General features: G+C 64.8%; 80 protein-coding genes, 1 tRNA gene and 1 riboswitch (2 of these 82 running past the window's edge). Of the genes, 29 read left to right on the top strand and 52 right to left on the bottom strand.

Annotated elements, in window-relative coordinates; all coding sequences use genetic code 11:
- The 4 genes from GS424_RS00920 to GS424_RS00905 all read right to left on the bottom strand — a co-directional run.
- Nucleotides 1-694, bottom strand: the 5' portion of a protein-coding gene (locus GS424_RS00920) for a carboxymuconolactone decarboxylase family protein (RefSeq protein WP_154333281.1). The gene continues 80 nt to the left of window position 1, outside the view; only the first 694 of its 774 coding nucleotides appear in the window; its start codon is at nucleotides 692-694; its stop codon lies off the left edge, out of view.
- Between the two features lie 146 nt (nucleotides 695-840).
- A complete protein-coding gene (locus tag GS424_RS00915) occupies nucleotides 841-1,641 on the bottom strand; it encodes a protein-ADP-ribose hydrolase (RefSeq protein ID WP_244977630.1) in 801 nt (266 codons plus the stop codon).
- Between the two features lie 84 nt (nucleotides 1,642-1,725).
- Complete coding sequence (locus GS424_RS00910; RefSeq protein ID WP_160942164.1) at nucleotides 1,726-2,976, bottom strand: Nramp family divalent metal transporter; 1,251 nt, start codon at nucleotides 2,974-2,976, stop codon at nucleotides 1,726-1,728.
- 153 nt (nucleotides 2,977-3,129) lie between these two features.
- Nucleotides 3,130-4,611 (bottom strand): response regulator transcription factor, encoded by a 1,482-nt coding sequence (locus GS424_RS00905; RefSeq protein WP_015759854.1) that lies wholly within the window; start codon nucleotides 4,609-4,611, stop codon nucleotides 3,130-3,132.
- 295 nt (nucleotides 4,612-4,906) lie between these two features.
- Here GS424_RS00905 and GS424_RS00900 point away from each other — a divergent pair, with 295 nt between their 5' ends.
- Complete coding sequence (locus GS424_RS00900) at nucleotides 4,907-6,652, top strand: FAD-dependent oxidoreductase (RefSeq protein ID WP_015759853.1); 1,746 nt, start codon at nucleotides 4,907-4,909, stop codon at nucleotides 6,650-6,652.
- Between the two features lie 107 nt (nucleotides 6,653-6,759).
- On the opposite strand, the gene GS424_RS00895 is transcribed toward GS424_RS00900, so the two are convergent.
- Genes GS424_RS00895 through GS424_RS00885 form a run of 3 tightly spaced genes read right to left on the bottom strand, consistent with a single transcriptional unit; the run spans nucleotide 6,760 to nucleotide 10,695 of the window.
- On the bottom strand, nucleotides 6,760-7,545 hold the full coding sequence (locus GS424_RS00895) for a DmsC/YnfH family molybdoenzyme membrane anchor subunit (protein ID WP_160942165.1): 786 nt from the start codon (nucleotides 7,543-7,545) through the stop codon (nucleotides 6,760-6,762).
- Between the two features lie 16 nt (nucleotides 7,546-7,561).
- Nucleotides 7,562-8,128 carry a 4Fe-4S dicluster domain-containing protein gene (locus GS424_RS00890; RefSeq protein ID WP_160942166.1) on the bottom strand — a complete coding sequence of 189 codons (567 nt, stop codon included), beginning with the start codon at nucleotides 8,126-8,128 and terminating at the stop codon, nucleotides 7,562-7,564.
- A gap of 11 nt (nucleotides 8,129-8,139) precedes the next feature.
- The gene (locus GS424_RS00885) at nucleotides 8,140-10,695 is read right to left on the bottom strand and encodes a molybdopterin-dependent oxidoreductase (RefSeq protein WP_160942167.1); all 2,556 of its coding nucleotides are present in this window, start codon (nucleotides 10,693-10,695) and stop codon (nucleotides 8,140-8,142) included.
- Between the two features lie 264 nt (nucleotides 10,696-10,959).
- Here GS424_RS00885 and GS424_RS00880 point away from each other — a divergent pair, with 264 nt between their 5' ends.
- Together GS424_RS00880 and GS424_RS00875 are read left to right on the top strand one after the other, a co-directional pair.
- Complete coding sequence (locus GS424_RS00880; RefSeq protein WP_160942168.1) at nucleotides 10,960-12,174, top strand: MFS transporter; 1,215 nt, start codon at nucleotides 10,960-10,962, stop codon at nucleotides 12,172-12,174.
- A gap of 9 nt (nucleotides 12,175-12,183) precedes the next feature.
- Nucleotides 12,184-12,885: a Crp/Fnr family transcriptional regulator gene (locus GS424_RS00875; RefSeq protein ID WP_160942169.1), complete on the top strand. Its 702-nt coding sequence runs from the start codon at nucleotides 12,184-12,186 to the stop codon at nucleotides 12,883-12,885.
- A 76-nt stretch (nucleotides 12,886-12,961) separates the two neighbouring features.
- Here GS424_RS00875 and GS424_RS00870 read toward each other — a convergent pair whose 3' ends face one another.
- Nucleotides 12,962-14,866, bottom strand: a complete 1,905-nt coding sequence (locus GS424_RS00870; RefSeq protein WP_160942170.1) for a hypothetical protein — start codon at nucleotides 14,864-14,866, stop codon at nucleotides 12,962-12,964.
- Nucleotides 14,853-16,976, bottom strand: a complete 2,124-nt coding sequence (locus tag GS424_RS00865) for an efflux RND transporter permease subunit (RefSeq protein ID WP_160942171.1) — start codon at nucleotides 16,974-16,976, stop codon at nucleotides 14,853-14,855. Before GS424_RS00865 ends, GS424_RS00870 begins: the two co-directional genes overlap by 14 nt.
- A gap of 195 nt (nucleotides 16,977-17,171) precedes the next feature.
- Between GS424_RS00865 and GS424_RS00860 the strand changes: the two genes are divergently transcribed.
- A complete protein-coding gene (locus tag GS424_RS00860) occupies nucleotides 17,172-17,858 on the top strand; it encodes a TetR/AcrR family transcriptional regulator (RefSeq protein WP_015759845.1) in 687 nt (228 codons plus the stop codon).
- Nucleotides 17,859-17,900: 42 nt separating this feature from the next.
- Here the strand turns inward: GS424_RS00860 and GS424_RS00855 are convergent, their stop codons facing one another.
- A complete protein-coding gene (locus tag GS424_RS00855; RefSeq protein WP_160942172.1) occupies nucleotides 17,901-18,866 on the bottom strand; it encodes a helix-turn-helix transcriptional regulator in 966 nt (321 codons plus the stop codon).
- A 249-nt stretch (nucleotides 18,867-19,115) separates the two neighbouring features.
- Between GS424_RS00855 and GS424_RS00850 the strand changes: the two genes are divergently transcribed.
- On the top strand, nucleotides 19,116-20,549 hold the full coding sequence (locus tag GS424_RS00850; protein ID WP_154333270.1) for a basic amino acid/polyamine antiporter: 1,434 nt from the start codon (nucleotides 19,116-19,118) through the stop codon (nucleotides 20,547-20,549).
- 43 nt (nucleotides 20,550-20,592) lie between these two features.
- A complete protein-coding gene (locus GS424_RS00845) occupies nucleotides 20,593-21,711 on the top strand; it encodes an aminotransferase (protein ID WP_160942173.1) in 1,119 nt (372 codons plus the stop codon).
- Between the two features lie 33 nt (nucleotides 21,712-21,744).
- Here the strand turns inward: GS424_RS00845 and GS424_RS00840 are convergent, their stop codons facing one another.
- Nucleotides 21,745-22,707 carry a helix-turn-helix transcriptional regulator gene (locus GS424_RS00840; protein WP_160942174.1) on the bottom strand — a complete coding sequence of 321 codons (963 nt, stop codon included), beginning with the start codon at nucleotides 22,705-22,707 and terminating at the stop codon, nucleotides 21,745-21,747.
- 346 nt (nucleotides 22,708-23,053) lie between these two features.
- On the opposite strand from GS424_RS00840, the gene arcA reads away from it, so the two are divergent.
- Nucleotides 23,054-24,271, top strand: coding sequence for an arginine deiminase (arcA, locus tag GS424_RS00835; protein ID WP_015759840.1), 1,218 nt, complete (start codon nucleotides 23,054-23,056; stop codon nucleotides 24,269-24,271).
- A gap of 110 nt (nucleotides 24,272-24,381) precedes the next feature.
- Here the strand turns inward: arcA and GS424_RS00830 are convergent, their stop codons facing one another.
- On the bottom strand, nucleotides 24,382-25,113 hold the full coding sequence (locus GS424_RS00830) for a type 1 glutamine amidotransferase domain-containing protein (RefSeq protein ID WP_160942175.1): 732 nt from the start codon (nucleotides 25,111-25,113) through the stop codon (nucleotides 24,382-24,384).
- A gap of 217 nt (nucleotides 25,114-25,330) precedes the next feature.
- Here GS424_RS00830 and GS424_RS00825 point away from each other — a divergent pair, with 217 nt between their 5' ends.
- Nucleotides 25,331-28,528 carry a Cna B-type domain-containing protein gene (locus GS424_RS00825; RefSeq protein WP_160942176.1) on the top strand — a complete coding sequence of 1,066 codons (3,198 nt, stop codon included), beginning with the start codon at nucleotides 25,331-25,333 and terminating at the stop codon, nucleotides 28,526-28,528.
- A gap of 190 nt (nucleotides 28,529-28,718) precedes the next feature.
- The gene (locus tag GS424_RS00820) at nucleotides 28,719-29,312 is read left to right on the top strand and encodes a helix-turn-helix transcriptional regulator (protein WP_160942177.1); all 594 of its coding nucleotides are present in this window, start codon (nucleotides 28,719-28,721) and stop codon (nucleotides 29,310-29,312) included.
- A 684-nt stretch (nucleotides 29,313-29,996) separates the two neighbouring features.
- On the opposite strand, the gene gad is transcribed toward GS424_RS00820, so the two are convergent.
- The 9 genes from gad to GS424_RS00775 all read right to left on the bottom strand — a co-directional run bounded on the left by gad (nucleotide 29,997) and on the right by GS424_RS00775 (nucleotide 42,622).
- Nucleotides 29,997-31,487: a glutamate decarboxylase gene (gene gad / locus GS424_RS00815; protein WP_160942178.1), complete on the bottom strand. Its 1,491-nt coding sequence runs from the start codon at nucleotides 31,485-31,487 to the stop codon at nucleotides 29,997-29,999.
- Nucleotides 31,488-31,539: 52 nt separating this feature from the next.
- Entirely contained in the window at nucleotides 31,540-33,543 is a 2,004-nt protein-coding gene (locus GS424_RS00810) for an amino acid permease (RefSeq protein ID WP_244977629.1), read from the bottom strand.
- Nucleotides 33,544-33,731: 188 nt separating this feature from the next.
- Complete coding sequence (locus tag GS424_RS00805; RefSeq protein ID WP_160942179.1) at nucleotides 33,732-34,346, bottom strand: TetR/AcrR family transcriptional regulator; 615 nt, start codon at nucleotides 34,344-34,346, stop codon at nucleotides 33,732-33,734.
- 139 nt (nucleotides 34,347-34,485) lie between these two features.
- Nucleotides 34,486-35,781 carry an MFS transporter gene (locus GS424_RS00800; RefSeq protein ID WP_160942180.1) on the bottom strand — a complete coding sequence of 432 codons (1,296 nt, stop codon included), beginning with the start codon at nucleotides 35,779-35,781 and terminating at the stop codon, nucleotides 34,486-34,488.
- Nucleotides 35,782-36,110: 329 nt separating this feature from the next.
- Nucleotides 36,111-36,671, bottom strand: a complete 561-nt coding sequence (locus GS424_RS00795; RefSeq protein WP_160942181.1) for a hypothetical protein — start codon at nucleotides 36,669-36,671, stop codon at nucleotides 36,111-36,113.
- Nucleotides 36,672-36,704: 33 nt separating this feature from the next.
- Nucleotides 36,705-37,847 (bottom strand): DMT family transporter, encoded by a 1,143-nt coding sequence (locus GS424_RS00790; protein ID WP_160942182.1) that lies wholly within the window; start codon nucleotides 37,845-37,847, stop codon nucleotides 36,705-36,707.
- A gap of 260 nt (nucleotides 37,848-38,107) precedes the next feature.
- Entirely contained in the window at nucleotides 38,108-39,256 is a 1,149-nt protein-coding gene (locus GS424_RS00785) for a serine/threonine protein kinase (protein ID WP_160943707.1), read from the bottom strand.
- A 495-nt stretch (nucleotides 39,257-39,751) separates the two neighbouring features.
- Nucleotides 39,752-41,107: a diguanylate cyclase domain-containing protein gene (locus tag GS424_RS00780; protein WP_160940704.1), complete on the bottom strand. Its 1,356-nt coding sequence runs from the start codon at nucleotides 41,105-41,107 to the stop codon at nucleotides 39,752-39,754.
- A gap of 84 nt (nucleotides 41,108-41,191) precedes the next feature.
- Nucleotides 41,192-42,622 (bottom strand): helix-turn-helix transcriptional regulator, encoded by a 1,431-nt coding sequence (locus GS424_RS00775; RefSeq protein ID WP_160940705.1) that lies wholly within the window; start codon nucleotides 42,620-42,622, stop codon nucleotides 41,192-41,194.
- Between the two features lie 176 nt (nucleotides 42,623-42,798).
- Here GS424_RS00775 and GS424_RS00770 point away from each other — a divergent pair, with 176 nt between their 5' ends.
- Nucleotides 42,799-44,445 (top strand): FAD-dependent oxidoreductase, encoded by a 1,647-nt coding sequence (locus GS424_RS00770; protein ID WP_160940706.1) that lies wholly within the window; start codon nucleotides 42,799-42,801, stop codon nucleotides 44,443-44,445.
- Nucleotides 44,446-44,671: 226 nt separating this feature from the next.
- On the opposite strand, the gene hypD is transcribed toward GS424_RS00770, so the two are convergent.
- The 4 genes from hypD to GS424_RS00750 all read right to left on the bottom strand — a co-directional run bounded on the left by hypD (nucleotide 44,672) and on the right by GS424_RS00750 (nucleotide 50,315).
- Nucleotides 44,672-45,757 carry a hydrogenase formation protein HypD gene (hypD, locus tag GS424_RS00765; protein WP_160941070.1) on the bottom strand — a complete coding sequence of 362 codons (1,086 nt, stop codon included), beginning with the start codon at nucleotides 45,755-45,757 and terminating at the stop codon, nucleotides 44,672-44,674.
- A gap of 62 nt (nucleotides 45,758-45,819) precedes the next feature.
- On the bottom strand, nucleotides 45,820-46,071 hold the full coding sequence (locus GS424_RS00760; protein ID WP_154332736.1) for a HypC/HybG/HupF family hydrogenase formation chaperone: 252 nt from the start codon (nucleotides 46,069-46,071) through the stop codon (nucleotides 45,820-45,822).
- Nucleotides 46,062-48,491, bottom strand: coding sequence for a carbamoyltransferase HypF (gene hypF, locus GS424_RS00755; protein ID WP_160940707.1), 2,430 nt, complete (start codon nucleotides 48,489-48,491; stop codon nucleotides 46,062-46,064). The genes GS424_RS00760 and hypF overlap by 10 nt, the downstream gene beginning before the upstream one ends.
- A 105-nt stretch (nucleotides 48,492-48,596) precedes the next feature.
- Nucleotides 48,597-50,315: a glucose-6-phosphate isomerase gene (locus GS424_RS00750; RefSeq protein WP_154332734.1), complete on the bottom strand. Its 1,719-nt coding sequence runs from the start codon at nucleotides 50,313-50,315 to the stop codon at nucleotides 48,597-48,599.
- A 237-nt stretch (nucleotides 50,316-50,552) separates the two neighbouring features.
- Between GS424_RS00750 and ngr the strand changes: the two genes are divergently transcribed.
- Nucleotides 50,553-51,341: a nigerythrin gene (gene ngr / locus GS424_RS00745; protein WP_160940708.1), complete on the top strand. Its 789-nt coding sequence runs from the start codon at nucleotides 50,553-50,555 to the stop codon at nucleotides 51,339-51,341.
- A gap of 147 nt (nucleotides 51,342-51,488) precedes the next feature.
- On the opposite strand, the gene GS424_RS00740 is transcribed toward ngr, so the two are convergent.
- The 3 genes from GS424_RS00740 to GS424_RS00730 all read right to left on the bottom strand — a co-directional run bounded on the left by GS424_RS00740 (nucleotide 51,489) and on the right by GS424_RS00730 (nucleotide 54,769).
- A complete protein-coding gene (locus GS424_RS00740) occupies nucleotides 51,489-52,202 on the bottom strand; it encodes a LytR/AlgR family response regulator transcription factor (protein WP_009305719.1) in 714 nt (237 codons plus the stop codon).
- 139 nt (nucleotides 52,203-52,341) lie between these two features.
- Complete coding sequence (locus tag GS424_RS00735; protein WP_160940709.1) at nucleotides 52,342-53,229, bottom strand: tyrosine-protein phosphatase; 888 nt, start codon at nucleotides 53,227-53,229, stop codon at nucleotides 52,342-52,344.
- 121 nt (nucleotides 53,230-53,350) lie between these two features.
- Nucleotides 53,351-54,769 carry a Sapep family Mn(2+)-dependent dipeptidase gene (locus GS424_RS00730; protein ID WP_160940710.1) on the bottom strand — a complete coding sequence of 473 codons (1,419 nt, stop codon included), beginning with the start codon at nucleotides 54,767-54,769 and terminating at the stop codon, nucleotides 53,351-53,353.
- Nucleotides 54,770-54,981: 212 nt separating this feature from the next.
- Between GS424_RS00730 and GS424_RS00725 the strand changes: the two genes are divergently transcribed.
- A tRNA-Leu gene (locus GS424_RS00725) sits at nucleotides 54,982-55,064 on the top strand.
- 42 nt (nucleotides 55,065-55,106) lie between these two features.
- On the opposite strand, the gene GS424_RS00720 is transcribed toward GS424_RS00725, so the two are convergent.
- Entirely contained in the window at nucleotides 55,107-56,318 is a 1,212-nt protein-coding gene (locus GS424_RS00720) for a PucR family transcriptional regulator (protein WP_160940711.1), read from the bottom strand.
- Nucleotides 56,319-56,544: 226 nt separating this feature from the next.
- On the opposite strand from GS424_RS00720, the gene GS424_RS00715 reads away from it, so the two are divergent.
- Entirely contained in the window at nucleotides 56,545-58,503 is a 1,959-nt protein-coding gene (locus GS424_RS00715) for an FAD-binding protein (RefSeq protein ID WP_160940712.1), read from the top strand.
- Between the two features lie 79 nt (nucleotides 58,504-58,582).
- Here the strand turns inward: GS424_RS00715 and GS424_RS00710 are convergent, their stop codons facing one another.
- The 4 genes from GS424_RS00710 to GS424_RS00695 form a co-directional block, all read right to left on the bottom strand.
- The gene (locus GS424_RS00710; RefSeq protein WP_160940713.1) at nucleotides 58,583-59,956 is read right to left on the bottom strand and encodes a serpin family protein; all 1,374 of its coding nucleotides are present in this window, start codon (nucleotides 59,954-59,956) and stop codon (nucleotides 58,583-58,585) included.
- Nucleotides 59,957-60,032: 76 nt separating this feature from the next.
- The gene (locus GS424_RS00705) at nucleotides 60,033-60,254 is read right to left on the bottom strand and encodes a hypothetical protein (protein ID WP_154332722.1); all 222 of its coding nucleotides are present in this window, start codon (nucleotides 60,252-60,254) and stop codon (nucleotides 60,033-60,035) included.
- A 188-nt stretch (nucleotides 60,255-60,442) separates the two neighbouring features.
- Nucleotides 60,443-61,996 (bottom strand): catalase, encoded by a 1,554-nt coding sequence (locus GS424_RS00700; protein WP_160940714.1) that lies wholly within the window; start codon nucleotides 61,994-61,996, stop codon nucleotides 60,443-60,445.
- A gap of 544 nt (nucleotides 61,997-62,540) precedes the next feature.
- Complete coding sequence (locus GS424_RS00695; protein WP_160940715.1) at nucleotides 62,541-64,028, bottom strand: helix-turn-helix domain-containing protein; 1,488 nt, start codon at nucleotides 64,026-64,028, stop codon at nucleotides 62,541-62,543.
- Nucleotides 64,029-64,272: 244 nt separating this feature from the next.
- Between GS424_RS00695 and GS424_RS00690 the strand changes: the two genes are divergently transcribed.
- Nucleotides 64,273-66,204: an FAD-dependent oxidoreductase gene (locus GS424_RS00690; protein ID WP_160940716.1), complete on the top strand. Its 1,932-nt coding sequence runs from the start codon at nucleotides 64,273-64,275 to the stop codon at nucleotides 66,202-66,204.
- Nucleotides 66,205-66,359: 155 nt separating this feature from the next.
- Here GS424_RS00690 and GS424_RS00685 read toward each other — a convergent pair whose 3' ends face one another.
- Genes GS424_RS00685 through GS424_RS00675 form a run of 3 tightly spaced genes read right to left on the bottom strand, consistent with a single transcriptional unit; the run spans nucleotide 66,360 to nucleotide 68,165 of the window.
- Complete coding sequence (locus tag GS424_RS00685; RefSeq protein WP_154332716.1) at nucleotides 66,360-66,629, bottom strand: ACT domain-containing protein; 270 nt, start codon at nucleotides 66,627-66,629, stop codon at nucleotides 66,360-66,362.
- A gap of 18 nt (nucleotides 66,630-66,647) precedes the next feature.
- Nucleotides 66,648-67,217, bottom strand: a complete 570-nt coding sequence (gene folE, locus GS424_RS00680) for a GTP cyclohydrolase I FolE (protein ID WP_160940717.1) — start codon at nucleotides 67,215-67,217, stop codon at nucleotides 66,648-66,650.
- A gap of 33 nt (nucleotides 67,218-67,250) precedes the next feature.
- Nucleotides 67,251-68,165 (bottom strand): LysR family transcriptional regulator, encoded by a 915-nt coding sequence (locus GS424_RS00675; RefSeq protein WP_160940718.1) that lies wholly within the window; start codon nucleotides 68,163-68,165, stop codon nucleotides 67,251-67,253.
- 321 nt (nucleotides 68,166-68,486) lie between these two features.
- Between GS424_RS00675 and GS424_RS00670 the strand changes: the two genes are divergently transcribed.
- Nucleotides 68,487-70,172: an FAD-dependent oxidoreductase gene (locus tag GS424_RS00670; protein ID WP_160940719.1), complete on the top strand. Its 1,686-nt coding sequence runs from the start codon at nucleotides 68,487-68,489 to the stop codon at nucleotides 70,170-70,172.
- Between the two features lie 74 nt (nucleotides 70,173-70,246).
- Entirely contained in the window at nucleotides 70,247-70,867 is a 621-nt protein-coding gene (locus GS424_RS00665; RefSeq protein WP_160940720.1) for a cytochrome c3 family protein, read from the top strand.
- Nucleotides 70,868-70,921: 54 nt separating this feature from the next.
- On the opposite strand, the gene GS424_RS00660 is transcribed toward GS424_RS00665, so the two are convergent.
- The gene (locus GS424_RS00660; protein ID WP_160940721.1) at nucleotides 70,922-71,779 is read right to left on the bottom strand and encodes an exodeoxyribonuclease III; all 858 of its coding nucleotides are present in this window, start codon (nucleotides 71,777-71,779) and stop codon (nucleotides 70,922-70,924) included.
- Nucleotides 71,780-71,952: 173 nt separating this feature from the next.
- Between GS424_RS00660 and GS424_RS00655 the strand changes: the two genes are divergently transcribed.
- Nucleotides 71,953-75,297, top strand: a complete 3,345-nt coding sequence (locus GS424_RS00655; RefSeq protein ID WP_160940722.1) for a metallopeptidase domain-containing protein — start codon at nucleotides 71,953-71,955, stop codon at nucleotides 75,295-75,297.
- Between the two features lies 1 nt (nucleotide 75,298).
- Here the strand turns inward: GS424_RS00655 and rlmH are convergent, their stop codons facing one another.
- Nucleotides 75,299-75,769: a 23S rRNA (pseudouridine(1915)-N(3))-methyltransferase RlmH gene (rlmH, locus tag GS424_RS00650; RefSeq protein ID WP_160940723.1), complete on the bottom strand. Its 471-nt coding sequence runs from the start codon at nucleotides 75,767-75,769 to the stop codon at nucleotides 75,299-75,301.
- A 209-nt stretch (nucleotides 75,770-75,978) separates the two neighbouring features.
- Between rlmH and GS424_RS00645 the strand changes: the two genes are divergently transcribed.
- The gene (locus GS424_RS00645) at nucleotides 75,979-76,677 is read left to right on the top strand and encodes an FxLYD domain-containing protein (protein WP_160940724.1); all 699 of its coding nucleotides are present in this window, start codon (nucleotides 75,979-75,981) and stop codon (nucleotides 76,675-76,677) included.
- A 79-nt stretch (nucleotides 76,678-76,756) separates the two neighbouring features.
- On the opposite strand, the gene GS424_RS00640 is transcribed toward GS424_RS00645, so the two are convergent.
- The 7 genes from GS424_RS00640 to GS424_RS00610 all read right to left on the bottom strand — a co-directional run bounded on the left by GS424_RS00640 (nucleotide 76,757) and on the right by GS424_RS00610 (nucleotide 84,721).
- Entirely contained in the window at nucleotides 76,757-77,647 is an 891-nt protein-coding gene (locus GS424_RS00640; RefSeq protein WP_160940725.1) for a 4Fe-4S binding protein, read from the bottom strand.
- Nucleotides 77,644-78,390 carry a 4Fe-4S dicluster domain-containing protein gene (locus GS424_RS00635; protein WP_244977713.1) on the bottom strand — a complete coding sequence of 249 codons (747 nt, stop codon included), beginning with the start codon at nucleotides 78,388-78,390 and terminating at the stop codon, nucleotides 77,644-77,646. The genes GS424_RS00640 and GS424_RS00635 overlap by 4 nt, the downstream gene beginning before the upstream one ends.
- A 219-nt stretch (nucleotides 78,391-78,609) precedes the next feature.
- Nucleotides 78,610-79,287 carry a TorD/DmsD family molecular chaperone gene (locus GS424_RS00630; protein ID WP_160940727.1) on the bottom strand — a complete coding sequence of 226 codons (678 nt, stop codon included), beginning with the start codon at nucleotides 79,285-79,287 and terminating at the stop codon, nucleotides 78,610-78,612.
- 199 nt (nucleotides 79,288-79,486) lie between these two features.
- Nucleotides 79,487-80,365 carry a dimethyl sulfoxide reductase anchor subunit family protein gene (locus tag GS424_RS00625; protein WP_160940728.1) on the bottom strand — a complete coding sequence of 293 codons (879 nt, stop codon included), beginning with the start codon at nucleotides 80,363-80,365 and terminating at the stop codon, nucleotides 79,487-79,489.
- A 2-nt stretch (nucleotides 80,366-80,367) separates the two neighbouring features.
- Entirely contained in the window at nucleotides 80,368-80,940 is a 573-nt protein-coding gene (locus GS424_RS00620) for a 4Fe-4S dicluster domain-containing protein (RefSeq protein WP_114555434.1), read from the bottom strand.
- A 1-nt stretch (nucleotide 80,941) separates the two neighbouring features.
- Nucleotides 80,942-83,857: a molybdopterin-containing oxidoreductase family protein gene (locus GS424_RS00615; RefSeq protein ID WP_160940729.1), complete on the bottom strand. Its 2,916-nt coding sequence runs from the start codon at nucleotides 83,855-83,857 to the stop codon at nucleotides 80,942-80,944.
- Nucleotides 83,858-84,493: 636 nt separating this feature from the next.
- Complete coding sequence (locus tag GS424_RS00610) at nucleotides 84,494-84,721, bottom strand: DUF6485 family protein (RefSeq protein WP_186938849.1); 228 nt, start codon at nucleotides 84,719-84,721, stop codon at nucleotides 84,494-84,496.
- A gap of 277 nt (nucleotides 84,722-84,998) precedes the next feature.
- On the opposite strand from GS424_RS00610, the gene GS424_RS00605 reads away from it, so the two are divergent.
- On the top strand, nucleotides 84,999-85,442 hold the full coding sequence (locus GS424_RS00605) for a MarR family winged helix-turn-helix transcriptional regulator (RefSeq protein WP_160940731.1): 444 nt from the start codon (nucleotides 84,999-85,001) through the stop codon (nucleotides 85,440-85,442).
- Here the strand turns inward: GS424_RS00605 and GS424_RS00600 are convergent.
- A complete protein-coding gene (locus GS424_RS00600) occupies nucleotides 85,439-89,860 on the bottom strand; it encodes an MSCRAMM family protein (RefSeq protein WP_160940732.1) in 4,422 nt (1,473 codons plus the stop codon). The genes GS424_RS00605 and GS424_RS00600 overlap by 4 nt on opposite strands.
- Nucleotides 89,861-90,103: 243 nt before the next feature.
- A riboswitch (glycine riboswitch) is annotated at nucleotides 90,104-90,215 on the top strand.
- A 113-nt stretch (nucleotides 90,216-90,328) separates the two neighbouring features.
- Here GS424_RS00600 and GS424_RS00595 point away from each other — a divergent pair.
- Entirely contained in the window at nucleotides 90,329-91,846 is a 1,518-nt protein-coding gene (locus tag GS424_RS00595) for an alanine/glycine:cation symporter family protein (protein WP_436231607.1), read from the top strand.
- A 374-nt stretch (nucleotides 91,847-92,220) separates the two neighbouring features.
- Here GS424_RS00595 and GS424_RS00590 read toward each other — a convergent pair whose 3' ends face one another.
- On the bottom strand, nucleotides 92,221-93,702 hold the full coding sequence (locus GS424_RS00590) for a response regulator transcription factor (RefSeq protein WP_160940734.1): 1,482 nt from the start codon (nucleotides 93,700-93,702) through the stop codon (nucleotides 92,221-92,223).
- Nucleotides 93,703-93,878: 176 nt separating this feature from the next.
- Between GS424_RS00590 and GS424_RS00585 the strand changes: the two genes are divergently transcribed.
- Both GS424_RS00585 and GS424_RS00580 read left to right on the top strand, forming a co-directional pair.
- Nucleotides 93,879-95,699, top strand: coding sequence for a flavocytochrome c (locus GS424_RS00585; RefSeq protein ID WP_160940735.1), 1,821 nt, complete (start codon nucleotides 93,879-93,881; stop codon nucleotides 95,697-95,699).
- A 457-nt stretch (nucleotides 95,700-96,156) separates the two neighbouring features.
- The gene (locus GS424_RS00580; protein WP_160940736.1) at nucleotides 96,157-96,762 is read left to right on the top strand and encodes a cytidylate kinase-like family protein; all 606 of its coding nucleotides are present in this window, start codon (nucleotides 96,157-96,159) and stop codon (nucleotides 96,760-96,762) included.
- A 200-nt stretch (nucleotides 96,763-96,962) separates the two neighbouring features.
- Here the strand turns inward: GS424_RS00580 and GS424_RS00575 are convergent, their stop codons facing one another.
- Nucleotides 96,963-97,538, bottom strand: coding sequence for a DUF4238 domain-containing protein (locus GS424_RS00575; RefSeq protein WP_160940737.1), 576 nt, complete (start codon nucleotides 97,536-97,538; stop codon nucleotides 96,963-96,965).
- 10 nt (nucleotides 97,539-97,548) lie between these two features.
- Nucleotides 97,549-108,528, bottom strand: a complete 10,980-nt coding sequence (locus GS424_RS00570; RefSeq protein WP_160940738.1) for an InlB B-repeat-containing protein — start codon at nucleotides 108,526-108,528, stop codon at nucleotides 97,549-97,551.
- Between the two features lie 429 nt (nucleotides 108,529-108,957).
- Here GS424_RS00570 and GS424_RS00565 point away from each other — a divergent pair, with 429 nt between their 5' ends.
- From GS424_RS00565 to GS424_RS00535, 7 genes are read left to right on the top strand one after another with little or no spacing between them, the layout of a single operon-like run.
- Nucleotides 108,958-109,977, top strand: a complete 1,020-nt coding sequence (locus tag GS424_RS00565) for a transglutaminase domain-containing protein (RefSeq protein ID WP_160940739.1) — start codon at nucleotides 108,958-108,960, stop codon at nucleotides 109,975-109,977.
- Between the two features lie 44 nt (nucleotides 109,978-110,021).
- Nucleotides 110,022-111,074 (top strand): type II secretion system F family protein, encoded by a 1,053-nt coding sequence (locus GS424_RS00560; protein ID WP_160940740.1) that lies wholly within the window; start codon nucleotides 110,022-110,024, stop codon nucleotides 111,072-111,074.
- 55 nt (nucleotides 111,075-111,129) lie between these two features.
- On the top strand, nucleotides 111,130-111,405 hold the full coding sequence (locus GS424_RS00555; RefSeq protein ID WP_244977628.1) for a hypothetical protein: 276 nt from the start codon (nucleotides 111,130-111,132) through the stop codon (nucleotides 111,403-111,405).
- A gap of 8 nt (nucleotides 111,406-111,413) precedes the next feature.
- Nucleotides 111,414-111,926, top strand: a complete 513-nt coding sequence (locus GS424_RS00550) for a DUF4860 domain-containing protein (protein ID WP_160940742.1) — start codon at nucleotides 111,414-111,416, stop codon at nucleotides 111,924-111,926.
- Nucleotides 111,926-112,390: a hypothetical protein gene (locus GS424_RS00545; protein WP_160940743.1), complete on the top strand. Its 465-nt coding sequence runs from the start codon at nucleotides 111,926-111,928 to the stop codon at nucleotides 112,388-112,390. Before GS424_RS00550 ends, GS424_RS00545 begins: the two co-directional genes overlap by 1 nt.
- Nucleotides 112,387-112,851, top strand: coding sequence for a FixH family protein (locus GS424_RS00540; RefSeq protein ID WP_160940744.1), 465 nt, complete (start codon nucleotides 112,387-112,389; stop codon nucleotides 112,849-112,851). Before GS424_RS00545 ends, GS424_RS00540 begins: the two co-directional genes overlap by 4 nt.
- A 10-nt stretch (nucleotides 112,852-112,861) precedes the next feature.
- On the top strand, nucleotides 112,862-113,935 hold the full coding sequence (locus GS424_RS00535; RefSeq protein WP_160940745.1) for a type IV pilus twitching motility protein PilT: 1,074 nt from the start codon (nucleotides 112,862-112,864) through the stop codon (nucleotides 113,933-113,935).
- A 67-nt stretch (nucleotides 113,936-114,002) separates the two neighbouring features.
- Here GS424_RS00535 and GS424_RS00530 read toward each other — a convergent pair whose 3' ends face one another.
- The 3 genes in view from GS424_RS00530 to GS424_RS00520 are tightly spaced (at most 39 nt apart) and all read right to left on the bottom strand, a layout consistent with a single transcriptional unit that may run on beyond the window.
- Complete coding sequence (locus GS424_RS00530) at nucleotides 114,003-114,371, bottom strand: tRNA-binding protein (RefSeq protein ID WP_160940746.1); 369 nt, start codon at nucleotides 114,369-114,371, stop codon at nucleotides 114,003-114,005.
- A 9-nt stretch (nucleotides 114,372-114,380) separates the two neighbouring features.
- Complete coding sequence (locus tag GS424_RS00525) at nucleotides 114,381-114,890, bottom strand: shikimate kinase (protein WP_160940747.1); 510 nt, start codon at nucleotides 114,888-114,890, stop codon at nucleotides 114,381-114,383.
- Between the two features lie 39 nt (nucleotides 114,891-114,929).
- Nucleotides 114,930-115,343, bottom strand: partial view of a DMT family transporter gene (locus tag GS424_RS00520; RefSeq protein WP_160940748.1) — the final stretch only. The gene runs 537 nt beyond the window's last position; 414 of the gene's 951 nt are visible here — the last part of the coding sequence; the start codon falls outside the window, past its right edge; its stop codon occupies nucleotides 114,930-114,932.

Below are 115,343 nucleotides of genomic sequence, written 5' to 3'. Positions count from 1 at the left end.
AGGGCACGCACTGGGACACCACCTTGATGAGGAACGCGCGGTCGTTGCCCACGCGCATGTTCGCCTGCGCGTGGCTGACCAGCTGCGGCTCGCACCCGCCCTGAGCGGCCAGGAAGCACAGCGTGATCATCTCGCGCTGCGCGTCGTCGAGGCCCGTGCGCGTGTAGTAGTCGCCGAAGCAGTTCTCGGCCAGCCAGCGGTTGATGTGGCGCGTTTCCTCGGGACCCGACTGGTAGAAGTCGGCCATATGCGGCCCGAAGAGGTCCACCTGCTTCTGCGCGCCGGCTTCGAGGCGCGTGTCCTCGGTCGTGGTGGCCTGCCCCTCGAGCGGCAGCGACACGAGGCGATGCTCCAGCAGCTCGTTCACCGCGTACAGGAACGGCAGCATGCGCCCCATCCCCACGTACGGCGTGGCCTGGTAGACGATCTCCTTGATCTCAACCGGCGTGAGGCCCACGTTGAACGCGCCTTTCGCCATGGCCTTGAACAGGTCGATTGCCTGCGCGCCGACGAGCGATGCTAGAATGGCCATCATGCGCGTGCGGTCGTCCAGGTCGTCGCTGGCGGGCACTTCGCCGAAGGCGAAGCGATCGAGGCGCTCGACGAACTCGGGATCGGTGCTCGCGAGCGGCGAATCGAACCCGGGGAAGAGACGCTTGCGATAGGCCTGCGCTTGCTCGTTGATCGTAGTCATGCTTGCTCCTTCTCACCTGCTTGTTGTATTGAGGTCATAGTACCTCTTCGAGTTGGCTCCAAGTCAACTGTTACCAATAAAGAAACATATTACCGAAGGCACCGCGCCGAATAACGCACGCGGCCCCTCCCCGTGCCCGCCGTGCGCTAACCCAGCACCTCGCGGTACACGCGCTCGTCCTCGTCTCCGAACACGTTGAACACCACGCGCTCGATGCGCTCGTCGCGCGCGAGCCACGCCCGCACCTCCCCCACCGCAATGCGGGCGGCGCGCTCGCGCGGGAAGCGAAACTCACCCGTCGAGATGCAGCAGAACGCAAGGGACGCGCCGCCCGCAGCGGCCGCGGCGTCGAGGCTCGCGCGGTAGCACGACGCCAGCTGCTCCTCCTGCGCGGCGGTCGGCTCTCCGGTGGGAACCTGCGGCCCCACCGTGTGCACCACGAAGCGCGACGGCAGGTTGAACGCGGGCGTCACCTGCGCGCGCCCCACCGGCTCGTCGTGCCCCTGCGCGCGCATGAGCTCGTCGCACGCCAGGCGCAGCTGCATCCCGGCGAACGTGTGGATGGCGTTGTCGATGCAGTGGTGCCCGGGAATGAAACAGCCCAGCAGCTTGCTGTTCGCGGCGTTCACGATGGCGTCCACCGCGAGCGTGGTGATGTCGCCGCGCCACAGCGCCAGCCGCCCGTCGACACCGCCGTCGCCCACCGGCGCCAGCGCGCTCGCGTCCGTCACGCCCGCCCGCGCGATCAGCGCGCGCAGCACGGCGTCCTGCTCTTCCAACACCGCGACAGGCACCGGACGCGGAAGCCGCATGTTCATGAGCGAGCGCGCGAGCGCCCAGCGCTCGGCAGGGTCGTCCGGCACCGCCAGCCCGGCAAGCTCCACCCGCTCCTCGGCCAGGAACGACACCAGCCGCCCCAACGCCTCGTGCATCGCCGCCTCGTCCACGTTCAACCTCCCTCGAAACACGTGCGCCCGCCGAAACCGGCGGGCGCACGAACGCTCATAACCTCATCGGCACCGTCGTCGCGCCTACGCGCCTACCAGCGCCTGCAGCGACGAGATGAAGCTGGACATGTTGCGCCAGCACATGAACAGCGTGATCACGATGATCACCACGCCCGCGCAGTTCGCGAACGCGTGGTTCTTCCACTTGCCCAGGTCCTTGCCGTTCGCGCAGTACAGCACGAAGAACGCCATGATGGGCAGCAGGATGGCGTTCGCCGCCTGCGCCACCAGGATGAGCTCGGTCGGGCTCTTGCCCAGCACGACGGCCATCACGCAGCCGGCCACCAGCACGATGATCCAGATGATCTTGAAGCGCAGGTCCTTGACCGTCTTCTTCCAGCCCAGCACGCCGTTCACCGCGTACGCGGCCGAGAACGACGCCGTGATGGCGCTCGAGAAGCCGGCAGCCAGCAGGCCCAGGCCGATCAGCCACGTGGCCCACGAGCCCAGCAGCGGCTGCAGCGCCAGCGCCATGTCCTTGCCGTTCGTCACCACGTTCTCGGTGCCGTAGATGTTCGCGGCGGCGCACACGAGGATGGCCATGGAGATGATGCCGCCCAGGCCGATGCTCAGGATGGTGTCGAAGCGGGCGTCGGACACCTGCTCGGGGTCCTTGAAGCGCTCGGACGCACCGGAGGCATGCAGGAACAGGTTGTACGGCACGATGGTGGTGCCGATGAGGCCCACCGCGGTCAGGATGCCCTTCGATCCCTCTTCGGGCAGCGCCGGCACGAACAGGCCGTGCGCGATGGCGCCCCAGTCGGGGCTCGACGCGAACGCCGTGACGAGGAACACCACGCCCATGAACACGACGATGCCGGTGAGGATGACCTCAACCACCTTGTACGAGCCAATCCACATGGCGGCGAACGCCAGCAGCCCCAGCACCACGACGATGGGGATCATCGGGATGTCGGGCGTGACGGCCTGGATGCCCAGGATGCCGCCCGTGATGTTGCCCGTCTCATACGCGATGTTGCCCACGAAGATGGCGATGATAACAATCACGATTGCAATCCACATAAGCGTCTTGTTAGGAATACGATCGCGGATGTTTTCACCCAGACCCTTGCCCGAAACGATACCCACGCGCGACGCCATCTCCTGGAAGATGATGGTGGCCACCGTGGCGAACAGCAGCGCCCACAGCATGGTATAGCCGTAGCTCGCACCCGAAACCGTACAGGTGGTGACGGTGCCGGGGCCGATGAAGCCCGCAGCGACCAGCGCGCCCGGTCCGATGTTCTTGAACTTCTGAACGATAGAACTGCTCATACCCACTCCTTTCCCTACTCTCAGTCGAGCGGACGCGAACGCGCGCCCGCATTTCCCCATTACGATGCCTGTACTTTAGCAGAATAAAGGTCCCGCGTATACGCTGGGCTTATAGAGCGGCCGAGGCTTTCGGCGGTCGCAGCGCGCGCGGGCCTACTCGGCCGAGTCGTGCGGCACGACGCATTCCGACCGCTCGATGAGGTCGATCACCTCGTCGCGCGAATGCACGTCGAGCTTCTGGTAAATGGACTTGATGTGGTACTTCACCGTGTTCTCCGACACGACCAGCTTCTCGGAGATCGCGCGCGCCGTGCGCCCCTGCCCCAAGTGCACGAGGATCTCCGACTCGCGCGGCGTGAAGCCGTAGGTCTCGGCCACGTGCGCGCACCGCGCCTCGAGCGCATCGCCCTGCTGCTCGGCCGTGGGCGCGCCGCCCTCGGGCACGACGTCGACGCCGCGCAGGTTCTTGTCCTTGAACAGGAACATCGACACCATCGCCAGCAGGTAGATGGCCACGAGCGCCACCGCCGTCAGCGTGATGTCGCCCTGCCCCAGCGTGTGCGCGTTCAGCATGCCCACCAGCGTTCCCGCCATCTGCGCCGCGTTCGTGCAGATGAGCGAGCACGAGAACAGCAGCGCCGCCGGCAGCTTCGTGTCGTGCACGGTATGCGCCACCATGCACCACAGGATGATGCCCGCCACCAGCGTTCCCAGCTGGGCGCACGCGTTCGCCAGACCGCCCACGCCGTTCCAGATGAGCGGCAGCAGCAGAAAGCCCGCCGCCGACAGCGGCAGCGCCATGCGGTACACCGATCCCAAGCTGGGCTGGCTTTTCACCAGCAGCGCCGGCAGCAGCAGCGCCACGATGACGATAGCCTGCGTGATGAGGGACGTGGACTGGAACGTCCCCAGCGGAATGGCCTCCGACAGCGACAGCTGCAGCATGAGGCCGCTCATGAACGAGAGGATGGCGGTGCCCAGCACGGGGCGCCACAGCGCGGACAGCGCGCCCTTGAACACCGGCGCCGAGTACTCCTCGGCGATGGGCTCGCGCGCGGCGAGGCACTGGCGGCAGAACACCACGGACGCAAAGAACAGCACCGCGCCCACCGGCAGCATGAGCGCCGAGGGCAGCAGCGTCACCACGAGGTACACCACCAGGCTGAGCCCGCTGCTCATCAGCACGAACAGGTACACGCGCCGCAGGTCGAACGTGCCCGAGAAGCGCGCCCACAGCAGGTTGATCAGCGCGTCGCCCGCGCCGAAGCACAGGCCGCCCGCCACGAGCCACGGCACGAGCTCGTCCAACGGCACGAACCCCGCGAACTGGAACGCCATGCGCGTGACGATGAAGCCCGTGGCCGCAACGCCCGCGCACACGAGAATCACCGCGGGCGGAAACCCGCGGCCCGCGCGCCGCGCCAACGCGATCATCGCCGCGTACACCACCATGCGCGCCGCGATCACCGCCACGAGGAACAGCGACTGCACGAGGGCGCCCGACTCGCCCAGCGAGGTGAGCACCGTCGGCGACTCGAACGACATGTAGCCGAACGTCAGATACAGCGCATACCCGCTCATGAACACGACATCGCGCGCCCGCATGCCCGCAACCAAATCCTTCAAACAGCTCATCGGCCCCTACCCTCCGTCTGTTTCCCTGCCAGTATATCCCATCCCCATCAATTCGTCTTTTGCTCATGGTTTGCCGTCCGATCGACGGTTTTTCGCGTCCCACCTCGGCTACCCACCCGTATCAGGTAGGGCGTTCACCGGGGGAAATGCGAAAAACTACCCGCGCGGAGGTATGGCAGGCGAGCACGCAGGCACGTATGGTTGGTGGCGCAGGGGAGGATTCCGTCACGGAAATCCTCACGATGAAGCGGGCGGTCTGGGGCCGTCGCGCTTCTCATCGAAAGGAGAGAGGGACATGAAAGAAACCAAACTGAGTCGTCGCGCATTCCTGGGCCTCGGTGCCACCGCGGCCGTCGCCGCCGGAGCCGCCGGGCTTGCCGGCTGCGCACCGCAGCAGGGTGCCGGCACCGCGTCGGCCGAGGGCAACGGCGGTTCGGGCAGCGCCGCAGCGTCGAGCGTCTCCCCCACCAACTACACCCCCGACTTCCTCACGCCGCCGGAGGTTCCCACCGACATCAAGGAGGAGAAGGACTGCGACGTCCTCGTCATCGGCATGGGCCTGGCCGGCACCGCCGCCGCCAAGGAAGCCGCCGAGGCCGGCAAGAAGGTCATCGTGCTGGAGAAGCAGCCCGAGGACAGCTATTCCGTCATCTCCATGGCCGGCGACTTCGGCGTGGTGGGCTCGCAGATCCAGAAGGACCTGGGCATCGAATGGGCACCCAAAGCCGACATCATGAACGAGTACGTCAAGGAGACCGGCGGTCGCTGCGACACGTGGATGATGAGCTACTGGTACGACCACTCCGGCGAGGACTTCGACTGGTTCATCGAGGGCGCCGACTACGAGGTGCTGAAGTCCACGGCCGCCAACCGCGAGACCGACAAGCCGAACTTCATCCGCCCGAAGTGCTTCCCCAAGCTGGAAACGTACGACTACAAGGAAGAAGTGTACCCGTACTTCCACGGCACCATCACCACGAACCCCAACATGCAGTGGGCGTGCGAGGCGGCCTTCAACGCCGCCCTAGCCGCCGGTGCCGAGCTCATCTACGAGGCCGAGGGCGAGCAGCTCATCAAGGAAGGCGACGCCGTGGTAGGCGCCTACGCCAAGACGAAGGACGGCTACCTCAAGGTGAACGCCAAAGCCACCGTGCTGTGCTGCGGCGACTACGGCGCGAACACCGAGATGCGCCACTACTACGCGCCGTGGACCGAAGAGTTCATGGGCGGCGTGGATGACGGCCGCGGCCAGCTCATGGGCATCTGGGCCGGCGGCTGGATGGAGCTGGGCCCCCACGCGCCGATGACGCACCACATGGGCGGCGCCCTGGGCGTGGACAGCTTCCTGCAGCTCAACATGGAGGGCAAGCGCTTCATGAACGAGGACGTGCCCGGCCAGAACATCGCCGACGAGCACACGCGCCAGCCGGTCGCCAAGGACCCCGAGCTTGCCAAGGCGGGCGTGAAGTCCTGGCAGATCTTCGACAGCAAGTGGCCCGAGCAGATCATCCACATGCCCGACGGCCACGGCTACACCACCTACTTCGTTCCCGACGACAAGATCGCCGAGTACGAGACCGTGCTGTCCGGCTTCGGTCTGGGCTACACGACGCAGGCCATGGTGGACGAAGCGGCCGACGTCAAGTGCGACACGCTTGAGGAGCTGGCCGAGAAGACGGGCCTGCCCTACGACACGATGAAGGCCGAGATCGAGCGCTACAACGAGCTGTGCCACAACGGCCTGGACGAGGATTTCGGCAAGATGTCGAAGCGCATGTTCCCCGTCGAGAACCCGCCGTACTACGCGTGCAAGTTCGGCAACGCGGGCATGCTGGTCATGTTCGGCGGCCTCGAGTGCAACCACGACCTGCAGGTGACGAAGGACGGCACGAACGACCCGATCCCCGGCCTGTACGTGGCCGGCAACACGATGGGCCGCCGCCTCCAGGTGGACTACCCCGTGGTCGTGGCCGGCATCAGCCTGGCCACCGCCCTCAGCTTCGGCCGCCTGGCCGGCAAGAACGCCGCCGCTGCGGTGTAAGCGCCTCCCCCCGCGAGGCGTCCCCTCCTCCCCTCCGGACGCCTCCGACACGAAGGGCCCCTCTCGCCAAGCTGCGAGAGGGGCCCTTCCTCGGTACGCCAGCGAACCTACATCATGCCCGCGGCGAAGAAGGCGTAGCGGGCGAGCACGACGCCCACGATCGCAAGGGCGCACACGGCCGCGCCGCCCGCCTGCGCGGGGAGCTTTCCTGCGCGGGTCGCCGCAGCCACGGCGCTTGCGGCCAGCGGCCCCACGATGCCGGCGGCAACCAGCAGCCCCGTCGCGTCCAGGCCGATGCGCACCAGATACAGCCCGAACGCGCCCAGCACCGCGGCGAACGCAACGCCGGCGGCCACGTTCGCCGCAGCCAAGACGCCGCCCGCCAGCGCCGACCGGTCGAGCAGCGCGCACAGGCCCGCGCCCAGCGCGAGGTCGCCCACCAGGAACAGGGGCACGGTCGCAGCGCCGCTCCAAGCCGGCAGGCCCAAACTCTGGTAGTACGCCAGTCCCGTGACCACCATGAGCCCCACGGCAACCAGCCCTCCGGCCCAGCGGATCGGGCGCACCGCGGCGCCCTTCGCCTTCGCCACCGCAAGATCGACGACGATGACCGCCCCGAACGCGATGGACCAGTACGCCTCCTGCGCGATCATGGAGCCGGGGTTCGCCATGCCGTTCACGAACCGCAAGGGCTGCCCCAGATGCAGCAACGTGCCGCACAGGCCCAGTCCCAGCAACACGAGGCACACGAGCGGAAACAGCCAGGGGCGCGCAGGAGCGGCGGCCCCCGAGCCCGCGCGCACGTTCCCGCACAGGGCATCGACCGCGTACGCTCCGGCCGCCAAGCCGGCGAACGTCGTGAACACCAGCAAGGGAAGCATTTCAGCAAACATCTTCATCCCCTCTTTCCTATATATAGTAGACCGACGGATGCGTGCCGGCCTCCGGCAGGTACGGTTCGGCATGCCGCTCTTGCATGAGCTTGCTCGGCGCGCTCTCCGGATCGTTCAAGTCGCCGAACACGCGCGCGTTCGCCGGGCACGCGGCCACGCAGTACGGCTCGACGCCCTCGGCCACGCGCTCGGCGCAGAAGGTGCACTTGCTCATCACGTGGTCGACGTCGTTCATCGACGGCGCGCCGTACGGGCACACCCAGCTGCAGTAGCCGCACGCGATGCACACGTCCTGATTCACCGACACGATGCCGGTAGCGGGGTCTTTGTGCATGGCCCCCGACGGACAGTTGTTCACGCACGCCGGATCCTCGCAGTGGTTGCACAACAGCGGCCGGAAGGCCAGCGTGGTGCGCGGGAACGTGCCCGTCGATTGGTACAGCACGTCGCCGTCCAGGCTTTCCAGGTGGTTCCAGTGCGCGCTGCCGGGAACCTCGTTCGATATCTTGCAGCTGACCGTGCAGGTTTGGCAGCCCACGCAGTGCTGGGTGTCAATCACCATGCCGTAGCGTTTCTCGGTCATGATCTCCTCCTTTACGCCTTCTCGACTTCGACGAGCACGTCATAGAAGGCGCTGTTCGTCATGCTGTAGGCTTCTTCGGCGTCGCAGATGGTGTGATGGGTCAGGTTTTGGTAGCAGCCTTCGATGAAGTAATCGGGCGTCCACCCGCTCTGCGTGGCCACCGTGCCCGGGATGATGCCCTCGGTGAGGAACGCCCGGATCTTCATGTCGCCGCGATCGTTGAGCACGCGCACCACGTCGCCGTGCGCGATGCCGCGCGCCTCGGCGTCGACGGGGTTCATCTGCAGCAGGGGCTCGTCCTGCACCACCTCGAGCGCCGGGTTCAGAATGTGCTGCGTGTGTACGTTCAGGCGGTCGTGGTACTGGATGTACACGAGCGGGTACTTCGCGGCCAGCTCGCCTTCGCGCGGATCCTCGCACGGCGGTTGCCACGTGGGAACCTCCTCGTCGAACGCCACCAGGGACTCGGTATAGAACTCGAACTTGCCGGTGTCGGTCTTGTACCCGGTGCCGTCGGCGTAGACGATGGCGGGGTCGTACAGCGCGTCGGAGCGGCCGAAGATGCCCTGCTCGACCACGTCGCGATCCCAATCGAGGCCGTCCCATGCCGGATGGTCGGTGCCCACGAACTGGCGAATCCATTCTTCGTCGGTTTTGCTCCAGTAGTCCTCGACGCCGGTCTTCTTCGCCAGCAGCGACATGATCTCGACGTCGGACTTGCTCTCGCCCATCGGCTCGATGGCGGGCTGGTTGAACATGGCCCAGGGGCTGCGGTCGACGAGGTCCCAGTGCTCCCAATACGTGCAGGCAGGCAGCACGATGTCGGAGTACTTCGCCGTCCACGTCCACCACGGATCGACGGTGACGATGAAGTCGATGGCCGGGATGACCTCGTTGATGATGCGGTTGGAATCGGGGCTCATGTTGATGAAGTTCGAGTTGGCGATCCACAGGAAGTCGATGGGCACCGGATCGTGGTTCACCGCCGCCGCGTACACCTTGGAGGACGGCACGAGGTTCGCCTTCTTTCCCGTGTCCGACCAATCGGTGAAGTCGTACACCGGGCCCGTGTAGCCGGCAACCGGCTTGTTGGTGGCCGTGCCGCCCGCATGCGACGCGCCGCCACCGGGGACGCCGATGTACCCGGCGACCATGGCCAGCGTGGCCACGGTGCGGAACGGCGCGAAGGAATGGTACACGCGCTGCATGCCCTGGCCCATGCGGATGCCGGCGGGCTGCGCCTCGATGTACTCTCGGGACAGACGTTCGACCACATCCGGGTCGATGCCGCAGATCTCGCCGGTGCGCTCGAGCGTGTACGGAGCGCACGCGTCGACGAGGTGGTCGAACGCGGTGCGGCACGCCACGCCGTCGACCGTGAACGAGCCCGTCAGCGCGGGCTTGACGCTTCCGCCCTTGATGGAGGCCGCATCGGGGGCGGGCACCGCGGTGCCCGTCAGTTCGTCCCAGATCACGTACGTGCCGGCGCCGGCGCCCGCTTCGCCCTGCGCCGCCGGAGCGGTGCCGATGGAACCCTCGTCGGCCTTCCCGGTTCCCGCCGCCGTGGTCACCACCTTGCCGTCGACCATACGCAGGTACGCGCCGTCGTCCTCGCGGATGAGGTAGGGGGCGACCGATTCCTCCACCAGCTTGTCTTTGGCATGCAGGTCGTTGCCGATGATCCAGTTCATCATGCCCAAGGCCAGCGCCGGATCGGTTTGCGGGTTGAGGGGAATCCACTCGTCGGCCATGGCCGCCGTGGAGCACTGGCGCGGGTCGATGACGATGACCTTCGCGCCGTTCTTGCGCGCGGCCACGTAATCGCGCAGCTCGGACGTGTGCGTGTCGGCCACGTTGCGGCCCCACACGATGAGCAGCTTGGAATTCAGGTAGTCGCGCGAGTCGTGGGCGCCGCGGTGCGTGCCGAACACCATGGTCATGCCCATGGACGCGCCGTGATCGCCCATGATGCCCTCGATGTCCCAGGTGGTGGCTCCCACGGTGGCGGCGTAGCGCGTGGGCGCCTCCCACGACAGCTTGCCCAGGTCGCCCGTGAACGAGTAGAACGAAGCGGCCTGCGGGTCTTTGGCCAGCACGGCGTTGAGCTTTTCGGCGATCGCGTCGATGGCCTCGTCCCAGGTGATGCGCTCGAACTCGCCCGAGCCGCGCTCGCCCGTGCGCCGCATGGGGTACATGACGCGCGTGTTTTCGTCCTGCAAGCGCTGGATGTAGCTCATGGAGCGCAAGCACGCGTTGGCGTACCCCGGCCGCCCCGGCATGTCGCCCGGCTCCACGCGCACGAGCTTGCCGTCGCGCACCGTGCCGCGCAGATGGCAGCGCGAGGTGCAGTTCACCGTGCACACCGCGTGCACGGCCTTCTCGCCGGCGGCTGCCGGAGCCTCGTCGGCCAGCGCTTCGGGCGCGCCGGCGCCCTGCGCCCCGAAACCCAACGCGGACGCGACGGTTATCGCGCCGACGCCCTTGATGAACGTGCGACGGGTCAGCTTGCCGTCGCGCATGAAGTACTCGGGTTCGCATACGCCAGCATGCGTCTCGGTCGTCTTCATCTCACCCTCCTCTTCCTCGTCTTCTCCGATGGCCCCAAAAAGGGCCCAAAGGGAACAGGCACCTTTGGGGCCATTCTTGCGGACAAGCTGGACGATACGCCGGCTTCGGAACGCGCTCCACACACGGCAGTGGGAGCGGCACACGGTTGGGCTGCGCACCTAAACAGGGGTTGGACCCACAACATTGTGGGGCTGGCACAGGGCTGGTTGGACAGGCGCGTACACGAAGCCGTACCATCTCCTGCGCAGAGGGGGGGGGACGCCATGGGCGCCGACGAGGAACGGAGCGGCCCGAGCCGCACGCAGGCAACAGGATCATCGAGTGCCGTCACGGCGCTCGTCGCCGTTGCGGCCTTCCTCCTGTTCGGGCTCAACAACACCGAGACGACCGCGCTTCCCACCTACGCCATGTCGCTTGGCGCCGGACCGTTCGTCGCCAGCTTGCAGAACAGCCTGTTCGTGCTGCTCGCCGTCCTCCTGCGCATCCCGCTCGAGCGCGTGGTGGAGCAGCGAGGAAGCCGCTTCGCCATGATCGCGGGAGCGTTGGGGTACACCGTGCCGTGCCTGGCCCTCGTCGGTTGCTCCGAGCTGTGGCAGGTCGTGGTCCTGCGCCTGGCGCAGGCGTTCGGGCTGGCGCTGTTCCAACCGAGCGTGGCGCAGTACCTCGCAGCCACCTCCCCCGCCTCCAAGCTGGGGAGGCGGTTGGGAATCGTGCGGTTCGCAACCACCGCCTCGCTGATGGCGGGGCCGGTGACCATCTTCCCGCTCATCGACGCGCACGGGTACGGAGCGTTCTTCGTCGCGCTCGCGCTTGTGGGAACGTGCGGCACGGCCGTCGCCCTCGCGCTGCCGCGCGACCGCACGGCAGCAGCCTCGCGGCTCGCAGCTCCCGCACCCCTCGCGCTCCCCGCGTCCTCTCCCCTGCGCCAGCGGGTGCTCCTCCTCGCCAGCCCGCTCCTGCTCGCGTCGGGCTACAGCGTGGTCATGAACTTCGGCCAGACCCTCGCCGAAGAAGCGCTCGCATCCTGCAACGACGGCATGCTGTTCGCGTTCCTCAGCACCGGAGGCCTCGTCGGCAGCCTCGTCGCCGGATGGGCGACCGATCGGTTCGGCGCGAAGCGCTCGGTGGGCTGCACCATCGCCGCCAACGGCCTGGGGCTGCTGCTCATGGCGCTGGGCCGCAGCCCCGAAGCGGTCCTCGCGGGGGCGTTCCTGTGCGGAGCGGGATACTTCGGCGCCACGGCCACGCTCGTCGCCGCCGCGGGCGCGTCGTCGGGCGGCGGCGCCGGCACGTTCCTGGCGCGGCAGCAAAGCGCGCTCGACCTGGGAATGATCGCGGGAGGGCTGCTGGCCGGAGCCATGATGCAGGGCGGCTTGCCGGTTTCCGCGACCTATCTGGCAACCTCGGCGGTCGCCGGGGCGGGCCTGGTCGCGTGGGGTATGATGTATCCGAACACGAAGGGGAAGCCGAAGCGCTAGGGGGAACGCATGGAAGCAATCAGCCTGTTCGTGCAGCCGAAGCCGCTGCTGAGCGAGACCATCGAACGCATCGTCGCCGACGGCACCCTGAAGGCTCGGGCGCTCGTGCTGAGCCCGGGGGATTACCTGTTCCGCGAGGGCGACGACATGCGCGAGACGTTTTACCTGACGAGGGGCCTGGTACGGCTGTACAGCGGCACGCCCGACGGGTACACCAAAACGGTGTTCTTCCACAAGGCGGGCACGCTCATCGGGTTCCAGGGATTCCGTCCCGAAGTCGACCGCAAGCCGTCCATCCTGAACGCGAAGGCCACCACGAAAGTCGAAGCGTTCGCCATCGACGCCGAGCGTTTCGGCGCCTACCTCAAAACGCACGGCGACGTGTGCTACGCCATGGCGCAATACCTGTTCGAGATGATGTCGCTGCAAACGCGCGAAGCGGTGAACGCCTCCGTGTACCCCGTGCTGCAGCGGTTCTCCGCGCTGCTGCTCACGCTGGCCCGCGAGTTCAACTCGGCGCAGGCGCCGGCCATCATCCCGTTCAGCAACGAGGAGCTGGCCGAGATGCTGGGCGTGCACGTGAACTCCATCACGAACTCCGTCGTGGCGCTGCGCAACGCCGATTGCGCCGAACGCCAACGCGGCGCGCTGGTCATCACCGATTTCAAGAAGCTCAAAAGCATCGCCGAAAACCTCATCGTGGAGAACTAGGCTCGCGGCAAGCCCGCCCCAGCCCGCCCGCCCCCTGCCCCGCCCGTCGCGGAGCAGGGGCAGGGGGCCGCTCCTTCTAGCTTGCAGGGCGGAAGAGGGCCAGCAGGCGATCCACGAAGCCCTGCGGCTCCGAGCCCGAGCCTGCGCCCCCGTCCGCGCCCCCGTCCGCGTCCGCATTCGCCTCCCCCGCCGCCTCCGCCGCGTCCGCGTCGTCGGGCTCCTCCACGCCGTCCACCACGTAGATGAACTGCACGTCGTCGACGGCGGTGTTCGACGGGTCGACGAAGGAGTGCGCCTGGTAGTCGGCGCCCAGCTTGTCGTCGATCGCCTGCTGCACCGCGTCGATGACCTGCTCGTCCATGCCGCTCACGGCCTCGGCGAGGTCGGCCGTGCCGGCGGACAGCTCGCGCGCGCCCGACGAGGCGCTCGCCGCGCCGCTCGCCAGCTGCACGGCCCCCGCAGCCGCCGACGACGCGCCCGCCGCCACCTCGCCCGTGCCGCCCGCCAGCGATGCCGCGCCCGCGCTCAAGCTCGCAGCCCCCTCAGCAAGCGCAGGCGCCTGCGTCGCGAGCGCATCGACGCCGCCGGCGTACGCCTCCACGTTGGCGGCAAGGTCTGCCGTGCCCGCCGACAGGCTCGCCGTGCCCGCCGCCGCCTCGGCGATGCCGCCCGACAGCGGCGCGTAGCTTCCCTCGACGGTGTCGAGCGCGCCGTAGGATCCGGCGGCCTGGCTGGCCTGGGCAAGCGCTTGCGCCGCGCCGTCCAAAGCGGCCACCGTCGCAGCCGTCGGATCGGCGTACGCCGCCGCCGCGGCCGCCGCGTACGCCTCCTGCGCGGCCGCGTACTGCGCGGCGCCGACGGCGGCCTGGGCCTTCGCCGCCGCCACGGCCCCGAGGAACGACTGGTCGCCCGCCCGCAGCGCCTGCACGCCCGCGTCGAGGTCGGCCGCCCCCGCGCGAACCCGCTCTGCCGCCGCGTCGAGCGCCGCGCTGTTCGCGCTCACCGACGCGAGCCCGTCCACCGCCGCGCCCACGCCCGCTTGCAGCTCCTCCGACCCGCGCGCCAGCGAGCTGGCGCCGCCCGCAAGCTCCGTCGCGCCCGCCGCCACCTCGCCGGTGCCGGACGCGAGGTCGCCCGAGCCGCTGGCTAGCGACCCCAGCCCGCTTTCAAGCGAGGCCGCGCCGTCGGACAGCTGCGCGGTTGCGTCCTCCAGCTCGCCGGTCTTGTCGGACAGCTGCGCGGTATCCTGCTCGGCCAGGTCGATGGCCAGGCCGAGCGGCATCGCGCTGATCTGCCACCCCTCGTACGAGAAGGCGCGCGCATCGCCCTCGATGGCGTACACGGCGCTCTCGCCCGGCAGCACCAAGTAGCTGATCACGGCGTTGTCGCCCACGTGGGCGACGGTCGCGCCGTCGGCCTCCTCCACTTTGAACGCGCTTTCCGGGAACGTCCCCTGCGCCTGCATGACGCAGCTTTCGGCGAAGTCCGCGAGCCCCGCGGCCTCCGCATCCCCGCCGCGCGCCGTCACCGCGAACTCGATGCGCAGCCGCCCGCTCTTCCCCGCCAGCTCGTCCGGCGCGATCTGCGCCCCGTCGAGGTAGTACGTCAACGAGACGTCCCACGGCAGCGGCGTCGCGGCATCCATCTCGCCCTCGTAATAGAACGGCTGATCGGCCAACGTGCTCACCTGCACGGCGCCGTTCTCCTGCACCAGCGCATCGGTGGTGGTCAGGTTCTTCACCCGCGTGTAGCGTGCCGGGTCGTCCACCGTCTGGACGGCGCCCGTGTCGAACACGTTCACCACGTACAGCCCTTGCGTCGTCCCGTCGGCGCCCGCCTTCACGTACACCACCTCGTCCTTCGCCGCCTCGGGCTCGACGCCCCACGCTTGGCTCACCTCCAACGCCGCCGTCGGCAACGCCAGCACGCCGGCCAGCAGCGAGGCCGCCAGAGCACATCCCGCTTCCTTACGCTTCTCCATGAGCACCTTCTCCTTCCAACGCGCTCGCACCCTTCGGCTCGCCCTCGTACACATGCAGGCCGAGCGAGGTGCGGCGAATGACTCCATCGAATGTTTTGAACAACCACGGCAGGAACACGAACATCATGAGCATGGACGTGAACGCGCCGCGCGCGATGAGCACGCCCAGCTCGGAGATCACGCCGTTCGAGGCGATCTGCCACACCGCCAGCCCCGCGAACACGAGGATCGACGAGGACGTGAGAATGGTCAGGGCCGCATGCTTCACCGCCGAACGCGCCGCCTCGCGCGGCGTGTACTCGCTGCGGCGGTCGAAGTACTCGCGCGTGTAGATGATGGCGTAGTCCACGGCCGCGCCCAGCTGCACCGCGTCGATCACGAGGTAGCCGATGTAGTTCAGGCTGTCGCCCAGGAAGTACGGCACGGCCAAGTTGATCCAGATGGCCACCTCGATGGCGATCAGCACCACGAACGGGATGGACAGGCTGCGGAACATGAGCGCCAGCACGAGGCCGATGGACAGCATGGAGAACAGCTTCACGCGCCCCGCGTCCTGCTGCACCGTGTCGCGCAGGTCGTACACCGACACCTCCGCGCCCGCCAACCGGTACGCGTCCCCGTACTGAGCCTCCGCCGTCGCACGCACCTGCTCCACCAGCGCGAACGCCTCGTCGCCCTCGCCTTCCACGTCGAGCGACACCACGAGGCGCGACCAGCCGCCCGCGATCACCTGCTCCACCGTGGACGCGGGCGCAACCTCCACCGGCAGCGCGCGCCCGGCCTCGGTCACGTACGACGTCACGCCCGTCACGTGATCGAGCGCCTCGAGATCGTCCGCAAGCGCCTGCTCGCGCGACGTGTCGCCCTCGGGCACCATCACTACCCAGGTGGCCGACGCGCCGAACGCCTCCTCGATGCGCTCCTGCTCAACCGCGGTCTGGCTGCCCGGAGGTGCGAACCCGGAGGTGCCGTACCTGAAATCGGTGCGGCTCTCCGCCAGGTACGCCGGCACCGCCACGACGATCACCACCACGGCCATCGGCACCATGATGCGCTGGCACACGCGGGCGAAGCCGTCGAACGAGGGCATGAGGAACCGGTGCTCGAACCTGTCGATCCAGCGCAGGCACAGCAGCGTGAGGCACGGCATGAGGAACATGACGGTGAGGAAGCTGAACAGGATACCCTTCGCCAGCACGATGCCCATGTTCACGCCGATGCCGAACTGCATGACCGTGAGCGAGAGGAAGCCGAAGAACGTGACGGCCGCGCTGGACAACACCACCGAGAAGCCGCGCTTCATCGCATGCGCCATGGCAACGTAGGGGTCGGCGTACTCGCGCTGGCAGCGGCGGAACGTGTGCAGCAGCACGATGGCGTAGTCCATCGACACCGCCAGCTGCAGGATGGCGCCGCATATCTGGCTGATGAAGGAGATCTCGCCGATCAGGAGGTTCGTCCCCATGTTCATCACGATGGCCACGCCGATCACCGTCAGGAAGATGACGGGCTCGAACCACGAATGCGACGTCAGCGACAGGATCACGATGATGATGAGCACCGCCAGCACCATGATGTAGGCGATCTCCACCGACGTGGAGCTTTGCGCGCTGGCGGTGTTCACGGCATCGCCCGACAGCGACACCTGCGACGCGCCCGCATCCTGGGCGGCCGCACGCGCCTCCTCGGTGGCCGTCACCCCTTTCGCCTCGTCGATGACCAGCTGGAACAGATACCCGTCGTCGGTCGCCCACGACGCCGTCACGTCCTCGTCCTGCACGGCGAGCGGCTTCTTCGTGTCCGCCACGCTGCCCAGCCACATCACCTCGTCCACGCCGTCGACGGCGGCCAGGTCGCGGGAAAGCTGCTCGGCCGTGGCCTGGTCGATGCCCTCGGCGAACAGGCGCGCGTTCGGGATGCCCCCGTCGAACGAGTGCTCCATGTCGTCGAGCGCCTGCATCGACGGCGCGTCGGCCGGCAGGTAATCGGTCATGCTGTAGTTCACCTTCACCGCCGGGATGCACAGCGCGCACGCCACTGCCGCCACCGCGAACAGCGCAACCACCGCCTTGCGGTGGCGCAGGAACGCTTCGCAAAACTTGAGCATCATGCTCCCTTCGAACAGATGTTTCACGTGAAACACTCATACCACAGGTGATGCATACTCAACATTAGTACCGTTATACATCACGTGTTGAATAATGAACGAGTATGCGATATGCTTTCGACCAGGGCAATACGCAATCAAGCGCCCGATCGTCGACTATTCGACACCGCGGGGGCTGTTCGTCGAAGAAGGTGAATCGTGTCGGAAGAAATCTTGACACCCGGATGGCGTCGCGACATCAAAATGGATCGCCGTTCTCGGCGCACGCGCAACGCGCTGACGACGGCGCTCATGGCGCTTTTGAAGGAGCGCCCGCTCAAAAGCATCACCGTCACCGAGCTGGCCGAGCTGGCCGACGTGAACCGCGCCACGTTCTACGTGCACTTCCAGGACGTGTACGACATGTTCGACCAGGTGAAAGAGGAGTTCTGCAACATCTGCCGCGAGCTGGTGGACGCGCATGGCGAAGAGCTGGCGCGCAACGAGAACCGTCCGTTCCTCGAGGACATCTTCAGCTACTTCGAAACGAACGAAGACGCGTTCGCCATCGTGTTCGGCGACAACGCCGACGGGGCCTTCCTGGGAGACGTCATCGACGTGGTGCGCGACAGCTGCCTCACGGCCGTCGCGCCCCTCGAGGCCGTGGAGCGCCGGGAGCGCGACCAGGGCCTGACGCCGAACCGCGACCGCGCCCTCGGCATGGCGCTGTGCAACTACCAGTTCGACTTCATCGCCGGCGGCATCGTCAGCATGCTGAAAAGCTGGCTGGCCAGCGACCGCCGCGAGTCCATCGACACCATGGTCGCCCTCGCCGACAGCTACCTCAACGTGCTGGGCGAAGGCGTCCTCCAGCGCAACCTCGCGCTGGCCGAGCGCCCGTCGTAGCAAGCGCGGCGCCCCGATGCCCCAAAGGGAGCCGAACCCCTTCTAGGACATCCTCCAGAAGTCCCGGATAAGCTCCTGACGGTTCGCCTGACCGGATTTTTGCAGGATGTTGTGCACGTGCACCTTCACGGTGCTGGGCGACAGCTGCAACGACGAGGCGATGTTCTGATTGTCGTTGCCCTGCAGGACGAGGTACAGCACCTCCCGCTCGCGCTCGGACAGCTGATGCTGCTTGCCGTACCGCATGAGCGTGTCGTTCAGCACCGCCTCGCGGCGCTCGCCGCCCGGCGCCGGCGGATGCTCGAAGCGCAACGCGAGCGTGCGGAACGCGTCGCGGCACGCCACGAACATGCAGACGAGCATCAACGCGTTCTCGGCGTAGTTGCGCTCGGACGTGAACGCCCACGGCCCGATGCCAAGCGTCGCCGGATCCACCACGAGGAAGAAGAGCACGTCCTCGGCCACCACCAACACGCCGAGCACCCACAGCGCCACGTACAGGCGCAGGTGGCGGCACAGTCGCCCGCGCTCCACGCTGTCGTCCGTCGTGCGGTAGCGATACGCGGCGAATCCCAGCATCCAGAACAACAGCAGCGCGCGCAGGGTGTAGAACGTGAAGCGCTGCACGTTCCCCTCGGGAAACGCGATGAGCACCACCGCGCTTGCCACCACGAACACCACGCCGGGCACCGCCATGAGCGCGCGGCTCTTCTCGCCGAGCACCGTGCATACCACCAGCCAGAACGACACGAGGAACCCAGCGCCCGCCAGGATGGACGCGTACGAGCGCACCATCAGGTACGCGCTGGTCATCTGCGCATCGAGCCCCGGATACATGAGCTCGTCCTGCAACACCCAGGCCACGTCGAAGAAGTAGAACAGAAACGCAAGGAACGCGAACAGCAGCACGCGCTTGCGCGACACGAGGTACGCCGACAGGCACGCAGCCGAGGTGAGGACGGAAGCCAGCAGCACGATCAGGGTGAAATGGAAGAGCACGAACCCCACCAACAGACACTCCTTCGTCCGACGATGCAGGAAATCAATCGTTTCCCATCATATACGAAACGGTACGCCCCTGCGGTGCATGCATCCGATCACCTGCGGTTTAACTAGGTTGTAGTTCTCAGTCGCCGCATTTCGGACGCGCGCGGGCCGCTCGATAGACCCTGTTTAGACCTTTCTTTCGCCGTCGCCTCCCGGCAAGGTGTGATCGACGCGTCGTCATGCAGCACCTCTTCGCAAAGGAGTTCGTCAATGGACAAAAGAAAAGGGATCGGCCTGTTCGGGCTGATCGGCATGGTGATCAGCTCGTGCATCGGGTCGGGCGTGTTCGCCATCACGGGCCAGTTGGCGCAGGTCGCGTCCCCCGGCAGCGCGCTCATAGCCTGGGGCGTCGTGGGCGTGGGCTTCATGATGCTAGCGCTGTCGCTTGCCAACCTGGGCGCGAAGCGCCCCGACCTGCACGGCATCTTCCAGTACGCCGAGGAGGGCTTCGGCCCGTTCGCGGGCTTCATCTCGGGCTGGGGGTACTGGCTGAGCGCGTGGCTGGGCAACGTCGCCTTCGCCACGATGATGATGTCGACGCTGGGGTACTTCTTCCCCGCGTTCCTGCCGGGCAACACCGTTCCCTGCATCCTCATCGCGTCGGTCATCATGTGGCTGCTCACCCTGCTCGTCATCCGCGGCGTCGAGAGCGCATCGTTCCTCAACGCCATCGTCATGGTGTGCAAGGTGGCGTCTATCGCCGTGTTCATCCTGTTCACCCTGTTCCTGTTCAACGCCAACGTGTTCACGGCCGACTTCTGGGGCACGCTCCAGAACAACATGGCCTCCATGGGCGAGCTGGGCGCAGACGCGGTGGCCATCGGAAGCGTCGGCGACCAGGTGAAGAACTGCCTCATCATCCTCATGTGGACCTTCGTGGGCATCGAGGGAGCCACCGTCATGTCCTCCCGTGCCCGCAAGAAGAGCGACGTGGGCAAGGCGACCGTCATCGGCCTGATCTGCCTGCTGCTCATCTACATCAGCGCCTCGGTGCTGCCGTACGGCTACCTGCCCTACACCGAGATCGCCGCCATGAACTACCCGGCCATGCTCTACGTGTTCGACTCGATGGCCCCCGGCTGGGGCGGCGCGTTCATCTCCATCGCCATCATCATCTCCGTCATGGGGTCGTGGCTGTCGTTCACCATCCTGCCCGCCGAAACCACGTCGGACATGGCGAAACGCCAACTGCTGCCCGCCGCATGGGGCAAGATGAACGCCAAGAACGCTCCCCGGTTCAGCCTGCTGATCGTGGGCGCGTGCACCCAGGTGTTCATGCTCACGCTCATCTTCTCCGAAGACGCGTACAACTTCGCGTTCTCCCTCTGCACGGTGGCCATCGTCATCACCTGGACCCTGGCAGCCGCCTATCAAGCGAAGTACTCCGCCCAGAACAGGCAGATGGGACAGCTGATCATCGGCGCGATCGCGGTGCTGTTCCAGGTTGTCGGCGTACTGCTGAACGGCTGGACGTTCCTGCTGCTCACCTGCGTCGGTTACATCCCGGGCTTCTTCGTGTACGCCAAGGCGCGCAAGGATCAAGGACGCGGCCTGACGACGGCCGAGAAGGCGGGGATGGGCATCATCTCGGCACTCGGCGTGCTGTCGCTCGTGCTGCTGTTCACGGGATTCATCAGCTTCTAGCACCGCATATCGCAACCTGTCACAACCGGGAAGGGACACTCCTATGCATATCGCAACCATTGGCGTTGAAGACTGGCTGAACGTCTGGGAGAAAAGCGCCACCTACGACATCGCGCAATCCACCATCTCGTCGATGACGATGGGCGAGATCCTCGCCCTGGACGACGAGCACGGGGCCACGTTCTACGAGCGGCTGAACAAGGACAAGATGAACTACGGCTGGATCGAGGGCTCGCCCGCGTTCAAAGAGGAGGTGGCCAAGCTCTACCGCTCGGTGGATCCCGGCAACGTGCTGCAGACCAACGGCGCGACCGGCGCCAACTTGCTGGCGCTGCTGGCCCTCGTGGAGCCGGGCGACCACGTGATCGCCGAATACCCCACCTACCAGCCGCTGTACGAAATCCCCCGCACGCTGGGAGCCGACGTGGAGTATTGGCACATCCGCCGCGAGCACGGCTGGAACCCCGACGTGACCGAGCTTGAAAAGCTCGTGCGCCCCGACACGAAGCTCATATGCATCAACAACGCCAGCAATCCGCTGGGCACCGTGCTCGACGCCGCAACGCTCAAGCGCATCGCGGAAATCGCCGAATCGGTGGGCGCCTACGTCCTGTCCGACGAGGTGTACCTGCCCCTGCACGACACGGAATCGTACGTGTCGATGGCCGACCTGTACGATAAGGCCGTCGTGACGAACAGCCTGTCGAAGACGTACTCGGTGCCGGGCGCGCGCATCGGGTGGACGGTGTCGAACAAGGAGCTGGCCGACCGCTTCCGCGTGTACCGCGACTACACGATGATCTGCGACGGCGTGTTCAACGACGCGTTGGCCGTGCACGTGCTGCGCAACCGCGACAAGGTGCTTGAGCGCAACCGCGCCATCGTCACGAACAACCTCGCCATCGCCCAGGAGTGGGTGGACGGCGAGCCGCGCGTGTCCTGGGTGCCCCCGAAGGCCGTGTCCACGTCGTTCATCGAGCTGGATATCCCGATCGACGACGAGCGGTTCTGCATCGACCTGCTGCGCGACCAAGGGGTGCTGCTGGTGCCGGGAAGCCGTTTCGAGTTGCCCTGCGGCGCCCGTCTGGGATACTGCGCGCCCGAGCCCACGCTGCGCGAGGGCCTCAAGCGCCTGAGCGCCGCGCTGCGCCAGTTCGACTAAGCACGAAGCGCGCGCCGCTCGGCGCGCGCTTCGCTACGACGTCTTCCAGAAGTCCTGGGTGAGGGCCTGGCGGTTGGGCTGGCCCGTCTTTTGCAGGATGTTGTGCACGTGCACCTTCACGGTGCTCAGGGCCAGATGCATGGTGGACGCGATGTTCTGATTGTCGTTGCCCAGCAGCACGAGGTGCAGCACCTCCTGCTCGCGCTCGGACAGTTGGTGGCGCTTGCCGTACACCATGAGGTTCTCGCTGATGCGCGCGTCCTGCACTTCGCCGCCGTGCATTGGCGGGCGTTCGAAACGCATCGACAGCACCTGGAACGCGTCGCGGCACGCGAAGAACGCCAGGCTCAGCATCAGCACGTTCTCCATGAAGTTGCGCTCGGGCGCGAACGTGCGCGGCCACATGACGACGGAGTTCGGCTCGCACACCAGGAAGAAGCTCGCGTCCTCCAGGACCATGAGCAGCCCCACCACCCACACCAGCACGTACAGCCATCGATGACGGCGCAAACGATTGCGCTCCACCTCGTCTTTGCTGGAGAAGTAACGGAACCCGACATACAGCAGCATCCAGAACAGCAGCATGGCACGCGTGGTGTAGAACACGAACCGCTGCACGTTGCCATCAGGCAGCAACGTGAGCGCCGCGATGCTGCCCAGCACGTACACCACCCCCGGCACCACGCGCAACGCGCGGTTCGTGCCGCCGAGGTAGTCGCACAGCAGCAGCCAGAACGCCATGAGGCAGCCGCCGCCCGTCACCACGGACACCAGCGAGCGGACGATGGCGAACACGCCCACCACCTGCAAATCGCCCAGGAGGGCAAAGTCGTCCTGCAGCACCCAGGCGACGTCGAAGAAGTAGAACAGGAAGCCGAACACGGCGAACATCATCTCGCGCCGATGCGACACGAGATAGGCCGACAAGCACGTGGCCGAAGCGAGGATAGAGGCAAGCATCACGAACAGCGTGTAGTAAAACAGCACGAACCCCACGAACGAGCACCTCGCTATCGTTTACCTCATGGCTTGCATCATATGCCATGATACACGAAATCGCGCACGGCGTTGCCCCGGCCCGAAAACGCGCCCGCGCACCCCGGCGGCCACCGCTGGGGAATCATCTTCCCACCTGCGGTTTACGGGAGGTTTACCGCGTTCGCCGCTCCGCTACACCCGCAATCAATCTATCGCTAAATCTTGTTTACATCTTTCATTCGCCCGACGAGGGGTGCATGGTGGACTCAACGCGCCGAGCGGCTTAAAGGACCGCACGGCGACTTGGCGAAGATCGGTTCCCCCTTCACGAGGAACCGACGTAAAGGAAGAAGGAGGGTTGCACATGTCAGGAGTAAACGTCAAGAGCGAGATCAAGCCCTTGAAGAAAGTCCTGCTGCACCGCCCGGGTAAAGAGCTTCTGAACCTGACGCCGAACACGCTCGAGGAGCTGCTGTTCGACGACATCCCGTTCTTGAAGGTCGCCCAGGAGGAGCATGACGCGTTCGCACAGGCTCTGCGCGACAACGGCGTCGAAGTGTTTTACCTGGAAGACCTCATGGCTGAGGTTCTCGAGGCCAACCCCGAGCTGCGCGAGCAGTTCCTCAAGCAGTGGATCGAAGAGGCCGGCATCCGCACGGATCGCTACCAGAAGATCATCTTCGACTACATGCAGGAGAACTACCCCGACGCCAAGGACTTCGTGCTGAAGACGATGGAGGGCATCAACCTCACCGAGCTGCACACCGACAAGTCCAACTCGCTGGTGGACCTGGTTTCCGAGTCCTCCAAGATGGTCGTGGCCCCCATGCCGAACCTGTACTTCACCCGCGACCCGTTCGCGATGATCGGCAACGGCGTGTCCATCAACCGCATGTACTCCGAGACCCGCAACCGCGAGACCATCTACGGCGAGTACATCTTCACGCACCATCCCCTGCTCAAGGGCACCCCTGAGTACTACAGCCGCTACAACACGTTCCACATCGAGGGCGGCGACATCCTCAACATCAACGACAAGGTGTTGGCCATCGGCATTTCCCAGCGCACCGAGCCCGATGCCATCGACGCCATCGCGAAGAACATCTTCAACGATCCGACGAGCCCCATCGAGACCATCCTGGCGTTCAACATCCCGAACTCCCGCGCCTTCATGCACCTCGACACCGTGTTCACCCAGATCGACGTTGACAAGTTCACCATCCACCCGGGCATTATGGGCCCGCTGACCGTGTTCGAGATCACCGCCGAAGGCGACGGCATCAAGGTCAAGGAAGTGAACGGCACGCTGGAGAGCATCCTGGAGACCTACATGGGTCATCCCGTGGAGCTCATCCCCTGCGGCGGCGGCGATCGCATCGCGGCCGAGCGCGAGCAGTGGAACGACGGCTCGAACACGCTGTGCATCGCCCCGGGCACCATCGTGGTGTACGAGCGCAACGACGTGACGAACGCCGTGCTGGAAGGCAAGGGCCTCAAGCTGATCGTGGTCCCGTCTGCCGAGCTGTCCCGCGGCCGTGGCGGCCCGCGCTGCATGAGCATGCCCATCGAGCGCGAAGACTAAGCTTTTCCGCTACCACCGGTGGTTGCGCGCGATGTGCTCCGCGTGACCACCACCTTCCCCAGGCGCCCCCTGCGCTGAATCCGGTCCCAAATGGCGAACGAGAACCGGGTTCAGCGCAGGGGGCGTTCTATATTCTCCAACAGCAGGCGCGCGACGGCGCGGGGCGATTCGGGGTTCTGACCCGTGATGATGCGGCCGTCCTGCATGGCGAACGACGCGAACGGGCGCTTCTTGCAGAACACGGCGCCGTGCGCCTTCGCCACCTGCTCGTTCCAGAACGGGATGGCGGCGCTCTTGCCGCTCAGGTACTCCTCCGCCGTGGTGAAACCCGTGATGCTCTTCCCTTCCACGAGGTACGTGCCGCGATCCTGCACGAACAGCAGCCCCGCGATGCCGTGGCACACCGAGGCGAGGTAGCCGCCGTTGCCGTACACCTCGAGGCACAGGCGCGCAAGCCCTTCGCTGCTGGGGAAATCCCACATCACGCCGTGGCCGCCCGTGTAGTACAAGGCAGCGTACTCCCCCGCGTCCACGTCGTCGGGGCTCATCGAGCGCGCGAGCGCGCGCTCCTGGAAGTCGGGCGTGTGGTACAACGCGAACGTGGCCTGGTCGAGATATGCCGGCTTCATGCTGCGCGGGTCGAGGGGCACGAAGCCGCCGTTCGGGCTGACGTAGTCCACCTCGAAGCCGCGCTGGCCCACCTCGTCCACGAACTCGGCGGCTTCGCCCAGCCACAGCCCGGTGGCAGCGTGCTTCTCCCCGTACGTGGGGGTGTTGGTCAGGGCAATCAGGATCTTCTTCATCGTGGGCTCCTCCTCGACGCCGGGGCTGCGTTCGATCATACGGTGCGCGCGTCTCATCGATCATGCGCTTCGTCATCCGTAAGCGCCGCGTGGCCAAACGGCATACGGGACGCGACCGGTGCCTCGCGCCTCGCGCCCCGCGCCGCCTCTGCCGCGCGCCTGAGCAACAAGTTGAGGCTGGCAATTCACGCATGTTCTGACCTGCGTTGATGCTAAGCTGGCGGATGGATTATCGAGCATCGAAGGGGATTATGCCATGAAGGTTCGCACACTGTTGATAGGCGCCGCGTTGGGCCTTGCGCTTTGCCTGCCCGTCGCTCCGGGCATGACGGCGGAAGCCGCCGAAGATACCGTGCAAATCACGGACATCGAGCAATTGGTGCCGTACGTTCCCGACGCGATCTTCCGCCAAGCCGTGTTCGATGCCGTGAAGGACGGGGCTGACGGCGCCGAAGGCGCGGACGTCGAAGAAGCGCTGTACAATTTCAGGGGAACCGTTCTGTACAACAAGAGCAACGCGACGCCCTCGGATCAGAAGATCAAGGACGTACACGGCATTCAATACCTGCGCAACGCCCAGCTCGTCAGCCTGAAGTACAACGAGATTCGCGACTTTTCATGGCTCGAGAGGAGCGGCGGGCTCGAAGACAAGTACTATGGCGAGCTGCTGGCGAACGACGACACCATCGAAATCGACGAGAGGAACGTGGTGTGGGATTTCGGCGGCAACCCCTTTGAGATGCTCCCGACGTTCTTCGGGGGACGCCTGAAGATCATGCAACCGGCAAGCTCTTCTTTCACGTACTCGGAAGACGTATCCCAGCACCTTGCCTACGTTCGCCCCGCCGGCGAGACCGCCGTCAGCGGAGCCCTCGACATCGGCAAATCGGCCATATACGAGCATGGCGCGAAGATCGAGGACGCGCACGTCGTAGAATGCGGAGTTCACACACGGCCGGGCGACGCCGCCACCAGCATGGTCATCGCCTCTCATAACGACACGACCGCCGCCTTCACCGGCCTTGAGAAAAGCGGGGTCTTCCATATCTACGTCGGCATGGATAAAGAGTTGAAGTACGGCACCCAGGACGAATGGGGCGCCATTACGGAAGGCGAGCAATCCTACAAATACTACCTCACGCCCACCTTTCGCGTATACGACCGGATCACGGCCGCGTCCGCAGCCGGAAGCAGCGCCGTGCTGACCAAGACCGACGCCACCACCAACGCGCCGGTGGCCGGAGCGACCTATGCGGTGTACACGGACAAGGGGGTTTTCGTCGAAGAGCGCACGACCGATGATGCGGGCAGCCTCTCCACCTCCAGCCTCCTGCCGGGCGCCTACTACTTCCAGGAGACCGAAGCGCCCACCGGCTACCTGCTCAACGACAAGAAAATCCCCTTCACCATCGTAGAGGGCACCACGGGCGCAACCACCTCGGTCGGCGGCGGCGAGTCGCAGGTGACCACGTCCGACGGTCAAACCGTCAACGCCTCTGCCAACGAGCGGCTGTTCGCCGGCGGCAAGGACGGCTCCGGCACCCTGCTCAGCCCCGACCTGGAGCTTTCATCGAGCAACCCCGACGACGTCGTAGGCGTGCAGGTGACGTACGACAAGCTCGACGGCGACCGAGGCGGCGACAACGTCGTGCGCACGTTCGACAACCTGACCGACGCCCAAGCCGACATCAACGCCGAGAAGGGCGACAACGCCATCCTGGGACCCGTCTCCGTCACGGCCAGGTATCGCACGTCGACCGCCGCGCCCGTGCAGGTGCAAACGAGCGACGAGCCCGTCGAGGCGATCGACATCCCCGTGAAGAAGCACTGGCAGGACAACCCCGACTGGCACGGAACGCGCGCCGACGTCACCATCCGCTTGTGGTGCGGCGGCGACGAGGTGGGCACCTGGACGCTGATCGGAGGAGAGCCGAGCGAAGGCGGGGCCGACGACTTCGACCACGTGTTCACCGGCCTGCCGAAAACCGACCAGTACGGCAACGACCTCGTGTACGAAGTGACTGAGGATCCCGTTCGGGACGCTTCGGGCATCACCGGCAACTACATCTCGACCATCGACGCCGATCCAGCGGCTGACAACGGCGTCATCGTCTCCAACCTGTACAACGTTGCCGAGAAGTTCTACCTGACCGGGCAGAAAACATGGAGCGGCGACACCGAGGCCGACCGCCCCGCATCCGTGTCCCTTACGCTCACGCAGACGAACGCGAGCGGGCACGCCCCCTACATCTTCAAGACCACGGCGTCGGCGCCCGACTGGGCGTACACGTTCACGAACATTCCGCTGCTCGAAGGCTCCGAGCGGGCAACGTACCAGCTCACCGAAACGCCCGTGAACGGGTACACGTCGTTCGCCCCCATCGCCAACATCCAGGGCACCGGCGACATCGAGACGGTGGTCGTTCCGGCCGAGCAAACCGTCAACAAGATCAAGCGCGTCGACGTCGCCGGCACCAAATCATGGCACGACTACGACAACGCCCTCGGCACGCGCCCGGCGGCGATCACCGTGAACCTGTATCAGGACGACGTGCTGTTCGACACCGCCACCGCAACCGCCGACGACGGCTGGGCGTACCAGTTCACCGGCCTGCCCGAAGCCGCCGCGAACGGCACCATCCACGTGTACACCGTGCAGGAGGAGGCCGTCGAACACTACGCCACCGTCATCGACGGCACCGCCATCGCGAACACGCTCGACCCGAAGCTGAACGACATAGCCGAGGTGAAGGGCACGAAGACCTGGGACGACAACGACAACGCCGGCAACACGCGCCCCGAAAGCATCACCGTGGAGCTGCTGGACGGCGACGATGTGGTGAAGTCGCTGGAAACCACGGAGGCTGACGGTTGGGCGTACGCGTTCGCCGAGCTGCCGAAGTACGCCGACGACGGAACCGAGATCGCCTACACCGTGCGCGAGAAGGACGTCCCGACCGGCTATGAGGCGGTCGTCTCGGGCTACAACATCGCGAACACGCTGAAGCCCCAGCCCGGCGGCGACACCGTCGAAGTCGCCGGCACGAAGACCTGGGTGGACAACGACAACGCCGGCACCACGCGACCGGAAACGCTCACCGTCTCGCTGTACCAGAACGACAAGCTCTTCCGCACGCAGGAGACGTCCGCACAGCGCGATTGGGCGTACCGCTTCGCCGACCTCCCCCGCTTCGACGCGGATGGGAAGGAGTTCGCGTACTCGATACGGGAGGATGCCGTCCCCACCGGGTACACGGCCGCCGTGAAGGGTTACGACCTGACCAACACCTTGAGCGAGATCCCGCAGAAGCCGAAGGACCCGACCACCCCGACCGACGTGCCGCACAAGCTGGCCGCCACCGGCGACGTCCCGTTCGCCGCAGTCGCGCTTGGCGCAACCTTCGCGGCCGCGCTCCTCGTCGTCGCCGCCTTCCGAAAGCGCAGGCGCGCCTAGGCTTGCATCGACCGATCGCAACCTCCCAAGCCCCCCGCTTCAAGCATCGAAGCGGGGGGCTTTTCCCTGTTCAGACGCAACGTAAAAGACTTTTGACAAGGTGAACTGGGGGCGGGAGAGGTTTCGTCAAGACCATTTGATGGTACACTTTGGCGCGTCATGGCAACCTGTGATCAGCGAAGGGAAACGCATGGAGCTCGGCAGTCAGATCAAACGGCATCGGACGGATCGGGGACTCTCGCAAGACGACCTCGCCGCGAAAATCTACGTTTCGCGCCAGACCGTCTCAAGCTGGGAGAACGACAAGACCTATCCCGATGTGGAAAGCCTGCTGCTGCTCAGCGTTCTCTTCGACGTAACCGTCGACGAACTGATCAAAGGAGACGTGGAAGCCATGAAAGAAGCAATCGCGAACGACTACAAGAAGATGGTCGCCCTCAGCTGGGGAGGTTTGGCCATCGCGATCGTGGGGGCTGTAGCCGCCATCGCCGGCATAACCCGATGGGATTGGGGCGTCGTGCCGTCCGCCATCATCGGCCTTTTGGTATGGGGCATCGGCATGGCGATGCTCATGCGCGTGGAGCGCATCAAGAAGCAGAACGACCTGGTTACCTACCGCGAGCTCGTAGCGTACTCGAAGGGCGAGCCCATCGACCGCAACAACCCGCGCAGCCGCCGCGCCCGCCAGCATCGCACCCTCAGAGGCGTCGTGCTTTTCCTGGCCTCCGCCGCCGTCGGCGGCCTGGCCGGCTACTTCGGGTACATGTACGGCATCTTCGGGTAAACCCTTCGCGAACGATTCCTGCGACCCCGCGCTCTCGCGACCGACGCCCCCGTGCCGTCTCTCGTAAGAGCGCGGCAGGGGACGAGGTCGCCGCCCCGCTTCCTGTCGTCGGAGCCGCGAAGCAGGGAATGCAACCCCTTCTGCAACTTTTTCGACTTTGTGGCAAATGGGGTGGAACCTGACCAGGGATTTCTCCCGGCGCTGCTGCAGCCTTCCGCCGCCGCGCTTCCCTGCAACCTCAAAACGCCTGATGAGGATGTTGACTTCGGAAACGCGCCTGCCATAAAGTCGAAAAAGTTGCAGAAGGGACACCGAATCCCGCTTTCGGCGGGGATCCAGCGCCGGGGCGCAACGGGCGGGCTGCTGCGCCGCGACGACCGGGCAGCGGCGAGATGGGCGCGATCCGCGCTCCGGATTTCGATTCTGGGCGCAAAACGGCACCTATGACAAAATCACAGCCCCCGACCTACCCTTGCGACCGAAGCAGGGAAACGCCACCTGGCCTTTCCCTGCTTCGGTCGGAGATTCGGGACGAGATCGGCATGCAAAATTGTCACGGGTGCCGTTTCGCGCCCACAAACGATCGGCGGGCCACGCCGCGCCCTCGTCGTCCCGCCCACAACCAGTCGGACGGAGCGTGCCGCGTCCCCGCAACGGAGGCGCGGCACGCACGCTATCGGGCGGTTACTTCTGGGGCGTCGGGGCCTTCGTCTGCACCTTTTCGCCCTTGTCGACGGCGGAGCGACCGCCGTGGTTGAAGCCGGTGCGGATGACGCCCTGGGTGTTGCCGGTGACGAACTTCGCCTTGTTCAGCGTGTCCATCTCCTTCTTCATGTCCTCGACCAGCTTGATAGCCAGCTGCATCGAGAAGTCGGCGCGCGCCACGACGCGCTGGACGGTGGTGTCCTGCATGTCGGCCGGCATCGGGTACGCCGGCACCAGCCAGCCGCTCATGCGCAGGCGGTCGGACAGGTCGTACAGCGACCACTCCACGCCGGCGTCGTCCTTCAAGCCCCAGCACACGATGGGGATATGCGACGCGTCCTCGTAGATCTCGAAGACGCCCATCTCCTTGAGCTCGGCGGCCAGGTAGCGCGCCACGTCGAGCGTGCGCTCCTGGATCTCCTTGAAGCCCTCGAAGCCGTTGCGCATCAGCACGTAGTACTGGCCCACGATCTGCGACGCGGAGCGCGAGAAGTTGATGGCCATCGTGGCCTCCTCGCCGCCCAGGTAGCTCACCCAGAAGATCAGGTCCTCGGGCAGCGCCTCCTTGCTGCGCCACACCACCCAGCCGATGCCGGGGTACACGAGGCCGTACTTGTGGCCGGAGCAGTTGATGGACCACACGTTCTTCAACTGGAAGTCCCATACCAGGTCGGGCTCGACGAACGGGGCGAACATGCCACCCGACGCGCCGTCCACGTGAATGCGGATCGGCAGCTTCGGATGCTGCTGGTTGTACGCTTCCACCAGCTCATCGAGCTTCTGCACGTCGTCGAACTTGCCGGTATACGTGATGCCCAGGATGGCCGCGATGCCGATGGTGTGGTCGTCCACGTAGTCCATGACCGTGTCCATGTTCAGCGACAGGTGGTCCTTCTCAAGCGGCACGAGGCGCATCTCGATGTCCCAGTAGCGGCAGAACTTTTCCCAGCACACCTGGTAGCCCGCGGAAATCACCAGGTTGGGGCGCTGCGCCGTGTAGATGTCGATGCCCGCGTCCTTCGCCAGCTTCTTCCAGCGGAACAGCATGCCCAGGCCGCCCAGCATGCACGCCTCGGACGAGCCGACGGTGGACGTGCCCATGGGCTCCTCGGCCGGGTCGGCATGCCACAGGTTGCCGATCATGGCGACGCAGCGGTTCTCGAGGTCGGCCGTCATGGGGTACTCGTCCTTGTCGATGGCGTTCTTCTCCATCGTCTCGGCCATGATCTTCGTGGCCATGGGCTCCATGTACGTCTGGCAGAACGTGGTGAGGTTCTGCGTGGCGTTGCCCTCGATGGACAGGTATTCCTTGATCATCTCGTACGTGATGCGCGGCTCGACCGGCTTATCGTTCATCTTGAGGCGCGGCATGGCCACGTCGGACGCCTCGGAGCCGAAGATGGGGGTGCTGTACTTGGTGCCCTCGTCCATGCCGTCGAGAATCTTGCTGGTAGCTGTCTGTTCCTTCATGAAAACCTCCTACAGGTCGTCTTGCACGTCTCCATGCATGTCGTCTTGAACGCTAGTGCTTGGGCTGGGACTCGTCGGCGGAATCGCGCTCATGATCCTCCGAGTCCTCGTCGGGAATGTCGCACGGGTACGGCATGGGGTTCTGCGGCGTCGCAACGCCGCAGGCCGGGGGCTGCTCGTCCGCGCGCTCCTCGCCCACCGTCGGCTCAGCCGCGGGCGTGCGCAGCGGGTCGATGGTGTCCTGCGTTTCCTTCGCATCCACCGGGATGGGACCCGGCGGTCGGCTGGTCACGCTGACCACCACGCTGGAAATGCCGTGCGCCACGCGCTCGCTCAACCCGCCGCCGGCAACCGCGCCGCTGGCCCCGGCCGACCGCGGGGTGCCCGCAGCATCGCGCGGGCCGCCTATCGTGTCGCGCGCTTTCGTGCGCTTGTTGATGGGGCCCGACGACCCGGCGTCGGTGCGCGCGTGGGCGCCCTGCGCGGGAGCCGCCGGACGCGCCGGCATCCCGGAAGCCGTCGTCGGAGCCGCCACGGCGGCCACCGCCGCAGGCGTGCCGCCCTTCGGCGCCCAACGATGCCGCAGCCCGTAGATGATGAACGGGATGGCCACCGATATCACGAACGCCACGCCGAGCGTCGCCTGGTACACCATGTTCGACTGCGCGTCGAGGTTCGACGACGGGAAGAACGAGATGATCAGTGTGGCCACGGTCATGATCAGGCCCACGCCGGCCACGATGGCCTTGAACGGCGTGCCGCCCGGCAGCTGGAACGAGCGCTGCAGGTTCTTCTTCTTGAAGATCAGGTAGAAGTACCCGAGGAAGAACAGCACGTAGCCCACAAGGTAGATGACCACCGTCAGGCCGATGGCCGTCAGGTAGCCCACCGACGAGCTGGACCCGCCGGACAGCGCGATGGACCCGCATAGCACCGCGTCCCACACCGTCACGATGGCGGCCTGGATGACCACGGTCTTCACCGACACGCCGTGCTTGTTCACCTTCTTGAACGACGGCGGCAGGATGCCGTCGTGCGCCGTGTCGAGCAGCGCGCGCGACGGGCCCACGATCCAGGCCGAGATCTCGGCCAGCACGCCCAGCGCCAGCAGCAGCGCCACCGCGAACACGATCCAGCTCATGGACGGCCCGATGTGCTGCACGAAGATGGCGCGGAACGCCTCGATCACGCCGAACGACAGGTTGCCGTCCAGCACCGTCGCCGGCAGCGTCGTGGCCACGGCCAAGCCGCCCACGGCGTCGAGCGCAATGGTGAGGATGGCCAGCACGATCATGGCCAGCGGGTAGTTGCGGTTCGGGTTCTTCAGCTCGTTCACGTGCGACGCGGACGCCTCGACGCCCATGTACGCCAGGATGAACGACGCGAAGATGACGAGCGTGTCAACCTTGCTGAAGTCGGGCACGAACGTGCCCACGTCCATGGTGATCTGCGACGCGCCGCCCGTGGCGAAGTAGTAGATCAACCCCACCAGCAGCACGAGCACGGGCAGCAGGATGCCGCCCACGAAGCCCACCTTCGAGATGCGCGCCGTGTACTTCGTGCCGCCCAGCTGAGTGAGCGTCAGCAGCCACACGATAGCGGCCACGCCGAAGAACATCACCAGCGGGTTGTTGTACAGCGCATCCCACCTGAACACGTACGCCAGGGCCGCCAGGATGAAGAACGCCATAGTGACGAATCCCACGGTGATCTGGAACCACTGGAAGAACAGCGCGGCGAAGCCCCACCGCCTGCCCAGCGTGTTGCCGACCCAGGCGAAGATGCCGCCCGATTCCCATCCTTTCACCGTGGCCATCTCGGCCGCGCACAGCGCGACCGGCAAGAACCATAGAACGCCGCCGATGATCAGGAAGAACACCAGCTGGAAGCCCGATGATGCAAACGACGGGTACTCGTACACCGTCATCACCATGGAAGCCGTGATGGCGAAGAATCCGAAGAACGTCAACGTGCGCTTGAACGTCGGACGGCTCACCTGGCCGATAGGACCCGCGTCAGCCGAAGACGCTTCTGGGGTATGACGAGCATCGCTCATGCCGCCTCAACTCCTTTCCTCACCTATGGACGCGACGTCGCGCCGCTCGCAACAGCAGCGGCGCGACGTCGCGCTCGAACGTTTGTTAAGAACGTTCTACCAGAAGGCGGGGAACGCAAAACGGCGACGGGAGGGCGTTCACCCTCCCGTCGCCGAAATGTGAGTTGCTAGATTACTGGGCCGGACGCTCAGCCCTGAGCCTTGGACGCCTTGGATGCCTTGGCGTACACGTCGATGGCGTCCTGCAGGATGTCGGATGCGAATTTGCGCACGTCGTAGCCCTCGGAAATGGCGGCCACCGCCGCACCGTCCACCACGGTGCCCACCATGCGCGGCGGCATGTCGATTTCCGCCCGCGCGAGAATGCGCTCGATGGCGGCGTCGAGCGAGACGCGGCCTTTCTGGTAGGCCTCGGTCACCACGTCCGATTCGGCCGCGGCGATCAGCTGCGCATAGTGTGCCGAAGGCACCACCGACTCGTCCGGCAGGCAGGCGCGAATGAGCAGGTCCACCACGTGACGGCGGCACTCCTCGGGCTCCAGCCCCTCCGCGGCGGACGCGGCCTTCTCGGCGCGCTCGGCCCACAGCTGGATGTTGTACCGGCCGGCCTCGTGCAGCAGCTGCGTCACGGAGTCGAAGTAGTACCCCACCGACGACGAGGCCGCACCGGCCCACTTCGCCACCTTGCGATACGTCACGGCTTTCGGCCCCTGTTCGCGCAGCAGCGCCGCCGCGGCAAGCACGAGCGACGTGCGCGTGATCTGAGCCTTCAAAGACTTCGGCGTCTGCGATGTTTCGGCCATACGTCCTCCATCGTACGGGCGGCGCGAATGCGCCGTCTCATGAGCGAACGCCGCCCGGACCGGCAGGTCTGGACGGCGCCCGTTTGTATCCGCAATCTACCGCTTCGTGCACGGTATCGTCGTTGCAGGCCGCAGGGCCTTACACTTCAGACAGATCCTTACCCGTATGCTCATGCGATAGTATCATCGCCACCAGCGCGATACAAGACACGCCGACCATGTACCAGGCAGGCGCGAGATTGGAGCCGGTAGCGGCAATCAACGCGGTCGAGATGAACGAGGCCGAACCGCCGAACAGGGCGTTCGCCAAGTTGAACGACAGAGCGAACCCGGTGTAGCGCACCGCAGTCGGGAACGTCTCGGTCAGGTAGCTGGACAGCGTACCGTCGTTGATGGTAAGCGCCAGGCACATGACCAGCTCAACCGCCAGCACGGTGAAGAACGCGCCCGTGTTCAGCAGCATGAACGACGGCACCGTCAACACGATGAACGACACGCATGCGATGATGAGCATCTTCTTGCGCCCGAACTTGTCGGACAGATGCCCCATGCCGAAGATGAACGCCACGTACGCGACCAAGCAGATAGTGGTGATCAGCGACGATTCGTTCGCCGGCATCATGACCACCGTCTCCAAGTACACCGGCAGGTACGTGAGCACCACGTAGAAGCCCACCGCATTCAGCATGGCGGCGCCGAAGGAGATGATGAGCTCCCTCGAGTGATGGCGGAACAGGTCGCGAATCGGGTGGTTGGAGTCGTCGCTCTTCGTGATAGCCGCCTGCATCTCCTGGTAGGTCGGCGAATCCTCGAGCTTGGTACGGATGTAGTGAGCGATGAGGCCCAGCGGTCCGGCCAGCAGGAACGGAATGCGCCAGCCCCACTCGTTCACGGCTGCGTCAGGCAGGATCGTGTACATGACGGTGGCGAACGTCGAACCCACCAGCAGGCCCACGGCCGTCGAAGCCGGCACGAGCGAGCAGTACACGCCGCGCTTGTTCGTGGGTGCGTACTCCGCCAGGAAGGTGGCGGCGCCGGCGTACTCGCCGGAAGCCGAGAAGCCCTGGATCATGCGGAGCAACAGCAGCAAGATGGGCGCAGCGAGGCCGATGGCCAGGTAGCCCGGCAGCAGGCCGATGCAGAACGTCGCACCGGTCATCAGGAAGATGGACGTGGACAGGGCCCACTTGCGGCCCTTCTTGTCACCCATGCTTCCCCAGAAGATGGCGCCGATCGGGCGCAGCAGGAACGAAAGCGCGAATACCGCGAACGTCTGCATGAGCGCCAGGGCGGGGTCGTCGCCAGGGAAGAACACGTTTGCGATGACCACCGCGAAGTACGAATAGGTTGCGTAGTCGAACCATTCGATGAAGTTCCCAAGGAACGATGAAACGGCTACTTTTCTGATAGTGGAACTTTGGTCGTTAGATCCCATGGTAATCCCCTAAGAAATTAGCAGCTTCGTTAAAAGTACACGCAAGCTGTCGGCGTATTTGGTGCTCCAAAGAAGCCCCCTTTAATAGTCGGGAAACGCCTTAACCTGAGGTTATCATACCGCATAAAAAGCAATAAAAGGTAAACCTGTAACCTTTCGTTCATGTTTTAACCGGTGAACAACCTGCCCGCCAAAAGGCGTGGAGCCCGTTTTGCAGCAAACGGGCTCCACCTAAAACGCCTTATGAAACGCATGGTTCGTCGTGCTTACTGCGTTCTCATCGACAGGCTGGCAGGCAACCCGGAGGTTCCGGTCGCACGCGTGGGCGATCAGTAATCCTCGAGCAGGTCCACCTGGGCCTTGCTTGCACGCATGATGAAGTTGCGCTTGGCCTTCTGACCGCCCTCCGCCAGCTTGCGCAGGATGACGCGCTTCAGGCGCGGGTAGTCGTTCATGCCGTACCAGGCGAACGCCGTGCCGCCCGTGTACGCCTCAACGATGCTGTGCACGGGAACGTTGACGTCGCGCTTGGCGTCCAACTCCAGATACTCCCGGATCTCCGTGGCGCACAGGTCGCGGATGACCTCGGAGCTGATCTCCAGGTCGTGCGCCAGCTGGTTCAGCTGGTAGTCGACCTCGGCCTCGTCGGCATGCGGGAAGTACGTCACGTCGTAGGTGACGGCGTTCAAACCCGACGCCTTCGCGAACTGGAGCATCGTCTCCAGCGACATCATCTGCACGTGCTCTTCGGTGCGCTCGGCGATGTCGAGCTCAGCCGCGAATCCCTGCAAACCCTGCTGCGCGAAGGCAGCATGCAGTTCTTCCTCGTTCTTAGCAGCCTCGAATTCCACCTCAGTAGCGATGTGTGTCAGATTCTTCGTAACCTTCATATGCCACACGCTCCTCTCAAATGTATCGCGGAACTACTTCAGTTTTTCCTTGGCTTCCTCTTCCGCCAGCTTGGCAGCGAGGTTCTCGCGGATCTCAACTTCTTGCTTGTGCTTGCGACCGGCAACCATGCCCTTCACGGACGGGATAGCGCCGCCGCCGATGATGAGGATGGCACCCAATGCCGTGTTGATGGTGAACGGCTCGCCGAAGACGACCAGGCCGATGAACAGCGCGACGGGAACTTCCCAGTAAGCGATGGTGCCGTAGTCAGCAGCCGGCAGGTTGCGGCCGGCGACCAGCAGGAAGCCCAGAGCGATGGGGCCGCAGATGATCCACAGCAGCACCGCGCCGATCCAGTTGAACGTGGTGAAGTGCACGTTGAGCGCCCAGTTCTCCATGCCAGGGGTGGCACCGAGGGAGTTCAGGACGATGGTGATAACACCGGCGCCCAGGACGGCGAAGATGAAGTTCCACACGCCACGAGCCGTGGTGTCGGCGTCCTTGCGGTAGCCGTTGAAGAACATCGAAGCACCGTAGAAGAAGCCGGAAGCGATGCCGAAGGCGTCGCCGATGCCCTTCATCGGGAACTCGGGGGTCGAAGGCACGAGGTTGAAGTCGAGGCCGAACACCTGGCCGCCCACGCCGAAGCCGAGCAGGCCCTCGCCGAACAACATACCGATGAACACCGCCGCCAAGCAAATCCACTGCAGAGGCGACATCGGTTCCTTACGGAAGATGCGGGCCAACAGCACGCAGATAACGGGGCCGATGTAGATGAACAGCACCGCGTTCGACACGGTGGTCAGCAGCGTGGACGTCACGTAGCAGGCCAGCGACATGCCGATCATCAAGCCGCCCAGCGCGATAGCCGGCGTCAGCTTGAGCTTCTTGAACACGTGCACCTTGTGCGTCGCAACGAGCAACACGACAAAGAACAGCACGCCCATGCCCATGCGGCCAACGGCCATCAGGGCGCCGATGCTGTCGCCTGCGTTGAAGCCCGCCGCACCGTCGAACATGTCGGTACGCGTGGCCCAGCGGCTGAACAGGGGAACCAAGCCCATGCCCGTCGCCGAGATCAACATGGCAATGGTGCCCAGGTTCAGCTTCATTTCGTAGCCGCCGGAGCCGTCCACGTCCTTGCCGACCTTAAGGTCTTTGTTATTGTCTGCCATTGGTCCTCCTTAAACCAGTAGCAAAAAAGATATGCCCCACCTAAGCCCCCTGGTGAGGGGCCTTTGTCATGCAAGATCGAATGCGAAACTCGGATACGGACCGTTGCGTCTTACCTTTGATCCTACATGACCGAACTTTGTTGTGCGTGATTGTCGAGTTTAGGAATGAAAAAGGGGACCCGGAATGCTGTGCAAACCGAATCCCCTTTCTTTTACGAAGTGACGATGCCTGTCGGTGACAAGTAGGTCAAGCTACGCGCTTAGTCGTTCCACATCTCGGGATGGATGAGGGTCGGGTCGGCGACGCGGTTCGGGAAGTAGTCGAGGCACTCGCCCTCGCGGAACACGTCGGCCGTGGAGCAGTGCAGGCCGCCGCCGAAGGGGTAGGCGTCGCGCAGGTCGCAGGGGATGACGTTCATGCCGAGCTTGTCCATCTGCTCCTGCTGGTGCACCTCGGAGGCCTCCACGATGACGGTCTTCGGGTCGAGGACCAGGCAGTTCATGGACAGCCAGACGGAGCTGTAGCACAGCGCCGGCGGCTCGGTGTGGGCCGGCTGGGCGGCGTCGACGATCTGCCAGTCGTTGGCCTCGAAGATCGCGCGCTGCTCCTCGGGCAGGTGGCGCTGCGGGTTGTTGATGATCAGGCCCGGGCGCAGCGGCACGAAGGTCGCGTCGATGTGGATCGGGTAGGGGTCGCCGGGGAAGTTCACGGCGTGGACGCGCAGCTCGGGGTAGTAGCGCTGGAACCACTCCATGGCGGTGCGGTTGGTGGTCAGGCCGTGCTGGATGAACAGGTCCTTGCCCATGCGCATCACGTCGGCGGCGTCCCACATCGGCTCGACCTCGGTCGTGACGAAGTCCTTGTTGGCCGTGCGGACCAGGCGGTCCTCAAGGGAGATCTTCTCGTCGTAGTAGTTGTGCTTGTAGGAGGCGTCCGTCAAGCGGGGGCGGGGGGCCTGGGTCCACTTGAACTCGGGGTCCTCGTCGAAGTACTGCTTCATGAGCGGCCAGTAGGCCAGGTACTCGAAGTAGCGGCAGCGGAAGGAGTTGGCCGACGCCATGATCTCGTTGCCGATGGTGAGCAGGATGTCGCGGGGCGGCATGCAGGTCATCATGGAGTCGTTGCGGAAGTCCGGCGTGCCGATGGCCTGGTTCCACTGCAAAGGCGTCGGGCGGTCGACGACCACGCCGCGGTCCTCGAGGATCTTCACGAGGTTGTCGAGGCACTCGTTGCCGCGCTCGACGGTGGCCGTCGGGCGGGGGCCCCACATGCCGCGCATCTCGGAGTCGACGGGCACCTTCTCGGAGGTCGCGGGCTCCTCGGGCGGGATCATCGAGTAGTCGCAGCGGCCCACGATCACGCGCTTCAGCGGGTCCCAGTCGTTCCAAGAGCTGACTATCTTCGCCATGACAGTCTCCTTTCTCCGGCAACGCTCCCTGCGCTGCCTATTGGATGGCACAACTACAAACTGCAGCTTTGCTGGAGAGAGAGCCGCGGCTTTTGAGCCCGCCGTGGCAAGTCTTTCCAGATTTGCCGATGAGCCAGTTATACCATCTTTTTTGTTCATCTGCAACATGAAATTACGTGGACATTTGAGCAAAACGAATAAGCAAATTGTTCAAATGCACAAAAATGTTGAGTGGCGAGGTTTTCGACTTTATGCAGTTTTTAGCCCGATATTGGATATTATCCGCAATTGATTCCCTCGTTCTGTATAACGATGGAAACAAACGGAAAAGTCATGCACGGAGCGTCTCGAACATGAGTGCGCAACCGAACATATGACATGCACAACCAACTGCACAAGTTCTCCGTCAGGAAATTTTCTTACAATAATTTGTCATCGAAACTTGACCATTCCCACCCCCGCGAACGAATGTTTCACGTGAAACATTCGGACGGATCAGAGCTGTGCGGAGGCAGACGCCTTTTCCGCGCGCTTGTCGCGATACATGTTCTCGTCCGCGCAATGCAAAAGCGCATCGTAATCCGTGCCGTCGTCGGGGAAGAGCGCGACGCCGATGCCGGCGGTGAGGGAGCGCACGGCCTCGTCCAACGCAATGGGCTTGCCGATCGTCATGCGAAGATCGGTCACGAGCGCGTCCACGTCGTCCGGCCCCACATCGCGCCGCGCCACCACGAATTCGTCGCCACCCATGCGCACGATGGCGTCGGCATCGTCGAACGCGGCGCGCAGGCGATCCGCCATGTGTACGAGCAACCGGTCGCCTTGTCGATGGCCCAAGGTGTCGTTGACCTCTTTGAACCCGTTGAGATCGAGATAGCAGACAGCGAAACTCCTGCTCTCATCGGCGCACCAGCGCTCAAGCTCTTCCGCAAGCCACCGGCGATTGTGCAAACCGGTAAGCTCGTCGGACGTGGCCAGCGTATGCAGCACGTGGCGCTTGATCTGCATCTGGCGGACGACGATGGCCAGCAGCAGGCTCATGGCCAAGCCAAACAAACCGGTGGCGAGCAGCATGTTGCGATCGAGCCAGCCGTCTTTCGGCACCAGCCGCAGCGTCCAGTCGTGGTTCGGCACGCTCACGCCGTATTCGACCGCATCGTTCCCAGGCGGCACCTGCGAAGACGCGATGGAAAGCCGCTCGCCCGCGTCGGAGGAGGTATACAGCTCGTAGTTGTAGCCCGCTTCCTCTAAGTCGGACAAATCGATGGGATCGAGCGCTTGCGGCAGGTCGAGCACGACCACCACGAACCCCCAGAACGCCTCGTTGTCGCCTTCGCCAAAGAACACCGGGTTGCGTGCGACAAGACCCAGACCTCCCTGGAGCAGCTCGTAGGGGCCGGAAAGCGTGATCTGCCTCGTCTCGACGGCCAGCAGCGCATCCTCACGGCGTTCGGGGTTGTCGAATACGCTCGTGTTGAGCGTCGCCTCGTTTCCCTCGCGTGGATAGACGTACGTCACCACGCCCTCGGGCAGGTATTGGATGGCGCGAACGCCCGTCCCCTCGTTCAGCGATATGGCCAAGCTGGTGAAGGTGTCTTCCGACAACGAACCGCCCTCGGCGATGATCATGGCCTCGAGCACGTCGGTTTTATGGAACAAGCTGGTGAGCACCGACTCGATGCGCGCGCTGTATACCTGATCGGTATGGAGCGCGTCCTCTTTGCGGCGCGTCACGTCGTCCCACGCGAAATACGCTACGACGCAGATGACCAGCGCCGTGCAGATAGCGAAGGTGGCAGGGTGCAACGGCAGCATCCGCTTGCACGATTGCTCGCGTCCCCTTCGCGCCACGTCATCCCCTCCCACACCCCTGCCGTCATGAAAGGTAAGGGTAACACATCTCGCGAGCGAAAGGACCAGCCCGCAGCTCGCGCGTCATCCGTCCCTTTCGGCGGCTTCGGAATCCTCGGCGAGGAGGAGGTCGAACATCTCCTGGCGGCCATGCACGTTCAACTTGGTATATATATGTGAGATGTGCGTTTTCACCGTGCCCTCGGACAGCACCAGCTCCTCGCTGATGAACGCGCGCGAGCGGCCCTGGGCCAGCATCATGAACACTTCCGTCTCGCGCGGCGACAGGCCCGCCCGCTCGGCAATCTCGCCGCGCCGATCGACGACCAGCTCGGGAGGCGCTGCGGGACGCTCCTCTCCCCCGCCGCGATCGATCAGCCAGATGACAAGCATGACCAGCACGAACGCAACCAACAGCACAGCGGCGTTGCTCATCACGCCCAGGCTGAAGAACCACGCCACCCAGATGATGGAAACCGCGTCGTAGAACCCCGTCGACAGGCCCACCACGCGAAACCTCGACGCGCCTCCCAAGCGGATGGCGGTGACGACCAGCGTCCAGAACAGCGCGTGGGCGAGCGCCTCCACCGCGGTGATGAACACTTCGGCGGCGGCCGAGACGATCCCCTGCGAAGACGGCGTGAGCGCCGATACGAAAAACGCGATGAGCACCACGAGGAACGCGGGCATGAACCTGCGGTTGAGGTGGATCTTCGTGCGCTTGGCCAACACGACGTAGGACAGGCCCACCAGCACGGCGATCATGCTGATCGTTCCGACGACGATGGGCATGGCTCCCATGAACTGGTTGAGCGGGTCGCCGAAGAATCCGAGCGGCGTCAGCACGCGCGTGGTTGCCACGGCCAGCGCGGCCGCGAGAATCTGCGGGGCCACGTAGCGATACGAGGCCGGCGCGTCGGGCGCGGGTACCCACTCGTCAAGGTCCGTGCGCGTGCGCGGGCCGCGCTCCCCCGCCTCCGCCAGGGCAGCGATGGCGAACGGCAGCACGATGGCGAGTCCCACCTGCGCAGCCTCGGAAAGCGCGCCGGTGAACACCTGCACGAGCGCCGTCTTCAGGGCGAGGCTTGCCACGATGCCTCCGATGGCGCACGACATGCTCTGCGTCTCCGCCAGGATGCCGCAGAACAGGAAGGTGAACCACGCATAGCCCGCGCCCGCGACGATGATGCCCAGCAGGGCGATCACCTCGGGCTGGAAAAAGGCCTGCTGAGCGGCGACGGCAAAAGCCATGGTGCCGAACGAGGCGGCCAAGGGCATGCAGAAGAACAGGATGCGCCTCGAGCGCTCGAAGGCGCGCGGGAACGCCGCCATGGCAGCCGACAAAAGCAGCAGCCCCACCAGCCAGTAGATTCTCATGTTGCCGAGGCCCACCAGCCCCGAATACGACTGCGCGAACCCTGCCGAATGGCCGAACAGGTCGGCCCACGCGGCCAGCAGGGCCCAGCCCACGGCGATGCACCACGCGGTGCGGTAGTGTTTGATGGCGCTTAACACCGATCCCTCCCAACAGCTTCGGACGCCCCATCATACACCGGCCGACAACCGGCGCACCATCGTCCGTTTTGGGGATGCGCCTCATCAGCCTAAATCTGCCGTTTCGCCGATAGGCAAGGCGCGAGCGAACGGCGATGATCGGGCCGTAGTTGTTCCACCATACGCAAGGAGGGGTTATGAGCACCAGAGAGAACATAATCGCGGGTCCGGCGCAGACGCGCCGCGGGTTCGTGAAAACCGCCGGCATTGCGCTTGCGGGCGCGGCCGCCATGGGGCTGGCCGGATGCGCGCCGTCGGGCGGCACGGACACAGCCGCAAGCGCCGCCGACACCGGCGCGTGGGACGAGGAGTTCGACGTCATCGTGGTGGGCGGCGGCATCGCGGGACACGCCGCGGCGCTGACCGTCGCGACCGAGGGAAAAGGAGCGACGTGCCTGCTCATCGAGAAGGGCGCAACGCCGAGCGGCAACAGCCCGTTCTGCAAGGGCGACGCCATCTGGACGAAGGAGCCCGACGTTTTCGCCTCCTACCTCAAGGAGCTGGCGCACGGCACCACGCCCGACGACGTGCTGGAAGCCTATGCGCAGGGGCTCGGCTGGGTGTACGACTGGGTCATCGAGATGGGCGCCAACAAGGACGAGATGAGCATCACCGAGCCCACGTCCGACCCCGAGGAACGCAACGCCGAATACCACGAGCTTGAGAATTCGTACGCGTTCGGGTACTTCGCCATCGGCAAGAGCAAGGACGTGGAGGTCAAGGGACCCAACCATGTGCAGGTGTTCCTCGAAGAGGCGGTTGCCCAGCACGGCGACGTGGTGGAATACCGCACCGGCACGCCGCTGGTCGACCTCGTGCAGGACGCCGAAACCGGCGCCGTTACGGGCATCGTCGCGGGCGAGAAGGACCGGAAGCGCATCCGCGCGAAGCGCGGCGTCATCATGTGCCTGGGCGGGTTCGAGCACAATCCCGAGATGATGCAGAACTACCTCGGCCAAGGCGCGGCCGTCCCCGCCGCCGGATCGCTGAACACCGGCGACGGCCATCGCATCTGCGCGCAGATCGGCGCGGATTTCTGGCACATGAACAACGTCGCCGGATTCTGGATGGCCGGACGCGACCTCGAGAATACCGCGTACACGAACCCGCCCATCTTCAAGCCCGCGCCCAAGGGCTTCGGCATCACCGTGGGCACCAACGGCCGCCGCTTCTACATGGATTGGGACGGCTACAACGTGCGCGAGAAGTACCCGTACCTGTCCGACATGAGCATGCACGTGGGCTCGCGCCACGGCCACATGCAGTTCGGCGGCGAATGGCCGCACTTGCCCATGCCGTCGAAGGCGTGGTTCGTGTTCGACGCCGACGGTTTGGCGCAGGGCGCTATCCCGCCGTCGGAGTCGGGCGAAACGCCCGACGAGAAGGGGTACGCGTACGCGGCCGACACCATCGAGGAGCTTGCCGCGTTGATGGAAGTGCCGGTCGACGAGCTGGTGACCACGGTCGATCAGTGGAACGAGTGCTGCGAAAACGGCAAGGACATCTTCTTCCACCGCCCCGAAAGCACGCTCGTGCCCGTGAAGACCCCGCCGTTCTACGCGCAGCTGTGCGCGCCGTCGTTCCTCAACACCGACGGCGGCCCCGTGCGCGCTGCCAACGGCGCGATTCTCGACTACGACGGCAATCCCATCCCCGGCCTGTACTCCGCCGGCGAGTTCGGCTCCATCTGGGGCCACTACTACGAGGGCGGCGGCAACGTGGCCGAGTGCCTCGTGTTCGGCCGCATCTCGGCGCAGAGCGCCATCGCAGCGGCGGCCGAATAGGCCCAGGGGCGCCCGGCGGGCCGCACCCTCCCCTTTCGCCAGGCGCCCCATGCGCCCCCCCCCCCCCCCGAAAGCCGTGGCCCCCGAAAGCGACGCTTTCGGGGGCCGGCTTGCTGTTGCAGAACGAATGTTTCACGTGAAACACTCGGCGAACGCGAAACGGGCCCCTCGATGAGGGGCCCGTCGGGATGAGCGAGGTGCAGCCGGGTACGAGGAGCGCCCTCCCTCAGTAGTACCGGTAGTAGGCGGCGCAGCTGCCTTCGCTGGACACCATGCAGGGGCCCACGGGGTTCTCGGGGGTGCACACCGTACGGAACAGCGGGCACTCGTTGGGGGCCATGATGCCGCGCAGGACGTCGCCGCAGCGGCAGCCTTTCGGATCCTGCGTGGGCTCGATGTCGGGCTGGAAGCGGCGCACGGCGTCGAACTGCGCGAACTCTTCGCGGATGCGGTAGCCCGAGCCGGGAATCTCGCCCAGGCCGCGCCACAGCGCGGTGCACGTCTCGAACACCTCGTCGATGGCGGCCAGCGCCACGGGGTTGCCCTCGGGCATGACGCCGCGCGCGTAGGCGATCTCGATCTCGGAGCGGCCCTCGTGCAGCTGGCGCATGATCATGGCGATGCCCTGCAGCACGTCGACCGGCTCGAACCCGGTGATGACGCCGGGGATGCCGTACTTCTCGGCCAGGAACTGGTAGGGCTTGGCGCCGATGATGGTGCTCACGTGGCCGGGCAGGATGAGCGCGTCCACCTTGAGCTTCGGGTCGTTGATGATGGCTTCCAGCGCGCCGGGCATGTTCTTGTGAGCGCCGAACACGCTGAAGTTCTTGAGGCCGGCCGCGGCCGCGCGCTTGATGGACATGGCCACGAGCGGCGTGGTGGTCTCGAAGCCCACGCCCACGAACACGATTTCGCGCTGGGGGTTCTGCTCGGCCAGCGTGAGCGCATCGAGCGGCGAGTACACGATCTGCACGCTGCGGCCCGCCGCCTGCTCGGCCAGCAGGCTGGACGTGGAGCCCGGCACGCGCGTCATGTCGCCGAACGTGGCGATGGTGACGTTCGGGACGCGGGCGAGCGCGATGACCGTGTCGATGTCCCTGTTCGAGGTCACGCACACGGGGCAGCCCGGGCCGGACGCGAGGCGCGTGCCCTCGGGCATGAGGTTGCGGATGCCGTTGCGCGCGATGGCGACAGTGTGGGTGCCGCACACCTCCATGAGCGTGGCGCCGCCTTCGGGCGACAGCTTCGCGATGGACTCGATGAGGCCGCGCGCGAGCTGCGGGTCTTTGAACGCCGCCAGTTCGGAGGCCATCGTGGCCGCGTCCACCGTGCGCGCGATATGCGACGCGGTGGCGGGCGCGTCGGCGGTGCCCATCACAGCACCTCGCCGAGGGGGATATCGTCACCCGCCAGCTCGGGGAACTGCTTGATGAGGTCGATGGTCTCCTGAGCGTAGTCGGGATCCACCACCTCGATGGAGAACCCGGCGTGCACGAGCACGAAATCGCCGACGTTCGCCTGGGGCGTGAGGTCGATGGAGATGTCGCGCGTGACGCCGAGGATATCCACCGTAGCCAGGTGGTTGTCCTTCATCTCGGTTACTTTTGCAGGTATGGCTAAGCACATGGCTGTTCTCCTTCTTCGTTGTTCGAGGCCCATGCTACCACAGCTTGGCCGAAGGAAATGCAGCCGTCGTTGGGCGGTAGGTCGCGGTTGACGGCCACCGTGAAGCCGGCGGCCTCGAGCGCGGCCAGCGCATGCTCGAGCAGGTAGCGGTTCATGAACACGCCGCCGGACAGCGCGAGCGTGTCGATATCGTACAAGCTGCGCACAAGCTCGGCCGCCGTGACGATGGCCTGCACGAACGCATCGTGGAAGCGGCGTGCGATGACGCCGACGGGCACGCCGGCTGCCAGGTCGTCGAGGAGCGCGGCGAACACTGGCGCCGCGTCGAACAGCACGACCGAGGTGTCCTGCGCCGTGCTGGTGGAGGTTGCGGTGTTTTTGAGCACCCCTATTTCGTAGGCGCCTTCACCCGTTGCGCCGCGCGCGGCATCCGCCGGATCGTCGATGGCCGCTTCCAGCAGGATGGCCGGCTCCCCCTCGTAGGTGGGCTCCACGCAGATGCCCAGCAGCGCGCTGGCCGCGTCGAACAGGCGACCGACGGACGAGGTCATGGGCGTGTTGATGCCGCGGTCGATCATCTGCTCGCACACGGCCGCCTGCTCGCCGAGCGCGCCCAGCGCGTCGGCGGCCCCGGGATGTTCCAGCAGGTCGAACGCCCACAGCACGCCGTAGGCCATGCGCAGCGGATGCTTCACCGCCGCCGCGCCGCCCGGCATGGGCACGTAGGCGAAGTTCGCGAACCGCTCGAACGCGGACAGGTTGCTGAGCAGCACCTCGCCGCCCCAGATGGCCCCGTCCACGCCGTAGCCCGTGCCGTCGAACGCGATGCCGCACACGGGGCCGGTCAGGCCGTGCTCCCCCATCACCGACACGACGTGCGCGTGGTGGTGCTGCACCTCGGTCACGGGAAGGCTCTGCTCGTGCGCCCACTTCGACGTGAGGTACTCGGGATGCAGGTCGCAGGCGATGCACGCGGGCTCGATCTCGAACAGCGTCTCGTAGCGATCCTTGGCCTGGAGCCATGCGTCGTAGGTCTCGGCGTTCTCGAGGTCGCCGATGTGCTGCGAGACGAACGCCTCGGCGTCGCGCGTGAGCGCGAACGTGTTCTTCTGCTCGGGGCCGGTGGCGAAGAGGGAGCTCGCGGCGCAGGCGCCCTCGTGCGGCGGCATCGCCAGCGGCAGCGGCGCGTATCCTCGGGCCCGGCGGATGAACTGGACCGCTTCGCCGGCGCTGCCCGCCTCGATGACGCGCACCACCGAATCGTCGTAGCGGGCGCGGATGGCGCGGTTGTGGCCGAGGAACGCGTCGGCCACGCCGAACAGCTTCGCGTAGGCATCCTCGTCGTCGATGACGATGGGCTCGTCATGGATGTTGCCCGACGTCATCACCAGCATCCCGGCACCGCCGGTCTCCACGAAGTCGTGGAGCAGCAGGTGCTGGATGGGCGTGTAGGGCAGCATGACGCCCAGCTCGGGCAGCGCGTCGGCCAACCCGGGAGCGAACGCGGCGTCGGCGCGCTTGCGCAACAACACGATGGGGCGCTGCGTGGCCGCGAGGATGCCCTCCTCCGCTTCGTTCACCTCGCAGAAGCGGCGCACGTCCGCCACGTCGCCCATCATCACCGCGAACGCCTTGCCCTCGCGACGCTTGCGCGCGCGCAGCAGCGCCACGGCCTGGGGGTTCGACGCATCGCACACCAGATGGAAGCCGCCCAACCCCTTCACGGCCAGGATCTTCCCGTCCAGCAGCAACTCGACGGCGCGCGCCAGGATGGCGTCGCTCTCCTCGCGCGTGGCGCCCCACGTCATCGGACCGAGCGGCGCGTCGATGGCGCCGCCCTCGTGCTCGCACCAGCTGATGTGCGGCCCGCATTCGAAGCACGCGTCGGGCTGCGCGTGAAAGCGGCGGTCGAGCGGGTCGCCGTACTCGCGCGCGCAGCGCTCGCACATGGGGAATTCCTTCATCGACGTGCTCTTGCGGTCGTAGGGCAGCTTCTCGATGATGGTGAAGCGCGGCCCGCAGTTCGTGCAGTTGATGAACGGGTAGCGATAGCGCCGATCGTTCGGGTTGAACAGCTCGCGAGCGCAATCGTCGCAGGTGGCGAGGTCGGGCGATACCAGCGTGGTCTTCTCCACCGCGCCCGCGTCGGAGAAGCGGATCTCGAACGAGTCGAAGTCCTCGAGCGGCACCTCCTTGAGCGTCACCTCCTCCACGCGCGAGGCGGCCGGCGGGTTCTCGGACAGCTCGATGACGAACTCGTCGAGCAGCTTCGTCTCGGCTTCGGCGTGGATGAACACGCCGTCGGTGGCGTTGAGCACCCAGCCGTCGATCAGGTACTTCTTCGCCAGCCGATAGACGAAGGGGCGGAACCCGACGCCCTGCACGATGCCTTTGACCTGAATATCGAGCGCTTCCTTCATATGCACGCCTCCGCGTTGTACCGTTGCCAGTGTCGTCGTCAATCTACGAGGGCGGCTCAACGGCCGCCCTCGGGGTATAGCATTATCGTGTCGCGCCGTCGTCCATTACGCCGACGGGGCTTCCATCGTTTCCAGGATGCCGCAGATCACTTCGGCAAGCTTGCGCAACGTGACGCCCGAGTTGTCAGGCAGGTGCAGATGCACCACGCGACGGCCGCGCTCGGCCAGCGTCACGAGGTCGCCCGAGGCCTGCGCCTTCGCCAACGAGCCCAGGCTTTCGGCCTCGTCCTTCAGCGGGATGTCCTTCAGCTCGTCGGCCGACAGGATGAGGAACACGCCGCAGTTCGGGCCGCCCTTGTGCAGCTGCCCGGTGGAATGCAGGTAGCGCGGGCCCACTTCGAGGCAGGATACCACGCCGCGCTTCTCGGCCACGCCGTGGCGGATGGTTTCCAGCGCCTCGCGTCGGCCCTCGCCCGTGAACGGCAGGAACGCGTTGAGCGCGAAGAAATCGCCCGGCTGGATGCTGCCCAGCAACGCGCGCAGCGCACCGCGCGTGTCGGTGCAATCCTTGAAGCACGGGGACAGGCGCACTTCGACCTCGCCCATGTGGACGTCGTCGATGAAATCCTGGATGAAATCGGGCTCGGGCTGGCCTTCTTTGAGGATGTCAAGCACCACGGCCTTCGCCGATGCCACGTCGGGCTGGTCGAAGGGGCAGAGCTTCATGAGGTAGCCGCACATGGCGATGGCGTATTCCCACATCACGAAGTGCTCGGCAAGCTCTTCCACCGAATCGATCTTGTAGTTGGCGCGCGGGATGGCCGGGTCGATGTAGGACAGGCTCATCTCGAAGTTGCGGCGCTCGTCCCACAGGTCGGTGCGCGTGAGGTACATGATGACGCTGCGGTCGCCCGGGTCCTTCGTCAGCAGCAGCGAGTCGATCTCGATGTTCGGCAGGATGCCCTGGCCGTCCTTGCCCAGGCTCTCGGCCACCAGCTGCTCGATCCACAGGCCCAGCACGCGGCCGCGCTTCGGCGTGAGGAACGTGAACTTGTTGCGGCCCTGCAGATAGTTGTCGTACAGGAACGACGCCAGGCCGATGGCCGGGTTGTCGATGGCATCCTCGCTGCACTGGCGCTCGGCGTCGATGGCGTGCGCCATGAACTCTTCGAGGTCGATGCCCACGAGCGCTGCCGGCAGCAGGCCGAACACGGAAAGCGCCGAGAAGCGCCCGCCCACCGTGGGCTCGCCGGAGAACACCGCGGCCCAGCCCTCTTCGCGCGCCTGGCGCTCCAGCATGGAGCCGGGGTCGGTGATGGCCACGAGGTGCTGCACGAGCTCCTCTTCGCTGATGCGGTCGGCCACCGCGTCGCGCACGGCGCGCAGGGCGAGGCGCGGCTCGATGGTGCCGCCGCTCTTCGAGGAGATCACGAACAGGGTCGTCTCGGGCTTCGCCTCGGCCAGGATGGCGCGCACGCGCACGGGCGAGTCGGAGTCGAGCGTTTTGAACGTGATCTTCGACGAGTCGGGCTTGTTGTATTTGGTGATGGTCATGGGTGCCTGCGTGGAGCCGCCCTGGCCGATGAGGACGACCGTTTTCAGCCCTTGGGCGATGATCGAGTCGGCGAAGTCTTGGATATCACGCAGGGAGTACGGCGGATTGCTGGCAAGATCCGTCCATCCCATGTACTGCTCGGAGCAGGAACGCGCTTCGTCGGAGAAGCCGTACAGGCTCGCATCCTTGTCATGGATGCGGCTGGCAACGCAGTCCTTCACGAGTATTTTCGCGGAAGGATACAGTTTTTCTACATCACCGGATAGCATACAACCTTCTTTCAGCGTAATTCCCTTCATTCTAGCAAACGGCACCGGGGGCTGGCCATCGTGTTTGCGCTTGTGACGGAGTTGTGGACAAAACGTGTGCGCAGAAGGGAGCGGGGCGAAGCGGAACCATGATCCCGTCCGTGGTAATTCACTATTGATTATCATTCTTAATTGATATATAGTATCGATTATCAGATGGGCTGGAGAGGAGCTCATCGGGAAGACGAGGGAGGAATCATGTCCGATATCACGAGAAGGAACCTGCTGAAGGGTGCTGCCGTCAGCGCCGCTTCGATTTCCGCGCTGGGCCTGTTGGCCGCATGCGGCGCCGAGCCGAAGGCCGACGCCACCACCGAGCCCGCAGCCGATACCTCGACCAAGACCGACGCCGGCGCCGGCAGCGAGTACGTCGCCGAGGTGCTCGATCCGCAGGCTATGCCCGATGCGGCCACCGCCAGCAACTTCAACATCATCTACGACAGCACGACCACCGTGGGCACCACCTACGAGAACCTCATGACGGCGATCACGGGCGAGACGGGCGCCACCACGAAGTACGAGGCGTTCTCCAAGGTAGCCAAGAACGAAGGCTTCGACGTGCTGGCCCGCCTGTTCCAGTGCACGGCCGACGCCGAGAAGATCCACATCGGGCTCGAGTACGATCTGGCGAAGGAGATCGACCCCGCCACCGAGAAGCCCGAGCCTCCCACGGTCGAGGAGCACGAGAGCGACATCAACCTGATCTCCGGCGCCAACGGCGAGATCTACGAGACGTCGGACATGTACCCCTCCTTCATCAAGAAGGCGCAGGAAGAGGGCAACAACAAGGCCGTGCAGGTGTTCACCCGCGCCAAGCTCGCCGAAGCCTACCACGCGAAGCTGTACATGGACGCGTACACCACCATCGACACCCCCTTCGACGGCAAGTACTACCTGTGCCCCATCTGCGGCTACATCCACAAGGGCGAGAACTTCGTCGCCTGCCCCATCTGCCTGGCCCCCAAGTCGTCCTTCACGGCGTACTAGGCCAACGCCGCCGAAACCGCAAAGCGCCCGAGCAAACGCTCGGGCGCTTTTTCGTGCGAAGACGAATGTTTCACGTGAAACATTCGTTCGTACCTAGCAAAAAGGCCGGCATCTGCCGGCCTTTGTTCGAGATTCGATGCGGTTTTGTTACAGTCCTAGGGCCTTCTTCAGGGCGGAGACGCGGCGGCGGGAGACGGGGATCTTCTCGTCCACGGCGTTCAGCGTGAGCAGCAGCGTGCCGCCCGACACCGATTCGATCTCCTCCACCATCGACAGGTTCACCAGGTAGCCGCGGTGCACGCGGAAGAACCCGTGGCCGTCGAGGCGCTTCTCCAGCTGGGCCAGGCTGACCGTGGAGAAGTAGCGATCCGTGTCCGTCTGCAGGTACGCGTAATCGTCGCGCGCCATGACGAAGCGGATCTTGTCGATGCCGATGAGGATCTTCTTGCCGCCCTTTTCGACGGGGATGCGCTCGGACTTCTGCGCCTGCACGTGCAGCGACACGTGCTCGCGCACGCGCGAGATGGCCTGCGACAGGCGCTCAGTCTCGACCGGCTTCACCAGGTAGTCGATGGCGTTCACCTTGAACGCGTCCAACGCGAACTCGCTGTACGCCGTCACGAACACCACCGCGGGCGGGAATTTGAGATGCTGCAACGCCTCGGCCAGCTGCAAACCCGTCGCTTCGGGCATGTTGACGTCGAGGAACATCACGTCGCACGGATATTCCTTCAGCTTCTCGATGGCCTCGCGCACGCTGGCAGCTTCGGCGACAACCTCGGTCTGCCCCAGTTCGTCAAGCAGGAACTTCAGCTCTGAACGCGCAGGAGCCTCGTCATCGACGATCATCGCTTTCAACACCTAAGCCTCCTACCTTCCGTACGTTTTCTTTCGCTCATTATAAGTCATGGAGCGCCGAAACCGGCCAAAAGCCGAAAGATAGGAACAACCAAACCGACGAAAGACCATCAACCGCCGTTGACCATCGGCAAACCTGCCGTTACCCGCGCGGGTCGTCCGTGAGGTAGCGGGCGCGCAGGGCCGCGCGCTTCTCGTCGGTGACGTTCAGCTGGTCGCGCACGTAGGCGTCGAGGCTGCCGTACTGCTTCTCCACGGCATCGAGCGCGGAGCGCAGGAAACGCGGGTCGGCGGAGTTGATCACGTGGATGCTCTTGTCCAGCTTGTCGCCCAGGCCGAACGAGGCCAGTGCGTCCATGATGTTCTGCGTCTCGGACTCCACGTACTTGTTCGTGACCAGGTAGTCCTGCTCGATGGCCTCGCGCGTGACGCCCAGCACGTACAGCAGCAGCGCGGCGGCCAGGCCGGCGCGGTCCTTGCCGATGGTGCAGTGCCACAGCACCGAGCCCTCGTCGGTGGCCAGCACGTCGGCGAAGAACTGCGCGAAGCCGCGCTGGCTCTGCTCGTCCAGCATCATGCGCTCGTACACTTCCTCCATGATGCTGGCCGGGTTCTTCTGCACCGTGCGCAGCATTTTGAGCGCCTGCATCATACCGCCTTCGCGCGTGACGCCGAACGTGGAGGTGCTCAGCACCGGCGCATCCACGAAACGCACGCCCATCAGGCCGTCCTCCGGGTCGGGATGCTCCTTGCGCTCCTCTTCGGTGCGCAGGTCAACAACCGTGCGCACGTGGTAGTCGTCCAACAGCACCTCGAGATCGCGGGTGGTGGCGTGGTCGAGCGCGCCCGAGCGCAGCAGGCGCGCGTGCTTCACGTAGCGGCCGTCGTCCGTGGGCAGGCCGCCCACGTCGCGCGTGTTGGGAAGGCCCTCCAGCACGATGCGGCCGCCTTCCTCGTTCTCGAGGCCCTCGGCCGGAGCGATGCCGATGGCAGGGGCAAAATCGGTGGGGACGGTATCGAATTCGGGCATGCGAACCACCTTTCAAAAGCAGAAACGCCCGAACCGGGCGCTTGTCGGCCGACGGGCCGTCGGGAAGGATGCGGCGCCCCGGCAGCGCGCGGCCGCCGGGGCGTTCGTACGGAAATCGTTACTACAGGTCAAGCTGCATGAGCTTATCGAGCGTGAGCGCGTAGATCTTGAAGGACTGCTTGAGCAGATCCTCGCTGACGCCCTCGTCGGGGCCGTGCATCATGCCGACCCATTCCGGATCCTTGATCCACGGCTTCTCGGGGCCGAAGCTGGCACCGCTCTTGAACTCGCGCGCGTACGTGCCGCCGCCCATCGTGAACGGCTTGGCGTCCTCGCCCGTGGCCTCGTTGTAGGCGTTCAGCAGCGCCTGGATCACCGGGCTGTCCGGCTTCACGAGGAAGGGCACCATGAGCAGCGTGTTCTCGAACGTGCCGCCGATCTCGTCGGTGAGCTGGCGCAGGCGCTCGCTGATCTCGTCGGCCGTGATAGACGTGGGGAAGCGGCTGTCGAGCGTCTGCACGAAGCGGTCGTCCTCGATCTTGATGGTGCCGCCGATGACGGTGAGCGGGCCGAAGTACTCGTCGGAGCTCTTGATGCCGATGCCGCTGCCGTCGGTGTGGTTGAGCAGCTTCTGGTCGAGTTCGAAGAACGCGCGCTCGCTGGCGGTGCACAGGTCGTGCTCCAGCAGGTAGTCCACAACGAGCCCGATGGCGTTCACGCCCTCGTCGGGAGTGGAAGCGTGCGCGCCCTTGCCAGCAGCCGTGAGCTTCGCGCGGCCTTCGCCGTCGGCCGTCACGGTGATGCGGTCGGTGTTCGGCAGGCTGGCGGCGTCGGCCTTCACCACGGCCTCGGCGATGCCGGGCACCGCGTTCGTGGCCGCGCCGCCCGTGAACTCGAGCACCACGCGGTCGGCGATGGGCTTGCTGGCGATCGTGCCGTCGTAGCCGCCCTTCTCGCCGTAGCACACGGGGAACTCGGCGTCGGGCGTGAACAGGAACGCCGGGTCCTCGTAGTGCTTGTGGTAGTACGCGACGTCGGCCATGCCCGATTCCTCGTTCGCGCCGAACAGGAAGCGGATGGTGTAGGGGAACGGCGGCACCTCGCCGGCGTCCTGCAGATCCTTCCAGAACTTCATGGCGTGCAGCGCCACCACGCTGGGGCCCTTGTCGTCGAGCGTGCCGCGGCCGACGAGGTAGCCTTCCTTGCGCGTGACCGCGTACGGCTCGAAGGTCCAGCCGGGACCGGCGGGAACCACGTCCATGTGGCCGATGATGCCCAGCTGCGTGTCGCTTTCGCCGGGGAAGTCGGCGAACCCGATGTAGCCCTCGGCGTCGTGGGTCGCGAAGCCCATGTCGCCCGCCAGCTTGAGCGCCGCGGCGAGCGCTTCCTTCGGGCCGGGGCCGAACGGCGCGCCCTCCGCCGCCTTGTCCAGCTCTTCGAAGCTGGGGATACGAACGAGCGTCGTGATATCGTCGACCATCGTCTCCCAGTTGTCCTCGAGGTACGCGTCGATTTTCTTGGTCAGTTCTTCGTGCTCCATAGGTGCCTCCCGACTCTCAAGTGCGCGTGCGGTACGTGAAACCGGCGCAGCCACCTGGCCGCGCGGCGAAGATCGTTCCATTATGACCGTTGCCGAATCGACATGCCAGGGCATCATGCATATGTTGAGCGATTGTCGCCGAAGGTTTGTCTCCCCTGCGCGGCATTTTGTCCTCGACGGGCACCGGGGCATCCGGTATACTTTCACGGTGCGCCCGAGTGGCGGAATGGCAGACGCGGCGGTCTCAAAAACCGTTGTCCTAGACGTGCGGGTTCAAATCCCGCCTCGGGCACCATCCGCATATGAAAACGAACCCCAACTCGGGGTTCGTTTCGTTTCACCCTATGAAGTCACGCAGGCGAAACGCGAGCATCACCTCAAAGAGCGTGTCCGCATCCGAAAGATCTATGCCAAATAGCTCTCGCATCCGTTTGACACGATAATTAACCGTGTTGGCATGAACCGAAAGATTCGCCGCCGTTTCAACGACGTTCTTGTTCGATTCCGCATACGTGCGAAGCGTTTTCAGATACTCGGTGCCGTTTTTCTCGTCGTAGCGGCTCATGGCCAAAATCGCTGGGTGCATAAGCCTTTCGAGCTCATGCGGGGGCAGCTTGGAATACCAGAACAAGGAAAACTCCTTGTAGCGATCGCAGCTGACCAACATTCCGGGCTCCGGGTCTCTCATTTGAGGAAAGCTCTGCATACACGAATGCACGTCCAAGCACGAAAGGACGTCATCGAACGAGCCGCTGACGAGCACAACGGTTTTGAAACTATAGGCGAGCTCACGGAGTTTATCCTCTGTTGACGAATCGATGTCACCGTCCGCGATATCGAACAGTACGTTGATCGTCTTTCCTTTTGAAACAACGGGGCTATCAAGAAAAATCCTCTGGATGGCCGAGCGAAGATACGATTCGGGCCTGTCTTCGGGCAAGGCAACGCAAATCATCCTCCACTCCCTGTTTTCATACGCTTTCCAATCCCTCACGCGCAACGCAAGCTGCGCGGAATTCGTTACCGCCCCGAAGAGAAGCGCCCTGAAAGCATCTTCGTTCGTGCGCTCGAATCCCCCTACACCATGAGCCGCGCACATAAGGGCAACCAGATGGGCTATCGTCGCGACTAGATCTCCGTCAACGGTCTCGAGGGGTATATCCGCTCGAGGGATGGACAGGTTTCCGTAGTAACGCGTCCCGATCGCGATATTGCAGAATATCTTCTCGACCCTGCCGTTTCCGACATCGCCTCCTATCTCATTTCCATCAAAGAGGTAGATCGGTTTGCCCTGGCTGTCGGCTTTGCGAACAACGTCGAGGAATGTATGGAATGCCAACTCGTCGTCCGCGAGCAATTGACGAATATCGTCGATGTCGGATGCTGGATAACCGGGAGAAGTGAATGCAAGCTCCAAATCGTTGTCAGGCGAAAAGCGGATGGGGGTTCCTATAAGCGCCGCGGCGGCATCTATGAACTGCTGCATGTCGACGCACTCGTACACCATGGGCAGCAGCGTCGATTCTGCCCTTATTGAAAGCATCGACATGTGCGCTCGACTTGTGCAAACACACAAGCCGCCCCCTCCCACGTTGGTAAAAATCCAATAACAGCGCCCTCAACTGGTCAGAACACTAAAATCTGCTCCCTTGTTTTTCTCATTATACTATACCGCACTATCCCCTTTGAGCGTATCTTGCTTACCAGCAAGCGCCTGCGTTCGTATAAAGAAACAAACTGAAGAACTGCTCGAATCAGCAGGAAGGGGATCTATCGTGGTCGAAAATCAAACGCCGGAAAGCAGTTTCACGCGACGCAATTTTATCAAGGGAGCCGCTGCAGGAATCTTCGGCACTGCCGCCATCGGAGCACTTGGGGGCTGTTCGCCAGCACAGACAGCAACCGCCCAGTCGGGTTCGTACACCTATGCGGATACGGTCAAATGGGACGGCGAATACGACGTACTCGTCATGGGATTCGGCGGAGCGGGAGCGGTTGCCGCTCACTACGCGGCGAAGAACGGCGCGGAGGTGCTGCTTTTCGACGTCGCGCCTGAAGGGCACGAAGGCGGCAACACCCGCTACTGCGCCCAATGCATCGCGTTCGGCAAGGAAGGGGACGAAGACAAACTCTTGGCTTACTACGAAGCGCTATCGGGAGGCATCGAGTACGACGAAGACGTCCTGCGCGCACTCGTCGACGGCATGGTTCAGATACCGAGCATCCTTGTGGACGAATACGGCATCGAGGAGGTGGCGAGTTTCAAAGGACAGGCGGCTTGGAACTGGGGAATTCCCGAATTTCCCGAACTCGAAGGCAGCGATGCCGTCGACGTGGGAACCATCAACGGCAAATTCTCCGATGCAGCCCTTTGGAATCTGTACCGAGACAAGGTGTATGAGGAGCAAAACCAAATCGACGTATGGTACGAGTCTCCCGGCACCGCGCTCATCCAAGATCCGGACACCTTGACGATACTCGGCGTAGCCATCGACCGGAAAGGCACCCCGCTCAACATCCGGGCACGGAATGGCGTCGTTTTAGCATGCGGAGGCTTTGAGAACAACCCGCGCATGGTAAACGACTATCTGGGACTTGCCGTCTACAACCCCATCGGAACGTTGTACAACCGAGGCGATGGCATCTCGATGGTTCTCGAAGCAGGGGCGGATCTTTGGCATATGGGCGTCTACGAGGGAATTCGATTTCTCGGAGGTGCTGGCCTCGAGGCTCCTATGGGCGAGCGATCTCCGTATGGAACCGTGGGCATTCCCGGATTCGATACGGGCGGCAGCTACGTTCTCATAGGCTCCGACGGCAGCCGGTACGTGAACGAGACCTACATGACCAGGCACGGGCACGTATCAGGGCACGGTGAGTGGCCCCACCCCCAGCATACGAAACACAATCACCTGATCATGGATCAGGCCCATTACGACCTTATCGCCCAGGCGAACCAGCTAGACGACAGAATGGCATCCCTGATTGTGCAAGCAGACAGCATCGAAGCCCTGGCAGCATCAATCGGCGCCGATCCCACAGTCCTGAAGAGCACGATCGAGAAGTACAACCTCTACGCGCAGCAAGGCGAGGACTGGGAGTGCGGTCGAAATGCAGAGACTATGAAGGAAATCGGTTCCGGCCCCTATTACTCGTTCCCTATGGTGGCGCGCATTCTGAACACCCAAGGCGGCCCACGCCACAACGCCAATTCGCAGGTCATGGATGTACAAGGCAATCCCATCCCGCATCTTTACGCTGCCGGCGAATTCGGTGGCTTCACGGCAAAGAACTACCAAGGCGCGTCGAATATGACAGAGTGTCTCGTGTTCGGAAAGATAGCCGGCACGAACGCGGCGGAAAAGAAGGGCGATCTAGCTTTGTACGCTGCTAAAAGCCAGGTGGAGTCCGATTTGAGTTACATCCTCGGAGCTGAAACGGATGCCGTCGGCAGTGCTGAGTACCAGGTTGCCGAAAACGAGTATGTAGGAGCGGCGTCAGGACTCGGCGGAGAGATCGTCGTCAAGATCAAGATGGACGATAGCACCATTGAGTCCGTAGAAGTGCTTAAGGAAAGCGAGACTCCTGAAATCGGCGGCGAAGCGCTCAAGAAGCTTCCGCAGATGGTCGTCGAAAAGCAGTCCCCCGACATCGACGCTATCTCAGGAGCTTCGGTCACCAGCAAAGCGTTTGCCGAAGCTGTCAAAGCGGCGCTAGAGAAAGCAGGGATGTAGCGCTCGAGTGACGCTCGACCGCCCACGGCGCGCGATGCGAGGCTCCTCCAACTCGCATCGCGCGCCCGTACGTTGGTAGTTACGTCTCCACGGCCGGGTTGCCGCAAACGCCGACGAACAGAGGGATGCCCTGCGACGACGTGATCTGGAACAGGAACGGACGGTCGAGCCGCAGCTCCACCTCCTCGCCCTCGGGGATCATCGCGGACATCTCGCTGATGCCGATGTTCGTGTAGGCGCTGGCTTCGGCGCCCTCTTCGTCCCAGGTGATGTGGCTTTCCTGCTTGACCATGGAGATGTACGCCAGCGTGGATGTGAGGTTCGAGAAATCGGCCCGGTCGTCGAACGCCGCCTGTACGCCCAGCCGCTCGAGCGCCGGGATCAGGTCGAACTCGGTGTCGAACGCGGCTTTCGGCACCACGTAGGTGATGAAGCCGTACTCGTCCTCGTTGGCGTCCACGGCGAAGGCCGCGGCCAGGCGCTGCTCGTCGGACAGCAGGTCGTCCACCGACACGCCCTCGTTCGGCAGGACGAACGTCATCATGGCGCCGCCCGTGAACGCGAGGCTGGCGCGCAGGAAGTCGTCGGTTCGGCGATACCCTTGCAGCGAGTCGATGCGCTGCGTCATGAAGTCGGTTTCGACGTCGCCCTCGGCGGCGTGGAACGTGGCGGGCGCGGTGTTCTCCGCATCGAACGTGTCCGTCCAGCTGCCCTTAAAGTACACGGTGTTGATGATGGACAGCAGCAGATCGCTCTCGGTTTTCACCTGGGGCTCGATGGTGCCGCCCGTGTTCTCGGAAATCCACGCGGCCATGGCCTGGTCGGTGGCCTCGGTGCCGAATTCCACCGAGAACGGCGTGGCGTAAAACTGGCCGGTGGCGGTGTCGATGAACGATTGCTCGAAGGGATTGCCCTTCGCCATCCAGATGGAGTTCGCCAGGTCGACCGTGGAGAAGGGGTCGGTCGCCAGCACGCGGAACAGGTTGCCGCACTGCTCGGGCACGTTCGCGCCAGCGGGCGCGCCCAGCAGCGCGTCGATCTCGTCGCGCGTCTGGCCCGCGGCGCCTTCGTTGGCGAGCGCCAGGGCGTAGTACAGGCTGAGCGGGGAGTACATGCGGTTCGCCGGATCGATCTCGCCGGCGCCGTTCGCGACGCTGGCGTCGTCGCTCAAAGCGGCGGCCGAGCTGCGGTACGCGAACGTCGACAGCGACTCCACGAACGACTGGTCGAGAGGGTTCTGCTCGAGCGCATCGAGCCATGCATCGGGATTATCCTCGGACGCTTTCTGCGGCATGACCGGCTGCGCCACCGCGAACTCGCTGGTCGGCTGCTGCGTCCCGCATGCGCTGAGCACCGCGCTTGCCGCCAGCAGCGCCACGAGCGCCGCGACCAGCGCGGCCGCCTTCCACGTGAGGCCGTCGCCTCGGTTCGCCTGTCGCTCCTGTCGCTCCATGGTGCTCCCTCCATCCGGCCCGTTTGATCCGTCAAAGGGTACCACGATCGAACAGGCCGAATTATCGGGAAAGCCGCTAAAAAAGCATGCCCAAGAACGCCGCGATGCCGCCCGTGACCGTCATGATGACCCACACGATAAGCCAGAACAGGCAGCCGAACCAGGCGAACAGCTTGCCGCCCTCGCTCCAGCCCCAACCGTCCTTGCCCATGAACCACGCGGCCAGCACGCCCAGCAACCCGCCGAACAGGCCCACGCAAAAGTAGCCGAACTTGGCCAACCCAGATATTTCGCGCATCGGAGACTCCTTTCGCTGTCGAAAAGAAGATAGTAGCCCCGACGCACGCTGCGCGGGCGACGATGCGCAATCCGTGACGAAGCCGATCACCCGTCGGTTACCGCCCGAAACGAAACGGGCCGCTTCTGCAAGAGGGATGAGCAGAAGCGGCCGTATGCGGAATAGCTTGGTTGGGTTGCGCTCGAGCGCTAGGCGCGCACCTCGCCGCCCTTCTTGCGGGCGGGGACCTGCTGGCCGGTGGCGGCCATGCGCTCCTCGTGGGTCATCTGCGCCAGCTCGTGCACGCGGTTCGCGTCCACGCCCAGCGCCTCGGCCAGGCGATCGCCGTACTCGGGATCGGCCTTGTAGCAGTGGGCTGCGTGGCGCAGGCGGATGTTCTCCGTGACGCCGTCCATGTTCGCGGCCGTGTTCGAGATGAGCACCGCGCGCTGCGGCTCTTCCATCAGGCGGTAGAGGTCGCCCGGCTGGTAGAACGTGTCGTCGGTGGGGTCGTCGGCGGGATCCCATGCGTCCATCGGGCCGAACAGGTCCAGCGGCGGCTCGGCCGCGTCGGCCTGCTGCTGCCACTGCCCGTAGCTGTTGGGCTCGTAGCCGATGGCGTCGCCGAAGTTGCCGTCCGTGCGCATCATGCCGTCGCGATGGAACTCGGCGTAGGGGCAGCGCGGCTTGTTCACCGGGATGTGGTTGTGGTTCACGCCCAGGCGGTAGCGCTGCGCGTCGCCGTACGCGAACAGGCGGCCCTGCAGCAGCTTGTCGGGCGACAGGCCGATGCCCGGCACGAGGTGCGTCGGCGCGAACGCGGCCTGCTCGACCTCGGCGAAGTAGTTCTGCGGGTTGCGGTTCAGCTCCAGCTCGCCCACCTCGATGAGCGGGAACTCCTTGTGGCTCCACGTCTTCGTGATGTCGAACGGGTTCTCCTTGTAGTTCTTCGCGGTGGCCTCGTCCATCACCTGGATGGAGAACGTCCACTTCGGGAACTCGCCGCGCTCGATGGCGTTGAACAGGTCGCGCTGGTGGCTCTCGCGGTCGCCCGCGATGATCTGGCCGGCTTCCTCGTCGGTGAGGTTCTTGATGCCCTGCTGCGTGCGCAGGTGGAACTTCACCCACACGCGCTCGTTGTCCTCGTTGATCAGGCTGTACGTATGGCTGCCGAAGCCGTGCATGTGGCGGTAGCTGGCGGGGATGCCGCGGTCGGACATGACGATGGTCACCTGGTGCAGCGCCTCGGGCAGGCTGGACCAGAAGTCCCAGTTGGCCTGCGCGGAGTGCATGTTGGTGTGCGGGTCGCGCTTCACCACGTGGTTGAGGTCGATGAACTTCTTGGGGTCGCGCAGGAAGAACACGGGCGTGTTGTTGCCCACGAGGTCCCAGTTGCCGTCGGGCGTGTAGAACTTCATGGCGAAGCCGCGGATGTCGCGCTCGGCGTCGGCCGCGCCGCGCTCGCCGGCCACGGTGGAGAAGCGGACGAACGCCTCGGTCTCCGCGCCGGGCTGGAGCACCTTCGCCTTCGTGTACGCGCTGATGTCGCCGGTCACCTTGAACGTGCCGTACGCACCCGAGCCCTTCGCGTGCATGCGTCGCTCGGGGATGACCTCGCGGTCGAAGTGCGCCAGCTTCTCGATCATCCAGTTGTCCTGGAGCATCATGGGGCCGCGCTCGCCCGCGGTCAGGGTGTGGTTGTTATCGGCGACGGGGTTGCCCACTTCGTTCGTGAGCTTCGTGGTATCGAATTCGTTGGCCATGGTGTGACCCTTTCCCTCTTGCCGCCTCATGCGCGGCGGGTTGTTTGATGAGGGCTACGATACCGGTTCGATTTCTGAAATGGAATACTAATTGATACTAATTCTCATTAAAGTCATAACTTGTTGTTCGGAGCCGCTAGAAGGGGCGCTGCGGGCATCGAACTTCGGACGGCCATCGCAAGCGTGGCCCCAAATGAGCACCTATGACAATTTTGACTGGTGATTTCGACTGCGTACGCCGCGCTATCGGAAACATCGCTCGCATAAGGCCAGGTCAGAAAATTCTCTCGGTGCTGCGGCGTGAGTTAGCCGTAACAAACTTTGTCATAGCTGCCCATTTGGGGCCACGGCGGACGTTTGCCTTGCGTCACGAATCGGCGCAGCACGCGCCCCTATCTCCTCAACCGCAATTCTGCACCAGACGGATAAATGTTTCACGTGAAACATCCTACTGCGGCGATCGCAGGCCACGTGCATCGAGGAGCGGCGGGGAGATCCTTCGTGTCGCACGCGCGATCTCGCGCCGCGCGGCTCTCGCCCACCCCTAGTCGCAGCGCAGCATCTCGTCCAGCTCGGTGCGGCTGTGGATGCCGAGCTTCTGGTAGATGCGACGGGTGTGCGACTTGAAGGTGCCGTTCGCGATGTAGAGCTCGCGCTCGATGTCGGCGGCGCTTTTGCCCAGCGCCAGCAGCTGGAACACTTCCTTCTCGCGGGGGCTCAGGCGGTACCGCTCGCCCAGCTCGGTGCAGCGCGCGGCGAATCGGCCCTGCTCGTCGCCGTCCTGCGCCAGCTTCCCCACGCCGAAGAACGACGCGCCCCACCGCGAGTACTCGCGCTCGGACAGCAGCACCATGCTGGCCACCACCACGAGGATCACGAGCGGCACCGACACGGCCGCGTCGTCGGGCATCACCGGGATGACCCCCTCCGCCATGCCAGCCGACACGAGGTGGCCGCCCACGCTGGCAAACATCACCAGCTCCTCGATGCCGCACAGCAGCACGGCCGAGACGCCGTAGCGATGCGACAGGTCGCACAGCAGCACCGTCAGCATGAGGAACATGAGCGCATAGCCCGCCGACACCAGCACGTCGGACACCGCGCTGTTCGACGAGAACGACAGCAGCGTGGCCAGCAACCCGCACACCATCAGCACGAACGGCGTACGGTACACCCGCGTGAAATCGAACTTGTGCGAGAAGAAGTACGACACGATGAACAGGATGGCCGAGGCCAGCATCACGCCGAAGATGAACAGGTCGTTCTGGAACGTCGCCGCGCCCTGCTTCACGCCCAGGACGAACTCGTACACGCCCAGGACGATGACGAGCTTCCACGGGAAGCGCAGCTTGCCCCACGTGCGCTTCGGCAAATCCACGAGGGGAATCTTCGCGAAACCCACCTTCAGGCACGCGAACGACAGCAGCGGCAACGCGAGCAGAGCCACCACCAGGCGCGACTCGCCCATACCGAAGGTCATCCACCCGATGACCGACCCCAGGAAGAACGCGCCCGACACGTACAGCACGATTTGCAGCGAGTTGAGGCACGCTTGCAGCTCGGCCCATTGCAGGATGGATAGCGCCGCGCCCACGCCGGCCAAGAGCGCGCTTGCCACGATGAGCGGGAAGGCCGCCGACGCCGACGCGCCCGCAGCTCCCGGCGACGCGGCCGCCAGCTCGTACAGCAGCACCGACGCCACCATGCACGCGGGCGCCACGATCACGACCGCGCGGCGCCGGTACAGCGGCGCCAGCTTCCGCGCCGCCACCACGCAGACGATGAACACGGGCAGCATCCCCAGGCTCATGAGGTCTTGGCCGAACCACGGGCTGTCGGGATAGAGTGCGGCGAACCGCGCGAACGATATGTCGTCCCACGCGCGCACGAACGCGAAGCCGAAGAAGCACAGCGACAGATAGCGCAGGTCGGCGATGCGCCGCTGCGCGTCGTGCAGCAGGTCGACCGGGGCGTCCTGCTCCCCCGCTCGCTCCCCTCCGCGCTCCCCTGTATGGCCTTCGGCTGTCTGCATGCTGGCATTGTACCAAACGCGCCACCCGGTCGCGCAGCCGGGCGGCGCTTTCTCCAAAAACAGGCTCCCATCTGCGCAGTTTACAGTTCGGGTTACAAAGTTCATACGCGGTTTCATCCTCGCAAAGCATTGCCGCGACCGCCGGGCGGGCGTACCTTCTGGTCATTCGCCAGGGAGGGCGACGACGGCCGGCCGGAACGCGGGTCGGCCGAATCGAATCAGGAGAGACAGGAAGAGGAGCATCATGAACGAACTCGGACTCACGCGCCGCAGCTTTATGAAGACCCTGACCGTAGCCGGCGTATCGGTTGCCGTCTTCGGCCTTTCGGGCTGCGGACCCACCGCCAGCGCTTCGACGAAGGGCTTCAAGGCCGGCACGTACACCGCTTCGGGCCAGGGCAAGTTCGGCCCCGTGCACGTGGAGGCCACGTTCAGCGAGGACGCGTTGACCGCCGTCGCCATCACGAAGCACGAGGAGACGAAGTTCATCTCCGACGCCGCCATCGAGCGCATCCCCGCGGCCATCGTGGAGCACCAGTCCCTCGACGTCGACGTCATCACGGGCGCGTCGCTGACCAGCATGGCCATCAAGAACGCCGTCACCGACTGCGTGAAGCAGGCCGGCGGCAAAAAGAACGCGCTGGCGGGATCGTACGTGCCGCCCGCGCCGTCCACCGCCGTCGAGGAGCTTGACGCCGACGTGGTCATCGTGGGTTCGGGCGCTTCGGGAACCGTCGCCGCGCTGACCGCCGCCCGTCTGGGCGCGAAAAAGGTCGTCGTGCTGGAGAAGAGCTGCACCATCGGCGGCAACGCGCTGGTGTCCGGCGGCTACCTGGAGTACGTCAACGCCCCCGACGAGCTGCGCGAGAAGATGACCGACAGCTACACGAACGAGCTGGCCGACGAGCTGGCGCAGGCTCCCTCCGTGATGACGCCCGAGCAGTTCGCGCTGCTCCAGGCCGATTACGATGCCTGGAAAGCCTCGGGCAGCGACAAGGTGTTCGACTCCATCTACCTGCACGCGCTGCAGTACAAGCTGCAAGGCGAGGGCGAGTACGACGAGATGCTGCGCACGGCCGAGAACATCGCCGACCTCGACGACTGGCTGGTGTCCGAAGGCTTCCAGTTCAAGGACCTGTGCGGCATCGTGGGCTACTCGTGGCCGCGCTGGACGTCGCCGAAGGAAGGCGTGTGCGGCCAGGGTTACTTCATGTTCTACCAGGACACTATCGAGAAGAACGACTACCCGGTGGAGATCTACCTGAACACGCCCGCGAACGAGCTGATCATCGAGAACGGCGAAGTGGTGGGCGCCGTGGCCACGGGCCCCGACGGCACCACGTATCGCGTGCGCGGCGAGAAGGGCGTCATCCTGGCGACGGGCGGCTTCTCGGGCAACCCCGACATGCTGCGCGAGTACAACACCATGTGGCCGTTCAAGGAAGGTACCGACATTCCTACGACGAACGCATACGGCCACACGGGCGACGGCATCACGATGGGCCTGGCCGCAGGCGGCACCGTGGCGCTCATGGACACCCAGATGCCCTTCCCCTTCGCCGACTGCAAGAACTCCACCGACGAGACCACCGTGGGCGACGACATCGACTGCGCCATCGTCAACAAGGAGGGCAAGCGCTTCATGGACGAGGTGAAGGACCGCTACACGATGACGCAGCACATCATGGAGCAGACCGACCAGATGATGTTCATGATCTCGGATGCCGACACCTGCCGCGTGAACGGCGACGTCAACCGCTACGGCCACAGCCTGCAAAGCCTCATCGACCAGGGGCAGCTGTACCGCGCCGACACCATCGAGGAGCTGGGCGAGCAGATCGGCTGCGGCGGCGCGGCGCTGGCGGCAACCATCGAGCGCTACAACGAGCTATGCCGCGCGGGCGAGGACCCCGACTTCGGGCGCACCACGTTCTCCGAGGAGAGCCCCATCGAGAACCCGCCGTTCTACGCGAGCCCCCGCACCTGGGCCATGCACATCACCGTGGGCGGCCTGAACGTGGACATCTACGATAGCTACCAGGTGCTCGACGAAAGCGGCGCGGCCATCCCCGGCCTGCGCGCCATCGGCGAGACCATCATCGGCAGCTGCGGCATCGGCGTGCAGGGCGAGGGCTTCGCCGTGGCGAACGCCCTGTTCGGCCCCGCCGCCGCGTAGCCGCAACCCCGCTTACCCGCGCGCCGCGCACCACGGCGCATCCCCTCCCGAAGCGCATCGACCGGGTCCCCCAGGACCGGGCCGATGCGCTTTTTTACGTGTGGGGCACGGAGGAAGGGGGGGGGGGGCTCACGGCCCTCCCGCGTTTCCGTGCGCTAGATCTTGTACATGAACTGGAAGACGTCTTCGCGTTGGATGATGATCTGGACGCCGAGGGACTCGCCCACAGCCTCGAGCTTCTCCTGCACCGCGTTGAAGTCGGCCTTCTCGGGGTCGAGCGTGGTCAGCATGGTCATCGAGAAGATGTCGTCCAGGATGGTCTGGCTGATGTCGTCGATGTTCGCGCCGCATGCGGCAAGCGCCGTGGCAACCTCGGCGACGATGCCGCTGCGGTCCTTGCCCAGAACGGAGACTACACACTTCATTGGTTGGTTCCTTTCCGTTTAATGTCTGCGTGCGAAGATGAGCGACAGCGCTTCGGCGCGCGTCGCCTGGCTTTTCTCGAAGGCGCCGCGGACGGCGCTCGTCATGGTTTTCGCGCCCGGCTTCTTCACGCCGCGCATGCTCATGCACATGTGCTCGGCCTCCAACACCACGATCACGCCCTGCGGATGCAGCTGCTCGATCAGAGTGTCGGCGATTTGCGAGGTCAGGCGCTCCTGCACCTGCGGGCGCTTCGCGAATGCGTCCACCAGGCGCGCGAGCTTCGACAGGCCGCAGATGCGCCCGTCGACCGCCGGGATGTACGCCACGTGCGCCACGCCGAAAAACGGCACCAGATGATGCTCGCACATCGAGTAGAACGGGATGTCGCGCACGAGGACCATTTCCTCGTGATGCTCGTCGAACGTGGTTTCGAAATGCTCGGCGGGGTCTTCGGTGAGCCCGGCGAACACCTCCTCGTACATCTTCGCCACGCGCTCGGGGGTTTTCAGCAGCCCCTCACGCTGGGGATCCTCCCCCACGCCCTCGAGAATGAGCCGCACGCCCTCTTCGATTTTCGCTCTATCCATGACCATCTTTCTATCGTCGTGTGTCGCCGTGCATCATACCACGAGCGGGCCGTCGGCTTCGCTTTCTTCGCTCATGAGCACAATGCCGTCGAAGAGCTGCAACACGCTCTCGTTCTCCTCGTCCTCGCGACGAACCACGCACACGTCGAACACATCCGACCGATCGTCGAGCGGCCGGACGACGATGTCGCCGCCGTAGCGCGCGTAGCCGGGGAAGTGGACGCCGAACACCAAGCCGTCTTCCGAGCTGGGAAAGCACATCGCCCCCGCCTCAAGATGCTCCAAACGGGCCGCGATGCCGTGCCTTCGACACACGCGCAATACGAACTCGTGATAGGCCTCGCGCTCTTCCTCGGGATAGGTCAACAGGTGCTCGTTCACCATGTCGCGGAACAACAGGGGCGATTTCTCAGCGAGCGGGTGCGCGCTATGGCACGCGATGCCGAAGGGCACGTCGAACAAGTGCCGGTAGCATAACCCGGCGACATCGTCTTCGTAGCGGAACGCCAGGGCGATATCGGCGCGCCGGTCAAGCAGGCGCTCGTGGCAATCCCGCACGCCGGTGTCGGCCATAACCAGCCGCACGTCCATGCCCCGTGCGCACAGACGCGCTTGCGCCATCGTGGCAAGCGACAGCATGTGCTCGTTGATGAGCGGGCCGACAACCCGGACGGTCGCCTCGGAATCATGCTGGCGGCTGCGTCCCTCGCGCACGGCGGTATCGTACTTCTCGACCACGTCGCGCAAGCCGTCGATCCACAGTTCGCCGCCCGCAGTCAGTTCCACCCGCGACGTCGTACGGTCGAACACGCGGAAGCCGATCTCGCGCTCAACCGCGGCAACGTGCTTGCTCAGTGTCGATTGCGTGATGTACAGCCGCTCGGCAGCCTTGCTGAAATTCAGCTCGTCGGCAAGCGTGATGAGTTCGCGACAATACGAGATATCCATGGTACCTCCCCTTGAAGGCACGTCCGGCCCGAACCCGGACCGCCCTCTCATCGCACGCGGCGATTCCCCTCGCTCCATGATACACGACCGCATGCGCTTCGTGTCGCCAAGCGCGCCGTTGGGGTTATTCCGATTCGGCTTCGGCTTATGACCGTTCGGAAAGAAGCGTGAAAACCCAGTTCCATCTGGCATTATTCCGCCATTGCCTCAACCCATGCCCCATCGTCGCTTCCGTTCCCGCGGGGGCGCTTGGTACGGTGGGGACATCGGGATCGGGTCGGCGGCAGCTGCCTCGATCAAACCGAACAAAAGGAGGAAGGTATGAGCACGAGGGAAAGCAAGCGAAACCAGGGGATATCGCGTCGCAGCTTCTTGATGGGAGGCACCCTTGCAGCGGTAAGCGTCGCAGCGGCGGGACTCGCCGGGTGCAGCGGGGGCGGCAGCGCGGGGCCGAACGGCAACCTGCCCGAGTCGTGGGATGTCGAAGCCGACGTGGTGGTCGTAGGGTTGGGCGCCGCCGGGCTGTCTGCCGCCATCGCGGCGAAGAACGCGGGCGTCGAGCACGTCCTCTGCCTGGAAGTGGCGCCCGAGGAGCTGTCGGGCGGCACCACGCGCGTATCCGGCGACATGCTGATGATCCCTGAAGACGTGGAAAGCGCCATTACCTACCAAACGGAGCTCAACGCAGGATACAAGGTTCCCGAAGAATGGATGCGCGCATGGGCCGAGGGCGTATGCGGCAATATGGAATGGCTGACCGACGAGCTGGGCTACGACCTGCAGCCCGCAACCGCAGCGGCACCCGAGTTCCCCGGCATCCCCGGAGGCGACAAAGTCAAGACGTACTACGTGGACGGCATCTGCGGCATGTCCTCGCTGTGGATCCCCCTGCGCGACACCGCCGAAGAGCTGGGCATCGAGGTCATGTACGAGATGCGAGCCACCGAACTCATCTACCACTACGAGACGAAGGAAGTGTACGGCCTCGTTGCCGGCGACAAGTACGTGAAGGCCAAGAAGGGCGTCGTGCTTGCGTGCGGCGGTTTCGCCGCGAACCCCGAAATGATGTCGAACTACGGGGTGTCGCTGGGCTGCGCCAACTCGCTTGTATGCGGCAGCCCCTACAACGTGGGCGACGGCGTGAAGATGGCGCAACAGATCGGCGCCGACCTCTGGCACATGAACAGCTACGCGGCGGCCAGCACCTGCGTACGCGCGGTGTCGCCCGATTCGACCATCTGCAATATCCCCTACCCCATGGGCTACGACTACATCTACGTCGACGGCGAGGGCAAGCGTTTCATGTACGAGGAAACGCGCGGCCTGGCGCGCCACGGCAAGATCAAGGAGCGCGGCGTGTGGCCGCTCATGGTGGTTCCCGACAAGTCTCATCTGATTCTGGGCGCAGGGGCCGGATCGAAGGACATCCTGGGCGCCATCACGTACATGGCCTGGTCGGTGATCATGGAAACCGGCAAGACCACGAACCAGGAGCTCATCGACGCCGGCATCATGGTGAAGGCCGACACCATCGAAGATCTGGCGAAGAAGATCGACCAGCCGGTGGAGGTGCTCAAGAACACCATCGAAACGTACAACCAGCACTGCGCCGAAGGCAAAGACCCGGACTTCGGACGCGGCGAGGCGGTGCACGACGACTACTTCTTCAACGCCTCGGATGCCTCGACGGCCTACGGCGAGGGCGAAACGTCCAGCGACGACACCGTCATCATCAAGCCGTTCGACCTCGTTCCGCTCGAGCCGCCGTTCTACGCCATCGAAATCGGCCTGGGCATGCTGAACACGCAGGGCGGTGCGAAGCGCAACGGCGCGTGCGAAGTGCTCGACCTCAAGGGCGACCCCATCCCTCGCCTGTATTCAGCTGGCGAGTTCGGCACCATCTACGGCTACATGTACAACGGCGGCGGAAACATCAGCGAAGCCGTCGCTTCCGGACGCGTTGCCGGCCAAGGCTGCGCCGCGCTCGACGCATGGGATGCCAAGTAGACACCCCGCCCGCCAGGAGGCCGGCGAACCTCCCTCCCTCTCGTCGGCCTCCTGGCATATCCGAAGGAGTTTCCATGACCGCATTCACCCCACCGATCCGCCGAACCGCCGTGCTGACGCTCGTCGTCTGCGGACTGACGCTTTGCCTGGTCGCGTGCGCGCCACAAGGAGAAGGCGCGCCGCCAGCCAGCGGCGACGCCGCCCCCACGGCGACCGAATTCACCTGGTCGAAGGATAGCGATTGCGCCACCTGCCACGAGACCGACGTCGCATCGTTCGACGATGCCGCATGCGCAGCCTCGCAGCACGCCTCGCTCAAGGACAACTGCCTGACCTGCCACGACGACGTTGCCGGACTCGAGGAGGCCCACCAGAAGGTGACGCTCGACTCGCAGAAGAAGAAGGCGACGCTCAAGAAAACCGCCGTGTCGGAAGACATCTGCCTCACCTGCCACGACAAGACCGAGCTCGCCGTCGCAACCGCGGCAAGCACCGCCCTCACCGACAAGAACGGTCTCACCGTGAACCCGCACGATCTGCCGGTCAACGACGACCACGCCGAAGCCGGCACCACCTGTTCGTCGTGCCACAAGCTGCACGCGTCCGAAAGCGCGACGGAAACCGCGCCCGCCGTGTGCCGCAACTGCCATCACGCCGACGTCTACGAATGCAACACCTGCCACGCCGAGAAGTAAGCAAGGAGCCCCGCCTGGGGCTCCTTTTCGAGCAGCTTCACATCGATTTCGCCCCTACAGCTCCAGCTCGATGCCCACGGGGCAGTGGTCGCTGCCGTAGACTTCGTCGTAGATGCAGGCGCTGGCGATCTTCGGGGCCAGCTCGTCGCTGACCAGGAAGTAGTCGATGCGCCATCCCGCGTTCGTCTGGCGCGCCTTGAAGCGGTAGCTCCACCACGAGTACGCGCCCGTCACGTCGGGATGCAGGTGGCGGAACGAGTCGACGAACCCGACTTCCAGCAGGTCGGTGAACTTGCCGCGCTCCTCGTCCGAGAAGCCGGCCTTGCCGCGGTTCGGACCCGGGTTCTTGAGGTCGATCTCCTGGTGCGCCACGTTGAAGTCGCCGCACATGACGACGGGCTTCGGGTCGGCCGTCTCGCCCGGCTGCGTCAACGGCAGCTCTGAGATGGTCACGTGCCCCTCGCCCTTCGCCGGACGCTCCACCGGCACGCCGGCGGGCAGCACGCCCTCTTCGAGCCCCCTGCAGAAGTCGCGGAACGCGTCGTCCCACTCCATGCGGTGGTCGATGCGCGCCAGCTCGTTCTGCGCGTTCGGCGTGTACACGTCCACGAACCAGAACTTCGGGAACTCGAGCGCCACGATGCGCCCCTCGGTGTCGAGATGCGGGAAGCCCAGGCCGTGCAGCGCCTGCAGCGGCTCCTCCTTGCAGAAGATCGCGGTGCCGGAGTAGCCCTTCTTCTCGGCATAGCTCCAGTACTCGCGGTACTGCGGCAGGTCGAGCGTCGCCTGGCCCTCTTGCAGCTTCGTTTCCTGCAAGGCCACGATGTCGGCGTCGATGTCGCACACGATGTCCTCGAAGCCCTTGTTGAGCACGGCGCGCAGGCCGTTGACGTTCCACGAGATGAAGCGCATAGGTTCCTCCTCCGTCGCCCCGCGACGATTCCCGGTTTTGCGACCAGTATAGCGGAACGACGGCGCGCATCCACCCGCGCGCGGACGCGCGGCCGATCCTCGATGGCGCAGTGGTGAAAGCATGAGCGTTCGCGTACTATATACGGGATCGTCATACGAACGAAGGAGATCGCATGCTTCGAACCGTACGCCTCGCGACGCTGTCGGCCGCCGCCTCGATCGTCATCGTCCTCGCGAGCCTCACCGTGCCGCTGAGCGCCTACGCCTCGGAAGAGCCGCTCTCGCCGTGCATCGCAACCGACGAGCAGCGCGCGACGTATGCCGAGGACGGCACGCTGGAGGAGCGCACCGCGTTCCAGGAAGGCCTCGACAACGACGAGCCCACCGCGGGCCTCATCCAGCAGGCCATCGCGCGCGAGCAGGCGAGCAACGGCATCGCCACGAACGCGGTTCCCGGCAACGACGGCGGCATGGCCACCGTGGGCAAGGCGCACGTGCTGGCGCTGCGCGTGTCGTTCCCCGACAAGAAGTTCGAGGCGGGCGACACGCTCGAAGCGCTCCAGGCGCTCATCGGCCCGCGCAACGAGGGAGAAGCCGCGCTGCCGAGCGCCGGGCCCTACCCCTACGAGAGCATGCACGCCTACTACCAGCGCGCATCGTACGGAACGCTGACCATCACCGGCGAGGCCGTCGACTACGAGGCGCAGCACGAGCGCGACTACTACACCGCCAACATCGGGCAGCTGTACAAGGAAGCGCTCGACCATCTCGAGGCCTCGGGAGTCGACCTCGCGCAGTTCGACGCGAACGGCGACGGCCGCATCGACGCCGTCTACCTGCACTTCGCGGGCGCCGATACCGGCTGGGGCAGCGTGTGGTGGAGCAACGAGCAGGTGTTGAACGTGCCCGACACCACGTATGCGAACGGCACCGTGCAGCTGTGGAACGCCGTCGCGCTGGCGAACCCGTGCGACACGGCATGGGCCGCGCAAACCATGATCCACGAGACAGGGCACGTGCTGGGCCTGCCCGATTACTACCAGTACGCCAGCCAGCAGGGAGGCTCGACGGGACGGACGGGCATCCTCACCTTCGACATCATGATGCTGAACCAGGGCGACCACAACGGCTTCTCGAAATGGATGCTGGGATGGCTGCCCGAGAGCAAGATCACCCGCGTGTTCGCGAACGAGGACGGCATCGACGTCAAACGCGACGGCGCCGTGGTGCAGCACGTGGACCCCGCGGAGGACGGCAGCTCGTCCGTGGAGCAGGCGCTCGCGGCGTTCACGTCGAGCAACAAGAACGAAACGGGCGGCATCATCGTGGTGGCGAACGAGGACGAGAGCATGTTCTCGTCCTACTATCTGCTGCAATACGACCAGTTCGCCAGCAACCAAAGCGTGTACTACGGAGGTGCGCAGGGCACCGAGAGCATCCCGCTCCCCTCGGGATTCCGCCTGTACCGCGTGCAGGCCGAGGTGGGCTCCGGCGGAGGCTACCTCGTGCACTCGAACGCCTACGGCACCACGCACGACCAGCTCATCGAGCTGGTCGACCCCGACATGAGAGAGCCCCATGCGGAAGCCGACTCGCTCATCCCCTCGGCCATCGGCTCGGACGAGTACGGCTGCATGCTCTACGAGGGCGACGGGGTGTCGCCGCAGGGGTATCCCTCCACGAACTTCTACGAGAACGCCAACGTCGGCTTCACCGGACTGACCATCTCGGTCACGGAAAGCGAGGCCGCCCAGGGCACGGTTGCCATCTCGTACTCGAACGCCGACAAGCCCGCCGATCCCGTCGACTTCACCCTCACGCCCACGTTCGACGCGGTGTCGAACGTCTGCACGCTCACCTTCGAAGCCTCGCTCGCGCCGATGCTGACCACGCCGCTTCCGGCCGCGACGCAGCTCATCGTGGACGGGCAGCACCACGCCCTCCTCGACATCGCGGTGGACGGCACCACCGTGAGCCTTTCCTGCCTGCTCGACGCCGGCAGCATCGGGCCGTCGTCCACATGCGAGATCGTCTTCCCCGCCGGCCTGTTCACGCTGTCCCGCACGAGCGAGGGCACCACGTACTCGCCGGAGATTCGCCTGCCGCTCAAGGCCGACGCATCGCTGACCGCCGTCAGCCGCTCGGGCGCCTACCAGGGCACCGAGTACACCGATGGCCTCGTTGCCACAAGCAACGTGTTCACCAGCCCGAACGGCACGAAGCGCTTCTTCCAGCTCGCCGACGGCGCGCTGCGGCTGCACACCCTCGACGCCGACGATCCCGCGCGCGTGACCTCGCGCACGATCGAAGGGGTGAGCATCCCCGCAACGATCGAGCGCGCATCGATCAACGTCACCCCGCTGTCCGACACCAGCGCGTTCGCCATCGTGTCCGCGCAGTACGGGCCCGGCGCGGGATACTGGATCGACCTCGAAAGCGGCACGGTGATGGCCTCGCATCCCTTCGAGCAGACCTCCACGCAGCCGTGCACCGCCAGCGGCACGACCGTCCTCGTGGTCACGTACCATTACGGACCGGAACGCGGTCAGCTGGTCACCGCGCTGACGCCGCGCGAAGACGGCTCGGTGCAAGCGCGTTACGGCTGGACGAACGCGCAATCGACCGCTTCCGTCGACGCCGGCACGCTCGCTTTCGGCTTCGCGAACGCGCAGGGCGACACGATGGAAGAAGCGCGGATCGTGCCAACGGGAACCATCGTCGAAGCGCTGCGCGACGGCGCCACGAGCCCCGAAGACGCTCCGTTGGCGGGCGAGCTGTGCACGCCCGAGCGCGCAGAGGCCACGCTGCCGCTGCACGAGAGCCGCGCGCTGCAGGACGTACAGCGCGCCGGCGCTCGCTACTACGCGCTGATGGGGCCGGAATTCTCCTCCACGGCGGAGACGTCGAACCTGCTCATCCGCTTCGACGACGGGGGTGTCGAGCAGGCGCGCGCCGACGTCAAGGCAAGCGGGGGCGCACAGTACCAGCAGCTGAGCGTCGCCCGCTACGGCACCGTGGCGCTGACGGCGCGCACCGAGCTGGCGAAGCCGAAGGTCACACGCTCCGACGTGCTGTTCTGCGACGCGAACCTGCAACCGCTCTCCACTCTGACCACGGCGTCGAGCGGCATGGGCGCCTGGCTCGACGACGGAAGCTGGCTGAGCGTGGGCCTGAGCCTGGAAGCGTCTTCGGGGCCCAAGGGGTCGCCCGAGGAAGCGGAGGCCGTCGGGGCGACCGAAGGCGGGGGAACCGACGACCGCCTGCGCGTGATCTACGCGATCACCGAGCAGCTGGACAAGGAGCCGACGAAGCCAGACGACCCAGACGACCCGGCGAAGCCGGAGGAGCCCGCGGGGCCGGGCGAGGACCCGCAACCGCTTCCGAAGCCGGACGGCGCGGGCGACGATGCGGCGCACAAGCTCGCGCCCACCGGCGACCCCACCGGGCCGCTCGCGCTTGCAGCGCTGGCCGCAGCGCTGGCTGCCGGCGGCGCGCTCGCGCGCAAACGCTCCCGGTAGGTCATTTGTGGTACGGCTCGCCGCGCGAGATCTTCTGCGCGCGGTAGAGCTGTTCCAGCAGCACGACGCGCGCCAGGTTGTGCGGCAGCGTGACGGGGCCGAACGACAGCGTCTCGTCGGCGCGCTGCCGCACCGCGGCGCTCACGCCGTCGGAGCCGCCGATGACGAATGCGATGTCGCTCGTGCCGTTCAGCTTGAGTGCGTCGATGCGCTGCGAGAAGCCCTCGCTCGAGCGCTGCTTGCCGTCGATGGCCAGCAGCACCACATGCGTCGCAGGCGCGAGCGCGGCGAGGATGGCGGCGCCCTCGCGGTCGCGCGCCGCGTCCACCCCGCCCGCGCGAGCAGGGTCGATGTCGGCGATCTCACGCACCTCGGTCTTCGCGTAAGGCTGCATGCGCTTGAGGTACTCGGCGCACGCGTCCGTCCAGAACTTCTCCTTCAGCTTCCCCACCGCCACAATGGTGAACTTCACGCCGCACCCCTTCTCCCACTCGCCCCGCGCTTCAATGCTAGCCATGATACCCGAACGGGGGCGGCATCGACGGCGGCGCAAACGCGTTTGGGATGGTTCTGCTTTCGCCGAATCGCCAGCTGCGGGGCTTGACGACTCTCCTACGATGAGCGGGTCATGTCGATACGCGCCCTCGCACGAGCGGCGCTGCTACCCTTCGAGGAGGGACTATGAAGAGAATCGTCGCATTGGGAGCGGCAGCGGCCCTGGCCGCAACGCTGGCCGGCTGCGCGAGCCCGTCCGGTCAGGAACCCGCCGACAGCGCCCCGAGCACGTCCGAGCAGCAGGCGAACCAGGCCCCTGCGCAGGAGAACAAGCTGACGGTGGTGGACTCGGGATGGTCCGCCGACGAGCAAGGCTACGTCCACTACGGCATCATCATCAAGAACGAGGGCGCCCAGGGCGCGCTGTTCCCCGTCATCAAGGTGACGGGCAAGGACGCCGACGGCGCCGTCATCTCGTCCGACGAGCAGACGCTCATGGAAATCAACCCGGGCCAGGAGCTTGCCTGGGGCGGCCAGGCGGGCAACGGCACCGCGCCGGCCACCGTCGAATTCGAACTGAGCGTCGGCTCAAGCAACTGGCAGGATGCCGATGCGGCCGAGCCGATGTTCGAGGTGAGCGGGCTCAGCGCGCAGGATAGCGGCTACGGTACCGTGAACTTCGTCGGCGAGGTGACCAACCTGACCGACGCCGACAGGGACCAAGCGGCCGTCGTCGTGCTGCTGCGCGATGAAGCGGGCGCGATCGTCGGCGGCTACACCAGCTTCGTCTCCAACGTGCCCGCCGGCGGCACCACGTCCTTCGACGTGCTGGGTTACGGCGTGCCGGCCTACGACGCGATCGAAGGTTCGGCGCAGCCCTGGTAGGGTGCCCCGCGTCGTCGCGCCACCGATCGCACCGAAAGCCGCCCGCGGGCGGCTTTCGTGCGTTGAGAAGGGAATGCGCCTAGCGCTCGATCGCAGGCTCTTCCGGGTCGAGCGCTGCGGGGGACGCCTCCGGCTTCGGAGCAGCCGCCTTCAGCTTGATGGATTTCGTGGGGCAGTTCTCCACGCAGTCGAGGCAGAACGTGCAGCTGTCCAGCGTCGCGGTGCCGGGGTGCGCCACGTCGATGTCCTCGGGGCACACCGTGGAGCAGGTGCGGCAACCCTCCTTCGAGATGCAGGTGGAGCAGTCGGCCTGCGGACGGGCGCCGAAGCCGAGCTTCGCGCGCGCCTTGCCCACGAGCCCGAAGAAGAAGCCGAGCGGGCAGATGGACGAGCACCAGCGCTTGAACAGGAACAGCTCCGCCAGCAGCATGAGCGGGAAGACGATCAGCTCCCAGCCCGGCTGCAGCAGCACGAACACGCGGTTGAGCGCCCACAGCGTGCCGAACACGAGACCGATGGGGCACAGCAGGCAGAACACGGGGAACCCGACGGCTATGGACACGACGAGCAGGACGGCCAGGACGAGGCCCTGGGTCCTCAGGCTCGCGCCCGACGCGGAAGCGCACGACGCGCAGCCCGCCGCCCGGTCGCTCAGGGGCGCCTCGCCGCTTCTGCCGAGGATGCCGCGCGGCGTGTGGCCGCCGAAGATGTTCTTGAGGAGCTGCGAGGGGCACAGCCACGAGCAGAACGCGCGCCCGATGAGGAACACGATGACGAGCACGGCCAGCACGCCCGGCAGCAAACCCCAGGGAACGGAGCCGGACGCCGCCGCGATTTGCACGAACCCTACGGGACACAGCGCGCACAGCGTGCCGATGGCGGCGCTGCCGCCGAGATGCGCGGCCACGACCGCCAGGACGAGCACGCCCGCGGCGACGAGGATGCGGATGGTGCGCATGCGCGTCTTCATGAGATGCCTCCCGCCTCGCGCGTCGCGTCCGGCCCGTCGGGATGGACGCCCTTCGTATGGGGAGCGACCTCGCTGCCCCGCGGCACCGCGACCGTGCGCTTGGATGCCAGTTCGGCGCTGGGCACGGCGCCCGTTGCCTGCGCCGCCTCGCTCGCGCGCGACACCACCACGATGCCGCGGTCGGAGGCCGCCGCGTTGTACGCGCGCAGCGACGCCGAGGGGCACACCTGCTCGCATTTGCCGCAACCGTCGCAGTACTCGGGATGCACGACCGGGCGGTCGTGGTCGTCGAGCGTGATGGCCCCTTCGACCGGGCACTCGTCCTTGCACACGGTGCAGCCGGCCCAGTCCCAGGCCACGCACGCGTCCTTCACCACCACGGCCACGCCGAGGTCGCGCTCCGCCGGACCGCCGTACGCGAGCGCGCCGGTGGGGCACGCGTCGACGCACTGCATGCAGAAGTCGCAGCACCCGTTGCGGAACGACAGCATGGGCGTGCCGTACGCCACGAGGCTCTCCGCCAGCGGAACCGGCGTCACGATGCCGTACGGGCACGCTTGCAGGCACTTCTGGCAGCGGTCGCACGCAGCAACCACCTCGGCGCCCGAGGACGCGCCGGGCGGCCGCACGAACGCGGCGTCGGCCTGGCGCGACACGGCGCCGAACCCGCCGACGCCCACCATCGCCGCGCCCACGGCCCCCGCAGCGAGGAACCCGCGCCGGGAAATCTGCTCCACCCTCATCATCCCCTCACGTACTTACTTGCAGCTTCGATGTTTCACGTGAAACACGCTCGACCGTCGGTCGGATCGGCCGAATCTGGCACAAATTTACGGCTTAGGCGCAAATTCCGTCCGCTTTCGACTAAAAATGAACTGCAAGTCCGCATAATGCCTGGTCGCTATTTTCCACTCGTCTTTTGCCGTGCCCAAACCGTAAATTTGTGCCGCGAACACAGGACGCTACTCCACCACGTCCGCGAGGGCGACCGCGTCGGCACGCAGGTACGCCTCGGTGAACGTCGCCAAGTGGAAGTAGAAGCCGCCCTCGGCAGCCTTTCGCACGTCGGCGGCGAAGCGCTCGATCCAGTTCAGCAAGTGCTCTTGCACGAACGCGAGCTGCACCCGCAGCTGGCGCTCGGCCCCCGCCTCGTCGCCGGCGCGCAGCGCCTCCACGGCGCGCCCGCACAGCAGCGCCATGAACGCGAGCTCGACGGCCAGGTGGTCCTCCGGCTCCTTGAACCCGGGGTTCTTCGCGAAGCCCGCCCCGCGGTAGACGCGCAGCACCTCGCTGTAGGCATCCTGCATCATGAGGCCGCCCTCGCTCGTGTACACCGACTCGTACGGGAAGGCCTTCTGCGCCGTGCGCGGGCCCATGCCGAAGAACGCGCGGTCGAACACGACGGCCAGCTGCTCGAGCGCGTCCTCGTCGCAATCGGCGAGGTCGGCCTGGAGCGCGGCGAAGCCGTCGGCCAGCGCCGGGTCGTCGGAGGCGAGCGACGCCTCCCCCGCCAGCGTCTCGGCGAACGCGGCGTCGATCTCGGTCTCGTAGCAGCGCGACAGCAGCGCGTACACGCGGCTGCGGTTCTCGCAGAAGTCGATGAGGTTCTCAACGAGTTCGGCAGGCATGGTATCGGTCATGATTGGTTCTCCTCTTTCTCGTTCTTGGCGCGCTACGGTCTTGCGCACTGGCAGTGCCTCGCGCGCCGACCGTCCAACCCGCAAGTCGTTCGATCGGCGCGCAGCGGCGAAACCCCACCGGCAAGCCTTCGGGCGCGCCACAGAAAAGGGCGGCGCGCCGGGGAAGGGAGGGGAATCCCCGGCGCGCCCCGGCCCTGCATCAGTGGTAGATGAACTGCTCCACGCTGGTTCCCACGGCATACATCACGATGCGCAGGACGATGGTACCGATGGCGGTGCAGGCGCAGGCGGCGAACATATACATCGCCAGCTGATTAGGCGACACGGTGCCCGAGGAGCCTTCGCCCTTCGTCGCCTGGATGCAGGCGAGCACGGTCAGCGCAACCGGCACCACGATGCCGATCACCACGACGCCGGTCCAGAACATCAGCGCCATGTCGCCCGAGATCAAACGCTCGATGGAGCGCGAGGGGGCCTGGTACGGCGCGATGGCGATCCACACCACGTACGCAACCGCCGTCACCGCCATAATCACGACGCCCGCCAGCGCCAGCTTCAGCGCGAAGCCGCCCTCTTCGGAAGCCTTGCCGCGCAGCAGCACGAGGCCGGCCATCAGCGTCATGCCCAAAGCCAGACCGGCGCCCAAGAACATCAGCGGCAACGCGACGCTATCCCAAGCGGGACGCGCGGCGATCAGGTACGACGCGCCCGCCACGAACGGCAGCACGAGGCCGATGACGCCGCCCAGGATGCCGAACACCTTCGACACGCCGGGGTAGTCCTTCTTCGCCAGGATGAGGTACACCAAAGCGACGATGCCCATGATGGCGACGACGAACAGCTCCTTCGACAGCCCGGAGCCCAGGTTGCCCAGCAGATGCGTCGCGCGCTCCGGGTGCCCCATGTGCAGCACCGACACGCAGCCGCCCACGGCCAGGCAGATGAAGGCGATCAAAGCCCCCGTGAACCGCACTTCGCGAAACTTGCCGCGCAGCTCGCCCACGGCCAGGAACACGAACGAACCCGACGTGACGCCCAACAGCACGCTGAAAATCAGAAGTGGCCACTGGATTTCCATGGTTACTCATCTCCCTTCCAGGCGCACTTGTCCATGGCGTAGTCCACGCCCGGATGGTTCCCCACGTCCTTCAGCTTGTAGGTCTTCTTGGACGCGCGCAGCTTCGACACGTCGGACTCGGGATCGTCCAGATCGCCGAATTTGCGCGCCTGTCCGGGGCAGTGCTTCACGCACGCCGGCTTCTCGCCCTTGTCGATGAGGTGCGCGCACATCGTGCACTTCTCGATGACGCCCTTGTCCTTGCCCTCGTCGTAGGTGCGCACGCCGTAGGGGCAGGCCATGACGCAGTACTGGCAGCCGATGCACTTGCTGTGGTCAACCAGCACCACGCCGTCCTCGCGCTTGTAGCTGGCGCCGGTGGGGCACACGTGCACGCACTCCGGGTCGTCGCAATGCTGGCACGACACGGGCAGGTAGTACATCTCCAGGTCGGGATAGGTTCCCGAGGGACCCACCGTCAGCACCTTGTTGTAGAACGTGCCCAGCCCCACGTTGTTCTCCTGCTTGCACACGACGGCGCAGGAGTGGCAGCCGATGCAGCTATCGAGGTCGATATCAATAATGTGGCGAGTCATGTTACTTCGCACCCCCCTTCGTCACCTGCGTCACGCCGTCCTGCTGGTCGTCGGCGGCCAGCGCCTCAGCGGTCAGCGGCAGGAATATCTTGAGGTCTTCCGAGTTCATGCAGATGTTCTTCGGCGCACCGTCGTCGGCCTTGTACACCTTGCACAGGCCGCCGAAGTTGTCGGTGCCCACGGCGGGGTCGTAAGGGCCGTTGTTCTCGAACAGCACGTTGCAGTTGCTGTCGAACGCGCCGTGCAGGTCGTCGGTGGCCTCGCGCTCGGGGAACCACCAGTCGTGCTCCACGTGGATCATGCCCGGCTTGATGGCCTCGGTGAGGTTCGCGCGCTGCTTGATGCGGTCGACGTACGTCTCGATGTACACCCAATCGTCCTGCTCGATGCCGTGCTCGGCAGCGGTGGCGGGATTGATGTCCATCGTCGGGAACATGTGCACCTCGCGCAGCCACGGGCTGTTGCGGTATTCCGTGTGGAAGAACGCGTGGCTACGGCCGCCGGTGATCAGCGTGTACGGGTACTCGTCCAGCAGGTCGGGGCGCGACAGCTTCGTGATGGGCGGCTCGATGTACATGGGCAGGGCGCCGTTACCGTACAGCAGCAGGTCCTCGCTCCACAGCTCCATCTTGCCGTTGTCGGACTGCGGATGCGGCGGGATCACCTTGCCGTCCGGCGTTTGCGCGCCGGGGAAGCGGTAGACCGAGCCCATCTTGTTGCCGCGGTACATTGTGTTGAAGCCGGGGCGGAAGTCGCTCGTCTTGCGCATGAAGCCCGTCTCGTACTTCGGCGCGTTCTTCACCGTGGCCATCTCCACGCCGGTCACGCTGACGCGCTCGCGGAAGTCCTCGAAGCTCGCGCAGCTCAGCTGCGGCGGAAGCGTCTCGGGGCCCTTCACCATGTAGTCGAAGAACTCGTACTTGTCCTTCCAGTACATATCCACGCCCATGTACTCGGCGAACTCGAAGCAGATGTCCATGTCGTCGCGGCACTCGCCGAGCGGCTCGTGGAACGGCTGGCGGATGAGGTAGGTATGGCTGGTCGGGTAGCCGTGGCCGGAGTGCGCCCATTCCACGCGATCGACCTCGTTGGGATGCGCGGCCGGCAGGATGATGTCGGCCAGCTCGCCCGACGGCGTCATGTACAGGTCGACGTTCACGAAGAAGTCGAGGTTCTTGAAGCCTTCGACGATCTCGTGGCCGCCCTCGATGGAGAGGATGGGCTCGGACGTCTGCTGCCAGTAACCGTAGATCTGGAACGGGTCGCCCTTCGCCATGGCCTTCGTCGTGGCCGCGCCGAAACCGCCCTGCTGGCCGTAGATGACCTGGCCGCCGGAGTTCTGCTTCGTCTGCTTGAGCTCGCCGGTGGCGTCGTCGGCCACGAGAATGTCCTGGTAGCCGGTGTTCTGGCACACGGACAGCTTCTTGATGTTCATGGCCGTTTCCTTGCGGCGCTGGCCCATGCGGCCCTTCTGGTTCGGCACGACGTCGAACATGAAGGAGTCGTAGCCGGTGGCGGGCTCGCGGCCGATGTTCTGGCCGCCCTTCGAGTCGAAGTTGCCGGCGAGCGCCATCATGATGGTGAACGCCTGCGAGATGCCAGACGTGTTGATGGAGAACTCCACCTTCTGGCCGCGCGTGAAGCACGCGTGCGGGCTGGCGCCGATGTAGGCGTCGATGGCTTCCTTGATCTTGTCCTCGGGAAGCTCGCAGAATTCGGCGGCGCGCTCGATGGTCCACGGGGTGACGTGCTCGACCAGGATGTCCCAGCTCGTGCGATACGTCTTGCCGTTGATCTCGTGGCTGCCGGACAGCGCGGGCTTCGCGTCGGCCACGATGTTGCCCTCGGCGTCGAGCCACTGGAAGGCCTTCGGACCGCCTACGCCCTTCGTGTTCTGCCAGTCGCCGGACCAGAAGATCAGCTGGTCGCTGTTCTCGTCCCACGCGGCGTACAGCTCTTCGTTGCCGTCCTCCTTGAGGTACGATTCGCGCAGCTGGTAGCCCGTGCCGTTACCGTCGGCGTCCTTCTCGTCGATGAAGAACGGGGCGTTCGTGTACATGCGCGCGAACTCGGTGGCGCACTTGTCCGACTTGATGATCTCGTTGATGAACGCCAGCACCAGCGCCATGTCGGAGCCGGGGCGGATGGGCAGCCAGATGTCGGCCTTGGAGGCGGTGCAGGTGAAACGCGGGTCGACGCAGACGATCTTCGCGCCGCGCTCCTGCGCGCGCTTGACGGTGAGCCAGTCGTAGTAGCCGCGGCTGCGCTCCTGACGGCACCAGATGACGATGCAGTCGGTGTTGTTGCCGTCCCAGCCGGTGTACTGCGTCTCATCGCCGTACAGGCGCTGGCTGGAGAAGTACGAGCCCACCCAGCACAGGTTGCCCACGCCGAACGTGGCCGTGGAGCCCAGTTCAAGCCACAGTTTGTTGATGGCCTGGAACTGCAGCATATCGCGGCCCGTGCCGTACTGGTGCGCGATGGTGTGCCAGCCGTGCTCCTCGCCGATCTTGGTGAAGCGGTCGGCCGCTTCCTGGTAGGCCTCTTCCCACGTGATGCGCTTCCACTGACCGGAGCCCTTCTCGCCCACGCGCTTCTGCGGGTAGCGCACGCGCAGCGGGTTGTACAGCTCCTGCGGGATGGCGAAGCAGCGCCCGCACAACGTGCCCTCGCTGAAGAGGTCGGGATTGCCCTCGATCTTCACGAGGCGGCCGTCTTTGACGTGCCCGAACAACGCGCAGCGGCCGTAGCACTGACGGCACGCGCTCGGGATGATCTTCACGTCGTCGGACGAGGTGGTTGCGCCCGCTGCCTCGTCGGCTGCGGCGGTGGTGGCCGACGCGCCGAGCAGCAGCGTGGAAGCGGTCGCGACGGCCGAAGCCTTCACGAAGCCTCGGCGGCTCATCTTTAGTGACATCTCTCCTCCTTTTGCCTCACTCTGCATGGTGGGTTCGGAGAGTTGGATGGGGCGTGCGCCGTCGAAGAAATCCCCCCTCGAAGCGCCCCCGCACTGCAAGTTCCCCCGCTCGTCCCCCATTACTTGCATGGCTAACTATATCAGGTGATATTATTAGTGCAATGATTTTTAGCTATCTTTATAAAGAATAGTCGTGAGCACGACGATTAGAACGAGTTAACCGTAGCGAACAGGTAAAACCGCACAGATGTTTCACGTGAAACATCTGTGCTCGCCGTGCGAGGAGGGAATCTGCCCCCTTGTTCGCGCGGGCCGATCGCGCGCGGCGCCCGCTGCGAGTCGCCGCCGAACGCGCCTCCCGGCTCATGATCGCCGCCCGCGCCAAGGGGAGCATCCAGGTTGTCATCCTGAGCGAGCGAAGCGAGTCGAAGGATCCCGCGCGGCGACAACGGGAGGCGTCACGACTGGCGCCGCGCGAGGCATTCATTCTGGTCGATTCTTCGGCGCGAAACCCGCTTGCGAGCGAGCGCAAGACGCTTCGCGAGCGCCCGCGCCAGCAAAAACTGCCAAATATCGGGAATTCTCTGGCGCGGGAACCGAAGCCGGACGGCTTTCCTAATCACCGATGTTCTCGTTCTACTCCGCAGCCGCTTCCGCAGGATTCGCGTGGTGCTTCAGATAGAAGTCCACGAATCCTTGCAGCGAGAAATCCCGCACGTCGTCCACATCGTCGCTGACCGCCTTGAACATGCAGGCGGGCATCTTCCCTTTCTCCAGGTTGTCCTTGATGCACGGGTCGCATCCTTCGTCGTGATTCGACGGATGGCGGGGGCATTGCACAACAGGGCAGGTGCAGAAGCTCATGGTCGTCCTCTCTTTGGTCGTGGACATAGTGTATTGCATGAGGGACCCCATGCGAAAAAGAGGGTATTCCTGAGTTTCCCGGTGTTATTTCGTCGTACCGGCGGCGTGGTTTTTGGGCGCACGGGGCGCAAAGAAGTTGACGGATTATTGTCAGTTGTGATTAATTGAGCAGGTACTTTATAGTCCTTATCGCCGTTCAGCGTGGCCAGCGCAGCGTGCGGAGCCCTTCCGCTCGCCCCTCCCCACCTTCGCGCGACATGCCAGAAGCAGGTCAAGAATGATCAACCAGCATAACAGCCTCATCGGATTCCTCGTTTACGACGCCCAGCGTGCCATTGCCAAATCGCTTGAAACCGCTTTGAAGCCCTACGATATCACGCCTGGCCAGTGGAACCTCATCAACCAGCTGGACAGCGCGGGCGAGCTTTCGCAGAAGCAGCTGGCCGAACGCACGCGCAAGGAGCAGGCCACCATCACGCGCTACCTGGACACGCTCGAGCGCAAGGGCCTCGTGGTGCGCAACCAGCACAAGTCCGACCGGCGCGCCCACGCCATCTCGGTGACCGACAAGGCGCACGAGCTGGTCATGGCCGTGCAACCGATCACCGTCGACGCGGCGGACCGCCTGATCGAGGGCATCGACCAGGCGGATATAGACACGTTCGTCGCCGTGTTGGCGAAGCTCAAAGAGAACGCCGACAACTTCACCGAGGACAACTAGCGGCGACGGGCTCGACGGCGGGCCACCAGCAACGCCGTGGCGAGAGCGCCTACCGCGAGCGCGCCCAGCACACCCAGCACCGCGAAGGGAACCGCGTCACCCGTGCGGGCAATCGAGGCCATGGGCGAAATCTTGCTGGGCGGATTCGACGTCGACGGTTGCGTGGTCGACGGAGTGCCCGGCGTCGTGGGATTCGTCGGGTTGGTGGGATCGGTCGGATCCGTAGGGTCGACCGGGTCCACCGGGTCGGGCGGCACCGGAGCGTTCTTCATGGTGAGCTCGGCCTTTGACGGCTGACCCACCGCCACGGCGAATTCCACCGGCGTCTCGTCCAGCACGTAGCCCTCGGGGGCCGCGGTCTCCACGAAGCGGTAGGAGCCCACCGGGAGGTTCGCGACCTCGATGATGCCCTGCTCGTCGGTCACGAGGGCGTCGTGGCCGCCCACCACAGCCCACGTGTCGTCGGCCAGGCGCTGCTCCAGCTTGAACGTCGCGCCGGGAAGCACGGTCGCCGGCTCGTCGGCATCGACCTTCGTGAGCAGCGCGCCGCCCAGCACCGGGGTCTTCTTGTTCGTGGCCGTCACGGCGGCCGTGTAGTCGGGCGTGTCCTCGGCCAAGGTGAACTCCACCGGGGCGGTTTCCAGCTCGTAGCTCTCGGGCGGCGTCAGCTCGATGAAGCGGTACGCTCCCATCGGCAGGTCCGTCACCGTGATCAGGCCGTTCGCATCCGTCGTCAGGCGCTCCGAGCCCTGCACGACCTCCCAGCTTCCGCCGGGTTGCTGAGACTCCAGCTTGAACACGGCGCCGGGAAGCTTCACGGACTCGTCGTCCGCGTCGACCTTCGTGAGCACCACCTTGCCGAGCGGCGCGGGCGGCTCCTTGGCGTTCGTTGCCGTGAGCGTGACCACCGGGTTCGGCGCGGTCGCGTCGATGGCGAACTCGCGCAGGGTATCGTCGAGGACGTAGCCCTCGGGGGCGGCGGTCTCCACGAAGCGGTACGAGCCCACGGGCAAGTCCGTCACCGTGACGAGGCCGTCGCCGTCGGTCACGAGCGCGTCGTGGCCGTCCACCACGGCCCACGTGTCGTCGGCCAGCCGCTGCTCCAGCTTGAACGTCGCGCCGGGCAGCACCGTCCCCGGCGCGTCGGCGTCCACTTTCGTCAGCACCGCCTTTCCGAAAACGGGGGTCTTGGTATTCGTCGCCGTCACGGCGGCCGTCAGCTCGGGCGCGTCCGCCGTCAGGGTGAACTCCACCGGCTCCGTTTCCAGCTCGTAGCCCTCGGGGGCCGAAAGCTCGACGAAGCGGTACGTCCCCATCGGCAGGTCCGTCACCTCGATGAGGCCGTTCCCGTCGGTGGCCAGGCTCTCCGAGCCCCGCACCGGCTCCCAGCCGTCGGCCGTCCGGGCCTCCAGCTTGAACACGGCGCCGGGCAGAACGGTCGTCGGCGAGTCCGCGTCGACCTTCGTCAGCACCACCTTGCCCACCGGCGGCTCCTTGGCGTTCTCCGCCGTGATGTTCACGACGACGGGCGCCGGCGCCGCGGCGTCGATGGCGAACTCGCGCGGGGTATCGTCCAGCACGTAGCCCTCGGGGGCGGCGGTCTCCACGAAGCGGTACGAGCCCACCGGGAGGTTTGCGACCTCGATGACGCCCTGCTCGCCGGTCACGAGGGCGTCGTGGCCGGGGACCGTCTCCCAGGAGTCGTCGGCGAGCCGCTGCTCCAATTTGAACGTCGCGCCGGGCAGCGTGGCGCCGGGGTTCTCTTCGTCCACTTTCGTCAGCACCGCCTTTCCGAAAACGGGGGTCTTGGTATTCGTGGCCGTCACGGCGGCCGTCAGCTCGGGCGCGTCCGCCGTCAGCTCGAACTCCACCGGGGCGGTTTCCAGCTCGTAGCCCTCGGGGGCCGAAAGCTCGACGAAGCGGTACGTCCCCATCGGCAGGTCCGTCACCTCGATGAGGCCGTTCTCGTCGGTGGTCAGGCTCTCCGAGCCCGCCACCGGCTCCCAGCCGTCGGCCGTCTGAGCCTCGAGCTTGAACACGGCGCCGGGAAGCACGGTCGTCGGCGAATCGGCGTCGACCTTCGTCAGCACCACCTTGCCCACCGGCGGCTCCTTGGCGTTCTCCGCCGTGATGTTCACGACGACGGGCGCCGGCGCCGCAGCATCGATGGCGAACTCGCGCGGGGTCTCGTCCAGCACGTAGCCCTCGGGGGCGGCGGTCTCCACGAAGCGGTACGAGCCGACCGGCAGGTCAGCGACCGTGACGAGACCGTCGCCGTCGGTCACGAGCGCGCCGTGGCCCGGGACCGTCTCCCACGTGTCGTCGGCCAGCCGCTGCTCCAGCTTGAACGTCGCGCCGGGCAGCACGGTCGCCGGCGAACCGGCGTCCACCTTCTTCAGCACGGCTCCGCCCAGCACCGGGCTCTTGGTATTCGTCGCCGTCACGGCCGCCGTCAGCTCAGGCGCGTCCGCCGTCAGCTCGAACTCCACCGGGGCGGTTTCCAGCTCGTAGCCCTCGGGGGCCGAAAGCTCGACGAAACGGTACGCTCCCATCGGGAGGTCCGTCACCTCGATGAGGCCGTTCCCGTCGGTGGTCAGGCTCTCCGAGCCCGCCACCGGCTCCCAGCCGTCGGCCGTCTGCGCCTCGAGCTTGAACACGGCGCCCGGCAGCACGGTCCCCGGCGCGTCCGCGTCCACCTTCGTGAGCACGACCTTGCCCAGCACGGGGCTCTTCGAGTTCTTCGCCGACACCGCCACGGTGTGGTTCGGCGTGGCCGACGTGATGGCGAACTCAACCGGCTCCGATTCCATGACGTAGCCCGCAGGCGGCTCCAGCTCGACGAAGCGGTACTGGCCCAGCAGCAACCCCGTCACCGTGATCAGGCCGTCAGGGTCGGTCGTCAAGCGCTCCGAGCCGGCAACCGTCGCCCATGAGTTATCGGGCTGCATCTTCTCCAACTTGAACACCGCGCCCGGCAGCGTGATGCCGGCATCGCCCGCGTCAACCTTGGTCAGCACGGCCTTGCCGTCCCTGACCTCCACGCCGCCCGAGATCACAGTGAAGTGCGCGGCGCCCGACGACTGCTCCGACGAGCTGTCGCCGTACGTCAGCGTGGCGGTGTTGTCGTACTGGCCGGTTTCGGACGCGTCGGTGCGCAGCTCGATGATGAACGACGTGAAGTCGCCCTTGTTCGGGCCCGATGCGCTGAAGTACTTCATGATGATGGCCTTCTGCGCAGGCGTGACGCCCTTCTGATCAAGGAGCTGGGAAAGCCCCAGCTCGCCCTGGCCGTTCAGGATCTTGCCGATGTTGAGCGCGCTCGAGCCGTCGCCCGTGGGCACGTTGCCGAAGCCGATGTACACCACGCGGTTCTCCCACACGCCGATGGTGGGATCGGCCGCGAACCGCACGCTGTTGGCGAACTCGTCCTGCGTCATGCCGTCGGCCGCCGACTTGTCAACCAACGCGAACAGGTCGGTGAGGGGGTACGCCGCGTACTGCTCGGTCTGCGCCTCGCCCGCATCGGTCGTGGCCACGATGGGCATGTACACCACCACGCCGCTCGACGTGATGGCCTGGCCGCCCTGCAACTCGTCGGTCAGCAGGAGGTTGCGCTGCTGCGGCGAGGGATCCGAGCCGCCCGCCGCGTAGCCCGCGTACGCGTTCACGATGTTATCCAAGTTCACGCCGATGTCCCATACGATCTGGTTCTGGCCTGCAACCTGCGAGCCGTACTTCAGCAGCGGCGTCCCGGGCAGCGGCCCGGTCGAGGGCGGATCGACGTTGATCGACGGCAGCAGCTCGCCGTTCACCTCGAACACGATGTCGTCGCCCGTGCCGGTCACGTAGCCCTCAAGCGAGAAGAACCCGCTGTGCAGCGACGGGAACTCCGCGCCCTCGGCCGAAAGCGTCGTGACGATGGTGATGGCTTTGCCGGGAATCATCGAGCCGTTCGCGTCGCGGTTTCCGTTGACCACGTACGAGCCGATGACTTTCGACGTGCCCGGATCGACGAGGTCGACGGGCCCGAAGTCGCTGGCGAGGAAGTGGTCCTCGCCGTTGATGGTGAAGGTGAACGTGTCGTTCGCATTCACATCGGTCATGTCGGGAATGCTCCAGTCGATGTAGATGCGCACGTACGCTCCGCTGGTCAACGTGGTGCCGGCAGGAATGTCCTGCCAGGTGCTGCCCGATTTCTTCTGCAGCTTGATGCCGTCGATGGAAACCTTGTCGGTGACGTCCATAGCCGCACGCGGCGTGGGCGTGTCGTCGGCGACGTCGGGCGTCGCTTCCTCGGCGAACGCCGGCGAGCGGAACGCCAGCAGACACAGGACGACCAACCCCATCAGCACGAAGAACGCGCGCAAGCGCCCCGCGCGCGAAGGCGGACAGGTGGGAACAGTCGGCTGGGGAGCCATACAGGACCTCCTCTTTGAAATGTTGTATTGGCAGCAACAATACGGAGGACGGTCCCGCCCGCAGCTGAGGCTCGCGAACGGTGCTCTGCCCGTAGCGGCCCCGCAACCATCCCGCAACAATTCCCGATTTCCAGAAATGTCAAACAACGGCTTAACAACGGATGCGTTCCTTGCTACAATCAGCTGCACAATTTCATAGCGTCACCCCGTTGATGCGTCCTGGATCGAAAGAAACAGGGCGTGGAAGGGGCCTCTGGAGAATCCCGACCATCGGATCGGGTGCCGAAGGGGCAAGGCGCATCGCCGCGAAGGCGATGCCGCTGAAACTCTCAGGCAAAAGGACAGAGCAAAGCTAGGCTTGTCGCGCGAGCATGAACGCACGCCTTCCCTCACATCCTCCAGAACAGCCACGTCGTACACGGGTTTCGCAGAAGTTGCCCGTACGAAGTTGGTTGAAGGAGGAACGTGGTGGAAGGCTTTTTTAGTATGATCAACGATGGGCTCGTCGCTATAGACGACTTCATCTGGGGCGTGCCGCTCATGGTGTTGATCCTGTTCGGCGGCATTTTGCTCACCGTGCGCCTGCGAGGCGTGCAGTTCCGGCAGCTGCCGCGCGCGCTGCGCTATATGATCAAGAACGAGACCGGCGGCGAAGGCGAAGTGACCAGCTTCGGCGCGCTGTGCACGGCCCTGTCAGCCACCATCGGCACCGGCAACATCGTCGGCGTGGCCACGGCCATCGTGGCCGGCGGCCCCGGCGCGATGTTCTGGATGTGGCTGGCAGCGCTGTTCGGCATGGCGACGAAGTTCTCCGAGGGCCTGCTTGCCGTGAAGTACCGCAGCGTCGACAAGAAGACCGGCCACGTGCTGGGCGGCCCGTTCTACTACATCGAGCGCGGCATGGGCAAGAACTGGCGCTGGCTGGCGAAGGTGTTCGCGTTCTTCGGCATGTGCGTGGGCCTGTTCGGCATCGGTACGTTCACGCAGGTCAACTCTATCTCCAGCGCGATCACCGGGTTCTTCGACCCCGAGAAGAGCGCAACCGTGAACATCCTGGGCATGGACTACTCCATCTTCACCGTTATCGGCTCCATCGTGCTGGCCGTGCTGGTGGGCCTCGTGGTCATCGGCGGCTTGAAGCGCATCGCGAAGGTGTCCGAGCGCGTCATCCCCGCCATGGTGGTGCTGTACGTTGGCTTCTCGCTGATCCTCATCGTCACGAACCTCGACAAGATTCCCGGCGCGTTCGCCACCATCTTCCAGAGCGCGTTCGGCCTGCAGGCGGCCGCGGGCGGCATGCTGGGCGCCATCATCATCGCCATGCAGAAGGGCATCGCGCGCGGCATCTTCTCGAACGAGGCCGGCCTGGGCTCCGCGCCCATCGCCGCCGCTGCCGCGCAGACGAAGGAGCCGGTGCGCCAGGGCCTCGTGTCCATGACCGGCACGTTCCTGGACACCATCGTGGTGTGCTCGATGACCGGCCTCGCGCTGGTCATGACCGGCGCGTACCAGATCCCCGGCCTCGAAGGCGCGGCCGTGACCACTGCCGCATTTCAGGCGGGCCTGCCGTTCATCCCCGGCGAAGTGGTATCATTCGTATTGATGGCGTGCTTGGTGCTGTTCGGCTTCACCACGATCCTGGGCTGGGACTACTACGGCGAGCGCTGCCTCGAGTACTTCAGCAACGGCTCGATGAAGGCCGTGAAGACGTACCGCTGGCTGTACATCGCCGCCGTGTTCATCGGCCCCTACATGACCGTGGCCGCCGTGTGGACCATCGCCGACATCTTCAACGGCCTGATGGCGTTGCCGAACATGATCGCTCTCATCGCGCTGTCCGGCGTGGTGGTGAAGGAGACGAAGGACTACTTCGCGCGTCTGGCCGCCGCCGGCAACGAGGACGAGATGGCGCCGCATCTGCCCGGCGACAACTGGGACATCCCGCCCATCGACCCGCTGGACGACCGTTTGGGAGCGGCCAACTAACCCACTCCGCGCGTCAAGCGCGCAACAGCAGAGAGCACCCCCTCGGATCGCAACCCCGAGGGGGTGCTCTTGCGTTGGGGGGGGGCGAAGCGCGCAGTTCGACACGCTCGACACGCAAATTCCCGCGAAGTAACCAATTTTGACGTTTTGCGACCTTTTGGCCCTGTCACGGGGCCGACCACGTTTTGCGTTATCCGCAAAACAGCAGGTCATTCGCACATGTGATAAAAGCGGCCGTGTTCATTCGGAGTTCAAAGGCTCATGAAAGGTCGCAAAACGTCAAAATTGGTTACTTCGCGGGAAATCCCGTGCCGAACCACGCGCGCCCCCACGCGAAGCGTTCGTTCGCGAAGCAGCAAACGCGCTCGACGCCCCTACCCCGTCTGCTGTTCCTCGTCCTCCCAGCCTTGCGAGGCGGAGCGGCGGCCCTTGCGCACCGGCTTCTCCACGTCGTTGAGCAGCTCGAACAGCTCGTTCTTGCTGTGGATGTTGAACTTGCGGTAAATATGGTTGATGTGCGCCTTCACGGTGCCCTGCGAAACGTACAGCACGTCCTCGATCTCGGCCACGGTGTCGCCCTGGGCGATAAGCTGCAGCACCTCTTCCTCGCGCGGGCTGAGGTTGTACGCGTGCGACAGGTCGGACACGCGGATGGCCATCCGTCCCTCGGCCGACGCGCTCCCCATCGGGTCGTCCTTCAGCACGATGCCCCACTTCGCCGACAGCCCGCGTTCGGTGAAGAAGATCACGACGAACGTCAGCACCACGGCAACCGCCACGCCGCCGTACAGCACCGACGTGGCCTCCTCGCCCAGGTTCGCCGACGCGCCGGCGAACGCGAGCCATCCCACCAGCTCCACCACGTAGCGGATGCCGCGCTCGATGCCGTTGATCCACACCGCGTTCACGCCGAACCGGTACGTGATGTTGCTCATGACGATCATGATGTACATGGACAGCATGGTGTAGCCCGCGTCGTAGCACAGCGCCATGATCTGCGCGTTCGTCCCGAACGTGGGCATCACGAACAGGAAGCCCACGATGAACAGCGGAAACGCCAGCTGGTAGATGGTGTCGAAGTTGAACCAGCGCGAGGCGGACAGCACGCCGAAGAACACGAGGGCCGTCACGAACATCGCGCCCAGCACGTTGCCCGGCACCAGCAGCTGCGTGGGCAGCGCGCCGAAGCCGCCCGCGAACGTGCACACCGCCATCAGCAGGATGGGTTTCCAGGGAATGGTCTTCGGATCGCCCTCGTTCATGGCCGGCGGCAAGTCGCGCTCGGGCAGGCGCCGCATGCTCGAGCGCACGCACGCGAGGCACACGAGCGGCAGCACGATGGAGAAGAACGCGAGGTACGGCACCGACATGCCCATGAACAGCCACTTCACCACTTCGCCCACGAAGATGGCCATGGCGTGATACAGCGCCACCCGCATGGGGTTGAGCGAGCCGTAGAACTCGGCCCACATGAGGATGAGCGACCCGAGGCCGCCGCCCGCCGCCAGCAGGCCCACCACCTTGAGCGCCGGCGACGGCACCACGAAGCACGCCAGCACGATGAGCGCCGATCCGCCCACCATGCACGCGCCCGTCAGCAGCACCGCCGTGCGGTTCGCCCATAGCGGCGTCACGCGGCGCGCCGCGAAGGCCAGCGCCAGCGACACGATGCCGATGGCCCCTTCGAACAGGAAGTAGTCGAACACCGAGATGGTGGGGAACGCGTCGTAGCGGAAGAACGTCGCGAGCCATGCGCGGTAGAACCCCACCCCGAAGAACACGAAGGGGATAGCCGCCACGCGCAGCAACACGGCTTTCCACCGATCGACGAACCCTTGTTGCGCTTTCTGAGCCACGCTCCTCCCCTCAATCGCCCTCCCATGATACCCAAGAAAGGCCAGCTTGCAAGAGGGTTATAGCGCGGGTTAAGCATTTAACCCGGACGGACAATTGTCCGAAACCTCCAAACGCGTAGGCTGGCATCAGCGCTTGATCAGGGATAAGGCGCACCAACGTAAGGGAGGAAAGTATCATGGAACGTTTTTCTCGTAGGCAGTTCATCACCGGCGGCGCCGTGGCCGCATTGGGCGGCACGCTCGCTTTGGCCGGGTGCGCGCCCAGCGGTTCGTCCGACGCGAAGGGCTCGTCGAACGGCTCGGGCGCAGGCAGCTCCGCCGGCGTGGGGTCGGGCATGGGCAAGCACGGGCAGTTCGACGTGGAGGTCATGGTCACCGACGGCAACCTCGACCGCATCACCGTCCTCAACTCGCGCGAGACGCCGGGCATGGGCGACGTGGCCATGGAAGAGCTCACGCAGCTGATCGTGGACAACCAGACGCTCAACGTGGATACCGTGTCGGGCGCCACGCTGTCCAGCATGGCGTTCATCGGCGCCGTAGGCGACGCGCTCGACCAGGCCGGTCAGAAATCGAGCGACTGGAAGAAGCGCGACAAGGCCACGCCTGCGCAGGCCGAGCTGCCCGCGTCCACCGACGTCGTGGTCATCGGCGGCGGCGGTGCCGGCTTCGCGGCGGCCATCACGGCGGCCAACGAGGGCAAGAACGTCGTGCTGCTGGAGAAGATGGGCGTGTTCGGCGGCGACACCGCGCTGTCCGGCGGCGAGATGGCCGCGCCCGGCAACTGGATTCAGGTGCAGGAGGGCATCGCCGACAGCCCCGACGCGCTGGCGAAGGACATGCTGGACGGCGGCGACAACGCGGGCGACCCGGCCCTCGTGCAGATCATCGCCGAAGGCGCGCTGGACAGCTCGCAGTGGCTCACCTTCGAGGGCGGCATCTCGTGGAAGCACGACCTCATGCAGTTCGGCGGCCACAACACGAAGCGCTCGATCATCCCCATCACCCACAGCGGCAGCGAGATGACCACGAAGCTGACGAAGCGCGCCGGCGAGATCGACACGCTGACGCTGGCGAAGAACACGCCCGCGGTGGAGCTGGTGAAGAGCGGCGACGCCATCACCGGCGTGAAGGTGAAGAACAACGTCACCGGCGCCGAGTCCATCATCGCATGCAAGGCCGTGGTGCTGGCCAGCGGCGGCTTCGGCTCCAACATCGACATGCGCGTGAAGTACAACCCGGCGATGGACGACTCCATCCTGTCCACCGACTCGGTGGGCGCCACGGGCGACGGCATCACCATGGGCGAGGCCGCGGGCGCGAACCTCATCGACATGCAGTACATCCAAACCTACCCGGTGTGCGACCCCGAAACCGGCTCGCTGCTGTACGTGGGCGACGTGCGCCTCGAGAGCCGCGCCATCATGGTGAACAAGGAAGGCGACCGCTTCGTCGAGGAGCTCGACCGTCGCGACGTGCTGTCCAACGCCATCGTCGAGCAGACCGACGGCAAGGCGTACATGCTGTTCAACCAGTCGAACGCCGACGAAACGGGTCTGCTGGTCACGCACGAGGACGAGTACGAGAACCTCGAGGCCCGCAAGATCATCGTGAAGGGCGACACGCTGGAAGCCGTGTGCGAGCCCTTCGGCGTGGACGCCGCCGAGCTGGCGAAGACCGTCGAGAAGTGGAACCAGTACTGCAAGGACGGCAACGACCCCGACTTCAACTTCCGCGGCGACTTCAACGCCATCGAAGACGGCCCCTACTACCTGATGGCCTACAAGCCGGCCGTGCACTACACCATGGGCGGCCTGCACATCAACACCGACGCGCAGGTGCTCGACGACACCGAGACGCCCATCGCGGGCCTGTACGCAGCCGGCGAAGTGGCCGGTCACAAGATGGGCACGAACCGCCTGGGCTCCTGCTCGATGTCCGACATCTACACGTTCGGGCGCATCGCCGGCAAGAACGCCGCGGCGTTCACGGCGTAGCGCCACCCTCTCTCAAGATCCCGCGCTTTGCGTCGGACCCACCCCTCCCTGGCCGCGCCCTCCCTCCGGGCGCGGCCGCTTGATCTTCCCGACGATCGGGCACGCGCATCCGAACATTCCAAGCAATTTTGACGTTTTGCGACCTTCCGCCCCCGCCTCGAAACCGACCGATTTCTGCACCGCATACGAAACAGCAGGTCAGTCGCACGCACGTCAAAAGCGGCAAGCATCAGCGGGCAGCGTTCGAGAGCGTTTGAGCGCGTAAAGGTCGCAAAACGTCAAAATTGCCTACTTCGCGGGAAATCGCGTGCCGGTCGCGCTTGCTTCGCGCAAAACGCTCGTTGCCCGCATCCGCCGCGAGAGCAACCCGCGCCCTCCCTCCGGACGGGGCCCTTTTTCGGGTACAATGACGGCAGCACATTCGCGTCGAACCCGCAGGAATACGGAAGGGACCAGCATGGAGCAGCATCTCGTCTTCGCGATCAGCAGGGAGTACGGAAGCGGCGGCCGCGAGATCGGCGAGCGCCTCGCAAGCGAGCTGGGCATCGCATACTACGACAAGCTGCTGCTCAAGCGCATCGCCGAGGAGAGCGGCCTCAGCGGCGACGTGGTCGAGGACTTCGACGAGAAACCCATGCGGCCGCTGCTGCTCAACCCCAACAGCTTCTTCTGCGGCACCGACATCGAGCATCCGGTGGCATCGCGCATCTACAAGACCGAGGTAGACATCCTGAAATCCATCGCCGACGAGGGGCCGTGCGTCATCGTCGGCCGCTGCGCCGACTACGTGTTGAACGGCCATCCCGGCCTCGTCAGCTTGTTCGTCAGCGCGCCCATGGAGGCGCGGATCGCGCGCGTCATGCGCCGTAACGACCTCTCCGAGGCCGACGCGCGCAGCCGCATCGCCCGCGTCGACAAGAACCGCGCCAACTACTACCGCTACTTCACCGACGAGAATTGGGGCCAGGCGCGCAACTACGACCTCTGCATCAACTCCGGCGACCTGGACGCACTCGGAGCAGTCTCCGTGATCAAGGCGTTCGTAGAAGCCCGGGGGAAGTAGGGGGCGTAATGCGCCTCCCGCATTGAGCCCCCCCCCCCCCGCATTGCGCCTCTCCCTGTGGCGCCCGCGTAAGCGCGTGCGGACCAAAGAGCTTTTCGCGGGCGCAATGTGGGGGCGCATTGCGGGGACGCAATGCGGAGGTGGCGCAGCGCGTAGGAGGAGGCGCAAAACGGCCCCGGCATTAGCCGGGGCCGTTCGCTTTAGGCTGCTTGCTCGAGCGAGGCCAGGATGCTTGCCAGCTCCTCCGGCGTGTCGAAGGGGCGCTCTTCCTTCGTTTCCACGATGAATACCTCGCCCTTCCACGTCTTCTGCTCGATGTGCGGCTCCGCCGCATCGGCGGATGCCCGCTCCTCGACCTCGGCCGATTCGGCATCCTGCTTCTCTTCGGCGTCGAACTGCTTCGTGCGCACGAAGTACTTCACGGTGAACCGATCCTTGTCCGGGAAATCCTCCCTCGAGAAATCGTACTTCAAGTTCTGCAATATCCCGGCAATCACCTCGGGCATCGGCTGGGAGCCCTCGATGGCCGCCAAGCCCCGCTCGCTGTTGAACGTTGCCTGATCACCGACGTACACGGTGCGAACGCGCTGGCGGCGCGTGCGCTCCATCTTCACGATGACGGCGATGGCAACCACGATGACCGCCCACCACACGATGGACAACACGAGGTCGAGCGGCTCGTCAACCTGGTTGAGGCCCAGGAAGAACCAGAGCCACAGGAAGAACGCCGAGGCCAAAGCCAGCAGGACGAATACGATCACGTTGCTTTTCTTCATGATGAAACCCCTATTCGCCCAGACCGGCGGCCAGCGTCGCGCCAGCCGGAGCGCCCTTCGGCATAACCGGCGCCGTCGCGTCGTCGTTGGTCGACGGAGCGCCGGGAGCAGGGTCGCCGCCCCCGGTCAGATCGTCTTCGTACGTCTTCAGCTTGTGCGAGAACAGCCCGCGACGCAGCGCCACGCATGCGGCATAAAGAACCGACACGATGATGCCGAGGATGATGTACCAATGCACCCAGCACCATGCATGCGAGCCGGAGGCCAACGGCGTGCCGTCGTCCTCGATCTCGGTTTCACGCGGCTCGCCTTGGGCAAGCGGCGTCTCGTTGTCACCGATGACCGTCTCAACGGCCCCCTGCAGCGCATCAACCACGGGCGTGACGATGGCCGTCAGCGGGTTGTCGGCCAGCGGCGTGCCCGGCGCTGCCGGAAGCGGCGTCGGGGCGACCGGAGCGGTCGGCGTCGTGGGAGTCGTGGGCGTGGTCGGCGTGGTCGGACCCGTGGTGCCACCAGCCGTGATGGTGAACGTGCCGTTGACCACCTGCACCGCGTAGTTCGGATTCGCCGTGAACTCGGCCGTAAGCGCATCGGCGTACACGCCAACGGCCTCGTCCGTGCCCGTGCGAACGTACGTGACGACGCCCAGATCGTCCGGGTTCACCAGCTGCTGAGACAGCGCGCCCGTGAAGGCGGGGTCAGCAGCGCCTGCAACCTTGGAAGCGTCGGCAACCGTGATGACCACCTGCATGGGATCAACGCGCAGCGTGCCCGGTTCGACATTGACGGTCGGGTAGTTGGCCGTCACGTCCTCGCCCGCCGCATTGCGGATAAGGTAGCTCGTGATGGTGCCTTCGCCTGTGCCGGCCTCGGTCTGCGAGCCGCCGTACACCACTTCAACGGTATCGCCCGGGGCCAAGCCGATGGGATTGAACCCGGTGGGCTCGAGCGGCGTGCCGTCGTACGTCTTGCTGCCGTCGTTCACGATAAGCGTCACTTCGCCGGCCGGCGCGATGATGAAGCGTCCCGGAGCCGTCTTGGCGGTATAGTTGCTGCGCTCGCCCAGCTGCACGTCGCTCACCGTGATATCGTACGTGCCCGCATTCTCGCCAGCCGCACGGGTCACCACGTAGGAGCCCTCGAACGTATCGCCGGAAACGAGGCCCGACACGGAAGCCGTCAACGCAGGATCGCCGTCGCCGTAGCGCTTGCCGGTATCGTCGGCCGTAATCACAAGCTCGGCCGGCTCGATGGCGAAGCTGCCAGCTTCAACTTTCACGTTGAACTGATCGCTCACGATGTTGCCGTCGGCGTCCTTCACCACGGCACCGCCCTCGACCGGAACAGACGTGACGGAATCGACCACGTCGGTGCCCGAAGCATGGGAGATCAAGCCCGACACGTAGTAAGTCTGGCCGTCAACCTGAACCGGCACGCCCTGGGCAGTCTGATCGACGAAGCCGTCGATCGCGTGCTCAGCGCCGTCGTACGTGAACGTACCGGACTGGGCCGTCACCGTGGCCTCGTAGCGAGCGTCGCGGTTCCCGACGGACAGCTGCCCCTCGGTCTTGCTCACCACGTAGTTGTCGAGGTTCGTGCCGTCGTTCACCTTGATGACGAAGGAGTTCGGAGCAGCCGCACCGGGCAGCGTCACCGAGCCGGTGAACACATAGTATGCGCCTTCGTTCGCAGCCCAACCGTCCTCCACGGCAAGCGGGGCAGAGCCGTTCGTCAGAGGCCTGCCGTCATACGTCTTGGAATGGCTAGCCGATTCCAGCGTCAGCGTGCGCTTCTCGATGACGAGCGAGCCGCTTTGCGTATTCACGGCGAACTGGCTGGTCACGTCGTTGCCGCCGGCGTCGCGCACGACGGGGGTACCGCTCACCGTCGCCACGTAGGTACCGGCGTCGGTGCCCGACACGCCGGCCTCGAGACCGCTGACGTAGTAGGTACGGCCATCGGCCTGCACCTCCACGCCCCGATCGGTCTGGTCCTGCAAGCCGGACACGGCATGCTCGGCACCGTCATAGGTGACCGTCGCGGAATTCGCCGTCACCGTAACCGCGTACTGAGCCTCGCGGCTCATCACCGCGAGCGAGCCGTACCGCTTGTCGATCTGGTAGTTCTCCGCCTTCGCGCCTCCGTTCAGCACGTAGTCGAACGTATTGTCCGACGTGCCGACCAGCTTCTGCGAACCGGTGAACGTGTAATCGGCGCCCTCGTTCGTCGCCCAACCATCGCCCGACACGGCAACCTCGCCGCCGGTGAGCGGTTCGCCGTCGTACATCTTGCTGGCGGAAGAGCTCTGCAGAACCACGGAGCGCTTGTCCACGACAAGCTTTCCGGGCTCAGGCGTGACGGCAAACTGCTTGCTCACGTCGTTGCCGTCGGCGTCGTGCACCACCGGGGTGCCGTCAACGCGCGTAACGAACGTGCCAGCATCGGTGCCGACGGCGTTCGCGGTCAGGCCGGAGACGTAATAGGTGGCCCCGCCCGCCTGGACGGGAACGCCCTGAACGGTCTCGTTCTCGAAGCCGGTAACGGAGTGCTTGTCGCCATCGTAGAGCACCGTTGCCGACGCGGCCTTTACCGTCACGTCGAATGCGGCATCGCGGTTGGTCACCGTCAGGAGGCCCTCGATAAGTTTAATTTCGTAGTTCGACGCCTTCGTGTTCTCATTGAGCACCATCTCGAAGTTGTTCGGCGACGACCCGACGAGTTTCTGCGACCCGGAATAGGTGTAGCTCGCACCCTCGCCTTCGGCCCAGCCCTCGCTCGCTTCGATGACGCGATGCGCCACCAGGGCTTCGCCGTCGTACTCCTTGGTATCGGAAGCGCTCGTCACGCTCACCTTGCGCTTCTCAACCGTCAGCGAACCGGCGACGGCCTCGATGCTGAACTCGTTCGTCACATCGTTGTCGTCGGCGTCGCGCACCGTCGGGTTGCCCATCACGTTCGACAAGACGGTGTCGACGTCGGTCAGCTCGGCAGTAGCCCTAAGGCCGGTGATGTAATAGGTGCGACCTTCCGCCTGGACGGCTATGCCCTTCTCAGTTTCGTTTTCGAATCCGGACACGGTTTTCTTCTCGCCGTCATAGGTATAGGTGGCCGACTTGGCTTCCACCTCCACGTCGTACTTGGCATCGCGGCTCGTCACCGTCAACGTACCTTCGCGCTTGTCGATCTGGTAGTTCTCGGCCTTCGTATTGCTTGCCAGTTCGTACGTGAAGGCGTTCGAGGAGAAGCCCACGATGGTCTGCGAGCCGGTGACGTCGTACGTGGCGCCTTCATCGGCGGCCCAGCCATCGCCCGAGATGTTCACCTCGGTATTCGTCAGCGCCGTGCCGTCGAACGGCTTGGTATCCGTCGCGCTCGTGAGCACCACAACACGCTTGTCCACCGTCAGGGAGCCGGTCTTGAGCGACACCCTGAACTGCTTCGTCACATCGTTTTGGTCAGCATCGAGAACCACCGGCGTGCCGACGATACCAACCGTCGTCGTACCTGCATCGGTGCGCGTGGCCTTCGCTTCAAGCCCCGTCACCGTGTAGACGGCACCGTCGATCGTGAATTCGGTCTGGACGAAGCCGTCAACGGACTTCTCCTGGCCATCGTAGGTAAACGTGCCGGAGTTGGCCTCGAGGTCTACGGCGTATTTCGCATCGTCGTTGCGATCCTCGATCGTCAGCTGGCCTTCCGTCTTGTTCAGCTCGTAGTTGTCGAGGCTCGTATTCTCGTTCGGGACGACCTTGAACGCGTTGGAGGTCGTCGCACCAGGCAGCTTCACCGATCCGGTGAACTCGTAGGTCGCGCCCTCGTTCTCGGCCCAGCCCTCTTCGACGGCGAGCGCGGTACCGCCGTTCGCCAGCGGCGTGCCGTCGTACATCTTGGAGAGCGTGGCGGACGTCAGCGTGAGCGGACGCTTATCGATGGTCAGCGTACCCTGCTTGTACACGATGTTGAACTGCCTAGTCACATTGTTACCCGCAGCGTCGGTGACCTTCGCGTCGCCGCTCGGGATCACCTGGTAGGTATTCGCATTGGTTCCCGTGGCCTCGGCGACGATGCCCGATACGGTGAACGTGACGCCGTCGATGGTGAATTCCGTCTGCTTCAACCCGCTGACGGACTTCTCGGTGCCGTCATACGTGGTCTTCAGCGAGTTCGCCTCAAGCGTCAGGTCAAACCTCGTCTCGCGGTCCTTCACCGTCAGCGTGCCCTCGCTCTTTTTGATGCTGTAGTTTTCGGCCTTCGTAGCACTGTCAAGCACGTAGGTGAACGCGTTGGGCGCGGATCCCACGTTGATCTGGGAGCCCGTCACCTGGTAGGTCGCGCCCTCGCCCTCGGCCCAGCCGTCACCCGACACGTTCACCGTGTCGTTGGTCAGCGGCTTGCCGTCGTAGACCTTCTCGCTCGAACCGCTCTGCAGCGCCACCGAACGCTTCTCGATGACGAGGGAACCGCTCTTGGTCTTCACGTCGAACTGGTTGGTTACGTCGTTTCCGTTGGCGTCCTGCACCGTCGGCATGCCGCTCACGTTGACCGGGTAGTCACCGGCGTCGGTGCGCGAGGCTCCGGCCGTCAACCCCGTAACGTAGAATTCCAGCCCGTTTGCCTGCACCGGCACGCCCTGGTCGGTCTCGCCCACGAGACCGGAGACGGCATGCTCGCTTCCGTCATAGGTTGCCGTGCCGGAGTTGGCCGTCACCGTCACCTCGAATCTGGCTTCGGCGTTGGCCACGCGCAGCGTTCCGAAGAGCGTCTCGATCGCGTAGTTGTCTTCAATCGCCCCGTTCGTGAGGGCATACGTAAACACGTTGTCAGAAGAGCCGACTAGGGTTTGGGAGCCCGTAACCTGGTAGGTCGCGCCCTCGCCCTCGGCCCAGCCGTCACCCGACACATTCACCGCGTCGTTGGTCAGCGGATAGCCGTCGTACGGCTTTTGGCCGGATTCGCTGGTCAGAACAACGGAACGCTTGTTGATGGTGAGCGAGCCGGGGTTGACCGAGACGTTGAACTCGCTGCTCACATCCTCGCCGCTCTCGTCGAACACCTCAGCCGCGCCCTCAACGGGAACGGAGCCCACGGAGTCGGACACGTTCGTGCCGGACGCCGCGGAGGTCAGGCCCTTCACGTAGTACGTGCGGCCGTCAGCCACCACGGGGACGCCCCGGTCGGTCTCATTCGCGAAGCCGGACACCGTCTTCTCGGTGCCGTCGTAGGTGAACGTGCCGGAGTTGGCCGTCACATTCACGTCGTACTTGACGTCCTCGGGACGGTTCACGATGGTCAGCTGGCCCTCGGTCTTGGTCACATCGTAGTTGTCGAGGCTCGTGCCCTCGTTCGGCACGACGGCGAAGTCGTTCGACTTCGTCTCGCCAGGCTGGGACACGGAATTCGCGAACTCGTAGGTCGCGCCCTCGTCCTCGGCCCAGCCCTCTTCGACCGCGAGCGCGGTATCGCCGTTCGCCAGCGGCGTGCCGTCGTAGACCTTGGAGAGCGTGGCGGACGTCAGCGTGAGCGGACGCTTCTCGATGACGAGCGAACCGTTCTTCGTTTTGATGAGGAACTGATCGGTAACAACGTTACCTCCCTCATCGGTCACAACAGGATTGCCGGTGACGTTCGCATCGTACGCATTCGCGTTCGTTCCCGTAGCGCCTGCCTCAAGGTCCGTAACCGTGAAGGTAACGTCGCCGATGGTGAACTCGGTCTGCTTCAAACCCGAGACGCTCTGCTCGGTGCCGTCGTACGTGAACGTGCCGGAGTTGGCTTCGACCGTGATCTCGAACTTGGCGTTATCCGGACGCGATGTGACCGTCAGCGTGTTGACGTGCTTGGCGATAGCGTAGTTAGTGGCCGTCGTGCCGCTCTTCAGCGTGTAGTCGAACGTGTTATCGGAGAAACCAACCGCAGTTTGCGACCCTGTGACGGCGTAATCGGCGCCCTCGCCAGCAACCCAACCGTCGCCCGACACGGTAATGTCAGATGCCGTCAGCGGCGAACCGTCGTACGGCTTGGTCGCCGCCGCACTCGTCAGATCCACCGAACGCGGCGTGATAGTCAAAGTGCCGTTCTCGCTGTTCACATTGGCATAGTAGCCGCTATTCCCCACCTCGAAACCGGTGATCTCGTTGTTGCCCTCAGAGCCGTCGGCGACGTTCTTCACCGAGCCCGACACCGTGGCGGTTACCGTGTCGCCCGTGGGCAGCGTGTACGAACCATCCTCGTTCCGAGTGACAGCAGAACCGCCGTACGAGACGGTATACCCGCTATCGGAATGCGTCTCCCCGTCGTACCTCCACGACTTCGACACCGCCGTGATCACGAGCGGCTTCTGCGAAGCAACGATCTCCAGCGCGCCGACCGTCGTGTTAATCGTGTAATTCGCGGTGACGTCGCTGTCGCCATCAAGAATGGTGATGGCGTCGAACGAACCCGCGTATATTCCGGGAATCGTTCCGTTGATGCGGTACTGGGTCGATACGGACTGACCCTGAACCAACCCGCTCGTGCCTCCGGGCTGCCGACCATCAGATCCGCTCGACGGTTCAACCTCATACTGGTCCGAAGTATAGGCCTTTCCCGTGTACTGCTGAGATTCCGACCATCCCTCGCCCGTCAAAGCAATCGGGCGCTTCTCGATGGTCAGCGTGCCCTCCTCATACGTTACGGCATACTGGTCCGTAACGTCCTTTCCCGTCTCCGCTTCTTTGATTTCCAGCTTGTCCTTATCACGGAACGTGACGGGATAGGTACCGGCGTTGGTTTCCTCAGCTCGCGCGGTAACGCCGTGCACGGCAACGTCGTTGTCGCCTTCGAACGTCGTATCCGACGCAACATGAGGCGTGCCGTCATACGTGAACGTATCGGACTTCGACAGGATCTTCAATGCCTTCTTCGCGGCAAAATGAGCCGTGAACGCGGTGGGCACGTACAATCCCTCGCTCGTAGCGAACCTCTCGACGGCCGCCTTGTCGAGCTCGAGCTCCGTTGAAACGATGTCCGAGGAATCGCCCACGCTCCAACCGACAAAGTAATAGCCGGGGTCGACATCCGTCGCCGCATGGGGCTGAGCCTTCGAACCCGCGGCCTCACCGCTGATCACGCGGAGCGTCTCGCTTTCCCGGGACACGCTGCCGCCGTCGGTTGCCTGATAGGTTATCAGCGCCGTGTTCTCCTTGAAGTACGCCTTCAACACAAGAGAACCGTCGCCAACAATCGTTCCATCGAGCACGTTGTCGGCCGCCTCGTCGAAGGTGTAGCCCGCTTTTGCGTAGTCTGCAACATCCAAGGACGCTTCGGCATCGGTCGTGCCGGCCGATTGGTGAATCTCAGGGTCTCCGTACTCGCCGTTGGCCTCGTAGTACACTTCGATCCTGTAAGCGGTATCATCGTCCATCGCCCACTGGGCATACAGAACGTTCTCTCCTTCATCGACGTTCACCCGCGCCGCCGCGCCCGCCTCAAAGGCAGTGCCCGAACCATCCTTCTCGGTATTCCATCCCGCAAAATGCATGCCAACCCGAGGCGCTCCGAAGCCCAGATCCTTCGCCGCCTTCAGAACCGTCTCCTCGTTATTGGCAAGGTCGATGGTAGCCGAGTCGCCCGTTCCACCGTTGGCATCGTAGGTCAACGACGTTTGCGGCGCCGGCTGCCCCCATTGCGCGTAAAGCGTAATGTCGGCGTTGCCAAGCTGCACCATGCCGCCGGGATAATGCCTCGTGCCGCTACCGTCGACATGCGTGCTCCACCCAAGGAACGTTTGGTTTTCAGAAGGCGCCGTGAGCGTGCTCTTGGCCACTTCGGCAAAGCTTCCCTGCGCATACTCAAGTCCGTCGGTCGGCACGTCGCCGGTGCCGCCGTTCGCATCGTAGGATACCGAGTAGCTTTCGTTATTAATATAGTAGGGGTACAGCTCGATATCGCCATACGCTTGCGTATCGAAATTGAAGGGTAGGTACGTATAGTCTCCGTCGGAACCGGAGCGCGTCATCCAACCGACCCACTTGTATCCCTCGGGAACGTCGACGATCGAGGAAGGCTCGCTGGACGTCGTCTTTCCGTAGGCAACCTCATGCTGGGTCGCCACCGAGGATCCGCCCATGTCGGCATAATAGGTGACCTGGTAGGTGGGAAGCACCCACTTTGCGTACAATGCCAGGTTTCGAGCCGGCATGGTTGCGTCGGCGAAGTCGAATTCCGTCCCCTCGGCAAACGTCGGAGACGTGTACCAGCCCGCGAATGTGGAGCCTTCCGGAACGCCCGCGTCCTTCGCGCTCGGTTCCTCCCCCTCATCCTCGATCGACCAGCCGTATTTGATGGCTTCGCTCGTGCGTACCGAACCCTCGTTGTTGAAGGTGATGGTATAAGCTTTCCTCTGGAAATAGTGACGCGCCGTCCACGTGCCGCCTTGGTTGAAGAATCCCTGGTTGCTCGCGAGGTCAGCGCCGACCCATTCGTACCCGCTCAGAGCGTTCACGTAGTTGGCAATCGTCGCATGCACGCCCGTACCGTTGAACACCAGCGTGTCTTCGATCTCGAACATGCTGGTATTGTAGTTGTTCGAATACCGATAGCCCGAATTGTACCTCTTGTCGGTAGCGCTGGTTTTGCCGATCTCTTTTGTGTTCCCCACCTGCTCGACGTACAACTCGAGGTGGTGAAGGGCCGTTCCGTTCTTGACGTAGTAGAGCGTTCGATTCTCCGTCATCGTCTGAAATGGAGCAATGACCGGGTTGCTCGTAGTTCCGGGGTCGCTCGGATTCGCCACCCAAACGCGGACGCCGTACGCATTGTTTATCTTCTTCGTGGCCTCGGCCCACTGCGCAGAAATATCGGCACCGTAATTCGCCGTGATGGTGCTCGCGGTCGTATAGTCTTTCTTGTTGCTGCTGCTCCCCTTCGTGCACTGCAGATCAATCGTGTACTCGACACGATTCAGGTACACGTTGGCAATCGCCGTACCGTCACCCTTCACGGTGATGGTCTTATCGCTCGACTCGTCGACCGCGTCCATAATGTGCTTGTTGTCAATCGCAAAAGTGCCGACGCTGGACTTGATCTCCGAAGCGCTGGGAAGCGCTACGGCTTCATCGGTCGTCCCTTGATAGTCGAGCGTCGTCACGTAGTCGTATTGCTCTTCCTCGTGCGTCGAGTCGGCTGCTTCCAGCCACACGACAACGCTGTAGTTCGCTTTGGCAGCTTCCCACTTTGCATACAGCGTCGTATCCTCGGCAAGCCCGGAGCCAAACGAATAGGCGTCTCCCTCGCACGACTCGTTGCCGTACCAACCCGCAAAGCTATAGCCCGAACGCGTGGGTTCGGCAGGTTCGGAGGAGACGTCTCCCACGCCGACGAACTGCGGCGTTGCGTACGATCCGCCCTTGGCATCGAAGGTTATCCATTTGCCCGTCTCGACCTTCGGATACAGCGTGACGCTCGAGTCTTTCAGCTCGACCGAATCAACCTTGTTCGTGCGGTCCGCATCGGTATACCAACCGGTCACGCTTTCGTTCGGAGCAAGCGGGAACGTCACGTCGGTCGCGATGACGTCTCCGGAAGTCCCCGACTTGGTGGTGAAGACGCGGCTGCCCGAGTTGTCCATAAAGTACACGTAGTATGCCTTGGAAGACTTGGCGTACAGATCGTAAGTGACCGTACCGGCAACCGTCTGCTTGCCGAAGGCGCTGAACTTGCCCGCCCATTCGCTGCCGTTCTTAGCGTACCAGCCCTGGAAGGACTGACCTTCGTCCACGGTGGGAGTCTTGGGCTCGTACAGGGTGTCGCCGGTTTTCACGATCTGCCGGTCAAGAAGCGTCGCGCCATCCACACCGTAGAAATTATAGGTGGCGAGCTGAGGCGTCCCCTCAACCGTCACAACGTAGATGGAGAAATGGCTCACGTCGAAGCTCTGCGCGGCGGCATCGGCTTGACGGGCGGAGACGGGGCTCACGCTCGAACCGTCGTTGGATACGTGGTACACGCCCATGGTTTCGCCGGCGATACCGGCATTGAAGAAGCAGACGTTCACGGAGGCGCTCGGCTGGATGACGTTGCCTTCGGGGCCGACAAGCGTCACGTCGATGGCAACGGCGGTTTCCAGCTCTTTGCCCTGCCGCTCCACGGCATTCTCAACCGCGTCCATAACGGTCGAGCTCGTGACCTGCACCGCTTGCACGGTGGTGCCTTCGGGCAGGATGCCCTCGGCGGCGGTTACCTTCACCAGTACGTCGCCCGCCTGGGCGTAGCCCTCGAACGCGGGGCTGCTGACGTCGGCTTCCACTTCGACGACGTCTTCGTCGACGACGGGCGTCTCGGGCTGCTCGGCCTCGGGCTGATCGCCCTGGTCGGCGTCCACTTCCCCGCCTTCGATCTTGGTGTCGCTGGTGATGGGCTTGGTTTCAACCTCGGGCTCGTCGGTGGCGACGGGGGTGGCCGCGACGGTCACGACGAGCGTGCTGTCGACGTAGTCGGCCGCGATGGTGGACACGCCGTCTTGGGTGGTGACGGGCACGTCGACGTTCGCGGCGTTCTTCGCGGTGATGGTTCCCAGCTCGAAGCCGGTGTCGGCGCTTGCCGTGAACCGCAGCTCTTTGTGCAGCTCGGTGGTCAGCGTGGTGCCGGAAAGCAGCTGATCTTTGATGGACACGAACGCGTTGTCGGTCTCGAACGTCACGACGGCCTCGTCGACGGCCGTCGACACGAGCGGCTCGGAAGACGTCGTCTTCGACGCATCGGCATCCGCGGCAGCGGCGTCCTCGCCGTGCTGCACGGCTTCGTCCACGACCTTCTCGTCGGAGGCTTCCGCCACCGGCTCGGCCGCTTTCTCGGGTTGCTCGGTAGATTCGCCCTCGACAGCGGGCAGCTCGCCTTCGTCGCCCGCGAATGCCAGGATGTTCGTCATCGACATCACCAGCACCACCGACATGAAGACGGCGAGGAACTTGCCCTCGAACGTGTTTTTAAGATCGAGCATTTTCTCCAACATATTCATCACCCAAACTCTCGCCATCTGCGGGAGGTTTCAATCGCCGCGGAGCCCCGCAGCTATCGAGCCATGCGCGCAAGATGTTTTGCACGTGCCATGAGCTCATACGTTGTCGAATATGCTGAAAAAACTTGCCGTTCTCGTGGTAGGCAACGGGCATTCGTTTTCGACATCCGGGGATGCGAAATAAATGCTATATACCCAATATCCATTTTATCACGGAAACTTCCCAAGATATGAAGAACGGGGTATCAATTTTTAGAATACAATACCCATACAAATTTCCCTATCTCCGCTGGTGGTTGTAGATTTATATGACACTCCCCCCGGCGTTTTCCCGCACGCGTCTCCAAGACGAAATCAACAGTATCAAACGCCCCTACCAGGAGGGGTATAATGCCTCGATACCAACAATCGTAGAGAGGGCGCATGCACCTGCTCGGCACCATAGCCTCTGGACGGAAGCGACGCGAAGCGGCCGACGCGCCGAAGCCTTGGCGTGCGCCCGTGCGCAAGCTGGGCCGCATCGCGTGCGCGGTCGTCCTCGCGGCGTCGATGACGGCGCTGGCCGGATGCGGCGGCGAAGGGGGCGCGCCCGGCTCGTCGGACGGGCAGGGCCAGACGAGCGGCCCCGCCTACGAGCGTCCGGAATTGGCGCTTTCCCCGTTCGACGAGGCGGCGGCCACGGGCGAGCGCGGGGCGGCGTTCGACACCTCTCACCTGTCAGAAGGCTACATCGCCGTGTCGGCCACGGCGTCCACGCGGCTGAAGTTCCAGGTGGAGAAGGACGGCTCGAGCGGCACGTACTACTTCGACCTGCCCAGCGACGGCACGCCCATCTCATGTCCGCTCGTCGAGGGCGACGGCGCGTACACGTTCACCGTCTGGGAAAACACGACCGGCCAAAGCTATGCCGAGCTGGACAGCCTCTCCGATCAGCAGGTGACGCTCGCTGATGAATTTCAGCCGTTCATCCGCCCGAGCATCTACTGCGATTACGACGCCTCCAGCGAGAGCACGAAGCTGGCGAACGACCTGTGCGCCGACGCGCAGAACGAGGGCGACGTGGTGCGCAGCATCTACGATTGGATCGTGGACAATATCGCATACGACGAGGGGAAAGCCGCCGAGCTGGCCGACGCGACCGGCTACCTCCCCAGCCCCGACGCGTGCATCGCCGACGGCTCGGGAATCTGCTTCGACTACGCATCGCTGGCGGCCGCCATGCTGCGCAGTCAGGGGATTCCCTGCAAAATAATTACGGGATACGTCTCGCCTGATAATATATACCATGCTTGGAACATGGTGTATATTGACGGCACATGGGTGGACGCACGCATCAATATCAAGCAGAACACGTGGACGCGCATAGACACGACGTTTGCTGCCGGAAGCGGGTCAAGCTACGTGGGGGACGGAACCACGTATACCGATCTCTACACGTACTAACCTGACGATACAACGTAGCACGAGATAAAAGGAGCGCGTAGGACATGGCCACGAAGATGCTTGAAAGCAGCGCTATTTCCGCCTTCTGCGAGAGCGTCGCCGTCATGCACTCCGCCGGCATTCAGATGGACGAAGCCGTCTACCTGCTGGGCGAGAACATGGAGGACGCGGCGTTCAAGCGCGCGTGCGACGACGTGTACCAGGAGCTCATCGCCGGCAAACCGCTGGCGCGCGCCATGAACGACTCGGGATGCTTTCCCTCCCACGTCGTCGACATGGTGGGCGCGGGCGAGCATGCGGGCCGCCTGGAGAACGTGCTGTGGAGCTTGGCGACGTACTACGACGAGGAAGATCGCCTGTACGCCAAGATCAAGAACGCCATCGCCTACCCCGCCGCGCTGCTGTGCGTCATGTCCGTGATCCTGCTGTTCACCGTCATCGTGATCCTGCCTGTGTTCGTGGACGTCTACCAGGGACTTTCCGGCGATCTGACGGCGGGCTCGTTCGGATACGTGAACGCCTCCATCATCATCGGCTGGATCGCCTTGGGCGTCACGCTCGTCTGCACCGTGCTCGTGGTGCTGGGCGTGCTGGCCAGCCGCTCGGTGTCGGGGCGCCAGCGCCTGCTGCATCTCTTCGAGAAAATGCCCTTCACGCGCGGTCCGCTGCGCCAGATGGCCGTCAGCCGCTTCACCGCGGCGCTGGCCACATTCGTCGCCGCCGGCGTGAACACCGACGCCGCCATGGAGAAGGCGGTCGCCATGGTTGATCACGCGAGCCTGAAAACCCAGCTCGAAGTGGCGCGCACCCAGATGACGGACCCGACCCAGGCCAAGAGCCTGGCGCAGGCCATCTTCGACAACAACGTGTTCGAGCCCATCTACGCCCGCATGCTGGTGGTGGGCACGCGCTCCGGCAGCCTGGAGACCGTGCTGGCCAGCCTGTCCGACACGTTCTTCGACGATTCCATCGCCCGCCTCGACGGCCTCATCGACAGCGTCGAGCCCACGTTGGCCGCATTCCTCACCGTGGGCGTGGGGGCCACGCTCATCGCGGTCATGCTGCCGCTCGTCGGCATCATGGGATCGATCGGCTAGCCTCATGTACCACGAGCTGACCAAACAGGAAATCAGGAGACGCACCCGCAAGCGCATGGCTGGATTGTTCGCCATCGTGCTGGCCGTGGTGCTCGTCTGGCTTTCCTCGAGCGCCATCGGCGCGTCGCTGCGCGAGCAGGGCGAGCTTTCGGTGCGCAACGCCATCCTCAACAGCGCGAAGCAATGCTGCGCCATCGAGGGCGCGTACCCCTCGTCGCTCGCCTATCTCGAGGAGAATTACGGACTGGTCGTGAACCGCTCCGATTACGTGATCACCTACGAGGTGTTCGCCGACAACGTCATGCCGAACGTCGTGGTGTTGGCAAAATGAAGGACGATATGGTGCAAACGCTGATCCGGGCAACGGGGTCCAATCGCAGCGCCGAAGCGCGCGGCGGAAAGGCGCGCGGCCGCGCGTTCATCACGCTGCTGTTCGCCGTCATCGCGCTGTTCTTGCTGCTCGCGCTGCTGGTGGGCACGAGCGCCTACCGCGCGGTGAACGACGTGCGCTCGTCCTCCGACAACACGCGGCTGGGATTGTCGCTGATCGCGAACTCCATCCGCTCCACCGACGGCACCGATGCCGTGGGCGTGGCCGACGGCCCCGAGGGGCTCGCGCTCGTGCTGACCGAGCATCTGGAGAACGGCGACTACGAGACGCGCCTGTACGCCTACCAGGGCGCCATCGTCGAGGAGTACACGCGCGCCGGCACGGCGTTCACCCCCGAGAAGGCCCGCGAGATCGTGGCGTCCTCGACGTTCGACTTCACCTATACCGACGGCCTGTTGACCGTGCACACCGACCAGGGCTCTACCTCGGTCGCCTTGCGCAGCGTACGAGGGGGTGCCTGATGGCCATCGACCTTTCCCGCCTGCGCCGCAGCAGCGTGCACGACCGTCGGCCCTGGCACGGCTCGGCGTTCATCGTGGAAGCGCTCGTGCTGCTCGTGTTCCTCATCGCGTCGCTCGCCGTGCTCATGCAGGTGATCGGCGGGGCGCACGAGCGGGGCGAAGACGCCGACCGGCTGTCGAACGCCATCATCCTCGCGTCGAACGACGCCGAGACGTTCGCGGCCGACCCGACCGCCGGCGACCTCGTTACCACGTACGCCCTCGTCAACGGCGAGCTCATCGTGGAGGCGGGCAACGACGCCCCCGCACGCGCCGACCGCTACGACGTGACGCGCACCGTGCAGGCCCAGGCCCAGCAGACCGGCACCCTGTACGAAGCCCATATCGAAGTGACCAGCGACGACGCGATTGTGTACCAGGTGGACACGGCGCGCTACGTGTCGGACGAGGGGGTGCAGCGATGAGCGGCTCCAACAGCAGCGTGCGCATCGGCCCCATCAGCCTGTTCACACTCGTCATCATCCTGTGTCTGGCCGTGATGGCCGTGCTGTCGGCAACGACGGCGCAAGCGACCTACGCCGCCGCCGAGAAGCAGGCGCTGTTCACCGATGACACGTACGCGAACGAACGGTCCGCCCAAAGCGCGGTGGCCGCCATCGACGCGGCGCTCGAACCGGTGCGCGCCGCCGACGGCGACCTCGACGCGGCGCTCGCGGCCGTGGACAAGGCGCTGCCCGCCGGCGCCCAGCGGGACGGGGCGACCGTGCACTTGACGTTCACCACCCCCAGCGGGCGCACGCTCGACGTGGAGTTGACCATCACGGCGCACGCAACGTACGAGATCAGCCAATGGAAAGCAACAACGCAGTGGACGAACGACGGCCCGAGCGCCACGCTCTGGTCCGGTGCCGCGCAAACACGATAGGAGAAGCACGATGAAACTGGAGCAGCTCTTGCAAGAGATGGTGGATGCGAAGGCATCCGACGTCTTCATTATCGCAGGACTTCCCTTGGCGTACAGCGTGAGCGGCCGCCAGGTGCGCCTCGACTCGGCGCCGTTCAAGCCGGCCGACACCGAGGCCTTCGTCAGCGCTATCTACGAGGCGTCGGGTCGCAGCATGGCCCACTTCATGGAGAACGGCAACCACGACGACGACTTCTCGTTCGCGGTGCCGGGCGTCGGCCGCTTCCGCGCCAACGTGTTCCGCCAGCGCGGCTCGTACGGCGCGGTCATCCGCGTCATCCCGTTCGGCCTGCCCGACCCGGTGGAATTCCACATCCCCGACGAAGTGCTGCGCCTCGCCAAGTTCCAGAAGGGCCTCGTGCTGGTCACCGGCCCGGCGGGTGCCGGCAAATCCACGACGCTCGCCTGCATCATCGACCGCCTGAACCACGAGCGCACCGGCCACATCATCACGATGGAAGACCCCATCGAGTACGTGCACAAGCACGGTTCCTGCATCGTCACGCAGCGCGAGGTGCCCACCGACGTGGCCACGTACGGCGAGGCGCTGCGCTCGGCCATGCGCGAGAGCCCCGACGTCATCCTGCTGGGCGAGATGCGCGACCAGGACACCATCGGCACCGCGGTGACGGCCGCCGAGATGGCGCAGCTGCTGTTCTCCACGCTGCACACCACGGGCGCGGCCGGCACGGTCGACCGCATCATCGACGCCTTCCCCGCCTCGCAGCAACGCCAGATCCGCATCCAGCTGTCCATGGTGCTGCAGGCCATCGTGTCGCAGCAGCTCGTGCCCACCGTGGACGGCGGCACGGCGCCGGCCTTCGAGATCATGATCACGAACACGGCCATCCGCAACCTCATCCGTGAGGAGAAGACGCACCAGCTGGACAGCGTCATCGCCTCCGGCGGCGCCGAGGGCATGCGCACGATGGACCAGAGCCTGTTCGGCCTCGTGAAGAGCGGCCAGGTGGCGAAGGAGATGGCGCTGCAGTACAGCATCCATCAGGAGGCGCTCGAGAAGCGCTTCGAAATGGAAGGGCTGTAGGAAGTCCCGACAACAAGGCCCTGCAGCTCTTTGAACTGCGGGGCCTTTTCTTTCTTGTGCGCGAACGCTACCCGAGACGCACGCCGTCGGGCACTTCCGCTTCCGGCACGGCCAGCACCGGCACGATGCCGTCCTCGTAGCCGATGTCGTAGATCATGCCCTCGGACACCTCGCCTGCCATGTTACGCGGCGCAAGGTTCACCACGAACAGCGCCTGCTTGCCCGTGAGCTCGGCCGCGCAATCCTCGCGCTCCTCCTTCATGCCCGACAGGATGGTGCGCGTGAAGCCGCCGAAATCAACCGTCATCTTGATGAGCTTCTTCGAGCCCTCCACATCGTCCACCGCCACGATGCGGCCCACACGAACGTCGATCTTGTCCAGGTCGTCGATCGTGATAGGAGGCTTGACCGGCGCGGTTTCAAGGGAATCGGCCATGGGAGCCTCCTACTTCAGCGCGTCGGCCACTTTGCGGGCGGCGGCGGTGATGGACAGGTCGTTCACGTCGACGGTGACCTCGGCGTACTGCTCGTACAGCGGCAGGCGCTCGTCGTATAGCTCGCGCAGGCTCATGCCGATACCGCCCTTCAGCACCACGCCGCGCTCTTGCAGGTCGCTCAGGCGGTTGACCAGCTGGTCGAACGTGATCTTGAGGTACACGACGGTGCCGATCTCCGACAGGTGCTCCATGGCCTCGTCGGAGTACACGGCCGAACCGCCCGTGGCGATGATGGACTTCGATGCCGTCAGGTCGCGCAGGATCTCGTTCTCCACCTGGATGAAGCCCTCAGGGCCGCACGCGTCGATGAGCTTCTGCAGCGTCTTGTCGCAGCTGTTCTGGATGACGAGGTCCGCGTCGATGAAGTCGTAGTTCAGGATCTTCGCCAGCACGATGCCGAGGGTCGATTTGCCGGCGCCGGGCATGCCGATGAGCACGATGTTGTCTTTTTCCGCCATGAGAGTTCCTCCCTTACTGCACCTAGTGGGAGCATTGTATCACGGCAGCTCGACGGGTACCGCCTCCAGTTGAGCGGCCGCGGCGCCCTTGCGTTTCAGCGGGAACATCTCGCTGACCAGGATGGCGCCGAAGATGAGCACGAAGCCCACGATCAGCTTGAACCCCACCTGCTCGCCGTACAGCAGCACGCTGAACAGCACGCCGAACACCGACTCCAGGCTGAGGAACAGCGACGCCTGCGCGGGCGGCACGTGCGCCAGCGCCACGTTCTGGATGACGAGCGCCACGCACGACGCGAAGATGACGAGGTAGGCCATGTTCCAGAAGAACGCGGGCGTGAGGGCCGAGGCAGGCGGGAGCGTTTCGAAGCAGGCCCCGTACGCCACGCCGCACGCGCCGCCGATGAAGAACTGCATCACCGTGAGCACGAGCACGTCGTTCGTCTCCGAGAA

Origin of the sequence: Eggerthella guodeyinii, from assembly GCF_009834925.2 — a bacterium.
In the GTDB taxonomy this organism is placed as follows: domain Bacteria; phylum Actinomycetota; class Coriobacteriia; order Coriobacteriales; family Eggerthellaceae; genus Eggerthella; species Eggerthella guodeyinii.
The sequence above is the reverse complement of the archived record's forward strand: the minus strand, read 5'-3'. Positions and strand labels throughout refer to the sequence as shown.

Bases quoted from the DNA above. Each gene is read 5' to 3' on its own strand.
- GS424_RS00565 (WP_160940739.1), top strand. From the start codon at position 108,958: ATGCACCTGCTCGGCACCATAGCCTCTGGACGGAAGCGACGCGAAGCG.
- GS424_RS00800 (WP_160942180.1), bottom strand. From the start codon at position 35,781: ATGGGATCTAACGACCAAAGTTCCACTATCAGAAAAGTAGCCGTTTCA.
- GS424_RS00705 (WP_154332722.1), bottom strand. From the start codon at position 60,254: ATGCGCGAAATATCTGGGTTGGCCAAGTTCGGCTACTTTTGCGTGGGC.
- GS424_RS00535 (WP_160940745.1), top strand. From the start codon at position 112,862: ATGAAACTGGAGCAGCTCTTGCAAGAGATGGTGGATGCGAAGGCATCC.
- GS424_RS00660 (WP_160940721.1), bottom strand. From the start codon at position 71,779: ATGCGCTTCATCTCGTGGAACGTCAACGGCCTGCGCGCCGTGCTCAAC.
- GS424_RS00695 (WP_160940715.1), bottom strand. From the start codon at position 64,028: ATGCAGACAGCCGAAGGCCATACAGGGGAGCGCGGAGGGGAGCGAGCG.
- GS424_RS00750 (WP_154332734.1), bottom strand. From the start codon at position 50,315: ATGCTATCCGGTGATGTAGAAAAACTGTATCCTTCCGCGAAAATACTC.
- GS424_RS00675 (WP_160940718.1), bottom strand. From the start codon at position 68,165: ATGGATATCTCGTATTGTCGCGAACTCATCACGCTTGCCGACGAGCTG.
- GS424_RS00720 (WP_160940711.1), bottom strand. From the start codon at position 56,318: ATGTCGATGCTTTCAATAAGGGCAGAATCGACGCTGCTGCCCATGGTG.
- GS424_RS00710 (WP_160940713.1), bottom strand. From the start codon at position 59,956: ATGGAGCGACAGGAGCGACAGGCGAACCGAGGCGACGGCCTCACGTGG.
- hypD (WP_160941070.1), bottom strand. From the start codon at position 45,757: ATGGCCTCCGAACTGGCGGCGTTCAAAGACCCGCAGCTCGCGCGCGGC.
- GS424_RS00525 (WP_160940747.1), bottom strand. From the start codon at position 114,890: ATGGCGGAAAAAGACAACATCGTGCTCATCGGCATGCCCGGCGCCGGC.
- arcA (WP_015759840.1), top strand. From the start codon at position 23,054: ATGTCAGGAGTAAACGTCAAGAGCGAGATCAAGCCCTTGAAGAAAGTC.
- GS424_RS00620 (WP_114555434.1), bottom strand. From the start codon at position 80,940: ATGACTCGCCACATTATTGATATCGACCTCGATAGCTGCATCGGCTGC.
- hypF (WP_160940707.1), bottom strand. From the start codon at position 48,491: ATGAAGGAAGCGCTCGATATTCAGGTCAAAGGCATCGTGCAGGGCGTC.
- ngr (WP_160940708.1), top strand. From the start codon at position 50,553: ATGTCCGATATCACGAGAAGGAACCTGCTGAAGGGTGCTGCCGTCAGC.
- GS424_RS00735 (WP_160940709.1), bottom strand. From the start codon at position 53,229: ATGCCCGAATTCGATACCGTCCCCACCGATTTTGCCCCTGCCATCGGC.
- GS424_RS00850 (WP_154333270.1), top strand. From the start codon at position 19,116: ATGGACAAAAGAAAAGGGATCGGCCTGTTCGGGCTGATCGGCATGGTG.
- GS424_RS00600 (WP_160940732.1), bottom strand. From the start codon at position 89,860: ATGGCTCCCCAGCCGACTGTTCCCACCTGTCCGCCTTCGCGCGCGGGG.
- GS424_RS00865 (WP_160942171.1), bottom strand. From the start codon at position 16,976: ATGATGCTCAAGTTTTGCGAAGCGTTCCTGCGCCACCGCAAGGCGGTG.
- GS424_RS00875 (WP_160942169.1), top strand. From the start codon at position 12,184: ATGGAAGCAATCAGCCTGTTCGTGCAGCCGAAGCCGCTGCTGAGCGAG.
- GS424_RS00885 (WP_160942167.1), bottom strand. From the start codon at position 10,695: ATGAAGACGACCGAGACGCATGCTGGCGTATGCGAACCCGAGTACTTC.
- GS424_RS00560 (WP_160940740.1), top strand. From the start codon at position 110,022: ATGGCCACGAAGATGCTTGAAAGCAGCGCTATTTCCGCCTTCTGCGAG.
- GS424_RS00670 (WP_160940719.1), top strand. From the start codon at position 68,487: ATGAGCACGAGGGAAAGCAAGCGAAACCAGGGGATATCGCGTCGCAGC.
- GS424_RS00870 (WP_160942170.1), bottom strand. From the start codon at position 14,866: ATGGAGAAGCGTAAGGAAGCGGGATGTGCTCTGGCGGCCTCGCTGCTG.
- GS424_RS00610 (WP_186938849.1), bottom strand. From the start codon at position 84,721: ATGAGCTTCTGCACCTGCCCTGTTGTGCAATGCCCCCGCCATCCGTCG.
- GS424_RS00690 (WP_160940716.1), top strand. From the start codon at position 64,273: ATGAACGAACTCGGACTCACGCGCCGCAGCTTTATGAAGACCCTGACC.
- GS424_RS00790 (WP_160942182.1), bottom strand. From the start codon at position 37,847: ATGGCAGACAATAACAAAGACCTTAAGGTCGGCAAGGACGTGGACGGC.
- GS424_RS00665 (WP_160940720.1), top strand. From the start codon at position 70,247: ATGACCGCATTCACCCCACCGATCCGCCGAACCGCCGTGCTGACGCTC.
- GS424_RS00530 (WP_160940746.1), bottom strand. From the start codon at position 114,371: ATGGCCGATTCCCTTGAAACCGCGCCGGTCAAGCCTCCTATCACGATC.
- GS424_RS00905 (WP_015759854.1), bottom strand. From the start codon at position 4,611: ATGAGCTGTTTGAAGGATTTGGTTGCGGGCATGCGGGCGCGCGATGTC.
- GS424_RS00880 (WP_160942168.1), top strand. From the start codon at position 10,960: ATGGGCGCCGACGAGGAACGGAGCGGCCCGAGCCGCACGCAGGCAACA.
- GS424_RS00570 (WP_160940738.1), bottom strand. From the start codon at position 108,528: ATGTTGGAGAAAATGCTCGATCTTAAAAACACGTTCGAGGGCAAGTTC.
- GS424_RS00700 (WP_160940714.1), bottom strand. From the start codon at position 61,996: ATGGCCAACGAATTCGATACCACGAAGCTCACGAACGAAGTGGGCAAC.
- GS424_RS00630 (WP_160940727.1), bottom strand. From the start codon at position 79,287: ATGACCGATACCATGCCTGCCGAACTCGTTGAGAACCTCATCGACTTC.
- GS424_RS00900 (WP_015759853.1), top strand. From the start codon at position 4,907: ATGAAAGAAACCAAACTGAGTCGTCGCGCATTCCTGGGCCTCGGTGCC.
- GS424_RS00820 (WP_160942177.1), top strand. From the start codon at position 28,719: ATGGAGCTCGGCAGTCAGATCAAACGGCATCGGACGGATCGGGGACTC.
- GS424_RS00635 (WP_244977713.1), bottom strand. From the start codon at position 78,390: ATGAGGGTGGAGCAGATTTCCCGGCGCGGGTTCCTCGCTGCGGGGGCC.
- GS424_RS00890 (WP_160942166.1), bottom strand. From the start codon at position 8,128: ATGACCGAGAAACGCTACGGCATGGTGATTGACACCCAGCACTGCGTG.
- GS424_RS00825 (WP_160942176.1), top strand. From the start codon at position 25,331: ATGAAGGTTCGCACACTGTTGATAGGCGCCGCGTTGGGCCTTGCGCTT.
- GS424_RS00655 (WP_160940722.1), top strand. From the start codon at position 71,953: ATGCTTCGAACCGTACGCCTCGCGACGCTGTCGGCCGCCGCCTCGATC.
- GS424_RS00575 (WP_160940737.1), bottom strand. From the start codon at position 97,538: ATGAAGAAAAGCAACGTGATCGTATTCGTCCTGCTGGCTTTGGCCTCG.
- GS424_RS00585 (WP_160940735.1), top strand. From the start codon at position 93,879: ATGGAACGTTTTTCTCGTAGGCAGTTCATCACCGGCGGCGCCGTGGCC.
- GS424_RS00730 (WP_160940710.1), bottom strand. From the start codon at position 54,769: ATGGAGCACGAAGAACTGACCAAGAAAATCGACGCGTACCTCGAGGAC.
- GS424_RS00795 (WP_160942181.1), bottom strand. From the start codon at position 36,671: ATGAAGGTTACGAAGAATCTGACACACATCGCTACTGAGGTGGAATTC.
- GS424_RS00770 (WP_160940706.1), top strand. From the start codon at position 42,799: ATGAGCACCAGAGAGAACATAATCGCGGGTCCGGCGCAGACGCGCCGC.
- GS424_RS00760 (WP_154332736.1), bottom strand. From the start codon at position 46,071: ATGTGCTTAGCCATACCTGCAAAAGTAACCGAGATGAAGGACAACCAC.
- GS424_RS00910 (WP_160942164.1), bottom strand. From the start codon at position 2,976: ATGAGCAGTTCTATCGTTCAGAAGTTCAAGAACATCGGACCGGGCGCG.
- GS424_RS00580 (WP_160940736.1), top strand. From the start codon at position 96,157: ATGGAGCAGCATCTCGTCTTCGCGATCAGCAGGGAGTACGGAAGCGGC.
- folE (WP_160940717.1), bottom strand. From the start codon at position 67,217: ATGGATAGAGCGAAAATCGAAGAGGGCGTGCGGCTCATTCTCGAGGGC.
- GS424_RS00540 (WP_160940744.1), top strand. From the start codon at position 112,387: ATGAGCGGCTCCAACAGCAGCGTGCGCATCGGCCCCATCAGCCTGTTC.
- GS424_RS00810 (WP_244977629.1), bottom strand. From the start codon at position 33,543: ATGAGCGATGCTCGTCATACCCCAGAAGCGTCTTCGGCTGACGCGGGT.
- GS424_RS00545 (WP_160940743.1), top strand. From the start codon at position 111,926: ATGGCCATCGACCTTTCCCGCCTGCGCCGCAGCAGCGTGCACGACCGT.
- GS424_RS00605 (WP_160940731.1), top strand. From the start codon at position 84,999: ATGATCAACCAGCATAACAGCCTCATCGGATTCCTCGTTTACGACGCC.
- gad (WP_160942178.1), bottom strand. From the start codon at position 31,487: ATGAAGGAACAGACAGCTACCAGCAAGATTCTCGACGGCATGGACGAG.
- GS424_RS00830 (WP_160942175.1), bottom strand. From the start codon at position 25,113: ATGATCGAACGCAGCCCCGGCGTCGAGGAGGAGCCCACGATGAAGAAG.
- GS424_RS00845 (WP_160942173.1), top strand. From the start codon at position 20,593: ATGCATATCGCAACCATTGGCGTTGAAGACTGGCTGAACGTCTGGGAG.
- GS424_RS00555 (WP_244977628.1), top strand. From the start codon at position 111,130: ATGGCTGGATTGTTCGCCATCGTGCTGGCCGTGGTGCTCGTCTGGCTT.
- GS424_RS00805 (WP_160942179.1), bottom strand. From the start codon at position 34,346: ATGGCCGAAACATCGCAGACGCCGAAGTCTTTGAAGGCTCAGATCACG.
- GS424_RS00895 (WP_160942165.1), bottom strand. From the start codon at position 7,545: ATGTTTGCTGAAATGCTTCCCTTGCTGGTGTTCACGACGTTCGCCGGC.
- GS424_RS00550 (WP_160940742.1), top strand. From the start codon at position 111,414: ATGGTGCAAACGCTGATCCGGGCAACGGGGTCCAATCGCAGCGCCGAA.
- GS424_RS00785 (WP_160943707.1), bottom strand. From the start codon at position 39,256: ATGGCGAAGATAGTCAGCTCTTGGAACGACTGGGACCCGCTGAAGCGC.
- GS424_RS00645 (WP_160940724.1), top strand. From the start codon at position 75,979: ATGAAGAGAATCGTCGCATTGGGAGCGGCAGCGGCCCTGGCCGCAACG.
- GS424_RS00685 (WP_154332716.1), bottom strand. From the start codon at position 66,629: ATGAAGTGTGTAGTCTCCGTTCTGGGCAAGGACCGCAGCGGCATCGTC.
- GS424_RS00615 (WP_160940729.1), bottom strand. From the start codon at position 83,857: ATGTCACTAAAGATGAGCCGCCGAGGCTTCGTGAAGGCTTCGGCCGTC.
- GS424_RS00640 (WP_160940725.1), bottom strand. From the start codon at position 77,647: ATGAAGACGCGCATGCGCACCATCCGCATCCTCGTCGCCGCGGGCGTG.
- GS424_RS00625 (WP_160940728.1), bottom strand. From the start codon at position 80,365: ATGGAAATCCAGTGGCCACTTCTGATTTTCAGCGTGCTGTTGGGCGTC.